This window comes from Agrobacterium tumefaciens, assembly GCA_025560025.1.
Classification (GTDB): Bacteria; Pseudomonadota; Alphaproteobacteria; order Rhizobiales; family Rhizobiaceae; genus Agrobacterium.
Map to the genome: position 1 here is coordinate 57,672 of CP048488.1, position 115,343 is coordinate 173,014.

Genomic DNA, 115,343 nt, shown 5'->3' on the forward strand with positions numbered 1-115,343 from the left:
TCCCCAATATTCGGAGAAAGCTTCGAGATCCACCGAGGTTTTGCCCTCGATCCGGGTGATCTTGTAAGGACCCGTGCCTATGATTTGTTTGACGGTTCCGTCAGGAGCAAAGGAGGACTTTGCCAGAATGACGGCGGGGCCGTCGGTGAAAAAGTCCGCCACGAGGCTGAACGGCTGCTTCAGAGTAACAACCACTGTCTGACCATCGATGCTGACCGACGAAATTGGCAGCTGCGGCACCATCTCGGTATTGTTGCGCGATTTGCGCATGGTTTCGATGGCATCCCGAACCAGTTCGGGTGTCAACACGCTACCGTCGTGGAAGCGGACGCCTTCTCGGATAACAAAAGCCCAGTTCAGACCGTCGTCGCTCACAGACCAGCTTTTCGCGAGTTCCGGGGCGAGCTTGCCATCTGGATCGATCGTCACCAGGGTTTCGGCGACCCGAAGCCGGCGGAAATGATAGCTGGTGTCAGCCAATTCGAGGCTGGTGATCTCGCGAGGAGAGGTGATCTGGAGGATACGTTCTTCCTTTGCCCACGCGCTGCGGCCGAACACGGTCGTTACGGCGCCGAGCGCCACGGACGCGGCAAGCACCGCTCTTCGGGAAATCATGAATAGGCTCCTCGGGTTAAACTCGACATGACGACCATGCCCGGACGAAGCCCCAGCCTGTCCGGCGCGTCGCTGCCCGTGGAATGGCGTCGTGTTCCGGAACCCAGCCACTACACAGCGTAGTATCTGTTACCATTCATGATAATAACGATCAAGTTTAAATATCGGCTGATCTCCTTGGGCCAGTCGGCTTTTCGGCCGTTGGCGTCATTGTTGGTCTTCCCTGATCATCATTGGCGTAGTGTTGACGACGCAGCGTCTGGCTTTCAGGTTCTGCGATCCAGTTCACTGCGGAAATCGCGAAGTCGGCGCGCCGTCTCCATGGCCTGGTCCGGGCCAAGCTGGGTAAGAGACAGGACAAGGGTCTCAAGGGCGAGCAGGATCGTTCCATAGAACGTCATATTGCCGACCTCGGTTCGTGGTACTTCCAGAACGGACTGAGCACCGACCGCGAGGCGACCAGTCGGGTTGTCGGTAATGACGACGAGCATTCCACCGATACGTTGAAGCTCCTCCTTGATGAGAAGGCTTTCCTTGTGAACTTTGCCGTAGGCAAGGAGGATTACAGCATCGCCCGGCTGCAGGCCGAGCAGTGCGTCGGCGAAGGCGTGGCCGGTACCCTCCATCACGAAATTCGCGCGGCCTATCCGGCCAAGATGCGTTGAGGTCTGCTGCGCCAGACGGACAAGCGGCCCGCCGCCATGAAGGCCGATCCGGCTGGCATCGTTGAGGAGCAGCGCCGCGGACTGAAACTGCTCTGGCAATGCCGGTCGCGACAGTCTCTCCAGTGTCCTGGCATAGGCCTCGACCACCATCTGGAGCGGAGGCCGGCCCCCATCCTGTGTCAGCTCACTCACGGTCACGCCCACCTTTTCCACCGGTGTACGGGCACCCTCATCGAGTTTCTCCGCGATCACGGTTTTGAGGTGAGGTAGTCCATCAAAGCCAAGCGTCTGGATCGACCGTATAACGGTTGCATCGGAAGCGTCGATTTTCGCAGCAAGCTCGAGTGCGGAACTGACAAGCACGGCGTTCGGGTGTCGCTCGATATAGTCCAGGAGCCGAGTAGCTGCGGCACTCAGATTTTGTCTCTGCTGCACTTCAAGCATATGCCATTCCATTATCTGTTCTGGATTTCGCCCGAAGGCTCGGCGCATAACTAACTCGAAAGGGGAACGAATTCCAGCAGCAGCAAGGATCCGCCTCCCTAGCAATACCATTTGCGCGGGAGACGGCGTTACAAGACGCCGCGGACTCGCCCAGCTTGTCGATCATTGCGTGGCATGCCTCGATAGGCCGAAATCTGTTCTTCAAGCCGAACGGCAACTTTGTGCGCCCGCTGATAAAATGCCCCCTCGGCCATGCCATATCGGTCTATGTGGGTTTCCAGATTGAGCGGTGCTTCGTATTTTGTTGCCGCGATTGCGCGTGTAACGGCTTCCCAGTCGATGCGCCCATCAAAGGGCAGCAGATGATCATCGGTTGCGCCAAAATTGTCGTTGATATGCGTGGTGATAAGGCGATCTCCGTACTGTTCCACAACGGAGCATGATCCGGGCGCAATCATTTCCCAATGACCTGTATCGAGGCAGAGGCCAATGAACTCAGCCGGAAAGCGCGCAAAAAGCCGCTCGTAAAGCTGCAGGAAGCTCGAAGCCGATGCGCAAAACAGAGTTTCGACCGCAATCTTGACCTTCTTTTGCAGGCAATATGGCTGAAGCTCCTCAAGCGACCTCCATAAGGGGGCAAAAAAGGCTTCTTCTGCCACTCTGGAGCGGAACACCTCATCCGTGATATCGATGTGCATGACGATATCGGGCGCTCCGAATGCGCAGGCCAGGTCGATCCGGTTCCTGACCAGCTCCACACCGCTTTTCCGCTGCCACTCGTGAGGGGACAGAATGTCTCTGCGGGTTTCCATACCTATACGCCGGTCTTTCCGCCATCGCACTTCGCTGATCGGATTGCGTCCGTTGCTGCCGTGAAGAGATTTCACCTTAAGTCCGGATGCGTGGACCATCTCAGCGGTGAAGGCAATCTCGGCGTCGCTGAGCATGTAGGAATTTCCGGAGTCAGGGTTCCAGTTGATATGGGTAAAGCCCGCGTCAGAGATCAGCCGCAAGGACTGCCTGACCCCTTCGTCGTACCAGCGTTCTTCCTGTGGCCATTGCCAGACTGTAATGCAGGTATCCATCGTTTTCGCTCCTTGCGAAGTCGTTGAAGCATGCAGGCGTCGAACTGCACACCACTCAATGATCACCCGACCAGCCTTGATTGCTCTGCTGGTCCGGAAGCTTGCGTGGCCATCCGGATAGATTCGCGATAGGCTTCAAACATACGGTTGATCCGTTGATGGGCGGGTTCGCTGAGCAATTGCCGTTCTTGCAACCAGTCATCGTTGTAAACCGTGTCGAGATACTTCTCCCCGGCATCACATACGAGAACGACGATGGTGCTCCGGCGCTCCAGAAGGAGCAATCGCTTCATGGCGACATGGATGGCCATTCCTGCTGTCCCGCCGACCAGAAATCCTGTTTTCCGCGCAACAATCCGCGCTGTTGCAAAGGCGTCGATATCGCGAACGGTAAGCTCCTCATCGATCAGGGAATGATCGACATTCGGGCCCACGCAGAAACCTTCCGAAGCACCTGCTCCGGTCTGCCAATGCTGGCGCGCGGGACCCCCGAATATTATCGAGCCCGCGGGTTCGACACCGATGCTGACGACCTTTGAGCCCAGCCGTCTTAGTTCACTCACCGTCCCGCAAAGCGTACCGCCAGTTCCGACGGCCCCGACCAGATATCCGATGTCAATGCCCAGATCGCGAACCAGTTCTTCTGCCAGTCCGACATAACCCAGATTGTTATTTGGGTTATGGTGTTGGTCCGGCCAGAAAGCTCCTTCCGTCTCGGCGATCTCGTTTGCGATCCGCATGCGTTCAATTGTACTCGCCTTGTCGCTCGTTTGGCCGCCCACGAACCGCAATTCGGCGCCCAAGGCCTTCATGGCGCTCAGTTTTGCGCGCGAGGCGTTGTTGTCGACCACGGCGATGAATTTGTAACCACGCTCGATCGCAATAAACGCAAGGCCGGTTCCGGTATTGCCTGAGCTCGACTCCACGATCAGCCCACCGGGTTTCAGGCGTCCTTCCCGCTCGGCGGCCAAAATCATCTCGCGGGCCATCCGCACCTTGCAGGATCCGGTTGGATTGAGTTGCTCCATCTTCAGAAGAAGGCGACTGCCCGAACCGACGCGCGCAAGTTCGAACAAAGGGGTATCGCCGATCAGCTGCGATCCGGCTGTGGCGATGTTGCTCCCCACGTGTCGGTCTTGAAGCGTCATTGGTCAATCCTCCAAACGAATTGATTGTCTTGCCGTGAGACGACGATCTTGGGCGGAAGGGGAAGCTGATGAAAAGAGCTTTCGTTCTTGTCCATCTGGTAGCCAGCGGTATTCGGATAAAGGATGAGATCGCCGTAGCGTGGCGGCGCCTCGAACGCGACTTTGCGCCACGTCAAGACGTCGTACTCCATACAGCTTGATCCGCCGATCGCGGCCCGGGTCGGTTCCTGTGGGCGCTCCGGCCCCATCTGGACAAGCATTGGCGTCGGCAGAAACTCGCTGTTGACCCATTGAGCCGACATGCTCATGCTGAGGCCAGCAACAGTGACGAGGCCGTAGTCGCGTTTTTGCTTGAATCCCTGGACCGGAAACGCGGACATACCTGCGCCGTCCAGCAGTGCTCGGCCGGGTTCGAGAAAAAGCTCGATCTGATGGTTGCGAAGCTCGGCAGCCAAATTTCCGGCTGCGCACGAGCTGCTAAGGATCGCATCGAGCATGCCCGCACCGGTAGGCGACTGGAAAAAAGGGTAGAATTGAGAGAATGTCTTTGCGGCGTGGAAGAGTTCGGGCCTGCAACCTTCCTTGAACGCCAGCCAGTCTTCCTCGGAAACAAAACTGCAGGCGAACCCGCCACCGATTGAAATCGCCGAAGCCGTCAGGCCCATTGCCCTCGCGTCGAGGCATGTTTGTACCAAGGCAAGAGCCAACTCCGCTCGGGGCTCGACGGCATAACCATCGAGATGAAAGGAAAATCCCTGCATCTCGATGTGCTGCTCTGCTTGCGCGCACTTTGTGAGCGCAATGCCGAGATCTCTTTCGTTCAGTCCAAAGCGACTGTCCTGGGCTGAAGGCGGGAGAACCCGCAACAGAATCCGCAGGGGCGTAGTGGATCGTGCTGCTATCGCGATCGCCCGCCCAAGCTCGTCGAGCGCATCGATGGCGACAATGGCGTTATGCCGGCTCGCCAGCCACAAGAGTTCATCGCTCTTTGCAGCGCCTGTAACGCCGATGCGCTCCCCCGTTATTCCATTTGCGAGGGCATGAACGAATTCTGGTTCGCTGGCGACATCGATCGAGCCATGAAGTGTTGCGATCTCGCGCAGCCAGGCTCCGGCCTTGTTTGCCTTTTTGCCAAAATAGACACGGCCCCGGACTTCGTGCCGTTTCAGCACCGCCTGAAAAGCCGAAAGGTTCTCAGCGAAGCTTTGGGGATGAATGAGATGAAAAGGGCCTTGGACGACATGGGCGATTTGCTGCAGCAGATCGATATCATTTCTGATCGTCACCGCCCATTCTCGTTCCAAAGCTTGCAAGGAAGGGACCGCTAACTCCACAATTCGATCCTCCTGCCACGACCCGCGGCTATAGCCCGCGTCGCGAAGGCATGAGCAATCGGGATATCGGTGATCACCATGCCGCTGTTGAAGGCAAAGACCTTGTCATCCTGGCTGCGCCGCCCCGATCGGCGACCTGCGATGATTTCGGGCAGTTCTGCATCGACGTCCATGATGCCGTCTGGACCAGCCAGCCGTCGGTGCTTGTCGAACATTTGGCTTTTGTTGGTCGCGATTGTGTAATCGGCCTCCCCGAGTGCGCCGTCCTCGACACCCTTGCTGGCAACAGAAATCAACAAACCACCGGGAGCAAGCCACCTGGTCTGAACCCTGGGGTGGGCAGCGCGCCCGGAGGCCGCCACGACGACGTCCGACATCGCGACTGCTTCGGGCACATCACCCACCAGTTCTACCTCGCGATCCGGGAAATATCTTTTGAAGGTTGCGATGCTCAGGGCGATCCCTTCCGGATGGGTGCCGAACAGGCGCAATGTTTCGAGCTGCGGCATGGCGGTCAACAGATAGGGCAGCGTGTTGACGCCTGAGCGACCGCTCCCGATCATCAGGGCCGAGCGGGCGTCGACCTTCCCACAATATTTGGCGATGATCGCTGTTGATGCCGGCGTCCGGTAACCGCCAACCTTCAGGCAGTCCATGAACGCAAATGGCATGCCCGTCGTGTCGTCATAGAGGCTTATCGTGGGGTAATATTTCTCATAGTTCGTGTTCCCCTGCCGGTATGACGTTTTGAAAGCGAGCATCTCGGTCCCGCCATCGTAGCCAAGCATCGAATACGACAGCGAGTCCCGGTCGTTTGGAAGCCGCAACATCAGTTTCGTCGGGCAACCCGACTGGCCGTTTGCATAGGACAGATACGCTTCCTCGACGATCGGGATGACTTCCGACGGCGCCAGCTCGATGTCTGCGAGGTCTGTCCGGGTCAACACATGCAGGGCGGGCGTATGGAGATAAGATCTGGTCATCTGCTGCTCCTCTTCAAAAGCGTGCTCTGAGAATTTGGGGAAGGGGCAGTCAGCGTGTCCGGCCGCAACGTGTAGCCGAGGTGCTCAAGGGGAACATCGCAAGCCGGAATCGCTGGATTGAAGACGTGTCGCGTGGTCTTGAACGGGAACAGGTGACCGCTGCGAGCCATAGCGAAGATCTCTTCGGGCGTCACCGTCTCTCCGGCACGCCACGACGTCACCTGCACCTGTTCGTATCCAAGGAAAACAACAGGCAAAAATTTAAGATTGAGCCGTTTCGCGACAGTGAGCCGATGATGCCCGTCCATGACAAAGTGCGCATCCCTGTGGGCTGTTATCGGTTCGATCCAATGCCCGTCAGACAGGATCTTTGCTTCAAGATCGTGTACTCTCGAAAGATCCACCTCTTCGGTAGGCACGAGCAAATGGGGGTCAAACAGGCAGTATGAAGAGGCCATTTCGGGCTCCTTTCGACCACGCGGATCTTGCGACACATGTTGCGATTCCCAACGAACGTCGGATCTATTCGTAAATACCTTGAACCGACCGCTCGACTCGCCAGCATACCCAAAACCGGCGGCCGATTTCCGTCGCCGCAAAAACACCGCAGAGAACGATTGGCAGCATCCGGAAGCCGAAAAGTGCACAGAGTGTGATGATCAAAATTCTGACGTCGCGCCCCAGTCGGAAATAGGTATGACGATCTTTGGACCGCATCCAGCTATCGTAGAGCAAGCCGGTGTAGCTGCTGGCAGAAACAGCTACCAAAGCACAGAGCGTAATAATGAGATATTGCTCACCGTAGGGCTCATGTAGCGTGAGTGGCCAGGCAAGTGCCAGCAACATAGCGGCATCGAGGACGCGGTCCAACGTCAGATCCAGCCAGGAACCGAATGTCGATTCTTTGCCCTGAAGCCGTGCCACCTCGCCATCGGCTTCATCAAGAATACCTCCGATGAGCCAGCAAACTCCGCCAACCGCGAGCGGCAACGCTCGTCCGTCCAGAAATAGCAGAACTGCACAGAAGGCGGATAAGGCGCCCGCGAGCGTGACGTAATTGGGGTGTATTCCAGCCGCCGCGAGTGGCTTGGAGGCGAGATGGCAAAGATGCCGCACGATCAGGCGCGATACCGGACCATCCATGGATCTCTGAGAGGCACGGATCTCCAAATGGCGCTTGACGCCCGCTACCAGGTCTGGACCCATCGATGTGATATTCACCGCCTCTTGCGGTCGGTAAAGAATGAAGGGTACTCGCTCCTCACTATGGCTTGGAAAAACATGGCAAAGCAAAACCTCTGCCCCATGGTGGTCGCATGCCGCCTTGATCGATTGCAGCAAGCTCGATTCCTCGGATCCGTTATCGCTTTTGCGGGGAGCTTCCATGTCAGTGGTGTCCAGTGCCGTGAATTTCGTCAGCAAGGCGAGGCCCGACTGATAAATGACAATGGCCGAACGCTTGTCGCCCTGTGGGAGTTGATCGAGTTGCCTGGAGACAAACGAGAAATTGAGCTTCTCAGCGAGCAGCAGTAGTTTCTCGTTTGTCTCCGAGCTAAAAAGCTCCTTACCGACAATGGAGACGGACACTTCCTGGAATGTTCGCCTCAGAAGCTGCAGATTCCTCTCGAAGCAAGAGGACCCATAAGCTCGCGCGAAGAAATAGTCCGCGACTAGTTGCGGATCGGAAACGTCGTCGAGATCGATCGCGTAGATAATGGACTGCATTTTGAGCCGCCTTAACCGGAAACAACCGAATTTTGTTGTTTGATGACACTGAGCAAAGCTGTGGCGTGGATCTCGATCCGCCTGACAACTGCGGCCCCAACGTTCTCCATCGCCTCGCTGGTCTGGGCGCCCACATGGGGCGTGCACAACACATTCGGAAGGTTGAGAAGCTCGTCCGCGGGATCCAGCGGTTCGGAGTGAAATACATCAAGCCCGGCACTGGCGATCTTGCCGGAACGCAGGGCGGCCAACAGTGCCGGCCGTTGAACGACGCCCGCTCGGCCTGTGTTGACCAGTACTATGCCATCTGGCATGCGGTCGAACTCGACGTTTCCAATCATCCCCTGCGTCTCCTTGGTGAGCGGGAGATGGATCGATAATGCGGACGATCTGCTGAGCAGTTCCTCCAGGTTTGTAAATGATGCGCCCGTCTGTTCGGCCACCAGCTGCTTTTCCCGTTTCATCGGCGAACGATCGAAGACAGAGATATTAAAGCCGAGGGCGGCGCTGCGCTTTGCCATGAGGCGACCTATCTGGCCGAAGCCAAGTATACCGAGCGTGTGTCCTTCAATATCCCGAGCCAGTTGCGCGTATTTGATCCCCCAGTTTCCGGCGCGAAGCTCAGATGAAAACAGCGGCAAACGTCGCCAACCGCAGAGAAGCAAAGCAACCGCATGGTCGGCGACAGATCTCGACGCGGCCGGGGTAGAATCGACTACGATGCCCCGGTTGCGGGCAGCATTGACATCGATGTTGTCGAAGCCCGAACCCGCTTTAATAATGAGGCTCAACCGCCCGGCTCGGTTGATGTCAGCGGTGGTGACCCCGACGTGACTGCGCAAAACGAGGATGTCGATATCATGAAGATGTTTTGTAAAGTCGCCGTCTTTGACCTGTTCCACCGCATGGCGGGCAGCAAGCTCGTCAATCATGGATTGATGATAGTGACCAAGGAGTAAGATTTTCATCATACACATCCGCCAGTGAGAGTAATGCCTCGGTCAGGCGCTGCGAGCCTCGACCGTTGTGCTCATGCGCATGGGTGCGGCGAATATCCTTTCCGCGATCCGCAGATCCTCAGCGCTGTCGATCTCGTACCATCGAAGGTCATCGCAGCGAGCTGCGGCCATCCGCAGTCCACGCCGTTCAATCAGGTTTGCGAAAAGCTCCTCCGTGTAAGCCTTGACGGCACCTGTACCGATCAGATCGTCGAGGAACGGAACGATCTTGCCTCTGAGATCTGTGGAGCTCAGGCGCATCAGGTTCATTGTCTTGAAGAGCTGCGGAGACCCGTCGGCGAGATTTGCTGCCGTCTGCTTCATGCGGACTTCGGCTATATAGTCGTTTTCCCCGAGAATGACCGCAGATCCCTCCATCGAAGCGTCGAAAGGTGCGACGGCGGACGTGTTTGGGACGTCGTTGATCGTCAGATAATGGAGAGCATTCACCTCGAAAAAGACATCGCCTTCCAGAAGATAGCAATCGCCTTGAAGAAGTGCCTCGCGTGCCAGCCAGAGCGAATACGCACTGCCCGTCTTGTCGAATACGGCAGACTCGACATAGCTGACCTCGAGTCTCCCGAACCGCGAGCCGCAGGCATACTGAATCGCGTCCTTGCGATAGCCAACAACGATGGTGACGTCTTCGACACCGACCGCTTCGAGGTTCCGCAAGGCATTGTGAAGGATAGGAACTCCATTGACCTCGACCAGCGGCTTGGGCCGGAGATCGGTCAGAGGGCGCAGCCGGGAGCCGAAGCCTGCTGCGAGGATGACGGCTCTCTTCGGATGATAGTTTGTCATTTGCATCCCTTTATGAAGTTGAGGAGGAGGATCGGATCATTTCCAGGCGTTGAGCATCTCAACGAGACGGGAAAGCCCAGTTTCGAGCATTTCCGTTGGGATCCCGTATGAGAGACGAATGCCCGATGGATCGCCGAAAGCCGTGCCTGAAACTGCGGCGACGCCGACTTCACGCAGAAGCGAATTCACAACGTCGTCTGCGGTGACGGCAACGCTGCCCGCCTTCGCTTTCAGCAGCTCCGACAGATCAAGATAGAAGTAGAAGCCGCCCTGTGCATTCGGTACGGGAACATGGGAAAGGCCTGAAAGCACGCTGAGTCCGATCTGCCTTGACCGGGCGAGCTGAGCGCGAAGGTTGGCCTGGTAGACGCCGTCGTCCTGCCGCAAGTGGGTGAGCACGGCGTGCTGTGCAATCACGTTTGGATTCGAGGTCGTATGAGACTGCAGAGCCTTAACCGCGTTGACCACATCCTTGGGCGCGCTGAGATATCCGATGCGCCATCCGGTCAAGGCAAGAGACTTGCTGAAAGCGTTGATGATCACAGTCCGCGAGCGAACTTCCGGTACCAGTGAAACGATTGGGTGGTGGGTTTGGTGGCCATGTACGAAATCGCCGTAGCATTCATCAAAGATGATCCAGAAATTTCGGTTGATGGCGAGCTCGGCGATCGCCACCAGCGTCTTAACATCATAGACGGCACCAGTCGGATTGGCAGGTGTGTTGATGACAATCGCTCTGGTTCGCTCCGTCACGGCCGCTTTGATATCCTCGATGAGGGGGACATAACCGTTGGAGCGCGTTTCAACAAAGACAGGTGTCGCGCCGGCGATCATCACCTGGGCCGGGAAAGTGGTCCAGTATGGCGACGGAATGATGACTTCGTCACCAGGATTAAGCAGCACCATCGCCGTATTGAAGAGCGCCTGCTTCGCGCCACTGGTGACGGCGATTTCGTCTGACTGCCACAGCTGGCCCGTCTCCAGTGAAACTTTTCTAGCGAGAGCTTCGCGCAATTCGATCAGTCCGATCGTATCGGTATATCGGTTGATGCCCTTTTGAATTGCCTCGATGGCGCCATCGCGGATCGTCGGTGCAAGGTCAGACCAGATTTCTCCGGCGGTAAGATCGACAATCTCCTTACCCGCGTCGGCGGCGGCTTTTGCCGCCGCTCGTGCTGCAGCTGTGCCCGATGACTTGAACATGTCGGTGCGTTGCGCAAGCATGTGCGCCTCCTCACATCACTGAATGGGGTTGAACAGGCCGCTTTAAGGCCGACGAACGCTCAGGTACCTGCGTGTTTCGGAAGATAACGGTCTTCTGCGGCCGCGAGCTCGTCGTAGCGCAGGAGGCCGAAAACTTCCTCCAACGTCGCTACATCCGGTTCTACGCTTGCAATGCTTTCTTCCGCCAGTATGCGGCCGCATGTGGCACGCATGGCCGCAATTGCAGCCCGCATATTGTGATTGGCCCAGATCACGGTGGAGATCCTGGCTTCCCGATAGACCGATACCGGGGTCTTGTAGTATTTCGTCGGGACGATCACGACGGGCAGTTTCCCGCCCCACTGCTTCGAGAATTCGAGGATCTCTGCGGCATCGCTTTTGCGCGAATGGATCAGGATGGCATCAGCACCTGCGTCCGCATAGGCATGAGCACGAACCAGAGCTTCTTCCAACCCGTACCCCGCAATCAGTGCTTCGATGCGAGCAACGAGCACCATTTCAGGAACAGCATCTTTCACTGCTCGGAGACGGCCGGAGAACTCATCAATATCAGCCAGCGGATGACGGTTGCCGATGAAGCTGTTCATCTTCGGAAAGCCTTTATCCTCTAGGCACACTCCGGAGGCGCCGCGCTGCTGGAGTTTTGTTGCCAGCAATCGAGCATTATTGAAATTCCCAAAACCGGAATCGCCATCGACGAGAATAGGCAATCCGCTGGCATCAGCCATACGTTCGACAACATCGACTACCTGTGTCCAGCTTGCCTCGTTGGCATCCCGGTAACCGAGGCTCGAGGAAATTGAGAGGCCAGACGCCCAAAGAGCTTTGAACCCGGCTCGTGCAGAGATTGCTGCAGACAGCCCATCATGCGCCTCCATGACGAATTCCAGCTCTTGCGAGCGGATCAGCGCGGATAGCGATTTTTCCGAAGCATTCAGAGATACAATCGTGTCGTGCAGAGAAGAAACCAGTTCGCTCATTGCCGCGCCTCCTTCAACTGGAGCAACGATGTGTGACAATTAGATGAAACACAAGAGAAATATTTGGAAAAAATCGAAAATAATCAAGCTATTTCAATGAGATATGGAGGATATATCGGTGTGGTGCAATATAGGGGGGCTATATCGAAGAAATATCCGTAGGCCTTCAAAGGGTTGGCTGAAATACTTGACAAATTTGGTCAAAATATTATCGATATAGCAAGCATAGCGGGAACAAAGCTGATACCGTCTTCTCTCAGATTGTATGAGCGGGAACATCTGTGTTCTCGCTGGAGATGACGCGCGTTCGGAGGGGGTGTCGAAATGCAAAAGCAACAGCCGCTGTTTGCCAGTGATGTAGACGTGACCGATGATCACGACAAAGCTGGTCAGGTATATGCGCGTATCAGGTCGGTTCTTATTTCCTATCGGGTTCCGTCGTCGACATTTTTGAATATCCGGACGATTGCTAAAGCCTTGAATGTCAGTCCTACACCGGTGAGGGAAGCGCTGATCCGCTTGGCGAATGAAGAGCTGGTTCTGCAAGCTCCAGCTGGGCGGGGATATTTTTCGCGAGTACCAAGTGTCGATCAGCTCGCCGCTGAATACGAGGCAGCATACTCAATCATTTGCTACGCCATACGAAAGAATGCTCGAGGCTTTTCCCTAAGAGGTCTACGGCCGCTCAAGGAGATTCAGGCCGACGTCTCGGCTTTCCAACTAGCTGCAAATGGTGCGTCTCCATTTGTGGTCTTTTTGGAAACGCTCTATCAACGGCTCGTCGGGATATCGGGAAACGCAATATTACAAGCTCATGTGCAACACTTCCTCGACCGTACGAGCTTCATCCGCGAATTCGATCTTCTTACACCTCAGCGCCAACACCAGATTGTGGATCATATGACGCAATTCATCGATCTGCTTGAAGGCGGACGAACTGAGGACGCGATTAAGAATCTTGAACAACAGCTTACGATCAAGACAGGCTTGCTTCCCGAACTGGTACATGGTGTGATGCAAAGGTCGGCCGCCGACAACAAGTCTATCGAAGCATTGATATCCGAAAGTCCTTTGAAAGGATGATCGAGTTGTCCTTCCATTCGAATTCAAACGGCGAGGTCTCAACGCGGGAGGTTCGTGAGGATCTGGAGATTGCTACGGCCATCATGACCTACGCCATCAGGAGGAATCTGGGCGGCTTTCGATTTTCAGGTCTTCGAGTTCCGTGGATCATCCAGGATTGGGAGCCTGGCAGGCAATTACCGGACGTTGAGAGTTTTGCAACGGAAGTGGCGACTTTTCAGGAACATCTGCACGAACGCATTGTGGCGCTCGCCGACAATCGGAAAATGGTTCGTACGATGTGGAGCCTGAACGAGAGCACGCGCCATTTTCGCGAATATGAATTGCGGAGGCCGGAAGCCGCAAGGGATATTCTCGATAGGACGGCAGCCTTGGTGAACGCCTTGTTTAATCGGGATGAGCAACTCTGTTGCACCATCTTGCTGCAATGCGCGGAACGGCGCTATAAGCTATTGGTTGTCTCGCCCGATACCTCAAACGGCGAAAACCCACGCGAAGCAGCTCCTTATTAAGCTATCATCACTTACCGTAACCTCGCTGAATGATTGTCGTCGATTGCGCGACCGGACAATCATCTAAGGGTAAAGGGTACGTTTCTGAAGGCAGCGGGATCGTGAGCTCGGTCCCTTTGAAGGCGCGCCTTGGTGCCTTCGACGGCGCTCGTCAAACATAAGTGGATCACTCAGTGATCGACACGCGCCTGATCACCATCGCCTTGAATTTTGATCACGGGTGGAAAGCAAGGCGACCAACCAGCCTAAACATTAAAATGGCCTTCTGGGTAAGCGGGTTGGCCGCAAAACTGATCACGCTGTCCTTTCTTACGAGGCGCCATGCTGAGCGTCTGAGCTCTAGCCTCAAAGCAGACTGCCCTGTCCCACGGGCTCTCCGGATTTGGACACGATCGTGGATCCGTACGGTTCGCGCGACGAAATGATCAACGCATCATCTGGCAAAGGCCGTGCCAGATCTTTGGCTTCGTCCCATGGCGCCTGCATCCACACCTCGGTCTCCTCTTCGGTCAGGAGAAGAACAGGCATCGCCTTCTCATGGATCGGCTTCACGAGATTGTTGGGATCAGTGGTCAAAAACCCATAGAGGTCGGCGGTCGTCGGCCCATCCTTCACCTTCCGGACGCTCTGCCATTGCGGGACATGGATGCCGGCGAAGAACATCAGCGACTTTTCCTCGTCCCGTGCAAACCAGGCGTTCGGCACGTTCCCGCCGGGTTGCTGGCTGGCGGGATCGGGTTCGGCGAAGCTGGTGACCGGGACGAGGCATCGGTGCTCGATACCAAACCATCGTTTCCAGTGTGGGAAGGTGAGCTTGCGGACGTTGGTCGTGCCGCGGTCCGCCTCCATGCGGATGAGCTCTTCAAGATCGGCGGGCTTCCCTTTGGCTTTCAGTTTTTCGGCCTTGGCTTTGGCGGCCTTTTCCAAGGTGAACCGGGGCGAGGGAAGACCCCAACGCGCATGTGCCAATTGTGTCCTTCCATCAGCGGTGTTGCGGACAATCGGTCCCATCTGATCGGGGTTCATTTGATAGGCTGGCATGAGGTTGATGAGGCTCTCGGCGTCCTGAGCCCATTTTGAAACCCAGTCCTTGTCCTCCATCCGATAGAGATTACACATGCGACCCCCTCCGCTTCGACCAAATACGGCTACTCTAGCGCATGTCGCTTGTTTCGCTAGTCGAGCTGGTAAACGTCGGCATTGTCTTGCCGTTCCCGCAGGCCCTTGTACGACGGATGACGGAGTTTCCCGTCCGATGTCCAGGCGCGAAACTCGATCTCGGCGATCAGGGTAGGCTGGACCCAGACAATGTCGGCAGTTCCGGAATGGGGCAGGGGCGGTTGCTTTCGCTTCCATCGCAGCGTGTCCAGTATCTTCCGCAACCGGATGATCTCGGCTCCCTTGAAGCCCGTGCCGACGCTTCCGACGTGGACGAGATCGCCATCGCGGTAGGCGGCAAGCGCTAACGAGCCGAAGCCGGCTGGGTACGATGCGGACCTCTCATAGCCGACGATGAAGAAAGCCTCGCTCTGGATGCATTTGACTTTTACCCAATCCCCGGTCCGGCCCGAACGATAGGGCTGATCGAGGCGCTTGCCGACGATGCCTTCCAGGCCGAGGCGGCAGACATGCTCAAGCAGGACAGCTGGCTCGGCATCGAGTGTTTCTGATATCCGAATGGCGCTGGCTTCATTCGTTGGGCCGTTTATCGTGTCCTCGAGAAGGTGTCGGCGCGAACGGTATTCAACACCGCGCAGATCGTGCCCATCCAGATAAACAAGATCGAAAGCGTAAAGAACGGCGTGGGAGGCGCGCCTGCCAGCTTGTTTGCCGGATGCACCCAGCGATTGCTGCAGCAGCCCGAAATCCGGCCGCCCCTCTTCGTCGAGCACGACGGCTTCGCCATCGATGATCATCGTCGCCGGCCCGAGCGCTCGGGCGGCCTGCTCTATTGCCGGAAATCGATGCGTCCAGTCATGGCCGCCACGCGTGAGGATACGGATCCCTTGCGGCTCGATATGGACCGCAAGGCGATAGCCATCCCATTTCAGCTCCCAACTCCATTCGTTTCCGGTGGGAGGCTTAGCCTTCAATAGGGCCAGCGCCGGCTCGACGCGATCAGGTATGGGATCGAAGAGGAGCTGTGGTTGAGCTGGATTACGCTTCCTGCGCGGCTTTGAGCGGATCGGCGGCTCGGTGTCGCGAAGGAGGGGTTTTGATCTCGGAGGCCTCGTCATCCGGCCAGTTCATCAGAAAAACCTTAATAATACTGTGACTATCCCTATATTGTCCCCGCTATTCACCGATCAGGACATAAGACTGTAGAAGCCAGCGAAATTTCTTGGTCGCAGCTATTCACCTGATTCTCATAAAGAATCTCGAACTTCTAATCTTCGGAACAATACTCGTACGGTTTTGCCGCCTTGACTCCTTTCTCATATAGGAACAAAAACAGAACATTGACATTTGCACGACATGAAGTCGCCCTGCCAACACGACCTTGAAGGGAGCCGTGAACAATGACTGCTGCCCGCGAAAGGGTAATCTGCGATCTGCGGGAGCGTATTGCATCTCTCGAAACCAGCACGGCGAAAAAAGCCGGTTGGTTGCCATTTGGCGTGCCGGAGATGGATGCGGTTCTGCCTGGCGGCGGCCTTGCTCATGGCGCGCTTCACGAATTTGCCGGTGGTGGATCGGGCACCGTCGATGGTGCGGCCGCAGCTCTTTTTGCAGCCGGCATAGCGGCACGGACGAAGGGGCCGATCGTGTGGTGTCTGACGCGACCAGATCTGTTTTTTCCCGCGCTTGCGCAGGTCGGACTGCATCACGACCGGATAATCTTCGTCGAGTCCGACAAGGAGGAAGACGTGCTCGCCAATATGGAGGAGGGGCTGTCCTTTGGTGGGCTCGGCGCCGTCGTCGGTGAACTCGTTCGCCTGCCGATGGTCAGCTCGCGCCGCCTGCAGCTGGCGGCCGAGCGCACGGGGACAATGGCATTGGCTGTGCGTCGTTGGAGGCGGCAGACAGAGGCCAATGATTTCGGGCAGCCGACGGCGTCGACCACGCGGTGGCGGGTGAGCGTGATGCCATCGGAGGATTTGCCAGTGCCGGGTGTGGGGAGGGCCCAATGGTTGCTGGAATTGATGCGCGTGAAAGCGGGTGAATGTGCTGAGTTTCTCGTGAGGGCGTGCGATGACAAGGGTTGTCTCGATCTATCTTCCGGATCTGCCGACGGATCGCATTCGTCGCGCCGATCCATCCATTCCGCCTGAACAGGCGATGGCGGTGATCGCCAGGAGCGGCTCGAAACGCTGGGTATCGGCGGCCGACGCAGCCGCCAGACAAGCCGGCGTTCATGTCGGCATGCCGGCTGCGAAAGCACAGGCGCTGTTTCGCGGCCTGATGCTGGTCGATGCGGATCCTGCTATGGATGCCGCAGCACTCGAACGCATCACCCTCTGGGCGCTGACGCTTTATTCCCCGATCGTCGCGGTCGATGGGATCGACGGCATCGTCATGGACACAGAGGGTGCCGATCACTTGCAGGGCGGAGAGCTGCCCATGGTGACGAAGATCGCCAATCAGTTCCTAGCAAGGAAACTCACTCCCCGGGTCGCGATCGCCGACACCTGGGGTGCAGCACACGCCTGCGCCCGTGCCATCAGCCGCGAAACGGTCATAGTGCCTTCAGGTGAGACCGTCCGCGCCGTCGAGAAGCTGCCGATATCGTTGCTGCGCCTTCCCGGGAAAGTCGTCAGCGATCTGCGCACGCTTGGCTTCCAGACCGTCGGCGAATTGGCCAACACGCCGCGCGCGCCGCTGACCCTTCGTTTCGGCCCGGAGATTGGCCGGCGGCTGGACCAGATGTTTGGCCGCGCCTGCGAACCGATCGATCCGATCCGCACCGCCGAGCTCATCGAGGTGAGCCGCGCCTTCGCCGAACCGATCGGTGCTGCCGAAACCATCAACAAATATGTCGGCCGGCTGATCGTGCAACTGATCGAGGAGCTGCAAAGGCGCGGCCTTGGTGTCCGGCGCGCCGACCTGATCGTCGACAAGGTCGATGGCACACGGCAGGCGATCCGCGCTGGCACCGTGAAGCCGGTGCGCGACGTCGCCTGGCTGACGAAGCTGTTTCGCGACCGGACGGAGAAGATCGAGCCGGGCTTCGGGATCGAAAAGCTCACTCTGGTCGCGGTGATGGCTGAGCCCCTGGAGGAGCGCCAGAAATCCTCCTCGCTGGTCGAGGAGGAAGTGAAGGACGTGACGCCGCTGATCGATATCTACGGCAACCGCGGGCAGCGCGTCTATCGGGTGGCACCGGTTGCCTCCGACGTTCCAGAGCGCTCCGTCCAGCGCATCAGTCCTGCTGCCGATCCGGTCGAGGTTACCTGGGTCAGCCATTGGCGCCGACCGGTCCGGCTGCTGGCCCGTCCGGAGCTGATCGAGGCAATCGCCTTGCTACCGGACCGCCCGCCGGTTTCGATCACCTGGCGCGGCAGGCGGCGGAAGGTCAAGCGGGCCGATGGGCCCGAGCGGATCTTTGGCGAGTGGTGGCAGCGCGATGCGGAGATGGAGGCGGTGCGGGATTATTTCGTCATCGAAGACGAGGCCGGCGAGCGTCTCTGGGTGTTTCGCTCCGGTGATGGCATCGATCCTGAAACCGGAAGTCACCGCTGGTTCGTGCACGGGATCTTCGCATGAGCTATGCCGAGCTGCAGGTCACGACCCATTTTTCGTTCCTGCGCGGTGCAAGCTCGGCGCAGGAACTGTTCGAGACCGCGAAGGCTCTCGGCATCGAAGCCCTCGGCGTTGTCGATCGCAATTCGCTTGCCGGAATCGTCCGGGCGCTTGAAGCATCGCGCGCCACCGGCTTACGCATCGTTGTCGGTTGCCGGCTTGATCTGGCCGACGGCATGTCGGTGCTGGTCTACCCGACCGACCGGGCTGCCTATTCCCGGCTGACCCGCCTCATCACGCTCGGCAAGTCGCGCGGCGGCAAGAACAACTGTATCCTCCACTGGGACGACGTCGTCGCATACAATGATGGCATGATCGGCATTCTTGTGCCGGACCTGCCGGATGACACCTGCGGGATCCAGCTGCGCAAGATGGCCGAGGTGTTTGGTGATCGCGCCTATGTGTCGCTTTGTCTACGCCGTCGGCAGAACGACCAGTTGCGCCTGCATGAGATTTCCAATCTTGCGGCGCGGTTCAAGGTGCGGTCGGTCGTCACCAATGATGTCCTCTTCCATGGGCCGGGCCGCCGGCAGTTGCAGGACATTGTCACCTGCATCCGAACCCGCACGACGATCGACGAAGTCGGCTTCGAACGCGAGCGCCACGCCGATCGCTACCTGAAGCCGCCCGAAGAAATGCAGCGGTTGTTTCCGCGATACCGGCAAGCCCTCGCGCGAACCATGGAGATCGTCCGTCGCTGCACGTTCTCGCTCGAGGAACTCACCTACCAATATCCGGAGGAGGCGATCGTGCCGGGCAAGGATGCTCAGGCCTCGCTGGAGCATTATGTCTGGCAATGCGTGCCCGACCGCTATCCGGAGGGACTACCGCCCGACGTGTTGAAGGTCGTGCGGCACGAGCTCGATCTCATCCGTACCATGAAATACGCCCCGTATTTTCTGACCGTCTTTTCGATCGTGCGTTATGCCCGGTCTCAAGGCATTCTCTGCCAGGGGAGGGGCTCCGCCGCCAACAGTGCCGTCTGCTACATCCTCGGCATTACCAGCATCGATCCCTCGACCAACGACCTTCTGTTCGAGCGTTTTGTATCCCAGGAGCGCGACGAGCCGCCGGACATCGATGTCGATTTCGAGCACGAGCGGCGCGAGGAGGTGATTCAGTGGATCTATCGAACCTATACCAGAGAAAAGGCAGCGCTCTGCGCCACCGTGACGCGCTACCGGGCGCGCGGCGCGATCCGCGATGTCGGCAAGGCGCTCGGCCTGCCGGAGGACGTGATCAAGGCGCTGTCATCCGGCATGTGGTCCTGGTCGGAAGAGGTCTGCGATCGCAATGTCCGCGAGCTCAATCTCAATCCAGACGACCGGCGTCTTGTGCTGACTTTGAAGCTCGCACAGCAACTGATGGGCGCCCCGCGCCATCTCGGCCAACACCCCGGCGGTTTTGTCCTCACTCATGATCGGCTCGACGATCTCGTGCCGATCGAACCGGCGACGATGAAGGACCGCCAGATCATCGAGTGGGACAAGGACGACGTCGAAGCCCTCAAATTCATGAAGGTGGACATCCTGGCGCTTGGAATGCTGACCTGCATGGCCAAGGCCTTCGATCTGATCCGCGAGCACAAGGACCGCGATCTTGATCTCTCGAAAATCGAGCAGGAGGATTCTGCGACCTATGCGATGATCCGCAAGGCCGATACGCTCGGCACGTTCCAGATAGAAAGCCGCGCCCAGATGGCGATGCTGCCGCGGTTGAAACCCCGGACCTTCTACGACCTTGTGGTACAAGTCGCAATTGTCCGGCCCGGTCCGATCCAGGGGGACATGGTGCATCCCTATCTGCGCCGGCGAGAAGGCAAGGAGGCAGTCGAATATCCGACGCCGGAGCTGGAAGCGGTGCTCGGCAAGACGCTCGGCGTGCCGCTGTTTCAGGAGTCGGCGATGCGGGTCGCGATGGTCTGCGCCGGCTTTACCGGTGGCGAAGCCGACCAGCTGCGCAAGTCGATGGCGACTTTCAAGTTCACCGGCGGCGTCTCGCAGTTCAAGGACAAACTCGTGTCCGGCATGGTGAGGAACGGCTACGCGCCGGAATTCGCCGAAAAGACCTTCTCCCAGCTCGAAGGCTTTGGCTCCTATGGTTTTCCGGAGAGCCACGCGGCTTCGTTCGCGCTGATCGCCTATGCCTCGAGCTACATCAAATGCCATTATCCGGAAGCCTTTTGCGCGGCGCTCATCAATTCGCAGCCGATGGGTTTTTACGCGCCGGCGCAGATTGTCGGCGACGCGAGAGCCCACGGCGTCGAGGTGCGGCCGGTTTGCATCAACCGGTCGCGGTGGGACTGTACGCTGGAGCGGATCGGCAATTCCGATCGCCACGCTGTCCGGCTCGGTTTCCGGCAGGTGAAAGGACTGGCGGTCGCTGACGTGGCGCGCGTCGTCGCCGCACGCATGAACAATGCCTTTGTCTCAGTTGACGACATGTGGCGTCGATCCGGAGTGCCATCGGAGGCGCTTGTCCAGCTTGCCAAGGCCGATGCCTTTCTGCCGTCGCTGAAGCTTGAGCGCCGCGACGCGCTCTGGGCGATCAAGGCGTTGCGCGACCAACCCTTGCCACTATTTGCGGCCGCCGCCGAGCGGGAGATGGCTGCGATCGCCGAGCAGCAGGAGCCGGAGGTCGCGCTTCGGCAGATGACGGACGGGCATAACGTCATCGAGGATTACAGCCATACCGGACTGACATTGCGGCAGCATCCAATCGCCTTCCTGCGCAAGGATTTATCATTGCGCAACATCATCACCTGTGCCGAGGCGATGAATTCGCGGGACGGGCGTTGGGTCTATACCGCCGGACTTGTCCTGGTGCGGCAAATGCCCGGATCGGCCAAGGGCGTGATGTTCATCACCATCGAGGACGAGACCGGGCCGGCCAATCTCGTTGTCTGGCCGACACTGTTTGAAAAACGCCGGCGGATCGTTCTCGGATCCTCGATGATGGCCATCAATGGTCGAATCCAGCGGGAAGGGGAGGTCGTCCATCTTGTCGCCCAGCAGCTGTTCGACCTGTCAGGCGATCTGACCGGTCTGGCTGATCGCGATGAAGAGTTCAAGCTGCCGGCAGGCAGGGGTGATGAGTTCGCCCACGGATCGCCGGGAAGTTCGGATACGCGAGACAAGTCGAAGCCTGTTGTAGCCCCGCGCGACATTTTCGCGCCCGATCTTCACATTGATACGCTGAAAATCAAAAGCCGGAACTTCCATTGATTTTCCCCATCCTGAGGCGCGGTGGCGCCCAGGGAGTTGTCAGTCCGCTCGCAGCAATTTTAAAGCAAAATAAAGAGAACCTCATGATACGCGCTTTCAAATCATCGTCGAACTCAACCGAAATTATCAACCTCGACAGGGATGCCATCCGAGAAAACCATCGGAATGGTCGACAAACCAATATTATGTTCGACACCAATATCCTGATTGCAATCGAAAGCGCCTATAAGACCGGCCAGCGACACCAGGAACTTAAGAATGCTGGTGTTCTGGAACTCGCGAGACTCATCGAGAAGACCTCCAGGTCTGGCGTATTCATCTCGCCCGCAGCGGCTTACCAAGAACTGCCCCCAGCGCGTCGAGGCGACGTTGAAGCAGCGTTCGACAGGTTTCTTGCAGACTATCTGCCAAATTTCCGTGAGGACCCAAACTCGATGAAGGTTCCGTATGCTGGTGGAAAGATGGACCCTGAGCATTTTAGCGCGCTGTCGCTGGAGCGTCAGAAGGCAATCTCGTGCTCATATGCTTCGCTGCTCGCTATGAACGTCATACATCGATTAGAGGCGTTGAATGGCCTGGAAAAATTCGCCCTCTACATCGATTATTGCGCCGAGGTACTGGATCTCATCAGTCTCAAGGAACTGACGATCGCTCGATATGTCTTCGCCCCCGAAAATGGCTTAACTGACCAACTCAGGACGCGGAAAGTAGCTATCACAAACAACTTCGTGAAACTGAAAAAGGGTGGCGGCAAAGGCTTGACACCCGACAAAGTACTGGCGCGCATCGCTTTGAATGGAGCCAACGACCTGAAGCTGATTGCTGCTGCAGATATCGTGAACAATTCGCGCGAGCAGTTCAACTTCGGGATCATCGAGCATGATGTCTGGATCGCAACCAGCGACGACAAGCTCTACGAGTTTTGCTGCGCCTGCCCGGGCTACATGCGTCGGGAACGTGGCGGTCCCCTGGCTAGATATGTCGAGACACATACTGACATAAAAGGAACCCGCTACTGGCGGGATTCCATCGAAATACAGCAGCGCAGACTTGAGGAGCGTTATTTCGCAGTAGATCGCGAAAGGGAAATGGACTCAATCGTGCAGTCAGCCTTTGATATCGAGGCTGACCTGCTGAACGGTAAAGCTGACGATTATTTCAGACTAAGGTCATGGCGATCTCCGCGAGTGATGCACAACTAATAAGGGTCCTCGCCCCGGGCCTCTAGACGCAAGCGTTCGAACCCATGCTTTCACTCCTGCTCCTTTAGCTGTTGAGCCAGTACGGCAATGTCCTCGCTTTTCATCACGCGTTCCAATTTCTTCCGCTCTTCTCACCAGCTCAGTCTTACCGCGCTTCCGAATTGATACCAAAACCGGCCTCTGAGGAGAGCAGATCTCGGAGAGATCCGCATTCGCTATAAGGTTTGCTCCCGCATGATCATTGTCGGTTGAACGAGGTCCATAGGAGACGTGCCATTCCGCTCTTGATGGATGGCTTCCTGGTCCGGCCCCGGATCTCCGACGATCAACCCGCTGCGGGGTCGGCTAGCAAGCTGCCGCCGCTCGGCTTCGCCCTCGCGGTGATCGCGACCGGTTCCGGACACTGACGGGAGCCATCGAGCGGGAATGGCCCGCTCCAAAGATGGAGCCTTCAGATGAACACCGATCTTTCCCTTGCCCAAAACCACGCCTTTCAGCTTTCCCGCACTCTGATGGTTCCGGTCACGCTCTTCCGGTCCGGCGACGAGTTCGGCGTTCTCCCGAGCGACGAACTCGATGACGAAGACGATCTGGTAATCGTGCATGAATACGTTCCGGGCGGGTCTCATTGAGACCCTTCTCCCTCGTGCCGCTTGCGAGCGGCAGGCGGCAAGGGAAGCTGCGCCGCGGCTGCACGATCCGTCAGCGCAAGGTGCAGATCTGCAGGTTGCCAGCCGCGCCCTTGCCTTCTTTGCTCTTCGCGGCGTCCGGAGAGGAGCCCGCGGGTGCGGGGAAATGGAAATGGAAACAGAAGGAAGGGCGGACGCAATGCGCGTCGGGAAGAAAAATGGAAAAGAAGGAACTGGAAGACCTCAGGGTTCGGGTGCAATGCGCTGCCGCGCTGGAGAAGGCTGGGTTTGCCATCGACCTGAAGGAGAGCACCCGCAGGGCGGTCAAATTCCGCGGCGGCGGGGCCATAATCATCGTGATTCACGAGGGCAGGGGCTGGTTCGATCCGCTGTCCGATGCCAAGGGTGACGTGTTCGGTCTTGTCGAGCATCTCGACCGAGTGCCCTTTGTCGAAGCCCTCGACCATGTCGCATCGCTGGTCGACTTCGTCCCGAAGGAGCCGGTCTGGACCCACGCTGCGCGCGAGATCGATCTGCCGGCCGGAGTTTCAGAACGATGGACGAAGCGGCGCAAGCCGTGGCCGGGCTCGATGACCTGGCGCTATCTCCGCGACGAACGCTGCGTTCCGGAAGCAACCATCCGCGCAGCGCTCCGGCATGATCTCGTGCGCGAAGGTCCGCGCGGCAGTATGTGGGCCGCGCACCGTGACAGCGAGGGCGCCGTCTCCGGCTGGGAGGAGCGCGGGCCGGAATGGCGCGGCTTTTCCACCGGGGGAGCGAAAGTGTTGTTCAGGTTCGGCGCGATCCATGCGCCGCGCCTTTGCGTGACGGAGGCTGCCATCGACGCCATGAGCCTTGCCGCGCTGGAGAGTAATCGGCGCGATACCCTCTATGTCAGTACCGGCGGCGGCTGGGCCCCTGCCACCGATGCGGCGATCCGTTTATTGGCGGCGCGGAAGGGTATGTCGGTGGTCGCCGCCACGGATAATAACGCGCAGGGCGATATTTACGCTGATCGGTTGGAAGCAATTGCCCGGGACGCCGACTGCAGATTTGAGCGCCACCGTCCCCACCACGAGGACTGGAACGAGGACCTTTGCGCTCAGCTGCGCGCGAATTCGAGGAGAGGCGCGATGTCGTGATTATCCGCGGCCTGCAGTGCCGCGACGTACCGTGTGCGCAGATCTCCCACGTCGCCCAGGCTTCCGCTACCCCACCCGAAGGGCTCAGCGCCCAGTTTTTCCACGAGCAGATCGGCGGCCAGCCGCGCGTGACGTCCGTTGCCGTTCGGAAACGGATGGATGGCGACCAGGCGATGGTGGAAACGTATTGCGATCTCGTCCGGCGCGAATGTCTCATGCTCGACCCAATACCGAACGTCATCGAGCAGCACCGTGAGTTCGACCGGAATTCGGTAGGCCTGGATGCCGATATTGCGCTCCGTCGTTCGGAAGCTGCCTGCCCATTGCCAGACCTCGCCGAACATGCGTCGATGCAATGTACGCATGAAGTCTTCGGTCAGCATCCTGTCGACCGGCATGCGCCGTCGTCCACGCGCCCAGGCGGCGCCCTCGACGATGTTCTCCTGTTCCGCCTCGTTGAGATCCCGCCTGTGGGTGATCCAGCTTTGAAGCAGGCCCTCGCGCTCCTGTGGCTCGAGCGGTGTTGCGTCCTCGGGTTCCTGGAAGAGGTCGGTCATCTTTCTGACCAGAGGTCGCGCTCGGAAAGCTGGTCGCGGATGTAGGCCTGGAGACGGGCTTCAAGATCGCCATTGTCTGTTCCCTGCGCTTCGAGGCGCATTGTGTGTGCGACCCGTTGCAGTTCGCGCATTGCGATCTTGCGCGCGCGTTCGGTCACGGCGGCCTCGAGCGACGTATTCGGGACCAATGCGTAGACCAGCGTGCAGTCGAGTGCCTCTGCCGCACGCCGCAACGTACTGAGCTGGATTGTTCCGGATGCCTCCGACTTCTCGATCGCTTCCACGGTCTGGGGCCGGATTCCCATCCTTGAACCGAGCTGCGCTCCTGTCATGCCGAGCGCGTCGCGCAACGCCCGGACCCATCCTTTTGGCGGTGCCCTGAAGCCCTCTGCCGGCTGCAGCCCGCGAAGGCGCTCGTCAAGCCTTCTGCGCGCTCGCTTTCTTGCGTCGTCCTTCATCGTTCACCTTTCTACCGCGGCTGATCATCAGACAACAGGCTGATTGTTGCGTACAAATTATCAGTTTACACCCTGATTATCAATGCCGAACAATCAGCCCCAAGTATGATAAGACGAGTGATTGAAACAGCCTGTGAGCTGATTTCACCTGAATGAAATAGCAAGGAGGGGAAGGAAGAGAAGGGAACGGGAAGGCCGTCTGCCGCATGCCCGCCAGCCGCGTCAAGGGTAAAGCTTCGCCCGCTGCGCGGCCCTTGACCCGTCCGGGCGGAGAGGCGGCGCCAAGGAGGGGTCAGGAAGGGCTGAAGAGGATGGCGACATCGCGAGGATGAGCCGCGTGTCCTTCCCGATAAGGCTGAAAGGAGCCTGCCCATGACCGTCTCTTCGATACGAAAAGTCTTTGAAGGCATCGCCGACCGCCGGCAGATGTTCCGCATGTTCGACCGCCACGCGCAACGCCCGAACCGTTGGGAGGGTGACGATAGCGCGCTCTATCGAGGCGAATGGTTCGAAATCGCCCAAGCCCAGCACGACTACATGTTCGAGATCCTGCCGCCGCTGTTCATGCGAGGCGACATGTTCGCCATGCGCGAGTTCCTCACCGGAAGCATCACGAGTATTTTCTTCACCCTGAAGATCGATGACCGCATGCGGTATTTCCATGCCTACTGCGACTTGTCCGACAAGGGCTCGCCGGAACGGATGCGCGGCGCAATCGCAGAGCGGGAAACCCGGCCCGTTCGGGCGATGACGCGCGAGGAACGCCTGGACCACATCTGGTCGAGCAGCCACGATGACTATCGCGGCTATGCCGGCGAGCGCTGGCCGGAACACGACCACGGCAAGCGGACCGTGCTGTTCTACGGCGGACGCCAGGGCACCGGCCTGAAGCTGCTCGACGACCTCACGGATGCGGAGATCGCGTCGAAGCTGCCGGTGCATCTGCGGTACCTCCCCGACGCGATCGCGGCTTGACGGGAGGCGGCGATGTTCACCTTTTCCGTGACGGACATCCACGTCGTCATGATGCACGGACGGCTGGACGCCTACCTCAACGGCGGTTTCCGCAATCCCCACTACGGTGTGTTTCCGGGCCGCGATGAGAAGCCCGGTCTTTGGTTGGTCGGCGACGAGGGCGTCTACATCCTCTCCAATGGTAAGCTCGCCGAAGGGCAGCGGCCGTTCGTCGTCTATGCCGAAGAGTGCGATCCGAAGACCAACCCTGACTACTGGCACTACAAGCGCCAGCATTTCGGCGGCGATGACGGCGTCGAGTTTCTCGATGGCGCCATGCTCGTGAAACTGATCGCGGCAAGCCCCGGCTGCACGCATCTGAAGATCGCGTTCCTGCAGGACTCGATGCAGCTCTTCGTGATCGAGCGAAACTAGCGATCCTTCGACAGTCGCCATCTGGCGGCGGTCAAGCCCACCCAATCCCCCTCATCCCACGCATGTCGCCGGCCGACTGGAACCTTCCAGCGGGACGGCGACGCGCGCCTTCACCCAGGAGATTTCAGCATGTCACATGACGAGCACTTCACCATCGATCTTTTCGGCAACACTGCGCTTTCGTCCGGCCTCGGCCTTGGCGTGACGGCCTTCGGCAGCAACTTCGAACCAGACGATGATCCCGATCCTACAACTCCAGCGCCGGCTTTGCCGATCGCCTCAGTCGTGCGACCGTCGTCCCGGCAGTGCCGTGCCCGTGGCCTGAACTTCAATCTCGCCGATGACCGTGGTCTCGCCCGCAGCTGGAAGGACCGTGCGCGCGACAATATTGCAGCGATCCGGCTCGCTGCCGAGATCGAGGCGAGCGAACGTCCTGCGACGCGCGAGGAACAGGAGACGCTGATCCGCTTCACCGGCTTCGGCGCGTCCGATCTTGCCAACGGCGTCTTCCGCCGTCCGGGCGAGCTCGAATTCCGCAAGGGCTGGGACGAGATCGGTTCCGATCTGGAGGATGCGGTCGGCGAGACCGACTATGCCTCGCTTGCCCGCTGCACCCAGTATGCCCATTTCACACCGGAGTTCATCGTCAGGGCGATATGGTCAGGGCTTCAGCGCCTCGGATGGCGCGGCGGCCGGGTGCTGGAGCCGGGAATCGGCACAGGCCTGTTTCCGGCGCTGATGCCGGAAGCGCTTCGTGATCTGTCGCACGTCACCGGCGTTGAACTCGATCCCGTAACGGCATGCATCGTCCGGCTGTTGCAGCCGCGCGCGCGGATCCTCACTGGAGATTTTGCGCGCACGGAATTGCCAGCGAGCTTCGACCTCGCCATCGGCAATCCGCCGTTCTCCGACCGGACCGTGCGATCAGACCGGGCTTATCGCTCGCTCGGTCTGAGACTTCACGACTACTTCGTCGCCCGGTCGATCGACCTGTTGAAGCCGGGCGCTTTCGCCGCCTTTGTCACGAGCTCCGGCACGATGGACAAGGCGGATTCGGCGGCGCGCCAACATATCGCGACGACCGCGGATCTGATTGCGGCTATCCGCCTGCCAGAAGGCAGTTTCCGAGCCGACGCAGGCACGGACGTCGTCGTGGACATCCTTTTCTTCCGCAAGCGCAAGGTCGCCGAGCCCGAGCGCGATCTCTCGTGGCTCGACATCGAGGAGGTGCGGCCAGCGACCGGCGACGAGGGCGCCATCCGGGTGAACAGATGGTTCGCGCGGCATCCGGATTTCGTGCTCGGCACCCATGCTCTCATCACCGGTCCCTTCGGCGAGACCTATACATGCCTTTCGCGTGGCAGCGAGGACCTCGTCGTCGCGTTGTCCGCCGCCGTCCATCTTCTTCCGGAAGGCCACTATGACGGCGAGCCCACCGAGATTGATCTCGATCTTGAAGAAGCCACCGACACGGCGCCTGTCGACCTGCCGTCCGACCGGCTTGTGCGTGAAGGCAGCTTCTTCTTCGACAACGCGAAGGGCCTGATGCAGGTCATCGACGGGGAGCCCGTTGCTGTGAAAGTCCGCAAGGGCCGTAGCGCCGACGGCATCCCGGAGAAGCATGTCCGCATCATCCGGAAGCTCATTCCAATACGCGACGCCGTCCGTGAGGTGCTGAAAGCCCAGGAGCAGGACCGGCCCTGGAAGGATTTGCAGGTCAGGCTGCGCATCGCCTGGTCGAGCTTCGTGCGCGACTTCGGTCCGATCAACCACACCACGGTCTCGATCACCGAGGATCCGGAGTCTGGCGAGACACGCGAGAGCCATCGCCGCCCGAACCTGCAGCCGTTCGCGGACGATCCCGATTGCTGGCTGGTCGCCTCGATTGAGGACTACGACCTCGAAAACGACACCGCGAAGCCCGGCGCGATCTTCACCGAGCGTGTCATCTCGCCGCCCGCACCGCCTGTCATCACCAGTGCGGCAGATGCACTCGCCGTGGTGCTCAACGAACGCGGGCGCGTCGATCTCGACCATATCGCGGAACTTCTGCACCGTGATCCAGACGATGTCGTCGCTGAGCTCGGCAGTGCGATCTTCCGCGATCCCGCCGATGGCTCGTGGCAGATGGCCGACGCCTATCTGTCCGGTCCGGTTCGCGACAAACTCAAGGTTGCTGAAGCCGCGGCCGCGCTCGATCCCGTCTATAACCGTAACGTCACCGCTCTGGCGGGCGTTCAGCCGGTCGATCTTCGACCTTCCGACATCACCGCCCGTCTAGGCGCTCCATGGATACCGGCCGCCGACGTCGTCGCCTTCGTCAAGGAGATGATGGGAAACGATATCCGGATCCATCATATGCCCGAACTGGCGTCATGGACCGTCGAGGCCCGACAGCTCGGCTATCTGGCCGCGGGAACGTCCGAATGGGGAACGGACCGCCGCCACGCAGGCGAACTGCTGTCCGATGCCCTGAACAGCCGGGTGCCGCAGATCTTCGATACGATCAGGGATGGCGACAGCGAAAGGCGGGTTCTCAACGTCGTCGATACCGAGGCTGCAAAGGAAAAGCTTCACAAGATCAAGGACGCCTTCCAGCGCTGGATATGGTCCGATCCCGATCGCACCGACCGGCTCGCGCGCGTCTATAATGACCGCTTCAACAACATCGCACCGCGAAAGTTCAACGGAGATCATCTCAACCTTCCAGGCGCCTCGGGCGCCTTTGTTCTTTATGGACACCAAAAGCGCGGGATCTGGAGGATCATCTCGTCCGGCTCGACCTATCTTGCCCATGCCGTCGGCGCCGGCAAAACCATGACGATGGCGGCAAGCATCATGGAGCAGCGGCGTCTCGGCCTGATCGCCAAGGCGATGCAGATTGTGCCGGGGCATTGCCTTGCGCAGGCGGCACGCGAGTTCCTGGCGCTCTATCCAACGGCTCGTATCCTCGTTGCCGACGAGACGAATTTTTCGAAGGACAAGCGGGCCCGGTTCCTGTCGCGCGCGGCGACGGCGACCTGGGATGCGATCATCATCACGCATTCCGCCTTCAGGTTCATCGGCGTGCCGGCGGCATTTGAAAGCCAAATGATTCACGATGAGCTGGAGCTCTACGAGACCCTGCTGCTGAAGGTCGAGGATGAGGACCGGGTGTCCCGCAAACGGCTGGAGCGCCTGAAGGAAGGCCTGCAGGAGCGGCTCGAAGCGCTTTCCACCCGCAAGGATGATCTTCTCACGATCGCCGAGATCGGCGTCGACCAGATCATCGTCGACGAGGCGCATGAGTTCCGCAAGCTCTCCTTTGCCACCAATATGAGTACGTTGAAGGGGGTCGATCCGAACGGCTCGCAGCGGGCCTGGGACCTCTATGTGAAGTCGCGCTTCATCGAGACGATCAATCCCGGCCGAGCGCTCGTGCTTGCGTCGGGCACGCCGATCACCAACACGCTCGGCGAAATGTTCTCGGTCCAGCGGCTGATGGGCCATGCCGCGCTGGAGGAGCGTGGCCTGCACGAGTTCGATGCCTGGGCGTCGACGTTCGGCGACACCACCACCGAACTGGAGCTTCAGCCATCCGGCAAGTACAAGCCGGTCTCCCGCTTCGCGAGCTTCGTCAACGTGCCCGAGCTGATCGCGATGTTCCGGAGCTTCGCGGATGTCGTGATGCCGGCGGATTTGCGCGAGTATGTAAAGGTGCCGGCGATCTCGACCGGCAGGCGCCAGATTGTCACGTCGAAGCCGACACAGGCGTTCAAGCACTACCAGATGGTGCTGGCCGAGCGCATCAAGGCGATCGAGGAGCGCGAAGGGCCGCCGCAGCCGGGCGACGACATCCTGCTCTCCGTTATCACGGACGGCCGGCATGCGGCGATCGACCTGCGCCTCGTGGATGCCGACAATGACAATGAGGCGGACAACAAGCTCAACAACCTCATCTCGAACGCCTTCCGCATCTGGAAGGTGACGGCAGGCAGCGTCTATCTCCGTCATGACAGCAAGCCGTTCGAGGTGCCAGGTGCTGCGCAGATGATCTTTTCCGACCTGGGCACCATCAGCGTCGAAAAGACGAGGGGCTTCTCCGCCTATCGCTGGATTCGCGACGAGCTGATCCGCCTAGGCGTGCCGGCGTCGGAGATCGCCTTCATGCAGGACTTCAAGAAGTCGGAGGCGAAGCAGCGCCTGTTCGGCGACGTTCGGGCCGGCAGGGTCCGGTTCCTCATCGGTTCGTCGGAGACGATGGGAACCGGGGTCAACGTCCAGCTCCGCCTGAAGGCGCTGCACCATCTCGACGTCCCCTGGCTTCCCTCGCAGATCGAGCAGCGCGAGGGCCGCATCGTTCGGCAGGGCAACCAGCACGACGAGGTCGATATCTTCGCCTACGCGACCGAAGGCAGCCTCGATGCCACGATGTGGCAGAACAACGAGCGAAAGGCCCGCTTCATCGCTGCCGCGCTCTCCGGCGACACCTCGATCCGGCGGCTGGAAGATATAGGCGAGGGGCAGGCCAACCAGTTCGCAATGGCGAAAGCCATCGCGTCGGGCGATCAGCGGCTCATGCAAAAGGCGGGGCTTGAAGCGGACATCGCCCGGCTGGAACGGCTTCGTGCAGCGCATATCGACGACCAGCACGCCGTTCGCAGGCAGCTTCGCGACGCCGAGCGCGACATTGAGGTGTGGACACGGCGGATTGCGGAGATCGGTCAGGACATCACGCGGCTGGTTCCGACCACTGGCGAGGTCTTCACCATGACGGTCGCGGGGAAAGACTACTCCGAACGCAAGGAGGCGGGCCGCGCCCTTCTGAAGGAGATCCTGACCCTAGTCCAGCTCAGCCAAGAGGGCGAGGCCGTCATCGCCTCGATCGGCGGTTTCGAGCTCGAATATCACGGCCAGCGTTATGGCAAGGATGGCTATCGCTACACCACCATGCTGAAGCGAACCGGCGCGGACTACGAGATCGAGCTTCCGATTACGGTGACGCCGCTCGGGGCTGTTTCACGCCTCGAGCACGCGCTCGACGATTTCGATGGCGAGCGGGAGCGCTATCGCCAGCGTCTCGGCGACGCCCGCCGCAGGTTGGCGTCGTACCAGTCGCGCGGCGAAGGCAGTGAATTCGCATTCGCCGGGGAACTGGCCGAAAAACACCGGCAGCTTGCCGAGGTCGAGACGGCCCTGGCGGCTGATGTCGGTGAGCGGATCGCGGCTTGACAAGCGACACTCGTGACAACATCTGCCCGCACGGACGCTCTTTTGGAATGAGAAAATAAGGAAGGGGGAAGCTTGCTCGCAGATCGGGCAGGCCGCTGACGCTTGCGCTCAACCGCGGCACTGCGCAATCCCGGCCCATCGTCCTGCGCAGGGCTGTAAGCCCCGCTTGGCCAGCCGGGCAGGGATGCTCGGCCGCAGTTGCACGGGCCCGTCCGCTCCGCGGTCCGGGAAGTGTCTTCGGAAAGAACTGAAGACGGAAAAGGGCCGGCAAGGCGCCGGCTCACCAATCCCGGAAGGAGCCAATCTCATGCAAATCCTCAAACTCGATCCCCGTGCGCTGAAGGACAATCCCGACGACACGCGTCGCTCGAAATCCTCGCCGCAGTCTGACGCGCTGTTGCTCGCGACGGTAAAAGCGGTCGGCATCATCCAGCCGCCGGTCATCTCACCGGAAATCGACGGTGGCAATGGCTACATCATCCAGGCCGGACACCGCCGCGTGAAGCAGGCTATCGCAGCGGGAATGGAGGAAATCACCGTCCTCGTCGTCGAAGCTGCCAACGACAACGGTGCAATGCGCTCGATGGTGGAAAACATCGCCCGCGAGCCGCTCAACCCCGTCGACCAATGGCGCGGCATCGAACGCCTGGTTGCGCTGGGCTGGACCGAGGAAGCGATCGGTGTGGCGCTCGCACTGCCGGTCCGCCAGATCAGGAAGCTCAGACTCCTGGCCAATGTGCTGCCTCCCATGCTCGACCATATGGCGCTCGGCGACATGCCGAACGAGCAGCAGCTCCGGACCATCGCCGCAGCCTCGCTCGATGAGCAGAAGGAGGTGTGGAAGGCAAACAAGCCCAAAAAGTCCGAGCGAGCCGACTGGTACAATATTTCTCGGGCGCTCTCGAAGACCCGCATGTTCGCCAAGGATGCGAGCTTCGGGGATGATCTCGCCGCTGCCTACGGCATCGAATGGGTAGAGGATCTGTTCGCCCCGGCCGACCAGGACAGCCGCTACACCACCAACGTGGAAGCGTTTCTCGGCGCCCAACAGGAATGGATGACGAGCAACCTTCCGAAGAAGGGGGCGATCATCGAGGTCAACAACTGGGGTCAGCCGGAACTGCCGAAGAAGGCGGAGCGCGTTTACGGCAAGCCGTCCAAGTCCGATCACGTCGGGATGTATCTCGACCGTGACGGCAAGGTGCAGTCGGTGGCGTACAGGGTACCCGAGGAGAAGAAGAAAGGCAAAGGTGGCGCGGCCACTGTGGGCGGTCTGCCCGAGACTGACGACACCGTCGTTGATGCACCAAAGTCCCGGCCGGAGGTAACCCAGAAAGGCCAGGACATGATCGGTGACTTCCGCACCGATGCCCTGCATGAGGCTCTTGGACGCGCCCCGATCGAGGACGACATGCTGATGGCCCTGCTCGTGCTTGCATTCGCCGGCCTGAACGTCCGCGTCGATTCCGGCGCCAGCGATACCGTGTTCGGACCGAAGCGTTTCAAGCGCCACGCCGCCCGGCTGATCGGCGAAGACGGCAGGCTCGCCTTCGACGGGGAGACGCTGCGCGTGGCCGCGCGTTCGATGCTGATCGATGTGCTGTCGTGCCGCCGGGGTATGTCCAACAGCGGCGTGATCTCCCGAATCGCAGGAGACGCGATCGGCGCCGACAACTTCCTGCCGAACATGGGCTCGGAGGACTTTCTGCTGTGCCTGTCTCGCCAGGCGATGGAAGCGGCTGCGAAGGAAGCCAACGTCCTTCCGCGCCAGAAGGTGCGGGAGACGCGCGCGGCTCTCGTCGACCACTTCAGGCAAGAACGCTTCGTTCACACCGCCGCACTCTTCGCGCCCGATCCGCAGGACATCGTGGATCTGATCAAGAGTGGTGAGGTGCTCGATGGCGACACCAAGGGTCATGACGGTAGGGACGACAACAGCGCGGAAGAAGAAGACGTCGATGGTTCCGCCCTTGGTGAGGAAGAAGGCCTCGCCACCCCCGAAGACGAGGCCGACCTTCCAGACAGCGCCGACGACGCTCCCGAAGCCGTCGATCCTGACCAAGAGCAGGATGCTTACGGGATCGCTGCTGAGTAGCCGCGTCCCTCGTTCCCCTTCCGAATGAATGTCCGCCGCCGGTGATTTCCACCGGCGGCGGCTTCGTTTCCACCCCTGAAGATCAAGGAGATCAACATGTCCGCATATCTCGCATTCCTGGTCCCGATCGGCACCGTTCTGGCGTGGGCCGACGGCCAGCCGCGCCCGCCGGAGCGCCATCGCAAAAAGCTGTCCGCGTGGAAGACCAACAACAGCAGCGGCCGGCTGATCCGCAAGCAGGATGAGCGCGGCGCCGGCGACATCATCCTGCCGCCCAGCTTCACGCTGCACGAAGGCGACTATGGCGGCGGCGGTGTTAATACGATCCGCGTCCACCGCACATTTTCGCTGGAAGCCAGCCTGATGTTCACCATCGTCGAACGCCCGGCGGTCGGCAGTTGCCGTGTCTTCGACCGCCCCGGCGATAGCGCCGAGCTCGTCCATCTCGCGGCGAGCCGGCAGGCTGCGCAGGAATGGCTGACCACCCATGGCTACCCGTCCGCCGTCCTCGAGGACGTCACGGCGGATGAGATCGCCGCCGATGTCGTGGAAGGGAGGGCTGCCGCATGATCGATCTTCCCACCACACACATGCCCGACTGCATCCCCGGATTTCCGGGGGTTTCCTTTGGTCTGTCCTGCGAAGGCTTTCCCGTCGCCCGCGTCGGCGATCACGCCTTTGCCATGCTGCCAGGTCATGCCGGACGGCATTATCTGGCCACCGGCTGGAAGATTGGGCGTCCGTTTCCCGAGTGGCGACGGGGAGACTTCTACGGCCATTCCGGCGAACTCACTGACGAGGCGGCGTTTAGTGCACACGTCCTTGAACAGGCCGAACATCAGCGCGAAAAACAGGTGCTCGGACGTCGAAATATCGCCACCCACGTGCATACGCCATGGGGTTCGTCCCAGCACTCGACAACCTATGCCGAGGGGGTCGAATTCCACTCCAGTGCAAGCCACGGCGGCTTCAGGCTCTCGGCCGATCGAAACCGCACGGTCCATCCGCTGCTCCGGGCGGACGACGGGTGCTACGAGGAGGATTGCGCTTGGGCTGCCGTGGCGCTCACCTTCCCTGAACTGTTCACCAGCTTCGAGAAGCGTTGCGCCAGCGACACGCTAAAGGATTGGGAGCCCGATGCGTGGGAGGCGATTTTCGCGACTGTGCTTACTCCCGGCGAATCTCATGTGAAGGATCGCCGCGCGTTCGAACTCGAGCACGCCGGCGACTGGATCGTGATCTCGGCACTTCGATCCGATCATCATCCGGGCATGACCGAGGTGATCGCCACGCGCGGAGGCAGGCGCGATCATGGCGGCGCGGAACGGCGATTTCTCGTACCGTCACCCGAATACGAAGCAGGCCGTTTCGGCTTCATCATCGATGAAGCGCGCCACGCAGCCTACGACGGCCCATCAAGCTTTGTCTCGTGGACGGGGAGGACGTCGGCATGAACCGGTCCATCGATCGACAGGCGGAATTGCGGCGCATGGAAGAAGCGTGCCGGCAGACGCGGCATCAGCTCGATATGATCGACCGCCAGATCATTCGCAGGATGACCGCGCTGATCCCATCGCTTGGGCGGCGCAAACACGGATATCGCCGCGGCAGGCCTCTCGAACCCGACGCCTTCCTCACCCGCTACCGCTCCAATCTTGCGGCGATCACCGCGCAGCGCCAGCCAGAGATCGATGCTCTGACGCGCAAGCTTATGCGTCAGCAGTCCGCGATTGCGGCATTGCAGGAGACGATACCATGAAGCGCCATGAACCGCTTCCGTCCCTCACGGATCAGGAGGTAAAGGCGCTTCAGGATTACGCGGCCAGGCACGGCCGATCCTGGAAGCGCATTCTCAACACCGTCTGGATGGGCGAAGGGCGCTGCGATGACGGCCAGATCCTTCGCAAGTTGCGCAACACGCACGGCCCAACCTGGCTGGACTGCTATCGGCTGCCGAAACCTTGAGCAATCGGCAGAGCCCTGATCAACGCTTGCGCACGAACTCGGTGCGCAGGACCAGGCCTTTGATTGCGTTATGCCGGCAGTCAACTTCCGGATTGTCGGTCAGCCGGATCGAGCGGATGACCGTGCCCTGCTTCAGGGTCTGGCCGGCGCCTTTCACCTTCAGGTCCTTGATCAGCACGACGGACTCGCCATCGGCCAGCACGTGGCCGGGGGCGTCGCGCACTTGAGCGGCCTTTGTTTTCTCTACCGCAATTTCTGATGCTGGACGCCATTCACCGGTCAGTTCGTCGTACATATAGTCGTCGTCGTTCTGGTCACTCATCTGGTGTTTCCTTTTGCGAATACTTGTTCGCTGGTCGTGATATCAGGTGGGCGTCTATCGTGGATTGGTGCGGCGAGCAAACCCAGCGGTTGGCGCCGGCCTATCAGGCAGATCGGCAACCCATCCTGGCGGTGCGGAGGCGGCTGACACACGCGGATCGAATGGGTCGGCTCATCGAGGCAGATCTGGCGCGTGCCTTGCATGATTTCCTCTCCGGCTTCGGCATCCGGGATCAGCCCCTTGGCCGTTCTGTCCTTCGGTTTCGTGGCGGTCTGAACCAGCGCCCGTCCGGTTCAAGGCCGCTGTCGCGCCGCGGGGCGGCCGGTCATGCCGCTCTCGACAAAACAGGGACGCGGGCTTCGCAGAACCGTGGGTTCCGCTTGCCCGCCCCCCTGCTTCGCTCGATCAGGCCTGCCCGGACCCTGAACCGCCCGGCTTGCGCCGGTTCTCTTCGACCGCACCGAAGGACAGAACGGCCAAGGGGCCGAACGCTTCGGACAAACCGAAAAGGAAGCCATCATGGCAAAGCCCGCAACTCCTTCCCGCCAAGCCGCACGCCCCGCCGCACGCGTTGTGCAACTCCGCAAAGGCGCCACTATCGAAATGGTCCGCCTGACATGCCCCGATGAAGTGCAGGCGCTCCGGATCGCCGAAAGCTTCGGGACGGCCATCCTCGACAGCGACGGCATCCGCGACATGCACGAACGCCTGATCGTCGAAACAGCGACCGGCCTCTCCGATGGCCTCGGCGAACGGGCGATGCAGATCCATCTCCAGCGCATCGTCGGCGCCTATGTCGGATCGGCCCATGGCGCTGGCCAGTTCTACAGCAAGGCCGTCACCGAAGCTCGCGATGCGACCGCCAAGGGTGCGTCGGAGGCTCGTGACGAGGATCTCGATGGCCCGGTCGGATACGACAGCGCCGCCCAGCGCAAGCGTGAGTTCGCAGCCGACATGGGTATTCAGGCCCACGCGCTGCGCCTGGCAGCTGAAGGCGCCGTCGCAGCCTACGAACAGATTGTCGGCGAAACGTGGAAGCCATTCGATCGGCCGGTCGACAATCCCGGCCAGGCGCTCGACCGCAAGGCGGCCGCCGCACAGATGGACGCTCTCGGCTGATATGTCTTCGGCAGAGCTCCGGCTCCGCCTTCGTCGGGATAAGGCCGCCTCACTCCGAGGCGGCCATTTTTCGTGTCACCGTCGGAGCGAAATTCAGAGGAAAGACGAAAAGAGGGCGGCGCGGCATCGCTGCCCCGTCCCGTTCGTCGGTCCTGCAGGATCCGGCCGCAAGCCGCAACGGCTACGCCGTCCTCCACTTGCGTTCCGGCCGTTCCGGTGCGCCTTCCCCCCGAGCGCTCCTGCTTTCGGCCCTCCGCGACGGGGCCGCGATGGGCGCGGCCTCCTGAAACGGAGGTTTGGAAATGAGCAGGAAAACAGCAAACACGCGGACCGACATCTATGCACGCATCACCGACAGGATCGTCGCCGATCTGGAAAAGGGCGTACGCCCATGGGTGCAGCCGTGGAGTGCTGCCAATCTGACCGGCCGGGTGAGCCGGCCACTACGCCACAACGGACAACCCTACACAGGCCTCAACGTTCTCCTTCTCTGGTCGGAGAGCGTCGCCAGCGGTTTCGGGTCATCGACATGGATGACGCTGCGCCAGGCAAACGAGCTCGGCGCTCACGTGCGCAAGGGTGAGAGCGGCGCGACCGTCGTCTATGCCAGCCGCTTCACCAAAACCGGGACAGACGCGGGCGGTGGCGAGGTTGAACGCGATATCCCGTTCCTCAAAGCCTACACGGTCTTCAATTGCGATCAGATCGATGGCCTTGCAGATCATTATTACAGTCGCCTCGAACCGATCGCGAAACCGCTGGAGCGCATCGAGCATGCCGATCGCTTCTTCGACAACACGGGCGCTGTCGTCCGATACGGCGGCGACAAGGCCTACTATTCTCCCGCGACCGACCACATCCAGCTGCCGCTGCTCGAACAGTTTCGCGACATGGGCTCCTTCGTTGCCACGAGAGCACACGAAACCTTGCATTGGGCAGGCGGTCCCGCGCGGCTGAACAGGGATCTCAGCCGCTACCATAAGGACCGCCGCGAAAGGGCATTCGAGGAAATGCTCGTGGAATTGGGGTCAGCGATGCTGTGCGCGGATCTCGGCATTGTGCCGGAGCTTGCACCGCGCCCGGACCATGCCGCCTATATCCAGAGTTGGGCCGAGATCCTCGGCTCGGACAAACGCGCGATCTTCAATGCTGCGGCGCATGCGCAGCGTGCTGTCGCCTGTCTGCATGACCTTCAGCCGGAAGCCACGGCCGGGCAGGAGGCTGCCTGATGCTTCATGATCCAAACTTTGCAGGACAGGGTGTGCCTTCTCCGATCCGGCTGCGTGCGCTTTCGCTTGGCGCCGGTGTTCAATCCACCACCATGGCGCTGATGGCAGCGCATGGTGAAATCGGACCAATGCCGGATTGCGCGATCTTCGCCGATACCGGTTGGGAGCCAAGAGCCGTCTACGAGCATCTCGAATGGCTGACGTCGCCGAATGTCCTGCCGTTCCCGGTCCATATTGTATCGGCCGGCAATGTTCGCGACAATCTCATGGACGCCGCAGCCGGTAAACGCTGGGCTTCTATTCCGGCGTTTGCAAAGACGGTGACGCCAGCCGGGAGTATGCGCCCGGTTCTGGACGAGGACGACGACGGTGAACTCGTTGAAATCGGGTCACGCACGACATCGCGCCAGACTGTTTCCATCGGCATGATGCGCCGGGCCTGCACCACCGACTTCAAGATTGTGCCGATCCGCAGGAAGGTTCGGCAATTGTTGGGTCTCACGCGTAAACGCTCGCCTGATCATGCGGTCGCGGAACAGTGGATCGGGATTTCGACAGACGAGGCGAGCCGGATGAAACCCTCGTTTGAGGATTGGCAGATCAATCGGTGGCCGTTAATTGAACAGCGCATGAATAGGCAAGATTGCTTTGCCTGGCTGCGCCGACATGATTATCCGACGCCCCCGAAATCCGCCTGCATTGGATGCCCGTTCCACGATAACGGACGTTGGCGTCACATGCGTGATCATGATCCGGAAGCGTGGGCAGACGCGGTAGTCGTCGATCGAGCGCTGCGTTCCGGTATTCGCCGCATCCGCGGCGACGTCTATCTCCATCGCTCGTGCGTTCCTCTTGACGAAGCCGACCTGTCGACGGCGGCCGATCACGGCCAACTCGATCTCTGGCCCATCGAATGCGAAGGCATGTGTGGCGTCTAAGGGTAGCATATTGGCGGCTTGGCAGCGGATGATCGCCCATCTTTGAGCGCAAGACGTGCCCCTACGTGGCCCAGTCGGCCCGAAGCTGTGAAAATGGCCAACTCGAAGAACAAAGATGGAATCTTTCACATTAGGGTGGCTTCCCCGTCTACCAGTCACAATAGGGTCAGTTTGCCCCTATTGTGACGCGCAAGGAACGTAACACATGACCGTCACCCTGGGCTGCACTCAAAAATGATATATCGTTTCAGCTGTCGCAAAAATCCACGTCATTTCACGGACTTTTGCGTTCGATATTTGCGACAGGAATTGGCGAGGCTCTTCAGAGCACCACCGAGCACGCCGAAAACTCAGGAATTACGCGACAAAACACCTACTCTCGATCGGTCGGGACTGGCACGCCCGCTGCGATATATATTTCTCGCAATTTGGCACTTCTGGTAGCCCATACCACAGGCGATCTTTTGGCGTTGTTGACATGATGCGAATTGGCCCCACTTCTCAGCAGCAGCGCTACAATCTCGAATGCCGGCTCTGTCGCAATAGCCAAGCTCGCCTGCCTGCTTGCGGTCCATAGCGGTCCATTTCCGTAACGGTCTATCACGTTGACCTCTGCGCCAGCAGCAAGCAGTTTCCTGACAATGTGAGAGTGCCCATTCTGAGCGGCTACGTGTAAGGCTGTGAATCCGTCTTTATCGGCAGCAGAAACATTGTCAGTGCTGCCACGTAGTTCATTTTCTAACGAGACAAGATTCCCCTCCGCCGCATGGTGCCAAAGCGAACTCCGACCATACTCATCAACGTTTGACCGCTTCTTTCGCCATGGCCATTGTGGCATCACACCTCCAAGAGATCGTCGCGAAAAATCCAAAAACCCATAACGTTCCACGCTTGGATTGATGCGAATCCTGAAAGAATCCTGCCAGGATTGAACTATTATCATGCCAGTCAGAACAATGAGAAGATCATCATGCCGGCGAAGGCTATAAGCAGTACGATGTAAAACGGACGAAATAGATAGAAGCGCTGCCAATTCGTGAGGCCGAGAGCGTTGATATAAACACCCTCATCAAGCTTCAGATTGTCCATGCCGCTATCGACGGAAAAGTCACCGCCGTTACTCTTATAAAATCGGTATTCCTTGATCTGCGCGACAATTTGGTGAGCCGCCAGAAGAATGACCGCCAAAAACGCAGCTGAAAAAATGAAGATTTCCAATACTAGTATCACTCGAAAACGCCTCTTTAATTCGCAGGGCAGGGATAAATAGCAGCCAGCATCTCAATCACCAATGTCGATGCTCTCCCTTTAAGACGCTCTGGCGTGACGCTTCGAAGATGCGTGTATACGCGGTCTGTAAGCTCATGGGGGAGGACCGATCCGGCCCCACACCACCCCGTCCCGCTGGTAGCATCAGCCACCCCAGCTATATAAGCACTACCGCGAGCGCCGGACATGATACGATCAGCCTCACTCTGCAGAGCGCCATCATCGGACTTTCCTTCGAGCGCCTTGAGCAGCTCAGTCCCGCTGATTGCCCAGTCGCGGCCCTGATCGTTGCCTGATTCTGCTGATGCAACATTGAGAGCCAAACCTATCGACAGTATCGCCGCCGGAAAAGTTGCCCGGAATTGGTACGCTGCTGTCATCTTCCGCTCCGTTGATCTGGCTGCACCGGCGTTATTCCGACGCACGCGGTTATTCGACGTGAATGACCCAATGCACGCTGGAACGGGCAGCATCAGATCGTGTATCGCTCATAAGCTTCGAGCAGAAATTGCTTGCCTTTCTCGGTCAAGCGCGACGCGTCAACGAATGTGGAAAACGAGCCGGCCTGCTCCCGCATACTGTCGAGTCGGGCGATCATCTCCTTGCTCCCGAACACGACGTGGAAACGCTCGCCAGCGGGGAGCCAAACAAAAAGCGGACTTGGTGAGAACTCCAGAATGACGTCCTCATGGAAAACTTGAAAAAGACTGTCCCATGCGCGGACCGGATCGATGCTGGTGGTTTTCTCCGGCTGCTTGCCGAACTCGGCATGATAGATAAAGACGGACCCTTCGGGGATTCCAGCAATCCTTGCCAGGGCAAGGAACGCGGGCCTGTCGAGAACATCAGGCAATATCTGAGCTTTAAACCCACACACCTGAAGGAATGAAGGGCGCAGAAGCCGCTTTTCATCAAGCGCGTTATCAAACAGTGTAGCCACTAGATTGCACCATACATCTTTGACAGGGCTTGTCGCAAAACTCCCGCAGCCGAGTTTTCAGACAGTCTGCAGGAATTGTGCGACAGTCTATCGATGCGTCGGCTGTCTTATCTGCTCGGTCCGACAGCGATGGTGGCGGACGATCCTATCTGAGTGAACGAATACTCGACCGCACCTTGCTTCCAATACGCCGATATCATTTCTAAAACGTCCTCCTCGTTCAGAGTGTCAGGAGCGCCAAGACGCGCCGACAAGGCATCCAGCAACCCGGCAGGTCTCGCCGTCGAATATGTACATGCTTTGTGTCCGTTTGGACCGACTGCGACCCAGAACGACAATGAATCGGTTTGACCTGCACTCTTCCGCCGCCAGCCTACAGCCTCTACAGAGCCACCGTTGTAGCCAACGAAATGAGTACGCCATTCCTCTGTTTCCGCATCGGTCAGCCGCTGCCAGCCGAGCTTATCACCCTGCACCATCGCCGCCTGCAGATCGGGCGCTTCGCAGATAGCGAGAAGGCGGTCTACCGTCATATTCTCCGGCATCGCTGTGGCTGCTCCACTATTCAGAAATGCAGCGCACATGCCGGTCATAACCGTTATGCGCATCCACATTATATCTCTCTTCCTCGGCCTCAGAGTATAACTGCCTTGCTGAATCGTCGCAGAAATCCCGATTTAAATTTGAGTTCTGCGAGAGAGTTTCGCAACAGCCAATTTTTCACCGGCACCTGGCGTAGAAACTAAGAATTACACCTCGTTCTTCGAGTTGGCAATTTTCACAGCTTCGGACCGACTGGGCCTATGCGGATTTCCGTTGTGAAAGACGGCTACTCAGCCAGTTCCTGAAGCCCGGGAACGTCTTCCGTGCCGGCCAGCCGGTGCGGTGTGGGCGCTGAGGGCTGGGGGGATCGCATCCTAACCACGGTCCTTGCCGGCAGAATGAGGCACCATCCTGTCGACGATGGGCTCGGTTGTCGAACAGTCGGTAGGGCAGACCCACCTATCGGCGAAGGAGTCGAACGGAACGGCAGGACCGCAGCCGTGACGTGGCGTGAGCTTGGTGCCGATAGCGATCGTGCCTGCAGCGCGCTGGTGTGAATTCACCGAATGGTCTCTCGGCATGTCGTGCACAATCCGGTTCGGGCTGGCCACACCCATCGCGTCCTCGATGGATCTGGTGTGACCGAAGGACGCCTTCGTCTCGACCGACTTGGCCGCAACGGCCATACGCAACTTTCTTCCCCTACGAACAGGTTCGCATTCCTCGCGCGACAAGAAAGCCGCTCCCGGCCGCCCTCCACTGACGTTTCGGCCCAAGGGTGCGGCGTCGATCGCCGTCGGTCTTAACACCGTCATCGAGGACGCGATGGGCGCGGCCCGAGCAAACCGGAAAGGTTACGACAATGGCAGTCATCGGCGAATTCACCACCAACGGCAACAACTCCATCATCGGCAACGTGCGCACCCTCACCGTCAGCATGAAGGCCCGCCTGAACCCGATCGAACGCGTCTCGCGCGACGCTCCGGATTTCCGCATCACCGCCGGCAACGGCGTCGAGGTCGGCGCCGGCTGGAAGGCGGTCTCCAACGACGGCGAGGAATACATCTCGGTCAAGCTGGACGACCCGAGCTTCAACGCACCGATCACCGCAGCCCTTTGGCCAAGCGATAAGGACGGCGAATACGCCCTCATCTGGAACCGCCCGAAGCGGGAGGCCTGATCACCCCGAAGAGCTTCGCCGAAAGGCGGGGCTCTTTTTCCGTTCCCATTGACGAAGCCGGGCGCAGGCATCGAGCCTGCTTCCGGCTTTTCCGGTGCCATACGAGGAGGTGTGAGCTGCTCAGTTCGTCCAAGCGTGCCATGGCGAACCGAAGGCGTCCAGCACGAGCGGCGCCTCCAATTTGCTCCTTCCGCCTATGGCGGCTTCCGCAAATCGGTTCCTCCCCTCGCCGCCTCCGGCGGTCGCGTCCCGCGATGCTGGACCCCTCCGCTCCGCCATGACGCGCGGCGTCGTCTTTCACAAACGTCAAGGAGACGACGATGACGATTTCTCTCGAAATACAACGCGAAGAGCTTAAGGCCGAACTCAGGAACGCCTGCGATCCGGCGGAGCGTCGCCAGATCGCGTCGGAGCTGGAGATGGTGCAGGCGGAGCTTGCAACGATCGAGGCCGAACAGGACGGGCGCATCAGCACGGAGCCTCCTTTCTAGGAGGCTCTATTTCTGCGTCCCCTGTGCGGCTTTCTTGCCTCAGCCGTTGAGTGCGTCCTTGACCGCCTTGCCAGGCGTGAACGTCAGCTTTTTCGAAGCGGCGATCTTGATCGTTGCGCCTGTTGCCGGGTTACGGCCTTCACGTTCCGGCGTGTCCTTCAGCTTGAACTTTCCGAACGAGGGGATCGACGTTTCCGCGCCAGCAAGCGCCGCGTCGGTGATCTGCTTGAAGACGCTCTCGACGATCGTCTTGGCCTGCGCCTTGGTCAGGCTCTGTTCGGCTGCGATCTTGTCGGCGATTTCGTTGGTCGTGGTCATATCGGAAAGGCCTCTTTCTGTTTTCGGTCTTTCAGCTTTGACAATGAAGATGTGGCGAAGAAAGGGGCAGAACGGCAGGAATCCTCGCAAGGATTGCGAAAACCACAGGAAATGCAGGCGTTCGGCCGATTGAGACAGGCTATTGGGAGCTGCCCGCGTCCCGATAGCCGCGTCGTCTCTTCGTTCGTTCGATAAGGAAGAGTGCTGTGTCCGCATCGTCCGGATGATCGAAGGTCTCCATCATCGTCTGGCCGCCTGATCCGATCCTGCCCCAGTTGCGGACGACCGAAGCCCCGCCAAACAGCGTCGGCTGGATCGCGATCCTGTAGTAGCGCCGCATGTTCTGCGCCGCATCAATGCGGTGAAGATGAACCTGGCGTGTCTCCTTGTTTTCCATGTTCCCCTTGTCGCTGTCCCGGCAAGCGGCGTCCAACGAGTTATATGAATCGATCCGGCGTCACCGATTCATCGTCGTGATGGTTTCAGACGGGAACTGGGCGAGACGGCTTCGCCGCACGGCTCTATGCGCAGGCGCACCGAACCCGCCATGCGGTTTCGTTCCATTCGGATAACGATCCTCTCGCATGGCCGGCCGTGCCGGCGGATGATAACGTTGGAACGGCCTGGTTTGCGGTCAGCTATCGCACCAGCTTCGACGCGCACCGTCCCATCGACGCGCAAGGCCTTCTCCCACGAGAATCTCGCCAAACGATTGCCCTTTACGGCTGACAGTCCCGAGCTTGCGACCATACCTGTCTTCGTCTCGCAAGCCCGTGCTCATCGAGAATGGGCCAGCGTTCAGAAGAGCGAGAATACGTGCTTTGGCCGCCTCGCCCTTGACCCGTTCTGCCGTGCAACGGGGCGGGCTGAGTTCTGGTGTGTCGATATCGGCGATCCGGATTTTCTCTCCCTTGAACCAGAAGGTGTCGCCGTCGACGACGCAGTTCATGCGGCGGTCTTCACCACAGATCGAGAACGACGCTGAAAGCGTGTCCTCTGCAGGAGCAGAGGTGAGCGCGACCGTCCGATCCAGCCCGCCGGTGCGCTCGAAGCACAACATGCCGCCAACCCCGAGCCCAACCACGAGCAAGGCAACCCACATCGACCGATGCATCACAGGCTGAACGTTCTGCCATTCGCCGCGGTGTCGCGCTCGTCTCCCTGCTTTCTATGCTTGCCAGTCGTTGAACGTATCCGGTTCAGGATGGGCGGCAGAAGCGCAACGTCTTCCCATATCACGTCACCTTCGAAGAGCGTCTCGGTGTTGCGATTGCGCCACCGCACCTCTTCTCTCGTCACGAAAGGCGGCGCGATCTCGGCAAGGGCTGCGAGCGGTGCAAGGATCAGAACGCAAAACATAGTCGCGGCTTTCAGGATCGCCTCGCTAAGGGGCGAAAGTATCCCGAGAGAGATAATTGCGCCCATGCCGAGAAACGGCATGGCGATGATGAACACGACCCAGATCATCAGCGGGCCGATCAGCGAATACCGGATTTTTCTCCAATGCCTCACGGGCGTTTCCTTTCCTTCTGTCAGGGCTGTGCAGGTTCGTTTGCGTTCGGAGCGGTTCCGGTTCGATGGAATCTGTTCTCGCCGACGCAGGCTTTCATGTCTTCACGCCGGAACCAGATGGCGCGCCCGCACCGGAGCGGAGGATTTCCGGAGGTGAAGACGATCTGCTCGTCGCTGCGCATGCGCAGAACTTCATGCGGCAGGATCAATGGCCGGCGACTGAGCTGCTTCGATCGCGATCGAGACGATCCTTTCATTCCGGTCGAACGGTTGGTCTGGTCGACCTCGACCGTGGTGTCGCCGCAGCGCTTCGAGATATAGTCGGCGGTGTCGGGATCGTTTATCGCGGCAAACGAAATCCACGATGCGGATTCGAACCATTTGCTGGTCGCATCACGCCCGCCATAGGCCTCACGCATCTGGCCGAGCGACTGGAAGATCATCGTCAGCATGATGCCGTATTTGCGGCCTGCGTCGCGAGCGGTTTCGAGGATGCGCAGGTAGCCGAGACGCGCTACCTCGTCGAGCAGGAAGAGGGTGCGACCCTTTACATTGCCGTTGCGGTTATAGATCGCGTTGAGCAGCGAGCCGATGACGACACGCGCGAGGCCGGGATGGGCTTCCAGCACCTTCAGGTCGAGCGCGATGAAGATGTCCGTTCCGCCGTCGGCGAGATCGTCGGTCGAAAAGCTGTCGCCCGATACAAGTCCGGCATAGTTGGGATAGGACAGCCAATGGGTTTCCTTCACCGCATTGGCATAAACACCGGAAAACGTCTCCGGCGTCATGTTGACGAACACTGACACATTCTCCTTCACGAAGTCGGATTCAGACCCTTCGTAGATCTTCGTCAGACGCGCGCGCAGCTTGGGTTCCGGTTCGGACAGGTTGGCGCGGACGCGGCGCAGCGTCTGGTCTTCCGTTTCCGTGTGCCCTGACAGGCACACGTCGGCGATCAGGGCGGTCAGCAGCTGCATGGCGGAAGCGCGGAAGAAGTCGTCGCGGGCGGATGCCGTTCGGGGATTGTCGGTCATGATCCATGTGGCGACGGCGACGATATCCTCTTCCTTGGTATTGCCATGACGGCCGATCCAGTCGAGGGCATTGAAGCCGACACCGCCGGCTGTCGGATCGAGCACGATCACCTTGCGGCCGGCCTGACGCCTGTGCTCGCAGACCATCGGCGCGACCTCGCTTGACGGGTCCAGAACGACAAGCCCGCCGCCCCATTTGAGCGCGGTCGGGATCGTCACCGATGTCGTCTTGAAACCGCCGGAGCCGGCGAAGACGATGCCATGCGACGATCCGAAGGAACCGTCGAAGCAGAGCAGCGGCGACTTGCCGCCAGCGCCCCAGCTTTGTCGATCGTCAGCGCGAAACGGCATGGCGGCAACACTGTCGCGATCAACCCGATAGCGCTCGCCGATGATGATGCCGCCTCGTTCGGGAAACAGTTTTGCCGCCTCCTGGATCTTCATCCAGTCGGCCTCGCCATGCACAGCCCGCTTGCCGCCGATCCGTTTGGGCGCTGTTGTTGCGAACGCGGCATTGCCCTTGATCGCGACACGCAGCGCGAACATTCCGCTGATGAAGGCAATGCTTGCGCCGATCATCGTCACCGGATCAGCATAGGCCAGAACCGATTGTTCGGCCGGCACGCTGCTTGCGATGCTATTCAGGCGGATTACTTCGCGCAGTGTTGCGATGGTAATGACCACGCCGCTTCCGGCCAGCACGCTCAGACCGGCGGCCTTGATGTTGGCCGATCCGTTCGCGGCGAAGAGGCCAATTATGCCGATCGCCACCGCAGCGATGTAGGGGAGCGCGAGCCCGGCGCGTCCCAGCATCAGCTTCGCCTGCGGGGACGTTCCGAATGCCGCCAGTCGCTGCTCCATCCCGGATGTCGCGAACATCGCCGCGAGCATTATGATTGCCGGCAGGATCAACAGCAAAAGCCTATTCATCGTCATGGCCGAACGCCTCCGCGCCGATGGCGGTCAAGCGTGACCGCTCTTCTTCGTCGCCCTTGAGCCGGCGGCCGCCGTCGACCAACAGCCCGAGCAACAGCGCCCGCTTTTCGTAACGCAGTCCTGCCTTGACGATCAGCCCGCCGAGCTCGATTTTTTCGCGGGTGTCCTTCTTGCGTGCGTTTGACGTCATCGACTTTGCCATCCGTTCAAGCCTCGCCAGACCCGCCTTCATCCGCGCCAGACGCGAGCGCCGCGGACGGCTCGGTACCGGTCCGGCTCTCTCCGGCTTGTCTCTTTCCGGTCGCCGAGCCCTTGCCGCCACGAAACCGTTTGGCGACTTCCTCGAAGGCTGCCTGAAGCTGTGACTCCTCGATGTCGATTTCACCAAGACCGGCCTTCAACGCAATCCTGCCGATTCGTTCGGCCTCGCGTGTTTCGGCCTGTTTCAGCTGGTCCTGCAATCTGGCAATTTCTTCCCTGATCTTCGATGATGGTTTCTTCATTCCGGTCGCATCTCCCTGGAAATCCTGCGGCGTCTGTTCCGCTGCAAGATTTCCTCAAAAGCACTTCGGAAGGAATGTGCAGATCTGCACGTCGGCAAAGCCGACACTTTGGAGGATGATCCCGCCGCTCGACGAGAGCGGATCCAAGGGCGCAATTATACGTCGCTGACGCGACGCCTTGCGTAGGGGGCCAAACAGGGGCCCACTGTGGCCTCACCGCTCCCGACGAACGACGTTCAAACGGGAGCTTTTACCGCCGTGGCCATCGCCCACTTCTCAGCCAGCATCGTCAGCCGCGGCGACGGCCGCAGCGTGGTGCTGTCTGCGGCCTACCAGCACTGCGCGAAGATGGAATACGAGCGCGAGGCCCGCACCATCGACTACACCCGTAAGCAAGGGCTGGTGCATGAGGAATTCATACTCCCGGCGGATGCCCCGAAATGGGTCCGCGCGTTGATTGCAGACTGTTCTGTCGCCGGGGCCTCTGAGGCCTTCTGGAACAAGGTCGAGGCTTTCGAAAAACGCTCCGACGCGCAGCTGGCCCGCGACCTGACGATTGCACTGCCGCGGGAGCTTACATCCGAGCAGAACATCGCCCTGGTCCGTGATTTCGTGGAGAAACATATCCTGGGGAAGGGCATGGTCGCCGACTGGGTCTATCACGACAATCCCGGCAATCCGCACATCCACCTGATGACCACATTGCGGCCGCTAACCGAGGACGGGTTCGGGGCCAAGAAGGTAGCGGTCATTGGTGAGGACGGCCAGCTGGTTCGCACGAAATCCGGCAAAATCCTCTACGAACTTTGGGCCGGTTCGACGGACGATTTCAACGTCGTGCGCGATGGATGGTTCGAACGGCTGAACCATCACCTGACGCTTGGCGGCATCGATCTCAAGATCGATGGCCGCTCCTACGAGAAGCAGGGAATCGACCTCGAACCGACGATCCATCTCGGAGTTGGCGCCAAGGCAATCTCGCGGAAAGCGGAACAACAGGGTGTTCGGCCGGAGCTCGAAAGGATCGAACTGAACGAAGAACGCCGCTCGGAAAACACCCGCCGCATCCTCAAAAATCCAGCCATCGTGCTCGACCTGATCATGCGGGAAAAGAGCGTCTTCGATGAACGCGACGTCGCGAAAGTGCTGCACCGCTATGTCGACGATCCCGCCGTCTTCCAGCAGCTGATGTTGCGCATCATCCTGAATCCGGAGGTGCTACGGCTGCAGCGCGACACGATCGAGTTCGCGACCGGAGAGAAAGTGCCGGCGCGCTATTCGACACGGGCGATGATCCGGCTGGAAGCGACGATGGCGCGACAGGCGATGTGGCTGTCGGACAAGGAAACGCATGCCGTTTCCACGGCGGTGCTCGCAGCGACTTTTGGGCGGCATGGGCGGCTGTCGGAGGAACAGAAAGCAGCCATCGAGTGCATCGCCGGTCCGGCACGCATCGCCGCGGTCGTCGGACGCGCGGGTGCTGGCAAGACCACGATGATGAAGGCGGCGCGGGAGGCGTGGGAGCTGGCCGGATATCGTGTCGTCGGTGGCGCGCTCGCCGGCAAGGCGTCGGAGGGTCTGGATAAGGAAGCCGGCATCGAGAGCCGCACGCTCTCCTCCTGGGAGCTGCGCTGGAACCGCGGTCGTGACGTGCTCGACAATAAAACCGTCTTCGTCATGGACGAGGCCGGCATGGTGGCCTCGAAACAGATGGCGGGCTTTGTCGATGCCGTCGTCAGGGCAGGGGCAAAGATCGTGCTAGTCGGCGATCCCGAGCAGCTTCAGCCGATCGAAGCGGGGGCCGCTTTCCGCGCCATTGTCGATCGGATTGGTTACGCTGAACTCGAAACGATCTATCGCCAGCGCGAGGACTGGATGCGAAAGGCGTCGCTCGATCTGGCGCGCGGCAATGTCGAGAAGGCGTTGGCGCTCTACAATGCCAATGCGAGAATTGTTGGCGAACGTCTGAAGGCGGAAGCGGTTGAGCGCCTGATCGCCGACTGGAACCGTGATTACGATCAGACGAAGACGACATTGATCCTCGCCCATCTGCGCCGCGACGTGCGCATGCTCAACGTCATGGCGCGCGAGAAGCTGGTCGAGCGCGGCATCGTCGGCGAGGGCCACGTCTTCAGAACGGCTGACGGCGAACGCCGTTTCCACGCAGGCGATCAGATCGTCTTCCTGAAGAATGAGACCTCACTTGGGGTCAAGAACGGCATGATCGGCCATGTCGTTGAGGCTGTGCCAAACCGCATCGTTGCGGTGGTCGGGGATCGGGATCATCGGCGGCATGTTGTGGTCGAACAACGCTTCTACAGCAATCTCGATCACGGCTACGCCACGACGATTCACAAGTCCCAGGGCGCGACCGTCGATAGGGTCAAGGTGCTCGCTTCCCTGTCCCTGGATCGGCATCTGACCTATGTGGCGATGACCCGACATCGCGAGGATCTGCAACTCTATTACGGACAACGATCCTTCGCCTTCAATGGCGGTTTGGCAAAAGTTCTTTCCCGGAAAAATGCGAAGGAAACGACCCTCGATTACGGGCGCGGCAAATTGTATCGCGAGGCGCTGCGCTTTGCTGAAAACCGTGGCCTCCACATCGTTCAGGTGGCGCGAACATTGCTGCGTGACCAACTCGACTGGACGCTGCGCCAGAAGACGAAGCTGGCTGATCTCGCTCAGCGTCTGGCTGCTTTCGCTGAGCGCCTTGGCCTCAACCAACTCCCGAAAACCCAAACGATGAAGGAGACCGCACCGATGGTCGCAGGCATCAAGATATTCACCGGTTCTGTTGCCGATACGGTCGGTGACAGGCTCGGCACAGATCCCGCTCTGAAGCAGCAATGGGAGGAGGTCTCGGCGCGCTTCCGCTACGTCTTCGCCGATCCCGAAACCGCCTTCCGCGCCGTCAACTTCGATACGGTTCTGGCAGATAAGGAGGCAGCGAAAGCGGTCTTGCAGAAGCTTGAGGCGGAGCCGGCATCGATCGGGGCGCTGAAGGGCAAGACCGGTATTCTGGCCAGCAAGACGGAGCGCGAGGCGCGCCGCGTCGCAGAGGTCAATGTTCCCGCCCTGAAGCGCGATCTGGAGCAATATCTGCGGATGCGCGAGACCGCGACGCTGCGGATAGTGACCGAAGAACAAGCCCTGCGCCAGCGCGTCTCGATCGACATCCCGGCGCTCTCCCCGGCCGCACGCGTGGTGCTTGAGCGCGTGCGCGACGCGATCGACCGGAACGATCTGCCGGCGGCCCTTGGATATGCGCTCAGCAATCGCGAGACCAAGCTCGAGATCGACGGGTTCAACCAGGCTGTTACCGAACGCTTCGGGGAGCGGACCCTGCTGAGCAACGTGGCGCGCGAGCCGTCCGGAAAGCTGTACGAAAAACTCTCCGATGGTATGCGGCCGGAGCAGAAAGAGCAGTTGAAGCAAGCCTGGCCGATCATGCGCACGGCCCAGCAGCTCGCCGCCCACGAGCGCACCGTGCAGTCGCTGAAACAGGCCGAGGAATTGCGGCAGACGTTGCGCCAGGCACCGGTGCTGAAACAATGAGCAAACGCGCTGTCATCCGGTTTCTCGGTGTCGCAGGCCTCGTCTTGAGCGGCGCCACCGTCATGGGGCTCATCGGTGGTTATCGAGTGAACGTCACGCCGAGCGAACCCCTTGGGCTCTGGCGTGTGGAAAAGCTCCGACGCCCGGTTCAGTCCGGCGATCTGGTGTTTGTCTGCCCGCCGCACAACGCCTTCTTCGAGGAAGCCTGGCTACGCGGCTATCTCCGTTCCGGGCTCTGCCCAGGTTGGTTCGCGCCGCTCATAAAGTCCGTTCTGGCGCTTCCCGGTCAGCGCGTCGAAATCGCCGATCGGATTGTCATCGACGGTCATCCCGTATCGGCTTCCACTGTCAGCGCGACGGACAGCGAGGGCAGGGCGATCGCGCCCTTCGCCGGCGGCGTCGTGCCGCCAGGATTTCTATTTCTCCATTCTTCCTTTGCGAGTTCCTATGATTCACGATACTTCGGCCCGATCCCGGACAGCGGTCTTCTCGGCCTGGCGCGGCCGGTGTTCACGTTTGACCCGTGACCGCTGGCGTGTGGCGCTCCTGATCCTGCTTTCGATCGCCGTCGGAGCGGTCGGCTGGAGCGGCGAGGCCCTCCTTCTTCCGACAGCCATGCTCTTTCCGTTGCTATGGGCGCAATCTCCATCACGACTGGTTGCGGGCGCGGTGTCTGCCGGGTACTTCCTCACCGCCTCGCGCGGCCTGCCGCAGGGTGTGGCGAACTTCTACGCCGCCGATTTCTGGCACGGCCTCCTGCTATGGCTGGCGGCCTCGGCCGGCTTTGTCGCCGTGCATGCGGCGTTCTGGCCCGCGCGCTTGCAAAAGAGGCTTCCGGGAAGGGGCGCTCTGGGTTGGGGAAAGCCGGTGCGCTACCTTGCGGCCGCGGTGCTGATGGGGCTGCCGCCCTTCGGCATCACCGGGTGGGCGCATCCACTAACCGCAGCGGGCATTCTGTTTCCCGGCTTTGGATGGTGGGGGCTGGGTGCGACCACAGCCGGCCTCGCGATGATGACATCGCGATACTGGCCGGCTGCTGCCATTGCCCTGGGAGGCTTCTGGTTCTGGTCCGCCGCTACGTGGACGCAACCTGTCCTACCGGATGGATGGAAAGGCGTCGACCTCGAACAGGGTCAAACGCTTGGACGTGATGGTTCGCTTGACCATCACCGTGACCTGATCGCAACGGTGCGCGCGGCGGCAGGAGCGGAAACCCGTGTCATCGTTCTTCCCGAAAGCGCCCTCGGCTTATGGACCCCGACTGTCGCACGGCTTTGGCAGGCAGGCTTGCGAGGGGCGGACATCACCGTGATCGCCGGCGCGGCCGTCATCGACCCGGGCGGCTACGACAACGTCATGGTGACGATCTCGGAGGGTGAAGCACGGATCCTCTATCGCGAGCGCATGCCGATTCCGGTATCGATGTGGCAGCCATGGTTGCAATGGACCGGGCAGGGCGGTGGCGCTCGAGCGCATTTCTTCGCCAACGCGGCCGAGGATCTCGCCGGCACGAGGATCGCGCCGCTGATCTGCTACGAGCAGCTCATCGTCTGGCCCATACTGCACTCGATGCTGTTTTCCCCCGCCGCCATCATCGCCACGGGCAACGGATGGTGGACCGAGGGAACGTCGATCGTCGCCATCCAACAAGCAGGCGTGATCGCCTGGGCGAAACTCTTCGGGCGACCCGTCGTCACGGCTTTCAACACATAAGGAGACTTTCGCGATGGTCGATTCCGCCCTCATCAAGGAATGCAGCGATCCCGGCCTGAAGCCCGCGATCGTCGAAGAGTTCATCGAACGGGCAGGGGCGCCGGACCCGCTCGCGGTCACTGTCCGCTCCGGCAACCGCATCGTTCTGGTGCCGAAGCCGACAACGCCGGACGAAGCGCTCGCATTGATACGCCAGAACCTCGGCCGCAATATCGTTCGCGTCGGCTTGACGCAGTATCCCGCCGGGCTCGGTATCGTCGAGGCGGGCCAGTTGAAGCCGGACCTGATCGAGCCTTGCGAAAACATCAAAATGGGCACGGCCCTGTTCGCCAAAGTCTATCGTATCGTCACCAAATGGTACGGTAACCCTACCGAAAGCGAGGTCCTTCCGCAGGTTTTTGAAGACGCGATCATCGCATGGCAAACGGGGTATTTCGAGGGGACAGCGGTGTTCCGGGCAGCCGATCCGGGCGACGTGAAGCTGCCAGAGCCGGAACCAGGGGTGGAAGAGGAAAGGTCCGGAGCCGGTAGTGACAAGATGAAGGGCGGCAACGTCGATGCACTCGAAGCGGAACCGGTCGACCCGAACAGGGCTGGTATTCGGATCGACCTTTCCGGCATCGGCGCGCGCGGGAAGTGAGGACAAGTTCCTCGCGTCTGCGTCGATGAACGCGGGCCAGGAGCGAAAAATTGCTCGGTCCGTGCGCCAGGCGAATCGCAGTCAATGAGAGCACGGCAGAGAACAACCAAGTGTCGTCGCGATTTACCAATGCATTCTATCTCTGGTCGCAAGTCGCGTTGATTTCTTCTTCGAAAGCATAGGCCTTGAGGTATTTTGTGCCTTCCATCGAGGTGGGCATGTGAAGATTTGCACCGTCGTTCTGTCGATCGGCGCTGGCATCTCTTTGGAATGGCTCTTATAAGGGGCATGACGCAGTACGCGCTGTGTTGCGGCTTAGAATCCGCAGATGAACGGTTGGCGCTGACCGAAACGGTGCCAGGAACCCTCTGACCTTGTGGCCGGGGGCCTGTGACTCATGTCCAGGCGCCTCGGTGCTAAAGGTCTCAGGGCCGATTCATCTCGGATTCTAACCCCCGGCTAGGGTTCAAAGGGTTCAACGTCAGCGGGGGCGCACCGCAGACAAAACCAGGGTTAGGTCAGGAATGGAATCGGAAGATGCAACATTGACGAAAAAAGTTGAGCTCCGGCCACTGGTCGGCTTAACTCGTGGACTACACCCGGCTGACCTCGAGAAACTGACCATAGACGCAATCCGTGCGCATCGGCGACTGGTCGAAAAGGCCGACGAACTTTTCCAGGCCCTGCCGGAAAGCTATAAGTCGGGAAAGGAAGTCGGAGGCCCACAGCATCTGTGTTACATCGAGGCCAGTATCGAGATGCACGCGCAGATGAGCGCTGTCAGCACGCTGATCAGCATTCTTGGCTATATCCCGAACGCCACCGTGAACTGAACCGGTTTCCGTTTGTCTCATGGCTAATTTTTATAGCGGGCTATGATGTCATATCGGTCCTGAACTATTGCGGCAGCTCAGACCCGCTATCTTCATCGGAGGAAAGGCGGCGTGACACGAGCTCCTCCGTTCGGTCTCTTTGATACCGACCGCGGTGGAACCCTACGCAGCGAAGACCTGGGCAGCGCGGCTCGACGGTTTGGCGACTGGCGCGACGGATGGCCGATGAACCTGGCCAGCAAACGCTTGCGTTCGGCCGGTATCATCGAACCTGAAATGCTCCAGCAGCTCGAATAGCGCGGCGGCCTCGCGAGCAAGGCTGTGGCTGGCCGCCGTCTGCTCCTCGACCATCGCGGCGTTTTGTTGCGTTCCCTGATCGACGCTGTTCACGGCCTTGTTGATCTCACCGAGAGCGTTCGACTGCTCGCGTGCCGCTTCGACAATCGCGACGACATTCGTGTTGATGTCGTGGACCTGGGTTGCGATTTCCTGCAGCGCGGAACCGGCTTTCGTGACAAGCGATACCCCGCTCTGGACCTGGCTGCCCGACGAGGTGATCAGCGTCTTGATTTCCTTGGCGGCCTTGGCCGATCGCTGCGCGAGCTCGCGGACTTCCTGCGCGACGACCGCGAATCCCTTGCCCGCTTCGCCGGCACGGGCCGCTTCGACACCGGCATTCAGCGCCAGGAGGTTGGTCTGGAACGCGATCTCATCGATGACACCGATGATGTTGGAGATCTCGCGAGAGGACGTTTCGATCTGATCCATGGCGCCGATCGCGTCGCGCACCACCTCCCCGGAATGCTCTGCATGTTCGCGGGTGCGTGCAACGAGTTGGCCAGCCTCCTCCGCCCGACGACTGGAATCCTTGACCGTTGTGGTGATTTCCTCGAGCGCAGCGGCGGTCTCCTCGACCGAGGCGGCTTGTTGCTCGGTGCGTTTTGCCAGCTCGTCGGCGGCGGTCCGAATCTCGCTGGATCCCGCGGAGATCGCCCTGGCGTTGTCGGCGACAGTCGCCATCGCGCGCTTCAGCTTGTCGGAGGCGGCGTTGAAATCGGTGCGCAAACGTTCGAGCGAGGGGATGAACGGTTTTTCGATTTGCTGCGCCAGGTCACCGTCCGCCAGACTGTTCAGGCAGCCCGCGAGCTGTTCGACGTTTTCGACCCGGGTGGTCACGTCGGTCGCGAATTTCACGACCTTGAAAACTCTGCCGTTCATATCGAAGATCGGATTATAGGATGCCTGGATAAAGACCTTGCGACCACCCTTGCCGAGCCGCATGAACTCGTCCGCCATCAAATCCCCGCCTGCAAGCATCTTCCAGAAATTCCGATAGTCGGGCGACGCGGTATAGGATGGTTCGCAGAACATCGAATGGTGTTTGCCCTGGATCTCGCTCAGAGAATATCCGAGGGCGGACAGGAAATTCTCGTTGGCGGTCAGGACGTCGCCGGTCGGCGTGAACTCGATAATCGCCTGCGCCCGCGACAAGGCCTCGATCTTGCCGGCATCTTCTGCAACTTTCAGCTTCTGGGCGGTGATGTCGGTGGCGATCTTGACAACCTTGACCGGCTTGCCACGGCGCATGACAGGGTTATAGGACGCCTCGATCCAGACTTCCTTGCCGCCCTTGCCGATGCGCTTATATTGCTGCTGGTCGAAGTTGCCGGCGGCGAGTTTCGCCCAGAACGCCTTATAATCCGCCGATTTCACAAATGCCGGTTCAACGAACATGCTGTGATGTTTGCCGATAATTTCTGATAGCTCATAGCCGAGCGCCCGGCAGAAATTGTCGTTGGCAGTGAGTATCCTGCCGGACAGATCGAATTCGATCATGGCCTGAGATTTAGAGAGGGCGGCAAGTACCGCGCATGCATTGGCACCACGATTGAGAATATTCACTAGGCGACCTCCCAAGGATACTTACCGGACCGAAGGTCGCGGCAGAGCGCGAATAGTTGCATACGATGTTTAATCTTCATTTAAACATGGAACTGGCATCCATCAATTATGCCCGCTTAAAGCGCTCGAAGAGAAGGAGGAGATTGTATCAACAATCATGTGCCGCTCGATAAGCGCTTCCATGTTGCGATTGAGCAAAGACAGCAGCAGGTGTTTTGTGACGGCCCGGGTCTCGATTTTTTCGAGATAGAGCGGACGCCACGTGAGGTCGAGATCCTGGCTTAGGTCTTCGTGCAACTTGACTATCTCCTGCCGGGCCGCTTCCAGGCTATCGAAAAACTGAACGGTGGTGTGCCCGTGCAGCCAGTGCGCCTGATCATCGGCAGTCGCCTGAGAATAGGTGTAGAACGTATAGGAAGTTACTGACATCATTCCTCTCCCCTGGTTTGTCTGTCACGTTTTCAGATCAGCTTTCTTCTGATTGCGAGGGCGGTGAGATGGGCCTTACTGCGAACGTCGAAGCGCTTCATGGCCTCGCGGAGCTTGACACGGACGCTGTTGTACTTGACGCCCTCCACGTCTGCGACTTCCTCCATTGTCATGCCGACGGCGATCCATCTGAGATAGGTCGCCTCTTTCGGATCGAGCCAGGCGGCATCTTCCACTGTCGGAGTGGTCTGAAGGAAAGAGATGCGGGCATGGAGCTGCCCGACGGCGCCCGCGGCTGCGACCGCGTCGATTTCACGGTCGAGGTCGATCGCCGGCCTTTCCGACGCCAGCGTGAACATCGACATCGATCCGTTGGCGGTCTTGATCGGAATGGTGATGCCGGAGCGGATGCCGAAATCGGCCGCATGCGCGTAGAAGGCACGCTCTTCCTTCGATAGCCGCGATCGTTCCTGTTCGCCGGACCAGGCAAAGACGTGCTTCCTGGATTTCGCGCGCTTGACGACCGGATCGAGTTTGTCGAAGTTGTTCTCGAAATAAGCCGATCGCCAGTCACGATGATAATTGGTGACCGCGATGGTGTGTTTGTGCTGGATATGGAGATAGGCATAGCCGGTGAAGCCGAAATGTTCGGCAAGGTCGGCAAGGCCATCCTTCAGGATGCACTCGTCGCCCTGAATTGCGGCAAGATCGGTCAACTTGTCCAGCCAGTGCTGCATTCCATACCCCCATATGCTGGTGTGCGATGCCTACTCTAACGTTTGCTCCCAGCAGCCGACCGCCGGGCTGAATCTGCTTTCATCCTCTTTTACCCAGACAACTCAGGCTGAGCCGAAGCATTTTTCCACGAGGTACATGCTCCAACGCTTCACGAATATCCGTACTATCCCCCTGTCACTCGACGATCTGCATCTCGCTCTGACCAGATGCGGCAATGCTCGCCTTGCGGTCGGCAAATGAGATCTTCAATTCAGCAAAAGCATCGCCGTGTTGCCATGAAAGCACCAACGCTCCGGCATCAGCAATGGTGGCCTTGAGCGCTCCACCGAAGGCGGGATGGGTGTTCCTGAAACGGATCAGATTTGAAAGGCGATGGAAGAGCGGCGTCTCAAGGGCCGTACCGATTTCGTCGTTGCCGTAAAAGTGCCGGTTAATGTCACGCCCCACGCCCGTTTTGGCGAGCAGGTCCATATCGTTTACGCCGCCCAATAAACCGACATAATAGACTTGCGGAATTCCTGGAGCAAAAAACTGAATTGCCCGAGCGATGAGATAATCATTATCGTTGCGACCAAGCGCGTCATAGTAGGTGCAGTTTACCTGATAAAGGTCCAGATTCGATGCAGCGGCCCCCGTCGCCTGGCGGCTCTGGCCATCCGATCGCCTATGGATCTCTTCCACAAGATTGTCGATCGCCTGGGGTTCGAGGAGGCCCGCCCGGCCGTCGCTATGGGCACCGACATCTATAACGCCGATCCCGTCATGGGTGTCGAGAACGGTGATCGCGTTACGGGGGCTTATTGCCAGCCACTTTGCCAGCGGCGTGGCGTCTCCCGTAAACAATGCATGCAAGATGAGCGGTGGTAGTGCGAAATCGTAGACCCGGTCGACCTTCTTCGCGATCTCGATTTGGTCACGATGATAACTATGAATCTCGACCAGAACCTCCATGCCGCGGTTGCGGGCCTTTCCAGCCACTTCTTCGAGGAATGCGTAGGTATCGTCGATCATGAAGCAACTGCTGCCCGCTTTCTTGATCGCGTATCCCGCGGCGTCGAGGCGGATCGCCGTCACATTCGCCTCCGAAAAGCGATCGAGGATCGTTTCGAGATAGGTTGTGCCTTTGGCGCTGTGGACATCGATGTCGATCTGCTCCGGTGTGAAGGTTGTCCAGAGCATCCGCTGAGTACCATCAGCCAGGGTCACCTTCGAAAACGGTAAACCGGGGCGCGGTCGATAGATCCTCAGAAGGTCTTCTTCGGTGGCGCCATCGGGAAATACCTTATCGAACGTCATGAACATGTCGGCAAATTCGGACGCCGAACCCTTGGCAATGAAGTCCGTGAATGCGCCGGATTGCGATGAGACATGGTTGACGATAAGATCGGCCATGATTTCCACGGATCCCGACAAAGCCCGCACATCCTCCCAGTCGCCGAGGCGCGGATCGACGATCGTGTGATCTGTTGGATCGAATCCGGCATCAGCGCCATCGATCGGATTGAAGAAAGGCAAGACATGGACGCCGCCGAACAGGCCAGCGAACTTGCCATCGACCAGTTCCTTCAATTGCCTGAAACCACCTCTGGTCAGGCGGTCAACATAGGTGATAAACTGCACTTTGTTTTGCATTTCAATTTCCAGTATGTGTCGTCTTACGAGGACGAGTTGATTTTCTTTCACTCAGTCTGCAGAGCCGCCCGCGATGAGACGGCTCTCGCCCAGTAATCCTTGCTCGTCCATGATCGGGTGAGCAACCGAGACGATATGCGCGTTGATCCGCTTGAGATCACGCAAGATGTCGAGGTGAAGCGAGCTGGTTTGAAGGCTGTCGGTGCGCCCGTCGCGCAGACGTTCCAGGTGGCGCTCGGAAGACTGTTTTTCCATGTGCCGGACTTCGACTTTCCGCTCCATGAGCTGACGCGCGAGATTGATGTCCCGGGTGATAAGGATTGTTTGTGCGATCCGGAGATTATCGACGGTGAGCTGGAAGAGTTGTGTTAGTTCGGAGAAGCCGTCATCAGAGAATTTCAAACCGTGGGCGATCTTCTTCGTGACCTCGGGCAGCAGACCTTTCTCGACAATATCCCCGATATGTTCGAGGTTGATGGCGTAGTCGATGATGACGATCGAGCGTCGGCCTTCGTCTTCCGACAGTCCAGTACGGCCGAGTTTCGATAAGTAGACCTTGACCTCCTGCTGTAACCGGTCGACCTGGCGCTCAAGCTGCGCAATATCCTTCAATCTCGCGGCATTGTTCTGCTGGAACGCGTCCGACACTCTCAAGAGCATTCTTTCGATCAGGTCTCCAACGCCAAGCACTTCGCGTGCAGCACTCGTCAGTGCTACGACTGGTGTTGATAGCTCATCCGGATCGAGGAATTTCGGTGTGTTGTCAGCCTGTTCGGACGCGGGGATGAGGACCCCCATCCACCGTGCAAGAAGGCGGGAAAACGGCATGGCCAGGAGAGCCAGGCCGATATTTAACGCGAGATGCGCGTCCACGGGAAGTTTGGACGCTGGGACCGGCAACATCGAAAGCCAGCTGGCCAAAATATCGGCCACTGGCAGGATCAGCAGGCAGCCGATTGCCCGGACAATCAGATTGCCTAGTGTGACCCGCCTGGCCGCCGCCGATGCTGATAACGACGCGATCACCGGAGGTATTGCGCCACCGAAATTGGCTCCAAGAACCAGCGCTACGACAAGCCCGCCAGAGAGGATTCCGGTGGAGGTCAACGACAAAATCAGAACGACCGCAGCCAAGCTTGAAGATGAAGCAAATGCGATGGCCGCGGAAAAGATCATCGCGACCGGCCAGGCGTTTTCAAGCAGGCCGATAAACGCTGCGAGCGCCGGCGAATGGCGAAGCGGCTCGGTCGCGTTGCTGAGTAGGTGTAGTGACAGCAGCATCAGCGCGATACCGAGCAGCGCTGTTCCGGCGCCCTGCCTGGAGGTCGAACCGCCTCGATAGAGAATGATGCCGACGAAGAGTAGGGCAGGGGACACCCATTCGATGCCCGTTGCGACGATCCAGGCGGTGACCGCCGTTCCGACATTGGCGCCGAGGAGGACGACCTGCGCCATGCGAGGCTTGATAAGCTCTCGTTCCACAAACGAGGAGACCATCAGCGCCGTCGCTGTAGAACTCTGAAGCGCGACTGTGGCGACGAACCCTGATAGAAACGACCGGGCGCTGCTTTTCGTGCCGGAGGCGAGGCCCGTTCGCAATCTGGCCCCAAGCGCACGGGAGGCTCCGTCCTTCACCTGGGCCAGGCCGAACAGCAGCAACGCGACGGCGCCGCAGAGATTTATGAGAACGATTGTCGATTCCAAGTCGCGCCTCTCGCTAATTCTGTTGGAAGTAAGCCTTGATCAGCCAAGCGGCTGCTCGCAACAGAGATCGGCCAGACGGGTGCCGTCTTGATTCGTCTCGAGAGGGAAGCGGTTCTCGTCGCAGACCTTGTCCAGCTTGCGGTTGATGAGGGTGCCGGTGGGCGAGCAGGGAGGAGAGCTGCCCACCGGCATCTTGCCCGCGCCGTATCGCAGGCAAGATGAATTCCAACTGGTTTCGTATTGTTGTCGTGCGGAGTAGCGCTGATCCGCGCTGGTTTTGTTGACGGCAGTTCGACATCGAATGAGTCATCACTCCTCCTAGAAGCTTACGATCTTGGTGCGGTGCGAAAGTGAGCGATTTCGATCACATTAACAAAGGCTTCCGCTTAGCTACCCGACGCTTCTTGATCCCCAACAATGCGTAATCGCTTGTAATGTATTGTTACGATGCAACAAAACTGTCACCAAACTTTCATTTGACGAAGAACGATTACGCTCATAGTGTGAGCGATATAGACCATTTCTTGTTGGAAGGGAAGCGTTGGTGTTCAACTCGACTCAGGACCGCCAGGCGAAAATCGTTGAGCTTTTGCGCGATGAGCAGTTTTTGGCTATCGGCAGATTGACGGAGCACTTCCAGATTTCGGTGGCCACCGCGAGGCGCGACTTGAGCGAACTCCACGAGGCCGGACTCTTGCGTCGAACTCACGGCGGTGCGGTCAGCGTCACGCAGGTTACACAGGACAAGCCGAACGCTGCCCGCGCCGTCTGGAATCGGGCGGAGAAGGCGGCCATAGCCGGAGTCGTTGCCGGTATGATCGTCGAGGGTGACACGGTTCTTCTGGACGCCGGTACAACTGCGCTGGAAGTTGCCAAGAAGCTCGCTGACCGCAGAAACCTCACCTTCATCTCGAATGGTCTCGACATTGTCGAGGAATTGACGAGAGGGGAGGGCAAAAGCATTTATTCGGTCGGGGGCGAGTATACCGAAACGAACCGCTCCTTCCGCGGCCCTTTGGCGGAGCAGTTTATCCGCCAGTTCAATGTCGACAAACTCATTCTCAACGCGGCGTCGATCGATGTTGATCGCGGATTGATCTGTACGTCGTCGCCCGTGAACGCGAGTGTCGCTCGCGCCATGATCGAAGTTTCGAGCCGCGTGATCGTCGTCGCGGATCATTCGAAATTCACAAAATCGAGCCTCTCGGTGACGGCCAGGATCGAGGATGTCGGTGTGATCGTCACCGACTCTGGAACCCGAACCATCATTGAGACAATACCGGAAAAGCTGCGGAAGAAGTTCGTTGTTGCGAACTAGGTTCGACGGCCGCGCGCGAATTAAAGCCTCATTCAACAGAGCTGGGAGGAAAACCAGATGCTTAAGACCAATCGCAGGAATTTTATGATGGGCACCGCGGCGATAGCGGTCGCTTCAACTGCCGGTGCGAAGTTCACCTTCGCGCAAGAACGCCGGGCGCTTCGCCTGGGTGTGAACGGATTGCCGAACTCGCTGGAGCCGGTCAATGCAATCAGCAATGTCGGCCCGCGTATCGTCAACCAGATATTCGACACGCTGATAGCGCGCGATTTTTTCGCGAAGGGAGCTCCCGGCAATGCCATCGACCTCGTTCCGGCACTTGCCGAGAGCTGGGAGCGCATCGATGAGAAATCGGTTCGCTTCAAGCTGCGGCAGAAGGTCATGTTCCACGATGGTGTTGAACTGACCGCGGACGATGTCGCATACACCTTTTCTTCCGAACGCCTTTGGGGTCCCGAAGCGATCAAGAAAATCCCGCTTGGGAAATCCTATTCGCTCGATTTCGATGAGCCCGTGGTCGAGGACAAATACACAGTCACACTTCGCACAAAGACCCCGAGCTATCTCATCGAGACCTTCGTCGCATCCTGGATGAGCCGCATTGTTCCCAAAGAATACTACAAGAAACTGGGAGCAGTAGATTTCGGTAACAAGCCCGTTGGAACAGGCCCGTACAAGTTCGTGGAATTTGTTGCCGGCGACCGTGTGGTGCTGGAAGCCAACGACGCCTACTGGGGTCCAAAGCCGACTGCATCGAAGATCACCTACCAGATCGTCGCAGAGCCAGCCACACGCGTCGCGGGTCTGATCAGCGGTGAATACGATATCATCACTACCCTGACGCCGGACGACATTCAGCTGATAAATAGCTATCCGGACCTCGAAACGCGCGGGACGCTCATCGAAAACTTCCACATGTTCACCTTCAATATGAACCAAGAAGTTTTCAAGGATAAGAAGCTTCGGCGCGCTCTTGCTCTGGCTGTCAACCGGCCAATCATGGTTGAAGCGCTCTGGAAGAAACAAGCATCTATCCCGCATGGCTTCAACTTCCCGAACTATGGCGAAACTTTCGATCCAAATCGGCCCGCCATGGAATACAATGTCGAGGAAGCCAAGCGCCTGGTGACGGAGAGTGGCTACGACGGAACGCCGATCACCTATCGTACGATGGGCAACTACTACGCTAACGCCGTCCCAGCTCTGATGATGATGGTCGAAATGTGGAAGGAAATCGGCGTCACCGTCGTGCCGGAAATTTTCGCGCCGGGCACCACAGTGCCCGACAACCAAAGCTGGATGCGGAACTGGTCCAACGGTCAGTGGATGACGGATGCCTATGCAACCATCGTCCCCGAGTTTGGACCCAATGGCCAGGTCCAGAAGCGGTGGGGCTGGCAAGCGCCGGCCGAATTCAACGAGTTGTGCGAGAAGGTCACGGTGCTGCCGAATGGCAAGGAACGCTTCGACGCCTACAGTCGCATGCGAGACATCTTCGAAGCGGAGGCGCCCGCCGTCATTCTCTACCAGCCCTACGACGTCTACGCCGCCCGCAAGGATGTCCACTGGACGCCCGTAAGCTTCGAAATGATGGAGTTCCGGAACAACCTCAGCTTCGCCTGAGCGTGAGTTTCGTTGGTGGCGGCGCGTATTTGGAGGCGCGCCGCCGAGGAGGAGTTTTCAAGTGACAAGTCTTCTAGCAGTTCGCGATCTCACCGTTCAGGTGCCGGCGCGCGCGCTCAAGATCATCGATGGCATCAGTTTTTCGCTAGACGCGGGTCAAACGCTCGGCCTCGTCGGCGAATCCGGCTGCGGAAAAAGCATGACCTGCTATGCCATTGCCAAAGCGCTGCCGCGCGGCATTGCTCAAACGGGTGGAACGGTAACGTTGAGTTCTGGTCCGCAGGCCAACGGCCAGGGGAAAGCCCCATCGGTCGCCATGATCTTCCAGGATCCGACGAGCAGCCTGAACCCGGTGCATACAATTGGCTACTACCTGGAATCTGCCCTCTACCGGCATCAGGGCCTCAGGGGCAGCGACGCGCGGCTGGAGGCGATGCGGCTTCTTGAGCGCGTCGGTATCGACCGTGCCAAGAGTCGGTTGCGTTCCTATCCGCACCAGTTTTCCGGCGGCATGAACCAGCGCGTCATGATCGCTCATGCGCTTGCGGCCAAGCCCCAGTTGCTGATCGCCGACGAGCCAACCACCGCGCTCGATGTGACGACGCAGGCGCAGATCCTTTATTTGCTGGAAGAATTGAAGGCCGAAACCGGGATGGCACTCCTCATCGTGTCGCACGATCTCGGAGTGATCGCCCGTTTGGCCGACCGCGCAGCGGTGATGTATTGCGGCAAGATCGTCGAGACGGCGCCCGTGACGGAGCTGCTCCGGCGCCCGGCTCATCCCTACGCCCGGGCCCTGATCGACTGTATGCCGAGCATCGATCCCGCGGACCTCGAACCTCCGATCCCTATCCCCGGATCGGTACCCCTTCTCGATAGCCTTCCGGAGGGATGCCATTTCCATCCGCGCTGTCCGCGTGCGAGTGGCGAGTGTTCCGTACGCTTCCCCGTGCCCACAAATATCGGCCTCGTCCATGAGGCTTCCTGTTACCATCCGGTGGTCGCATGAATACGCCCTTGCTTCAAACCCATGATCTGATCAAGGCCTTTAGCCATAAGACCGGGTTCTTCGCCAAGCCGACGAGCCAGCTTGCGGTCAACTCCATCAGCTTCGACCTCGCGCAGCGGGAACGTATCGGCGTGGTCGGCGAGTCTGGAAGCGGCAAGTCGACCCTTGGTCGGCTCCTTCTCGGCTTGACCCCGCCTACAAGCGGCGATGTCTTGTTCGAGGGCGTGAACCATAAGGACCGCAGCTCTAAAGACTGGACGAAGTTCCGCATGCGCACCTCGCTGGTGCAGCAGAATCCGCTGTCTGCTCTGAACCCTCAGATGACGATTGGACAGCAAATCGCCGAGGGCCTTCTCGTTCATCACGTCGCAGGACGCGCGAGCGCGTATGAGCGCGCAGCCGCAATGCTCGAGCGTGTGGGCCTATCAGGCGCGATGATGACCCGGTACCCGCACCAGATGTCGGGTGGCCAGCGCCAGCGCGTCGTCATCGCCCGTGCTTTGATCCTCGACCCGAAACTGGTCGTTTTCGACGAAGCCGTCTCGGCGCTGGACGTATCCGTCCAGGCTCAGGTTGTGGCGCTCCTTCAGTCGCTTTGGCAAGATTCGGATCTTGCCTACGTGTTTATCACCCACGATCTTCGCATCGTTCGACACCTGGTCGACAGGATCGCCGTCATGTATCTCGGGCGAGTTGTTGAAACCGGCAATATCCGTTCGGTCTACGAACGGCCCCGCCATCCCTATACGAGGGCGCTCCTCGATTCAGTCCCGACGATGGATCCAAGTGTGCGCAACCTGCCGCCACCGCTACAGGGCGAAATCGATGCAAGCAAAGCTTCCGAAGGCTGCGTTTTCCGGACGCGCTGTCCGTTTGCCATCGACAGATGCGCGTCCGAAACGCCGAGGCTTCGCGAATTCGACTGCCAGCAGGTGGCGTGTCATCGCGCCGAAGACGTGTCACCAGAGGTTTGCCGGAAGGAGATCGCACAATGATAGGCTTCATTATCGCTCGTGCCCTTCGGGCTTCGGTCGTTCTCTTTCTCACCGTGACTTTTGTCTTCATCGTTCTTCGACTGAGCGGCGATCCGGCGCAGACGATGCTGGGCGAGCGTGCAACGCCGGAGGTGCTGGCAGTGTTTCGCGCCGACTGGGGCCTCGACAAGCCGATCCTCCAGCAGTTCCTGATCTATGTGGCCAATGCGTTCCAAGGAAATTTCGGCGTCTCGTCCGCCGACGGTCGCGAGGTCTTTTCGATCATTGCCGAGCGCATACCGAAGACACTGGTGCTGACGGTATCCGCTTTTATTCTGAGTGTGCTCGTCGGCATACCGGTGGGGATCGTCGCAGCCGTTCGACGCGATAGTCCTGTCGACAAGGCCGTTATAACGGGAGCTGTGCTTGGGTACAGCGTTCCCAACTTTCTCCTTGGTCTCACTCTCATTTTCGTGTTTGCCGTCTGGCTACGTGTCTTGCCGAGCTCTGGCAGTTCTACCTGGCAGCACGCGATTTTGCCCGTCGCAACCTTCGGCCTGTTCAACGCGGCCACAATCGCGCGCTTTTCCCGCTCGACGCTCATCGAGGTGCTTGAGCAGCCGTACATCGCCGCCGCCCGTGCCGATGGGATCCCAAAGTGGGAGGTCATTCTTCGACACGCGCTGCCTAACGCGGCCATCCCGATGGTGACCATGCTGGGCTTTGTCGCAGGCGGTCTGCTGGCTGGTTCGGTGCTCATCGAAACCGTCTTTGCCTGGCCTGGCCTGGGAAGCGGTTTCGTTCATGCAACGACCCACGGCGATCTCAACGTTGTGCAGGCAATGATCCTTCTCTTCACCGCCTTCATGGTCACGATCAACCTGGCCGTCGATATTCTCTACGCAGTCCTCAATCCGAAGATCAGGCTTCAGAAAAAATGACCCACGCTAAGACACTTGCTTTGCCGAAGGGGCAATTCTGGAATTTTGCCACCCGCACTCCGATCAGCATCTGGCTGTGCATAATTTGGATAGCCGCGATCGTAATTGTCGGCGCGACGGCACAATGGATCGCACCCTTCGACTATCTGCAACAGGCACCACTTGCACGCTTCGCGTTACCAGGTACCCTTCCAGGACATCTGCTTGGGACGGACTATCTAGGACGAGACGTGCTCAGCAATCTGTTCGTTGCGATCCAGATGACGCTGATGATCGCACTTGCCGGTTCGGTGATTTGTTTGGTTATCGGCACAAGCCTGGGTTTCCTGGCTGCGCATTTTGGTGGCTGGGTCGATAACCTCATTATGGGCTTTGCCGATGCCATGCAGTCCGTGCCCTTCATCATCGTGGCACTTGGCGTCCTTGCGTTTTTCGGCTCGAACCCGCTGTTGTTTGTCTTTCTCGCGGGGATCTACAACTGGTGGCGCTATGCGCGCCTGACACGCGGCCTTGTCCTGAGTGCCAACGAGGACGGATATGCCGAGGCGGCGCGGATCGTCGGCGTTCCATCATGGCGCATCTACTTGCGTCACATACTTCCAAACATTGCAGGTCCGCTCGTCGTTCAGCTCACCGTGAACTATCCGGAGCTCATTCTGCTCGAGAGCGGACTGAGCTTCCTCGGGCTCGGCATCCAACCGCCGTCAACTAGCCTCGGGCTTATGGTTGCGGACGGGCGAAATTACCTCGCAATCGCCTGGTGGCTCGCAGCCTTCCCGGGGGTAGTCCTTGTGTTCACAACCCTCTCCATAAGCCTGCTTGGCGACTATTTGCGCGATCGTCTCGACGCGCGGCTCCGATAAACAGAAGGAAAAGAAAATGAATCCGCTCAGAATGACTCCACAGACGATCCGTCTGGGAGGACACCGAGGTCATAGTGCCGGCGCCCCGGAGAACACTCTCGCGGCGTTCAGGAAGGCGTTCGAATTTGGTGGCCGCGACGTCACTTGTGAAACCGATCTAGGAATTACCCGCGACGGCGAACTTGTCCTGATTCACGACAAGACGGTTGACCGCACCACCAACGGCCACGGTCTGGTGCAGAACATGACGTATTCCGAACTGTCCAAGCTCGATGCCGGAAGTTGGTTCAGTTCGGAGTTTGTCGGAGAGCGTGTGCCGCTACTTAAGGACGCGCTTCAGCTCGCCCGTGAGCTTGGCATTATCTATCAGCTTGAACTGAAGATCTACGACGCGAACGACGTCTTCTTCCCAAAGTTGAGGACGCTCATCGATGAATTGGGCTGTGCGGATCTCCTCCAGTTCTCTTCCTTCGACTACGTTCAGCTGAAGGCCGTCAAGGAAGCAATTCCCGAGGTACCGACCGTTGGCCTGATGCATTCGCGCCTCATCGATCCAGCCGCCCTTGCCCGTCAGGCCAATCTCGATGCCATGAACATCGAGATCTACCATTTCGCCAGCGGTGAAGCCCGCCAACTCCACAACGAGGGATTTGCCGCTTTTTGCTACCTACCGACGGGGTACCATGAAAAACTCGCGCAGTACGGCGTGGACGTGGAAACGCAGCTCGTTCAGTGGGTTCGTGAAGGTCAGTTGGATCAGTTGCTCGGAGACGACGTCGCACAGGTCGCCAGGCTCAAGGACCGTGCAAATGGCTGATCGGGACACATCGACATCTCACGCAGGAGAAACAGCTTCGATTGTGGAAGAGATCGCGCGCAAGGCAGGCGACCTTGCCCTCGCTCATTTCCGCTCCCTATCGAGCCTGTCGGTCGAGACCAAGGGACATCTCGATCTTGTGACGAAGGCGGACAAGGAGGTCGAAACATTTCTTATCGCGCAGTTGCGGGAGGCGTTTCCCGCAGACGGCATATTTGGAGAAGAAGGGGGCGAAATCAAAGGGCGTTCAGGTCGTATCTGGGTGATCGATCCGATTGATGGGACATTCAATTTCGTCCGCGGCGGTCAGAACTGGGCAATTTCCATCGGTCTCTATGAAAACAAGCGTCCTACATTCGGGGTTATCTTCGCTCCAGTCCGAAACCTGATGTTTGTTGGAGGGAAAACGGTGGAGACGAAGCTCAACGGCATGGCGGTCAAGCCACTTCCGCCGCTCGATATGTCGCGTGCATCGACCGGGTTCAGCTACCATCCTTCGGCTTCGACAGCGGACAGGCTCGAAGTCATCCGTTATATCTCGGATGATCTCAATATCAGCTTCCGTTTCTGCGGCGCTGCGACACTCTCGATGGTCGAGGTGGCCATGGGCGAGACAGATGGCTACGTTTCATTGGGAGACTCGACGTGGGACGTTATGGCAGCGTTGCCTATTTTGAGCAATCTGGGTGTTGCGGATACGATCGACTGGGACAGGACCGACTTGTCGGCCAAACTCCGGTTTGCTTGTGGCAGCCACGACTTCCTGGAGAAGGTGAAGCCGTTGCTCGATAAAGTGGCGCTGGCCGCATAATGCGGCGCGCCTCTGACAATAACGGTCACAGATCGCCACTGGTCGACGCGGACCAATGCGGCGCGATTTGCGTACGCTCGACAAGCCTTGTTAACAGCGAGATGGAAGCGCTTCTGATCACCAGCCGCGAAACTGGCCGCTGGGTAATCCCCAAGGGCTGGTCGGAGGGCAGGAAAAAGCTTCATCGAGTCGCACGGGAGGAAGCTTGGGAAGAAGCCGGCGTGCGGGGAAGAGTCTGCAAAAACCCGTATGGTCACTACCGATATGACAAGAAGGTATCACATGACGAATTCATCCCTTGTCTGGTTCAGGTTCACCTGCTGACCGTATCGACCCTGAAGGATGATTTCCCCGAGAAAGGACAACGCCAGATCAGGTGGTTTTCTCCGGAGGAAGCTTCTGGATTGGTTATCGAGCCGGAGCTCAAACAACTGCTTTTAAAGCTGCGACAGCAGTGACCCACACAATTGAGGACGACATGGACATCGAACTTCTCAAGAAAACACCCGACCTAAGAGCCATAGCAGATATCCGGCTGGCGACCCTCGAGGACGGTCCGGCGCGTGGCCAACGGCTGTTGATCGCTCGAAATGCAACAGGAATTGCGTTCGAAGTGGCGTTGGATCGCGGCTTCGATATTTCCAGCCTTTCGTTTAGGGGGACCAATATTGGTTGGAACTCGCCGACTCAGATGCGTTTTCCAATGGTTGATCCAGGCTCCGAAGGCGGCTGGGCTTTCATGCGCAACTTCGATGGCTTCCTTGTGACATGCGGGCTCGACCACATCAGCCGTCCTCTGGAAGTTGATATTGCCCACTATAATCATCCGCACCTGAAGACGAAAAGCATGCCTCAGCATGGCCGAATCTCGACCGAAAAAGCAAGATTGGTCGGATATGACGTCGACCCAGAATCCGGTGAGATCTTCTGTGAGGGGATCGTCAGGCAGGCAAGTGTCTTCGGCGAAAACCTGGAGCTGAGACGGAGGATCACTTTACCAGTCTTTGGTCAGGCGCTGCGGATTGACGACACAGTGACAAACCGGGGGTTTCGCCCGTCTGGACATGCAATAATCTATCACCTGAACTACGGCTATCCGTTTCTGGATCAGAACCTCGAGATCACGGGTCTTCCTGAGCTCCTTGCGGCAAAATTGGTCGTGGATCCACCTCGGCCAAGTGACGATTACGGCGAATACGTCGACTCGGTCGATAGCCTAGAGATTCCGGAAGCGGATCCGATCGTTGTCAGCAACCGTGAACTCGACATATCCGTCGGCCTGACGTTCACTCGCGACCAACTGAACAAGCTTGCTATCTGGAGAGCTTATCAGTCTGGAGTGTTTGCGCTCGGCGTCGAACCCCGCACCGACCTGGCACAGGACAGACCTTTGCTTCTGCCTGGCGAAAGCTGCAAGAACTCGTTGCAAGTTGAACTGACCGATTGCTGTTGTTCCAACTAAAGGAGCTGGTAGGGCCTCAAACGGGGGACAGGAAATGAAACGCGTCATGATCGTCGGTTGCCCAGGTGCTGGAAAATCCACGCTTGCGAAGCAACTCGCCAAGATCACCGATCTTCCTCTCGTACAGTAGCTCGACGCGCCGAGCACGCCGAGGAACAGTTCCGCCTCGCGGATCTCACCGGTCTTGCGATCGACAATCGGCACCTTCTTGCCGGAATAATCAACGAAGACTTTGTCGCCGGCGATGTGTTCCTGGCGCATCGTCGGTGACAGGCGCTTCTCAAAGCCGCGGAACAGCTCGCAAAAACGGCTATATCCATACCCATCCGGATGGGCGCTGCGGTATTCCTCCCAAAGAATCAGCAGCGTCACGCCTGGCTTCTTCAGCTCGATTGAAAGCGGTCCCCAGTCGGGCTCTTGGCGCAGTCGCTGGCTCCGCTTGACGCCGGGGTGAACGAAGAGCTTGGCCTCGAGAACATCGTCTGTCAGGCCGCTGGCGAGGGCCCAACTCAGCCCTGCCATCGCAGCCCGCTTCAAGTTGTCCTGCACGGTGCTGCGAGCAATGCCAAGCATTACAGCGATCTCGCGGCTACTCGTTCCGCTACCCGCAAGCCGCAGCATTTGTCGTATGTGTCGCATGGTCAGCTTTCTTTTTGCAGGCATTAAATTCCCCTCGTGGATATCGAGGGGACACATGCCAATGTTGCTGACCCAGGGGAACTTGAGTGCCGGAAACTGACCGGTTATTGATAGGAATGGTGGCCGGCTTCAGATCGGAACGGTGGCCGGTCAATGATTGGAATGGCGGCCGGGTTCAGAGTGGAATTCGCACATCTAACTTTTGTGCTTAAAATGGACAATGCCTTTGCGGCAAACTTAGGCGCAATCCCTACAGCTTTCCACCAATTCCGCGACGGACAAAGTTGGTCGACGGTAGCCTGCGGCCTGTGCGACGAGCGCCTCAAGCACCAAAGCCGGAAATATAATTTCGACCATATTACAGATGAAACGAGATTCAAATTTGTCGACATATCTTTTGTTGCTACGTTAAACCGAAGGCTTATTATTGAAGCTAAGGCTTTGAATTCCCATACGGTTTACGTCGATTCTGGTATCGACTTCGATGAAAGTATGTAAAAATGATCACGAGCAGCATTTCTGGGACCGACCAGCAGTTTCAAAACGCCACGCAGCCAAAAGAGCTCGATCCTGATGCTGTTCCTGTAAGCAGGCTTGATTCTGAAGGCCATGAAATTTTTGCTGAATGGCGACCTAAGCGCCCGTTCCTTCGGAGGGAGGACGGCGTCTTTTTGGTTCTCCGCGCGGATGATATCTTTCTGCTGGGCACCGATCCTCGTACGAGGCAAATAGAAACAGAACTCATGTTAAATCGAGGCGTAACCCGCGGCGCCGTTTTCGACTTAATCCGCTACAGCATGCTCTTTTCAAACGGCGAGGTCCATGTGAAACGGCGCTCAGCCTTTGCGAAGACCTTTGCATTCCGGATGATCGACGCGCTACGCCCGGAGATCACGAAGTTAACGGAGCATTTGTGGGACGATGTACCGAGAGTTGACGATTTTGACTTTGCTGAAATGTACGCGTCGAAATTGCCTGCGCTAACGATTGCCAGTGTACTTGGTTTGCCATTTGGGGATGCACCTTTCTTCACACGACTTGTTTACAACGTTTCGCGCTGCTTAAGTCCTTCGTGGGGAGAAGACGATTTTCCGGAGATTGAGGCTTCTGCCGTCGAGCTCCAGGATTATGTCCGGGCAGTGGTAGCGGATCGCAGCCGACGTATAAGCGATGACTTCCTCTCTTGCTACTTGAAAGCGGTGCGGGAAGAAGGAACGCTTTCACCCATCGAGGAGATCATGCAATTGGTGTTTCTCATACTCGCCGGAAGCGATGCAACTCGTAACGCGATGGTGATGCTGCCGACTCTTTTGCTGCAAAATCCTGTTGTCTGGTCCTCTCTATGCCACGATCAATCCGGCGTCGCGGCCGCAGTGGAGGAAGGGCTTCGCTTCGAGCCATCAGTTGGGTCTTTCCCGCGGTTGGCGCTCGAAGATATTGATCTGGATGGGTACGTATTGCCAAAGGGAAGTTTCCTAGCCCTAAGCATCATGTCCGGCCTGCGGGACGAGAGACACTACGAGCATCCTCAGCTTTTTGACATAAAACGCAAACAAATGCGCAGGCACCTCGGATTTGGCGCGGGTGTGCATCGGTGCCTCGGCGAAGCTCTGGCGCGGATTGAATTGCAAGAAGGACTTAGAACACTTCTGCGCCGCGCGCCGAGCCTTAGGGTGACAGGCGACTGGCCACGGATGATAGGTCACGGGGGTGCACGGCGCGCCACGGGGATGACAGTCAATCTGGGCGTCGATCGGTGAGGTCACCGTTCCGTTCGGTTGACGGAGATGAGGTTGAGTATCACAGCCAGGATTAAATGAACCGGGAGAACTCCCAATGCAATTGGCACCAGTGGATCGCGTAACCACAATCGACGACCTTACACTTGATCCCTATCCGATTTATCGCCGAATGCGCGCGCAGACCCCGGTGGTGCGGGTCGCCTCAGTGATGCGAACGTTTCTGACCAAGGCCTCCGATACGAAGATGGTGAAGGATCAGCCCAGGCGCTTCAGTTCGGATGACCCCAACACGCCAATGAAGCCGGCCTTCCAGGCCCATACTCTAATGCGCAAGGACGGCGCGGAACACGCCCGCGAAAGAATGGCCATGGCTAAGGCCTTTGCTCCCAAAACGACCGCGGAGCATTGGGCGGCGATCTATCGGGACATTGTAAACGAGTATCTTGATCGCCTTTCCCGCGGCAGCACAGTAGATCTGTTCGCGGAGATCTGCGGCCCAGTGGCTGCCCGTATCCTGGCTCATATCCTTGGAATTAGCGAAGCATCCGACGCAGAAATGATACGTTGGTCGCAGCGGCTAATTGAAGGGGCGGGCAACTTCGGATGGCGGCCTGAGCCTTTCGAGCGGGCAAACGAAGCCAATGCGGAGATGAACCGGCTCTTCGACAACTTGGTCGAAAAGCACCGGGCGGAACCGAACCCCTCGGCTTTCGCGATCATGGTGACCGCGTCTGATCCCATACCCATGAGCCAGATTTACGCCAACATCAAAATCGCCGTCGGCGGAGGCATCAACGAGCCTCGCGACGCTCTTGGCACGATCATCTATGGATTGCTGACCAATCCGGAGCAGTTCGAGGAGGTTAAGAGGCAGCAGTGCTGGGGGCAAGTCTTCGAGGAGGGCGTGCGCTGGGTTGCTCCGATCCAGGCGAGTTCGCGCCTCGTCCTGGAGGACACGGAAATTCGCGGTTTTCTTGTCCCGAAGGGCGATACCGTGATGACCATCCAAGCCTCTGCCAATCGTGATGAAGATGTCTTTGACGACGGAGAGCGCTTCAATGTCTTCCGCCAGAATAATGCGCACCAGTCCTTCGGCTCGGGGCCGCATCACTGTGCCGGTGCGCAAATCTCGCGTCAAACCGTCGGGGCGATCATGTTGCCTACGCTGTTTGAACGTTTTCCGAACATGACGCTGACTAACCCGGACGCGGTGCAATGGCGCGGCTTCGGCTTCCGCGGACCGATTAGTCTACCGGTTACGCTTATATAATCGTAACCACTGTCGCTTGGCATTAAGCCGTAGAAAGGGATCAGAACAAGATTAGTGCGAAATCGTACGTTTGGCCGGGAAAGTGATGATCGAGATGGATATCCGTTCCCAAAACTGAGTCTTAAATAGCATTTCACCCTAAAACTTCTTATTCAGCACAGGCCGCAAACTACGGGAAATATGCACGAATTCGGTTAGACCAGATGAGCGATTTTTGGCGGTAAAGCCGCTAGGTTTTCCTTGCTGAGCCAATATTGGTTTCGAAGGGAAAAGCCATGGAGAAAATAGTTTATGTAGGCCTCGACGTTCATGCTGACACGATAGCTGTCGCCATTGCTGACGACGGTCGGAATCGAGAGATCCGATTTCACGGTGTGATTGAAAATACTGCAGATAGTGTTCTAGGTCTCACCAAGCGGCTTGTTGCCGCAAACACCCAACCCATCTTCTGCTATGAAGCAGGCCCATGCGGATACGGTCTGCATCGCTTGCTCACGAAGCTTGGATTTGATTGTGCTGTCGTCTCTCCGGCCATGATCCCTCGTCGTGCAGGCGACCGGATCAAAACCGATCGACGCGATGCGGAAATGCTGGCGCGGCTGTGGCGAGCAGGCGAATTGACCCCGGTCTGGACACCGGATGAAGAACAGGAAGCTATGCGGGATCTGATCCGAACCCGCAAACAGTCCCTGGATGCGCTGAAGATTGCAAAACAGCAGCTCCAGAGCTTTCTGCTGCGGCATGGCCTTCGCTACAATCGACCTACTTACTGGACCAAAATCCATTGGCGCTGGGTCAATGAGCTGCGCAAATTCCGCTTTCCACATCAGCAACTGGCTTTTGAGGAACTGAAGCGAACCATCCGCCAGATCGAAGAGCGCATCGCCACGTTGGATCAGGCCATTAAAGATGCTGTAAAGGATTGGCGTTTTGGTGCACTGGTCGATGCCCTGCGATCATTGCACGGCGTCAACACGATCATCGCTGCGACACTGGCCGCAGAGATCGGCGACATCAACCGCTTCGACAATCCACGCCAGCTCATGGCCTGGTTGGGGCTGGTGCCAAGTGAGCATTCCAGCGGCAGCACAGTCAGACGGGGGCGCATTACAAAGACAGGTAATGCCCTGGCCCGAACCATGATGGTTGAAGCTAGTTGTCGTATCGACACCCACCTCGAGAAAGACATCCTTTTTTGAAGCGCAGTCAGCATCAGCCTCAAGAGATTAAAGATATTGGCTGGAAAGCGCAGACGCGATTGTGCAAGCGGTACCGGGACCTTTCAAAAACCGGGAAACCACAACCTCGTGTTCTGACCGCTATTGCGCGCGAACTTGCTGGCTTTATCTGGGATATTGCCCGGCACGTGCCGATCCCAGCATAGCCCGAGACGTACCGCACCTTTCTGCCTGTGCAGCATGCTGGAGATGACGGCCAAAGAACAGGGAACCCTCGACTTACGTTGGGATAGATATCCGTCCTTAGAGAGAGGCAAGCCCGCATCGAATATGGTCAGGCGGTGAAAATCCGCGGATGAGAGTATGATAACCATCGGTTCGGATCGCCATCTCCAGCACCGTGCACAGGCTGCATCAATTGACTGACCTCGCGAAAACGGGGTAGTTTAAATGCGCCCGGAAAACCTAAATCGCTCATGAGAGCGTACGATTTCGCACTAATCTTGTTCTGCCCCCAGGAATGCGACCGTTTCGACGTGGTTCGGTATCTTATTCGAGAATCGAAATGTAAAGATTCTCTTTATAATCAGTCAGCCTGCAGCATGTGCGTTAGGAGAAAAATCATGCTATAGTCTGATTAATATTACTCTATAAGATCGACCATAAGCTATTTTCTTATATCATTCCGCCTGTGGCAATCGGAATCGCTTGGCGCTTAAACGTGAGGGTGACCATCTACGGCGCTAAGACACTACTCAAGCTTTGGTTTCGGAAAATGACTACTTCAACATCGTGCATTTTCACCAGGTCAATTGAATCACAGGTTGTTAATTGCAAAAGTAATACAATAAAAATTGAGGCTCTCTCTTTATCACAGTAGGTTCCGACCGATTGAGAGAAAGAAGGAGCATGCACGATGGAGCCCAGCCAACGAAGCTTAAGTGATGAATCCGAAGCGTCCCGTACGGAAGTCCATTCTACATCGACAAATAGGGATATGCCTCCCGAGCTTTTGGCTAAGGTGGCAACTTATATTCCTACCCAGGACCCGATAGAAACGGCACGAAATCTTGGAAGCCTGGAACGTACAGGGCGTGCAGGTCGTGAAGCCGTTACAAGTGATCCCGTCGGAAAATATCACGCGCGAATGAAACGAATTGGCGCCTCCGCCAAAACCGTGTTCGATACGGTCATTCCCGGAAATCAATTACCTGAGTGGGAGACGAACCGACCCTCTCCGACGGCCAGAACGCGAGCCGTTGGCCCAATTCTTAAGTTCCAGTCTGAAGCGGGAAAATCGAGATTTGTCACCAATATACTCAATTTGCCTGAATCTGCTCAGTGCGACGCAATTCTTAGTGTCATAAAACACTTGAATGATCTTGGTGAAGCAAACAAGACGCGACTTATCGAACGCTCTATCGAAATTTTGCGGCTAGAACCCCCTTTGACCTGGAATATGGGCCAGAAATGCCCTGCGGTCGACGTGCTGGTCCAAGGCGAAAAGTACCTAAATGCGGATCAACTGGCTCGCATACAACAAGAGAGGAGCAGCCGTCCGCGGCTGTCTCCCCTGTTTGGCCGAGCCATAGCCGATTTCGAGGTTCAAAAAACCATGGACGCAAATCCTAGACGATATAGGGACGCGGCGGGGCCTGAGGTCAGAGCTGTAGACACAGTAATTGAGACAATTGAGAGATATAGTGCGTCGTTAGCAAGAGGCGGTCCAAATGCAGTGGGACTCCTAACGACGAACGAAAGCTTTGAGAAAAATATCAATGAGGTCTACAACCGTACGCGAGCCGAGCTAGACGCTTCTTCACGTGACAGAAGTCGCTCTGGACTATCGCGATAATTTCCTGGATCCACCGCGCTGTTGTAAGTTGACACATCGCATCGTCTTGCCGCTGACGGGACTTTTGGGGACGTCTTTAGTTGAACCGCCCCATGACGCGAATGCTGTTTGATCCCGTATCACTTCCCTCGCAAATTCTGAAGGGACATCAGGTCTCGAATGTACGGCCCCATTTGTTTCAAATGAAGCTTTCGCCGGCGTTTCTGAAATCCTTCTGAAAACGTCCGACCCTACGTTCGTCTGAAGGGGCCGTGTCAACCGGACGTGATAGGGATGGTAGACGCAGCGGTTTTTCCGGTTTCACGCTGCGGCCTAAAACGCCTAGGTTGGAAAGCATTACCTATCCGGCCCCACCCCTCTGGTTGCGATCTGGTGCAACACGGTGATGCAACGTCGACTGCACTGAACTAAAAAATGCAAAGGGATATCAATTGAGCCGATCTTCCCTGAGTGCAGCCTTTGGAAAAGAGGACGGTTTCGGAGCCTTGTCCATGCGCGGAAATAAACAGGCGAATACGGGGCCTGAAAATTCTCAAAGTGGCGATAGTGCAACGGCGCGGCCCGCCTCCGGGGTTGCGTTTTGCTGTCCGTGAACTGCAATGTCTCGAAGCACCGGAGCGCGTGCGAATGAGCGCGTGGATCGCCTCATGGCGCTCGGAGCTTCAGGGGAATCCGCCGCCCTCAACACTTCATACCAAACAGAAACATGGAGATGCCGAAAACGCCATCCTAGTGGAATCATCGTCCGCGCTGAGAGATTGCTTCTCATCAAGCAGACGGGGCGACTGCAAGGCAGGGCTTGCTAGGCGACTGACTCCTCATCTCAAAGCTCAACGTAACAGCAATTCCATAGTATCGGAATGGCTTACCTTCTTTTAGTCAATCTAAATAGGATCACCTATGAAACTTATGCTACCCACCCTGTTTGGGATACTTTTGGCTACGGCTGCAAACGCTGCCAATGATAGTCATGTACTAGCAACCTTTCCCGAGATTGCGCTTGCACTGACTACCGGCAAGCCAGTGGACGTTATGGTCGATTTAAGTTTGTGTACTCCGGGGACCGACGATACACCGCCGACGAAGACGCGCGGAGGCATTCGCATAGATGGGTATAGAATCACTTCTGACGGCACCCTCGCTTTTGCGGATCAGCACTTTACGATTGATCGTGACGGTAAGCCTATTCTTCAGTTTCTTCGCTACCAAATCCGGTTGGACGGTGACGCCGAACTGACTATGGTCGTATTCAACATGCCAAGCTACGAGAGAAAAGGTACCAGCTTGGCCTACAAGTGCGCGATCAGTCACGGGTTGAGTTTCTTCGCTCCATAGTGATCTCTGACTCCTGTGTGACGCCAATCAGAGTTGGCTTAATCTGCCCGGCGAGGCAATTTGCAGATGGTGGTTCGAGTATGAAAAAGGTACTCGTCATAGCGCAAGCGCTCGTTTTAAAATAAAGGCGCTGGCCATGCGATTGATCTTGGCTGAGCGGGCGCCGATCGCCTTGGCGGTATCGCGCCAGGTTGCGGTCATGGTCGCGACCTCTTTGATTATCGCGCGGGCCTGCGGCAGCGTGAGAGCGCGAAAAACTCCGACGCGGCTTCCAGCAGATCGAGCGAGCAGGTGCCCTCGTCGAGATGGATGTTCGCCGTCAGCTCCCGAGCCTTCAGATCGGTCGGAACGGGTTTGAGGTCGTATGCCGGCGAGAGCGACCAGTCCGCCTTTCCCAGTCACAGGAAACCGTGATTGCGCAGGTGATCGTCGACATTGGAAATCAGCACATGGAAGACGACACGCCGATAGAGGACATGGGCGTCCGTCTTACCTTGGGCGCCGTGTTTAGCAAGGGCATCGACGATCTCCGGAGAGCTGCCGCGCTCGCCGCCCATCGTCGCCATCGTCGACAGGAACGGGGTGCGGATCGCCCCTCGCGATCGAAGCGTCGCGACAACATGACGGCCTTGCCGGCGAGGTCGATCAACTCGTGCCGAGGAGTGGCGATACCTGCCTGGCCGGCCAGCCGCAGCGCGATCTCTTCCCAGCTCTCCATGCTGTAGTCGTTGGTCTCCTTCGGGAATTTCGCGATTGAGAGTCGACCATGTTGGTCGATGACCGAGGCCTTCGGGCAGGCATCGCCAAGGGAGGAGCCTGGGGCAAAGATGAGCTGCAGGCCTTCATCTTAGCGGCATAATTGCGGGTGATAGCAATGAAAGCTCAATTCATGAGGTTTCTTTCCGCATCCTTCAACGAATCCCTGCCTCGACGAGGGTGCGATCGCAAATGTATCGTGAAAGCGGTTCGGCCGACCAGGCCCAAGTGGTAGAGCCGGAGCCATATTGGAGGCTGATCTACGAAGGGAGAAAAGCAGCAGACTGGCATCCCACAAGGCTCTCTCGGCGTTGGATGCAATGCCGAACGAAAAACTCATTTTCCGCCTGAATTGCTCGCCGAATTCGCGACGCACTTGCCATTCGGCAATCCATTGGAAACGGCAGATAATCTCACGAATTTTTCAGCTCGCAAGTCGCCAAGTGCGGGTGCGGTTTAGGGTAAGCGCGCAATACCCCGCACCTTTTTCCGTTGAATGAGCTGAGGCATTTGGTGTCCACCTAAAATGAGGTGGACGCCAAATCATGGAAGATGATCAGAAACTGCGTGTGAGGCTTATAGGCCGGAACGGGCGACGTCGTTTTGATCCGGTATCGAAGGAGCGGCTTGTCGCAGCCTGCCTTGAGCCGGGGGCATCGGTATCGAGACTTGCGCTCGAACATGGGGTCAATGCCAACCTCCTTTGGAAATGGATAGGCAAGTGAGTACTGACCGGCCCAATGCGTTTCGGACCGAGGAAGCTAAGCGCTTGAGCACCGAACGTCCGGTTTAAATGCGCAAAAAATGTCGCCAAGGTTGTACTCATGATCCGGACGCCAAGGTTTCTTGGATAGCAGGTCGCATATTTCGCATGAACCTTGCGATCAGAGCGGATGTTCATCGGACTTCTTTTGGGGTATTGGCATTTTGCCCTGGTCGTTGACACTATCGCCACCCCGTGTCAGCGATACGCCCTGTCACCAACTTAACCTTTGGTGACAGGGCTAATATTCAATAGATCCCCCGACCCTCAATTAGTTTGGCTAAATAGAGCACAAGCTGCGCTTGGCGGCTGGCCATCAGTTCTTTTGAACGTTTTCGAACGGCGCCTGCTCAAAATTGCGAGCTTCGATCAGCGCTTCAATAATCGCACTAGTCAGGCGCATGGTACAATAATCGGTGCTCCATCGATGACCTTCGGATGTCGAGCGCAGCAAATCCAGTCCCTGGCCGACACAATCTCCTCGGCCCGATTAATCGCCCATTCCATAAAGGTTTTTGAACCTGATCGTTTTTCCCGATAACCACAACTATCCGTGTTGCCTCCGCATTTCTAGGACGGGAAGAAAAACAAGCAGTTAAGGCGCAGCGCGTCGTCCGCTGCATGCCGGGTAACGCTATTGCTCTAAGATCACGCAGCACCAGTTCCACACCTTGCTGCTTTCAGCGAAGGCACCGGTCCGCGACGCACAACCGACCTCATCTAGCTTTAGATCAAACAATATCAGATGCACCAACCTGCCATTGTAAAAATAGGGTTCCTCTTCGTTGCTAATTGCGTTCGCGTTTCTTGTAAGGAGATGGAGCCGCTGGCCGATAGCGGCGCGAACAGTTTCTGCAATCCGACTGGGGACCTATTGACGTATCGTGGGAACATGAGTGCCAGCCGTCCAAGACAGCCCGTTCATGAATGATGCGAGGGGCGAGCGCGGCAGAATGGCCAGCCCCGCTCAAAGATGTTTTCAGCCAGCTGTTCAACACGGTTACGACGAACCGATCCTGTGCAGCACGCCTTTATAGCGAGCTCCTGAGCTTGAAAAGCGATCTGGATGACTCGTATCGATCCGTTCTCTTTCGAGCAGTGAATCCGGTAGCTGTCGCAAAACACTACTGAGCAAGCGAGCGTGGAACCGGAAAGTCTAATACTTTGCTTGTGTAACTTTCTACCAAGGTACTAAACGGCGTGCCGTCAGGAAGTTTCAGCACAGCACGATGTTCGAGCAGGAATGGCGGCAGGGTAGGAGATCCCCTTCCAGACGCAATCAAGCCGTCCATGTCCCAGCCTTCTGATAGAGGAGACCAGAGTAACTTGGCAGATAGATTGGTGCGTGTGAAATTGAGAGCCAGAACGGCTCTGCCAAACGCGATATCGCTGGTATTCAATGCCTGATTCATCTCGGCCGTTAATCTTGCCGGCACATACCAATTGTCGGCCTCGGACAAGACGCGGTCGCCGCAGACCAGGCGAACGCGGCGATAAGCGATCGGCTCGTCGGGTCCGACGGTCAGTAGTTCACGGATGTGATCATCGGCCGGCTTGGCTTGCCCGCGCACACGCTGAGCTAGGATCTTGGAACCTTCCGGTGCGAGCTTGTGCCCGGCGCACCAGCGGTCAAGGGTCAACGTAGCACTGGCGTTACTCAGGAGATTGGCATTCAAGGTCTGGAGAACCGCAAGCGCTTCCACTCGAGATGCCGGCGTGTTCAACCACTGAGACCCTATAGACGGTTCTTGCGCAATTGCGATCTGGGTGCCCAGCACGATGGAGGCCGCTGCAAGTGCGGCGATGCGAAAGCATTTCGAAGGGCATAATGACACGGAGAATGAAATCCTTTGTGGAGCAAATTTGATGGGCGAACCCTGCGGTCAAATTGCGTTGATTTTGGGAGGCGAGCGCGCGTTGTCAGCATATATGATACCGGCAGCAAGATCTGGCCTGCGCCTTGGGCGCACCGTATACCGGTCAGGTTCCCGATTGACTTTCTCACCATCTTTTGATGTTCCTGCCGCGCAGGTTCGCACCTGTTGAAGCCTAGGTGCCCGAGCCGTTCTTTGCTTGCGTCGCATTGATGTTGTCCATGATATCCTCCGTCCACTCGCCGACCTATAGTTGGAATTTGCAGGTGTTGACGAGTGAGATACCACGTTGGTTTTCGTCCAGCGTGGCGACAATTTTCATCGTGGCACTTGGAAATCCAATGGACTTGGGTTTCAAACCAGGAGCGCGGCGGCTGGTTGGATTTCTCCCAAATCTATCGAATCGTTATTCTCACTTGCGAGTCAGCGCTCTTGGTCTTCCCCCTCGCGCGTTGCAAGATGCTCGTATAGCTGGATCGGATAAAATAGTTCGCAACCGAACGCAAAATCCAAGAGCAGTTGCTCGAAAAAGGACCTCTTCGTCGAAGTTGGGCGCTGCTGCCGGTCGGGCGATAGTTGTAGATCAGGCAGGGATACGCCGTCGATAGTTGCCAATCGCAGATGCGAGTAGCCCAGGCGCTTGTCTGATTTCTTTTGGTGCCCCATGTCATCGTACTCCTTATGTAAGCTTACCGACGATATGTGCAGTCCATCAGCAGTATAATGATTACAGGAGACCAAAGATTGGTTTCAAATGTAACCGAATAAGCCTGCTGTACGTAATGGCAATCGGTCGATATCAGTCGGCACAGCCACTCGTCTTGCTGAGATGCAATGTCGACGTGTAACCAAAATGACTTTGATGGAAGTCGACTTTGAAGCCTGACCGACGCCGGCTAATCGAAATCTGCAACTGCTGGAACTCGGAAGCGGCCAAATCCCTCGAGGACCGAGCGCCGGCCGAGGTGCTTCGAAAGAAATCACTTACTCAAATAAGATGTGCGAATAGCTTTGGCGCGCCGCATGTCGCGCTTGGAGGTGACGCCGACCGATGCTGCGCCGCCGATGGCCATCCAACACGCAGGTCAAATGATGAAGCGGCGAATCACCGAATTCGCGTCAGCGTGACCGGGCAAACAGGCTGTCCTGCGCCATCTTCTGGCCACTGAGGAAAATCGCGCTCCTGCGAGAGCGCATGTTCAAGATATTCATTAGCTATGGCCTCTATGAGCTCTACGTGCCGCCCTGCATCAATATTTGGCAACTGGCTGATTGCGAGATCGTGTTTGCGCGCAAAACGAATTGCGCAGCGATATCCGTCGATATCTTCCAAAATCGGTCGAGCGGCAGGGTAGTTCCAGAGTTCCGCCAACTCCTCCAACAACGAGGGGCGATCTTCCCGGATGGCAAACATTTCCGCAACGCGTTGCTTGGCTCGGGTGAGAAAGGCGTCCGAATCCCCAAGACGTAGCCGCTTGACATGCCATTGAAAACCCGATCTCCAAAACGGACTTTTAGCCATGCAATTGAGAAGCGAAATCGACCCGCCCTCGAGAATAAGACCGTCTTCGGACTTCCGCCAATCCACTTCGAATATGAGTCGACGATGGGCACTCTCAGCGTCAAGGATGCCCTCGGTGAGGGGGCGGGAATCCAAATATATTCTCCGCGTTGATTGCAATTCCGATTCCAAAGGTCTTCCGCTACCTGTCGCGATTTGAGGACAGCATTGCACACGATCAAGGGCAACCACCGGCCACCCGGTTTCTTGTGCGATTTGGATCGCCATGTCCGTTTTGCCGCTGCAAGTCGGTCCGTAGATGAGATGGAGTATCATGTGCGCCTCATATAAATTTAATGGGATATCCCATCTGTTCCAAACCAGATTTTTCAATTCGGATTATGATGTTTTACTGCATGATTTTTACCAGCTTTACGCAATCTGCTGAACTAATATCGCGCTACATTTGTAATCGTACATTTTTGACGTTGCCGGCTCATTCGGCCATGAGAGTTTCCATCCCGTTGTCCTCCTGAACAATTGAGGAGTTTGGCCCCGACACCTGCTTATGGTGAATGCAGCGGACCCCGTTAACGCAACGTCGAAAAGCGGATAGGCGATTTGAGTAGGGAAGCCACATCGGCCGCGCGGTATGCTCCGTCAGCACCTGACAGTTCGTGTTGCAGCTTTGCTTGGTCACCTGAAACGAAAAATGCCGCTGAAGAATATTTAACGGATATGCACACGAAAAAGCCGGTTGGGTCTCATATGCCGCTGACGTCCTGGCTTCGTTTCGAAGCCGACAGCCTCTAAGGTGGTACGAACACAGACCTAATATCCGCTAGTGTCCGCGGCAGCCGCCACGGCAGTTCTCGCTGCGCATAGCATAGCAACTTGCCCTGTCGACGCATGATCAGCCATATTGTTAATGTCGACGATTTCATTTTTCTCGGTGCAAACGGCGACATCCCGACCATATCGATCCTACCAGCCACCGCGCGGAGTCAAAGAATACCTCGGCAACCGGAAACATCCATTGGAATGCCGAGGCTGTGTTTCATTTGAAACACACTGAGTCGACGTTTGTTGCTTCAACCCATTTACAAACCCTACTGTGCGGCCTAAGGGCCACCGGGGTGGGACTGAGCGCTGGTACGAGGACGTAAGTGCGGATGAATGGAAGGTATTCACCGTCTCGGCAAGATTTCAAGACAGGCGCCAAGCCTTGGTCTATCCTGGCCTTGGTAGTTGCTGCAATGATTTTTGCCTTGATGGCGATTACGTCTTGGCAGGACAATGAAACCAATCGGGCGATCCTGACCCAATTGCGAGCTATTAACATCGACAGTGCTTCGCTGCAGCGGGATGTACTCCGCGCGGAAGCGGGTGTGGTGGCGAACTACCGGCCCATTATCTCCAGGTTGGGAGCTTTGCGGAAGAACCTGGAAAATTTGAAGCGACTATTTAAACAATCTCATCTTGTGATCGGCAATGATTTCTCTCAACTGCTCGACAAGCTAAAGGTGTCTGTGGATACGACCGACGCGGCCGTTGCAGCCTTCGGAGCGCAAAACGTGCTCCTGCAAGATTCGCTTGCCAGCTTCACTCGCGCGCTTAGTATTCTTCCCAAAATGTCGTCGACGGATCAGACGGTCGAAAATTCGGACGAATTGGGCAGCCTGATGCTGCAGTTTGTGCGTCAGCCAAGCCCAGCACTCTCGTTGGAGATCAGTCACGAACTCGACATGCTCCAAAAAGCTAGCGGTGGGGCTGAAGTTCCTATCCGTATACTTGCACGCGAGGGTCGCGTCATCTTGTCGATTTTGCCCCGTGTGAACGATGCCGTAAACATGATTCAGACCTCCGACACCGCTGAAATTGCCGAAAGATTGGAGCGCAAGTGTTTGGAGGCCTATAGCTTGCAAAGCGTGAGGGAGCAGCGGGCACGGATCTTCTTGGGTTCCGTTTCGGTGGGCCTTTGCATCTACATCATCTCACTGGTCTATAGGCTGCGTCGGAAAACGGCTTGGTTAACGCGGCGTTTGGATTACGAAGAGGTAATCAAAGAGATTGGGGTTTGTTTCGAGGGGGGAGGGGCCACAGCGTCGTCTCTCAATTCGTCCGCGCAAGCTGCGCTTGGAATTATTCAACGCTTCTTTAATGCGGAATCGTGTGCACTAGCATTGGTGGACCATGGTGACAGGTGGGCTGTCGAAAGTTTCGCTGCGAAGCTGCCTGAGCCCGTCTGGGAGGACCTCGCGCTACGCGAGATGGTTTCTCTTGCCAGAGCGGATGAGCGTGCGTCAGTATTCCGCATCATGTCGACGCGAAAGGTCAGCTGCCTTCCTCCGGAGACTCCGGGCGTTTCTATGCTGCTGGCACACAAATCTACGGATCAACTGATAGCGATTTGTTCCCTCGGTTACCAGGGCTATCGTCTGAAATCTTGTCCAGGCGAAGTTCAGCTTCTTGAACTCGCCACCGCCTGCCTCTGCCACTATATCGATGTTCGGCGTAAGCAGACCGAATGCGATATTCTGGAGAGGCGATTAGAGCATGCGGAACGTCTTCAGGCAGTTGGTACACTTGCTGGTGGAATAGCGCATGAGTTCAACAACATTTTGGGAGCAATCCTCGGGTACGCTGAAATGGCGCAAAACATGCTGCGTCGGTCATCTGTCACCCGAAGACACATTGACCAAATTATTTCGTCGGGTGACAGAGCCAGGCTCATTATCGATCAGATCTTGACTCTAAGTCGAAAACTAGAACGCGTGACAAAGCCGTTCAGTGTCTCCGAACTCGTAATGGAAATTGCTCCCTTATTGCGTGTTGCATTGCAGCGCAACATCGAGCTGAAGTTCAAGTTTGACGACAAGAAGAGCGTAGTCGAAGGAAGCCCGCTAGAGGTTCAGCAGATGCTGATGAATCTTTGCAAGAACGCTTCCCAGGCGTTTACCGCCGATGGTCAAATCGACATCATCGTTAGCCGAATTTTTGTATCTCGACAGAAAGTACTGGCGCATGGTGTTATGCCAGCTGGCGACTATGTTCTTCTTTCTGTCAGCGACGACGGTGAAGGCATTGCCGAAACTGTGCTCCCCCACATTTTTGAGCCTTTCTTTACAACACGCTCTTGCAGCGGCGGCACGGGTCTAGGTCTTGCTGCCGTGCACGGTCATGTCAGCGCGCTTGCAGGATATATTGACGTTACTTCAGCCGTAGGGCGAGGGACGCGCTTCGACATTTATCTACCTCCTTCCTCGAAGAAGCCCGTCAGCCCGGACGCGTTTTTTGGGCCCTGTAAAACACCGCGTGGCAACGGAGAAATTGTGGCATTGATTGAGCCAGATCCTGTCTTGCGGGAGGTGTACGAAGACAAGATCGCCGCTCTGGGCTATGAGCCGGTGGGCTTTAAGACATGTGCAGACCTTTGCAATTGGATATCAAAAGGCAAGCAAGCCGATCTGGTTCTAGTTGACCAATCGTCTCTTCCCGAGAATCAGAGTGCTACTGCTTTGCACGCAGCCTTCAAGACGGCGTCCATCATCATTGGAGGAAGTGATCTTAAAATGTCACTTTCCAGCGATGACATGACGTCCGCGCTTTTTCTGCCCAAACCTATATCCTCCAGGACGATGGCCTACGCGATTCGTACCAAGATCAAAGCCTAGAGTTGAGGATGTTTTTCAGGAGACTCGACCAGGGTAATCAGCACGTCTGTTCGGCGCGCCTATAGCTATGGTTTTTCGCAATCGCTTTGGGCAGTCGGTTGTGGCGGTGCGTCTTCTGAGACCCGAAGGTTGGCGATTATCTGCTGGAGGTCTTCGATACCGTCTTCGAAGAACAAGACATATGTTCGCTGAGCTCGGACATAGGATAGTCGGCATAGGCGGATACCCTCGCCACGCAAATGGCGCGATCGACACCCTGATCGGAGCCTGCGAAGTGCCACAGTTTATTGGAACCATCCCCCGTTCATTCCGCCCTGGAATTTCACTTCGACGGCATTCTAGATCCTCGCCGTTGTCTTAGAGAGCCATCTTTCGTCGGCGCACCCTTAAGTGCATGGAAAGCCGTTTTCGCTTCAAATGAAATCGAAAAGAAGAAAACAAAAATCCTAGAGTAACCGACCCTCCCGATAATCGTGAACATCAGATGACAGCATTTCTTCCGACCGAAGTGGCTGTGTTGGTTATGAGCTTGGGGAGATGGGGAATGTTGAAGGCAACAGGGCCGCTGTCGATTATCTTACTGGCCTCCACGTGCCCGTCGAGCGGTGCTGCCCCACTTTCATTTGCTGAGTTCAATAATTTTGCACGCGAATGCGCTCCATCCGTTGCTCCATCTACGCTTGCAGCGATCGCTCAGGTCGAAAGTCGCTTTGATCCGCTTGCTGTGCATGACAATACCACCGGCGAAACGCTTCACTGGCAGAACCAGGCTCAAGCAACGCAAGTCGTGATGGACCGTCTCGAAGCACGGCATTCGCTGGATGTTGGGCTCATGCAGATCAATTCCCGGAATTTTTCCGTGCTTGGTCTGACACCTGACGAAGCCCTTCAACCTTGCACGTCATTATCTGTCGCCGCAAACTTGCTTGGGAGCCGCTACGCTGGCGGCAACACGGCTGACGACGAGCAATTGTCGCTTCGTCGGGCAATCTCCGCCTATAACACCGGTGATTTCACGCACGGCTTCGCGAACGGCTACGTGCGAAAAGTTGAAACGGCCGCTCAACAGCTCGTCCCCCCGTTAACCGCGCGTCCAAAAGATGATCGTGAGAAGCCGGGATCCGAGGAAACATGGGATGTTTGGGGGGCATATAAGCGTCGTTCCCCGGAGGGCGGAGCTGGCGGGTCATCCGGTCCGCCTCCGCCGCCAGACGAGGACAACCGCAAATCCGAAGACGACGATCAACTCTTGTTCGACTTAAATCAAGGAGGTCCGCAATAATGCGATGCTTTGAAAGATACCGTGTACATCTGAATCGCCTCTCGCTCTCGAACGCGGTGATGCGCATGGTATCCGGCTATGCGCCGAGCGTGGTCGGTGCAATGGGGTGGAGCATTTTCTCCTCTGGGCCGGCCGCGGCCCAATCTGCAGGTGGCGGCACTGACCCAGCCACAATGGTTAACAACATATGCACGTTTATCCTTGGTCCGTTCGGCCAGTCACTCGCTGTTCTTGGCATCGTGGCCATCGGAATCTCCTGGATGTTCGGTCGCGCTTCACTCGGTCTCGTTGCCGGCGTCGTCGGCGGCATTGTCATCATGTTTGGAGCCAGCTTCCTGGGCAAAACGCTGACTGGAGGTGGCTAATGAATGATCGTCTGGAAGAAGCAACCCTTTACTTGGCGGCGACACGGCCCGCATTGTTTCTTGGCGTGCCGCTGACGTTGGCGGGGCTACTCGTGATGTTTGCCGGCTTTGTCATCGTCATCGTTCAGAACCCGCTGTACGAAGTCGTTCTCGTGCCCTTGTGGTTCGGAGCGCGGCTTGTGGTGGAACGAGACTATAACGCGGCCAGCGTCGTTCTACTTTTTTTGCAGACGGCGGGAAGGAGCGTTGATGGTCTGATTTGGGGCGGCGCAAGCGTTAGCCCAAATCCAATCAAGGTTCCCGCGCGAGGGAGAGGAATGGCGTAATGCTCGGAGCAAGTGGCACAACCGAAAGGTCTGGCGAGGTCTATCTACCCTACGTCGGGCACGTCAGCGACCATATTGTCCTTCTAGAAGATGGATCGATCATGACGATGGCGCACGTAAGTGGCATGGCCTTCGAACTCGAAGATGCCGAAATGCGCAATGCACGTTGCCGTGCATTTAATACGCTCTTGCGCAATATCGCTGATGATCATGTGTCAATATATGCTCACCTCGTACGTCATGACGATGTGCCGCCGTCACCCGCGCGACATTTCCGCAGCGCTTTTTCCGCCAGTCTGAGCGAAGCTTTTGAGGAGCGCGTTCTCTCCGGCAAACTCCTTCGCAATGACCACTTCCTTACGCTGATCGTGTCTCCCCGGGCCGCGCTTGGCAAAGTGAGGAGAAGGTTCACCAAACGCTACAGACAAAAAGAAAACGATCTCACAGCTCAAACCAGGAACCTGGAAGATCTCTGGCATCTTGTCGCTGGCGCTCTCGAAGCGTACGGCCTGCGTCGTCTTGGTATTCGTGAGAAGCAAGATGTGCTTTTTACGGAGGTTGGAGAAGCTCTGCGGCTGATAATGACTGGTCGATTCACGCCGGTTCCCGTCGTTAGCGGTTCGCTCGGCGCCTCGATCTATACCGACCGAGTTATTTGCGGCAAGCGGGGACTCGAGATCCGAACACCAAAAGATAGTTATGTGGGATCTATTTACTCGTTTCGCGAATACCCCGCAACGACGCGACCGGGTATGCTCAACGTGCTACTGTCTCTCGATTTTCCGCTTGTTCTGACGCAGAGCTTCTCGTTTCTGACTCGCTCGCAAGCCCACTCGAAGCTCAGCCTCAAGTCCAGCCAAATGTTGAGTTCTGGCGACAAAGCCGTCACCCAAATCAGCAAGTTATCCGAGGCGGAGGACGCACTAGCGAGCAACGAATTCGTATTGGGGGCGCATCATGTGAGTCTTTGCATATATGCAAATGATCTCAATAATCTTGCAGATAGAGGTGCCCGCGCCCGGACGCGATTGGCGGATGCGGGAGCTGTTGTTGTCCAAGAGGGCATCGGCATGGAGGCGGCTTATTGGTCGCAGCTGCCAGGCAACTATAAGTGGCGCACGCGTCCGGGAGCGATCACATCGCGCAACTTCGCTGGTTTAGTCTCATTCGAGAATTTTCCCGAGGGATCCGGCTCAGGTCACTGGGGCAACGCGATTGCGCGCTTTCGTACCAATGGTGGAACCCCTTTCGACTACATCCCGCACGAGCACGATGTCGGCATGACCGCGATATTCGGTCCCATCGGGAGGGGTAAAACGACGCTCATGACCTTTATCCTCGCGATGCTCGAGCAGAGCATGGTCGACCGCGCGGGTGCGGTTGTCCTCTTCGACAAGGACCGCGGCAGTGAGCTGCTGGTTCGCGCCACCGGGGGAACATATTTGGCGCTCCGTAGAGGAGCGCCGAGCGGATTGGCGCCATTGCGTGGCCTGGAAAATACAGCGGCTTCACATGATTTTCTGCGCGAATGGATCGTGGCGCTCATTGAGAGCGATGGCCGTGGAGGAATATCCCCCGAGGAAAATCGCCGTCTGGTGCGGGGTATCCATCGGCAGCTCTCGTTTGATCCCCACATGCGCTCAATCGCGGGGTTACGCGAATTTTTGTTGCATGGACCCGCCGAAGGGGCGGGAGCGAGACTCCAACGCTGGTGCCGTGGCAATGCACTAGGCTGGGCGTTCGACGGCGAGCTCGACGAAGTAAAGTTGGATCCTTCGATTACTGGTTTCGACATGACGCATCTTCTCGAATATGAGGAAGTATGCGCTGCCGCCGCAGCATATCTTCTGCACCGCATTGGAGCCATGGTTGACGGCCGTCGGTTTGTGATGAGTTGCGATGAGTTTCGCGCCTATTTGCTAAATCCTAAATTTGCGGCGGTCGTCGACAAGTTCCTGCTTACTGTCCGCAAAAACAATGGGATGCTGATACTGGCAACGCAGCAACCTGAGCATGTCCTGGAATCGCAGCTAGGCGCCAGTCTCGTCGCGCAATGTATGACGAAGATTTTCTATCCTTCACCCACGGCAGATCGATCGGCTTACATCGATGGACTGAAATGTACTGAAAAGGAATTTCAGGCGATCCGTGAAGACATGGCAGTAGGTAGCCGGAAGTTTCTGCTTAAACGAGAAAGCGGAAGCGTCGTCTGCGAATTCGATCTGCGGGAAATGCGCGAATATGTCGCCGTACTTTCGGGGCGCGCCAACACGGTGCGCTTCGCGGATCAGCTTCGCAAAGTACAGGGGGACAACCCATCAGCCTGGCTCAGCGAATTTATGGCTCGTTACCACGAGGCAAAAGATTGATCAAAGGTGGGGAACTATGAAGATCATGCAACTTGTTGCTGCGGCCATGGCCGTCAGCCTTCTTTCGGTCGGACCCGCGCGGGCGCAGTTCGTTGTCAGCGATCCGGCGACGGAAGCTGAGACGCTGGCGACGGCGCTCGAGACTGCGGCAAATCTCGAACAGACCATAACGATGGTGGCGATGTTAACCTCGGCTTATGGCGTCACCGGCCTACTAACTTCGCTCAACCAAAAAAATCAGTATCCCTCGACCAGGGACTTGGACACGGAAATGTTTTCGCCGCGAATGCCAATGTCGACCACGGCACGTGCGATCACCACCGATACAGATCGCGCCGTAGTTGGTGGCGACGCTGAAGCGGATCTGTTGCGATCGCAGATCACCGGTTCCGCAAATAGCGCGGGCATTGCGGCTGACAACCTGGAGACGATGGACAAACGCTTAACAGCGAATGCCGAGACCTCGACACAGCTTTCTCGCTCTCGCAATATCATGCAGGCAACCGTTACCAACGGTTTGCTTCTCAAGCAGATCCATGACGCAATGATTCAAAATGTACAGGCGACCAGCTTGTTAACGATGACCACCGCGCAGGCTGGCCTTCATGAGGCGGAAGAGGCGGCCGCTCAACGTAAGGAGCATCAAAAGACTGCGGTCATCTTTGGGGCCGTCCCCTGAGACTGGGCGACTTATTCGTGCCGCCCATCTGCACATTTCAGGATGCGAGTTCATTGTATCCGACATTCTGCGACAAGCCAGTCAAGGTCAGGTCCAAACGATGAATTTCACGATCCCGGCGCCGTTTACGGCCATTCATACGATCTTCGATCTAGCCTTTACGACAAGCCTGGACACAATGCTTGGGACGATCCAAGAGGCGGTGAGCGCGCCATTGGTCGCCTGCGTCACTCTTTGGATTATCGTTCAGGGTATTCTGGTCATGCGTGGCGAAATCGACACGCGCGGCGGTATCACTCGGGTGATCACGGTCACCGTCGTTGTTGCCCTCGTCGTCGGGCAGGCCAACTACCACGACTATGTGGTTTCAGTCTTTGAAGAGACGATTCCAAACTTTATTCAGCAGTTTAGTGGCAGCGGCCTGCCTCTGCAGACCATTCCCGCTCAGCTCGATACAATGTTCGCCCTAACCCAAGCTGCATTTCAGAGAATTGCATCTGAAATCGGCCCGATGAATGACCAGGATATCCTTGCTTTCCAGGGGGCTCAGTGGGTCTTTTACGGCACGCTCTGGTCTGCCTTCGGAATCTACGACGCCGTCGGAATTCTCACGAAAGTGCTTCTGGCGATCGGCCCTTTGATCCTCACGGGATATATCTTTGATCGCACGCGCGACATCGCGGCAAAGTGGATCGGGCAACTTATCACCTATGGTCTCCTACTTCTCCTGCTAAACCTCGTGGCGACAATAGTCATCCTAACCGAAGCGACTGCACTCACGCTTATGCTTGGTGTAATCACCCTTGCCGGTACGACCGCGGCCAAGATCATTGGTCTTTACGAACTCGACATGTTCTTTCTGACTGGTGACGCACTCATTGTCGCTTTGCCGGCAATCGCCGGCAACATCGGAGGCAGTTATTGGAGCGGCGCGACCCAATCTGCCAACAGCTTGTACCGTCGCTTCGCTCAGGTCGATCGTCGTTAGGTCCCGCAAAAAAATTCACGTCGGTGGAGAACTCTATGAAATATTGCCTGCTGTGCCTGGCTCTCGCTTTAGGCGGCTGCCAGACAAACGATAAATTGGCGAGCTGCAAAGGCCCAATATTCCCGCTGAATGTGGGGCGATGGCAGCCTACGCCGTCAGATCTTCAGCTCAGCAACGTAGGTGGTCGCCATGAAGGGGTCTGAATACGCCTTGCTAGTAGCGCGGGAAACCCTGGCTGAGCACTACAAGGAAGTGGAAGCTTTCCAAACTGCGCGTGCGAAATCAGCGCGGCGCCTCTCCAAGGTCATTGCAGCTGTCGCAACCATCGCGGTTTTGGGGAATGTTGCGCAAGCCTTCACAATTGCCACCATGGTGCCGCTGATCAGGCTTGTGCCGGTATATCTTTGGATACGGCCGGATGGCACCGTTGACAGCGAGGTGTCCGTCTCCCGATTGCCTGCAACTCAAGAGGAGGCCGTCGTTAACGCCTCACTGTGGGAGTATGTTCGGCTGCGCGAGAGCTATGATGCCGATACCGCCCAGTACGCCTATGACCTGGTCTCGAACTTCAGCGCCCCAATGGTGCGCCAAAATTATCAGCAATTCTTCAATTATCCCAATCCAACTTCGCCTCAAGTCATCCTCGGCAAACACGGCAGGCTAGAGGTCGAACACATCGCTTCGAATGATGTTACTCCGGGTGTGCAGCAAATTCGCTATAAGCGAACCCTCATCGTTGACGGCAAAATGCCGATGGCGAGCACTTGGACTGCTACGGTTCGTTATGAAAAGGTGACCAGCTTGCCCGGCAGATTGAGACTGACCAACCCGGGAGGCTTGGTTGTCACCTCCTACCAGACATCGGAAGATACCGTTTCGAACGCAGGCCACAGCGAACCATGACGAAAAAAGCATTTCTCACTCTGGCATGTTTACTTTTTGCGGCGATTGGCGCGAGGGCTGAAGACACGCCAACGGCGGGCAGACTTGATCCGCGCATGCGTTATCTCGCTTACAATCCCGATCAAGTGGTGCGCCTTTCAACGGCGGTTGGAGCCACTTTGGTTGTTACTTTCGGGGCTAACGAAACGGTGACAGCTGTTGCCGTTTCCAATAGCAAAGATCTCGCGGCCCTTCCGCGCGGAAATTATCTTTTCTTCAAGGCTAGCAAGGTTCTCCCACCCCAGCCAGTGGTCGTGCTAACTGCGAGTGACGCCGGTATGCGACGCTACGTTTTCAGCATCTCTTCCAAGACGCTGCCGCACCTCGATAAAGAGCAGGCCGATCTCTACTATAGCGTACAATTCGCTTACCCTGCCGATGACGCAGCGGCTCGCCAGAAGGCGGCACAAGAGAAGGCTGTTGCAGACCGTATACGTGCGGAAGCGCAATATCAACAGAGAGCAGAGGGTTTATTGGAGCAGCCTGCCGCGACCGTTGGTGCCGAGGACAAGAATTGGCACTATGTCGCTCAGGGCGATCGTTCGCTGTTGCCGCTCGAAGTCTTCGATGATGGATTTACGACGGTATTTCACTTCCCAGGTAATGTACGCATACCCTCCATCTACACGATAAATCCGGATGGAAAGGAAGCTGTCGCTAACTATTCAGTCAAAGGGAGCTATGTCGAGATTTCTTCGGTTTCCCGTGGTTGGCGTCTGAGGGATGGCCACACGGTATTATGCATTTGGAATACCGCCTACGATCCCGTCGGCCGCAGGCCGGAGACGGGCACTGTGAGGCCCGATGTGAAGCGCGTCCTAAAGGAGGTGAGAGGATGAACGACGACAATCAGCAATCGGCGCATGATGTCGATGCGTCGGGGTCCCTGGTCTCCGACACACATCACCGGCGCCTTTCGGGGGCTCAAAAGTTGATCGTAGGAGGTGTAGTTCTCGCGCTATCACTTAGCCTCATTTGGCTTGGCGGGCGTGAAAAGAAGGAAAACGGGGACGCACCCCCGTCAACCATGATCGCCACGAACACCAAGCCATTTCATCCGGCTCCGATTGACGTTACACTTGATCCTCCGGCTGCCCAGGAAGCTGTTCAGCCGACTGCTCCTCCGCCAGCACGAAGTGAGCCGGAACGGCATGAGCCGCGGCCGGAAGAAACACCGATTTTTGCGTACACCAGTGGTGATCAAGGGACCAGCAAGCGCGTTCAACAAGGCGAAACGGACCGAAGACGCGAAGGCAATGGGGAAGACAGTCCTTTGCCGAAGGTCGAAGTGTCCGCCGAGAATGATCTCTCGATACGCATGAAGCCCACCGAGCTGCAGCCCACCAGGGCTACGCTCTTGCCTCATCCCGACTTCATGGTGACGGAGGGGACGATTATTCCATGTATCTTGCAAACGGCAATCGACACCAGTCTGGCAGGCTATGTAAAATGCGTGTTACCCTGGGATGTTCGTGGAACAACGAACAACGTTGTGCTTCTTGATCGCGGCACCACCGTTGTTGGCGAGATCCAGCGCGGTTTGCAACAGGGAGATGCGCGTGTTTTTGTGCTCTGGGATCGGGCGGAGACACCCGACCATGCCATGATTTCGCTTGCGTCACCAAGCGCTGACGAACTCGGTCGCTCGGGATTGCCGGGCACCGTCGACAATCACTTCTGGCAGCGCTTTAGCGGGGCCATGCTCTTGAGTGTCGTCCAAGGTGCCTTCCAGGCAGCGAGCACCTACGCTGGCAGCTCGGGTGGAGGGACGAGCTTCAACAGCGTCCAGAATAACGGTGAACAAACGGCAGACACAGCCCTCAAGGCCACGATCAACATACCGCCAACCCTGAAGAAGAATCAGGGCGACACGGTCTCCATTTTTGTCGCACGGGATCTCGATTTCTCAGGCATATACCAGCTTCGTATGGCTGGTCGCGCGGCGCGGGGGCGGGATCGCCGTCCATAACGAATTCAACTTATCACTTACAGATGGAGATACGATACAAATGGAGGTGGATCCGCAATTACGAATCCTTCTCAAGCCGATTTTGGAATGGCTCGATGACCCGCGGACCGAAGAAGTTGCGATAAATCGACCTGGGGAGGCATTTGTGCGCCAGGCCGGCGCCTTCCTCAAGTTCCCTTTGCCTGTCTCCTATGACGATCTCGAAGATATCGCTATTTTAGCAGGCGCGCTGAGAAAACAGGACGTTGGACCACGCAACCCACTTTGCGCAACTGAACTTCCAGACGGCGAGCGGCTGCAGATCTGTTTGCCGCCGACGGTACCATCGGGCACCGTCAGCTTGACGATTCGACGGCCAAGTTCCCGTGTTTCTAGTCTCAAAGAAGTCTCGTCCCGTTACGATGCTCCGAGGTGGAATCAGTGGAAGGAACGAAAAAAACGGCATGATCAGCATGATGAAGCTATCCTTCGGTACTATGACAACGGGGATCTGGAGGCGTTTCTGCACGCATGTGTCGTTGGTCGGTTGACGATGCTGCTTTGCGGACCCACCGGGAGTGGCAAGACAACGATGAGCAAGACCTTGATCAACGCTATCCCGCCGCAGGAAAGGCTGATTACCATCGAAGATACGCTCGAACTCGTCATTCCACACGAGAACCACGTAAGGCTGCTTTATTCTAAGAATGGGGCTGGGCTGGGCGCAGTGACCGCTGAGCACCTGCTACAGGCTAGCCTGCGCATGCGACCGGACCGAATACTGCTCGGCGAGATACGCGACGATGCCGCGTGGGCTTATCTGAGTGAAGTCGTCTCAGGGCATCCGGGATCGATTTCCACAATACATGGTGCCAATCCCGTCCAAGGTTTCAAAAAGCTATTTTCGCTCGTGAAAAGCAGCGCTCAGGGGGCTAGCTTGGAAGATCGCACCCTGATTGACATGCTCGCAACCGCAGTTGATGTCATCGTACCCTTCCGTGCCCACGGTGACATTTACGAGGTGGGCGAAATCTGGCTCGCTGCCGATGCGCGTCGGCGCGGTGAGACAATAGGCGATCTTCTTAACCAGCAGTAGTTGTGATCCATGTTTCTAAATGCCGCATGGCACGTTGTAGAATTACGTTTGTAGCAATGCTCAGCAATCTTTGTCATCAAACGGAGACATCTAGTTTGCATTTCTGTCGTGCGCGGTTTGGTCGAAATCTTGCCGAAATGCCCGTGTAGTGAGAGAAAATTAAAGAGTGGAGTCTAACAAATACAATCTTTACGTGTATAAATTCTGTTGAGCTGCAAATGGCTGGCCAGGATCCTAGATTGAGAGGTGAACCGTTGAAACACGTTCTTGTCATCGATGACGATGTCGCTATGCGGCATCTTATAGTCGAGTATCTTACGATCCATGCCTTTAAGGTGACTGCGGTAGCCGACAGCAAGCAGTTCAATCGTGTACTCTGCTCCGAGACGGTCGATGTCGTGGTCGTCGATCTTAATTTGGGTCGCGAAGATGGGCTTGAAATTGTTCGTAGTCTGGCCACGAAGTCCGATGTTCCAATCATAATTATTAGCGGCGCTCGCCTCGAAGAGGCGGACAAAGTTATTGCGCTCGAGTTGGGAGCAACCGATTTTATTGCCAAGCCTTTTGGGACGCGGGAATTTCTGGCGCGCATCCGTGTTGCGTTACGCGTGCGGCCCAGTGTCGCGCGAACCAAAGATCGACGCTCATTTAGTTTCGCTGACTGGACACTTAATCTCAGGCGACGCCGCTTGATTTCGGAAGAGGGCAGTGAGGTGAAACTCACGGCAGGTGAGTTTAATCTCCTGGTTGCTTTCCTGGAGAAGCCGCGCGACGTCCTATCCCGGGAGCAGCTTCTGATCGCCAGTCGGGTACGCGAGGAGGAGGTGTATGACAGAAGTATTGATGTCCTCATTTTGCGGCTGCGCCGGAAGCTTGAGGGGGATCCGACGACCCCTCAGTTGATCAAGACTGCAAGAGGTGCTGGCTATTTCTTTGACGCTGACGTGGATGTTTCGTACGGGGGTGTGATGGCGGCCTGAGGTAGAGGTGCATTTCGCCTCTAGCAATCTGTTCCCAACGTGAGCAGATTGCTATGCGGCTTGGCAAAGCTGCCTTTCCTCGGTACTATCCGAAAAACTCAGCACTGCGGAGTGATTGGATGGGTCCTATCTTTTGAGAGATCAGCTGTTCGTTGCCTTCTCCCGAGCAAAGAAACATGCAAGCGCTGCGGTAGCCAGCTTGTGGCCGAAAGCCCGGGCGGTCTCCAATCCCAATGGATCAAAGTGATTGCGAGCGGCTTCTATTAGCGAGACCGGGAACATGCGGGAGGTCTGAACGATGATTGATTTTTCGAAAGCTGTGTGAGGGATCGGATAACTCTTCGGAGCCGCACGAAACGATCCATCCGCCAGCATGTTTTCAAAATCGCCAAGCGCACGGCGCAAGATCATTTGTAGCGACTTGGAAGGACTGTATTGCAGGATCAGGTTGTCATATATCTTCGATACTTCAGGCGCGGGCGGGCGCGCTGAAAGGAAGACCTGGATCTTTTCTGGCGCTGTCGTCGAACTCAAAGCATCCACGGTCAGCATCGATTGCTGATCAGAGCTGTGACAACGCTTGGCGGTGGCTGGGGCAGGTCGTCGATCTTCCTCGTCGAGATTTTCAGGCGGCTGCGGCAGGGTCGAGTTTTGGGTGGCAACAGGCAAAGAAGGATGGACGATTTCGGGTCGAGCGGCGGCAAGCCGCCTGGCCTCCCCGACAGACAAAGCGGGTTTGCGAATTCCCATCTTCACCCCTCCAAGGCTTCGCTAACCAATTTGGAGATAGTGACGAGTTCCTCCATGGCGATTCTGAGATTCCGTTCGAGGAGGCGCATTGTCGGATCGGTTCTCATATTCAGCAATGTGAGATGCAACATGCCACGTTCCTTCATCGCGGCAAATGCGTCTCTCTCGTGCATGGGAGACTGTACAACTGGAAGGCTTGCGAGCATGTCCGACATCGCGCGCTGCGATGTGGTCAATCGACCAACCGGCACGCGTTGGCGCAATACGGCTGTCGGAATTGCCAAGTTCTCGCTCAGCAGCAGTTCAATGACATAGCGGTAGGTCGACAATGCTTCATCGATATCGAGCGGAGTTAACATGGTCGGGATCAGAAGCAGGTTTGAGCTGGCAATGATCGTGTTGTTGAGTTCGCTCGAACCACCATGCGTATCGGCCAGCGCATAATCAAATCCCTGGAGTTCGGCGTCCTCATAGGCCGCCTCAAGGAGTGCCATTTCCTCGGCGGCGTAGACTTCGCAGAAGGAGCCCCAGGTATTGCTGCGAAGGGCGTTTTCTTTCCATCGCGTTAGTGGTCGGTTTTCATCAGCGTCGAAGAGAGCCAATCGTTTGCCGTCACTTGCAAAGGCGGCGCAAAGACCCATGAGTGCCGTGGTTTTGCCGGCTCCTCCCTTGAAGGAGCAAAATGTCAGAAGTTTCATGTCCTTATCCTGTCGATTTTGTGAAGCGGAAGTGCGTCTGTACTTTTATTTGTGTGTATGATTTTGCGATAATTCATGAGTAATGTAGTAATTACCTGATTTTATATTTCAATTTTATTGTAATATAATTTCAATTGTAATAATATAAAAATAAATATCCCTTATGTGTTCTTGATTTCGTTTTGTATATGGCTAGATTCCCATCTGCCACGACGAGGAAATGCTACGGCGGGGCAAGTTCAGATCTTTCCGTCTTCTATGGAGGAAGCTATGTCGCAAGGCAGTAGGCCCACCTCAAGTGACATTGCCGTCAACCAGCGCGAATGCGTGAAGGTTGAAGGCTTCAAGGTCGTCAGTACCCGATTAAGATCGGCCGAATATGAGAGTTTTTCTCATCAGGCACGCTTGCTGGGCCTCTCCGACAGCATGGCCATACGGGTTGCGGTGCGCCGCATTGGTGGCTTTCTTGAAATCGACGCAGAGACTCGTCATAGGATGGAGGCCATACTACAATCCATAGGAACACTCTCAAGCAACATTGCCGCGCTGCTATCTGCCTATGCCGAAAATCCGACAATGGATTTGGAGGCTTTGCGAGTTGAACGTATCGCCTTCGGTAAATCTTTCGCTGACCTCGACGGCTTGCTCCGTTCCATTTTGTCCGTATCACGGCGGCGGATCGACGGTTGCTCGCTGCTGAAAGACGCCTTGTAGCACTGACGTAGCACTTGGCGGGGAACATATTCGATGCCCGATCGAGCTCAAGTTATCATTCGCATTGTGCCGGGAGGTGGCACCAAGACCCTTCAACAAATTATCAATCAGTTGGAGTATCTATCCCGGAAGGGCAGGCTGGAGCTGCAGCGTTCAGCCCGACATCTCGATATTCCCCTGCCACCGGATCAAATCCACGAACTTGCCCGAAGCTGGGTTCAAGAGACTGGAACTTATGACGAAAGTCAGCCAGACGAGGAAAGGCAACAGGAGTTGACCACCCATATTATTGTAAGCTTCCCCGCGGGTACAAGCCAGGTAGCGGCTTATGCGGCGAGCCGGGAGTGGGCAGCCGAGATGTTTGGGTCAGGCGCAGGGGGGGGCCGATACAACTATCTTACGGCCTTCCACATCGATCGCGACCACCCACATCTGCATGTCGTCGTCAATCGGCGCGAACTTTTAGGACACGGCTGGCTGAAGATATCTCGGCGCCATCCCCAACTGAATTACGACGCCCTGCGCATAAAGATGGCCGAGATTTCACTTCGTCATGGCATTGCCCTCGATGCGAGCCGACGAGCAGAACGTGGCATCACCGAGCGGCCGATCACTTATGCCCAATATCGGCGCCTTGAGCGGGAGCAGGCTCGCCAAATCCGTTTCGAAGACGCGGATTTGGAACAGTCGTCGCCGCAAGGAGATCATCCAGAATTCAGCCAACCTTTCGATACATCCCCATTTGAAGCATCCGCGGGCGGACCGGAGGACATGCCTCGGCCCAACAATCGGCAGAATGAGTCGCAAGTTCATCTCCAGGAGCCAGCTGGTGTCAGCAACGAAGCCGGTGTCCTTGTGCGGGTTGCATTGGAGACGGAGCGCCTTGCTCAACCATTCGTTTCCGAAACCATTCTCGCGGACGACATAGGGAGCGGCTCTTCGCGTGTTGCCGAGGGCCGTGTGGAGAGCGCAAACCGCACTCCCGATATTCCTCGCGCAGCAACTGAAGCTGCCACGCACACGACACACGACCGGCAGCGGCGTGCAAAGCGTCCTCATGATGACGACGGAGGGCCGAGTGGAGCAAAACGTGTGACATTGGAAGGCATCGCGGTTGGGCCCCAGGCGAACGCCGGCGAACAGGATGGCAGTAGTGGCCCCTTAGTACGGCAAGCTGGAACGTCTCGCCCATCTCCACCGACGGCCACGACGCGGGCCAGCACCGCAACCGATTCATTGTCTGCTACAGCCCACCTCCAGCAACGGAGAGGTGTCCCTTCAAAGCGTCCGCGTGAAGATGATGATGGAGAACCGAGTGAACGCAAACGCGAGAGAGATGAGCGCAGCAAGGACGGGCGTGGGGGAAATAGGAGATAGAGAAGGACCGAGTGATGGCAAATGAAGAGTTCACCAGACACTATGCGTGGCCCGTTCCTGTGGCTTCGAATGATGAAGGGCGTGGGACCGCGCGGATCCCCATCCAGGCACAATCAATCGTTGCTGGAGAAGACGGTCGGGACACTTCGGTCCCAACGGCTTTGTCGCGACCGCCAATTGAAGATATGCCGCACGGCGTCCAAGAAACATCGGCGAGTGGCGGACGACTGGGAGCGGCCGGTCTGCGGGATCCCGTAATCCCGCCAGGAATATCCGAAGCCCGCACGGACCTATCCGCAATTTTGCGGAAAAAAAGCGGTTCTTTCCGCACCGGTATGCAGTATCTGCGTGAGCTTGAACGGGAAAATCTTAATAAACAAGACAGGGAAGCCAGTGCGTTGCCAGATTTAAGTGCAAGGGGCATAAAGCGACCGCGCGAAATTGAGTATCCCGGCAATGCAAGCGGATTAACCATAAAGAGGCAAGACGGCTTAGGCATAGAGATCAATACTATCTCGGCATCTTCGCCCGTGAACCGGGCCGCGCATTCGTCGAACTGGCAAGGCGCGCCGGAACCGGGCGTGTACAATGTTCAGCCATCGGCAGATAGAGCACAGAAATCTGCGCAGGAAAGTTCGACGTTTCCCGATGGCACTCCTGTTTCCGCTCTCTATTCAGGCCCACTCGCAGAATGGTTCGAGAGGGATACTGGCAGCGAGACGACCAGGAATTCAGGCAACACCATTTCGTCACCGCTCCGAGGGCTGGAGGAGTTCGGCGATTCCGCGGACAGCCGGTATCTTGGGCGCGAAGCTCAGAGTCTTTCAGTTACCGTAACAACGCCTAATTCGAATGCTGAGGCAAGTTCTCATAGCGCACACACTGAAACTCTCGACGATGTCAGCAGTGACCGCTCGAGCGAACAGGGGAGGGGTGCCCTTGGCGCCGCAATCCTTGGATCCCATCATGACCTTTCACCGCGTGCGCAGAAGTTATCACAAACAAACCGCGATTCCCCTGAACTGACCGACGCCGACCTGGCAAAAGTCGATGCGGTGTTCGAATCTCTCTCCAAGGGGCCCCCGGCCGGGGAGAGCGCCGCACCGGACTTTCGTGAGCGCGGACCAGGCGGCGCTTTCCAGAAAGAAGGCGTGTCCGACAGGGCGAACGGGGTGCCCACTAACTGGGAGGTACCTTTTGGTCGCGGTGGCGGGCATTTACCGCAAGCGCTGAGGTCCTCAGGAGTGGAGCTCGATGACTTCCCTGATTTCACCGAGGCCGAACTGGCAAAAATCGACGCACTAGTCGAATCTCACTCCAACAGATCTTTATCAGTGCGAAATATAGTACCAGATTTGCGCGGAGCGGGAGCAGACAACGTTTTCCGGAAAGAAGGCGTTGTCGAACGCGCGGAGAAGATGCCGATCGATAGTGTGAGTCTTACCAGACTGAATGGCGAGCGTTCACGTTCACCGAAGACATCGCAAGCAAGCCTTGACGATTTCCCCGATCTAACCGATGCCGATCTGGCCCATATCGAAGAGTCGGAGCGGATCGCAAGAACTGCTGTTGAAAAGGGGAAGCAAAAAATCTCGACCGAAGCCGATACGCGGTTTGATTTGGGCAACTCTTCTGCACCCCGGGTTAGCCCTCGATCGGTTACCCCGTTGGTTCCCAATGCCAATCAGCCGATTACATCGTGGTTCTACGAGGCACAAAAGACTTGTGACAAATTGGTAGAGAACACTTACGTGAAGCCGGCCGTTGACAGTTCTAGGGCGCGAAATGACGTCGAAAACACCGCTGCCAGGCTTGGTGACCCTGCTCCTGCTTTGGGGCATGACAATCTTGGTAGAACTCGCGCGTTAACGCCCGTTCGCGACGTGATGTCTAGACCCAGCGCGGACCGACAACTGGCTAGTCATGCGGCAGAACATTCGGCAATAGACGACATTTGGAAACGGGATGACCGTGATCGCAGGACACACCCTTATAGAGGATTGGATTCGCGTTCACGTGAAGGTTACGGGCGGTAAAGGCTGTGTTGTTCGCAGCAACACCCAAATCAAAAGCCCTATTTGCGATCGATCGAAGAATCTCGGTGAAGTGATGAATTCGAGCAAGACTACGCCCCAGCGTTTAGCTGTCAGCATCTTATGTTCGCTGGCAGCCGGTTTTTGCGCGGCAAGTCTCTATGTAACATTTCGCCATGGTTTCAATGGCGAAGCGATGATGACGTTTAGCGTCTTCGCCTTTTGGTACGAGACCCCGCTCTATATGGGTCATGCGACCCCCGTCTTCTATTGCGGTTTAGCCATTGTCGTCTCGACGTCTATTGTTGTGCTGTTAAGCCAACTTATCATATCGTTTCGCAATCACGAGCATCATGGCACGGCTCGTTGGGCGGGATTTGGCGAAATGCGGCACGCCGGTTACCTGCAGCGCTATAATGGTATCAAGGGGCCGATCTTTGGCAAGACGTGTGGCCCTCGTTGGTTCGGCAGCTATCTGACCAATGGCGAACAGCCTCACAGTCTTGTTGTCGCGCCAACGCGCGCCGGCAAAGGCGTTGGCGTCGTTATTCCGACGCTCCTAACCTTCAAGGGTTCGGTGATAGCCCTCGACGTCAAAGGCGAGCTTTTTGAGCTGACTTCCAGAGCACGCAAAGCGGGCGGCGACGCCGTTTTCAAGTTCTCACCTCTGGATCCAGAGCGACGGACTCATTGTTACAATCCCGTCCTCGATATTGCAGCTTTACCGCCCGAGCGGCAGTTTACCGAGACGCGCCGCCTCGCCGCAAACCTCATCACGGCCAAAGGCAAGGGAGCGGAAGGCTTTATCGACGGCGCGCGGGACCTTTTCGTTGCGGGCATCCTTACCTGTATTGAGCGCGGTACGCCAACAATTGGTGCGGTCTACGACTTATTTGCTCAACCTGGAGAGAAGTACAAACTTTTTGCGGACCTCGCGGAAGAAAGCCGAAATAAAGAGGCTCAGCGTATTTTCGACAATATGGCGGGTAACGACACGAAAATTTTGACTTCTTATACATCAGTGCTCGGCGACGGCGGACTTAACCTGTGGGCTGATCCATTGGTTAAAGCAGCGACAAGTCGATCAGATTTTTCCGTCTATGATCTGCGTCGGAAGAGGACCTGCGTCTATCTTTGCGTCAGCCCCAACGACCTCGAGGTCGTGGCGCCATTGATGCGCCTCCTTTTTCAGCAGGTCGTGTCAATTCTGCAGCGATCACTGCCAGGTAAAGATGAGCGGCATGAAGTTTTGTTTCTCCTTGACGAATTTAAACACCTGGGGAAGCTTGAGGCAATCGAGACCGCGATTACAACCATCGCCGGTTACAAAGGCCGCTTCATGTTTATTATTCAGAGTCTCTCGGCCTTGACGGGCACCTACGATGACGCGGGCAAACAAAACTTTCTCAGTAACACTGGCGTGCAAGTATTTATGGCCACGGCCGACGACGAAACACCGACCTATATCTCAAAAGCTATCGGCGACTATACGTTCAAGGCGCGTTCGACCTCATACAGTCAAGCCCGAATGTTCGATCATAACATCCAGATTTCCGATCAGGGGGCACCGCTTTTGCGCCCCGAACAAGTGCGCTTGCTTGACGATAACAATGAAATCGTCCTTATTAAAGGGCATCCGCCTCTCAAACTACGAAAGGTGCGATATTATTCCGATCGTATGCTGAGGCGCCTTTTCGAATGCCAAATTGGCGCCCTCCCTGAGCCCGCATCTTTGATGCTTTCGGAAGGTGTCCATCGGGATGGGCAAGACCTCAGTCAACAAGCCGCCGTCACGGAGGCGCAGGGCTTAGGTGACATCGATTCGATACCTAATAATATGGAAGCCGCTACACCGCAAAACAGTGAAATGGATGACGAGCAGGACAGCCTCCCAACTGGAATTGACGTCCCCCAGGGCCTTATTGAAAGCGATGAGGTGAAAGAAGACGCCGGTGGCGTGGTGCCAGATTTCGGTGTTTCAGCTGAAATGGCTCCAGCTATGATTGCACAACAGCAGCTGCTGGAGCAGATCATTGCGCTTCAGCAACGATATGGACCCGCGTCCTCGCACTCGGTGAAATGACTTCAAGCTGCCTTTCACATTGGAATCATTCGATGCGGGGCGTCGTCAGATATTCCGGTTGTATCGAATGCGGAGCTAGACCCCGAGGTTGCCGATTAAGCAGATATCGCCATGAGACCTTCAGGAAACCCGAACGTCGATCTTAGCGGTTCGACTGCATCGCTTGCCGAAGTTCCCGCCGGAGCTACCCCTGTCCTTAATCTAATCGAGCCCAGGAACCGTCCGGCGGACGACTCGCTTGAGGGCCAAACCGATCGCGGCGAGCATCCATCTGCATCATTTGACTATGATGGCATGAAGCTTGGCGCCGCGGAGCGTGAAGCATACGAGAACTGGTGTCTATCGAACCGGCCTACATGGAAAGATCTGGTACTCAGGGCGCGCCTTGATGCAATCGACAGTTCCGCTTGGCTCCCCGATTTGGGCGAGGAGTCGCCTTTGATCTTCAGATATGAAGGGATTCCGCTGGGTGAGGGGGAACGGCAAGCCTACAAAGAATGGCAAGAGGAGGCTCAGCCCACATGGGAAGACCTCGTTGTCAACGCACGAATGGCGGTACCTGATCCTTGTGCTGACGTTGCAGACGAGCACAATCCCCTCAAAGAAGGCGAGGAGTTTCGGTCTGAAGCGTCGAAACGCAAGCGGAAAAAACCGATCGACCAGGACGAGAATTCTCCTACATCGTTTTACTATGACGGGATGAGGCTCGGAGAACCCGAGCGCGAGGCATATGATAACTGGGGCAACGCGGAGCCGCCCACGTGGAAAGACCTGGTACTTAAGGCGCGCCTTGATGCAATTGACAGCTCCGCCTGGCTCTTTGCTTCAGAAGGGTCTTCCTCGACTTTTGAGTATGAGGGAATTCCGCTGGGTGAGGGGGAACGGCAAGCCTACAAAGAATGGCAAGAGGACGCTCAGCCCACGTGGGAGGACCTCGTCATTAATGCACGCATGGCAGAACTCGACCATCCTTCTTGGATTACAGACGAGCACAATTCCCTTGAAGAAAACTTAGAGTTTCGGCCCGATGCAAGACAGGCCAGCCTGAAGGACTCGACCGACCAGCGGAAGAGTTCTTCCGCGTCATTTATCTATGATGGAATGAAGCTCGGGGAACCCGAGCATGCTGCATACGAGAACTGGAGCAAACCGGAACGACCGTCATGGGAAGCCCTCATCCTAGATGCGCGCCAGGCTTCCATAGCAAGCTCTTCGGTTTCGAATTCGTTACTTGCAAAGACATCCTCGCCAGTCTTTCTATACGAGGGAATGTCGCTAGGGGATGCGGAACGTCAAGCGTATGGAAGGTGGAGGCAGCCTGCCCAACCGCGATGGCAAAATCTTGTGGTGAACGCGCGCCTTGCGGATCTTGATCCGTTGGCCTGGATTCCCGATGAACATGATCCGTTTGCGGAAGCCGAGGCGCTTAGCCCCACTTCGCAATCGAGTGGCGCCAACAAGTCCAACCGCGCTTTGGGTAATCAATCAGATTCAGGCCGGCCCGCCTTCGCATATCTGGCAGCACAAGAGGCGAGTCACCTGCAATCACCGGCATGCTCACAATTGGAAACGAGGCGTGCATTAAATTTCGGGTCGCCTGGACCGGATGCAAATCCAACGGAAAGCATCGCCAAATGTAATCGTTTGGATGGCGTCAGTAAAATTAAGCGATTAGGCACCAAAGGCCGCCGGGCAGTAAACGCGACTATTCACGGCGGCAAGTTCGGTGCGCAAGGACTGTTGTCCGAAGATTGCGGACAAGCGGCTGAGCCCTCTCCGTCGGAACAAACTACTCGGCCGCGAACCGATAATATTGGTACCTATGCAAGCCGGAAAAACGAACGAGCTCGGCTGGCTACAGAGACCGGGAAATACGAATCGGAGCACATTTTCGGATTTAAGGTCGTCCACGATACTTTGCGGGCGACCAAAGAAGGCCGTCGTCTCGAAAGGCCAATGCCGGCATACCTCGAATACAAGGAGCTTCATCGGCAACACGTAGGGACAGGAAGAGGACGGACTGGACTGGTCGGGCGCGGATGGCCAGATGATGCGAGCTATCGCGCAGATCAAAGGGCAACCCTGTCGGACCCTGTTGCGTCCGCGGAAGGTGCAACAGCTTCAAATGGGTACCAGTTGAACCAGCTGGGCTACGCGCACCAGCTCGCCACCCATGGTCTCCAAAGTGAAACGCCCGATGGGGTTACCATGCCAATTCAAGTTGCGACAATTAGCTACAACTATACAGTGAGTCGTGATCCGGTCCTTTCACCACCCAGCAAAGAACAAGCGCCCCCATTGCTACACCTTGGGCCTCGTGGGCAAACGGAAGCTGTGCTTGCCCGCGAGACCGCATTGACCGGAAAATGGCCAACTCTCGAGCGTGAGTGTCAAGTGTATCAGCGGTTTTTGGCCCTGTACGACGTAAAGAAGGATCTGGACGCCAAACAACTTGGTGTACGGCAGAAAAAGCAGGCACTCGTTGCGGCGTTGAACCGGACCGCCGGCTTAATTGGCGCGTCACCTTTGGAAGCTCAATCGTCGACCGCTAAGGTTGAATATACTACCGACGAGCCCGATGAACGACGGGTTTATGATCCGCGCGATCGAGGCAGAGACAAAGCGTTCAATCGCTGACAAAGTCGCCTAGACAATGATTGTTACGGACTTCGCAATCGATTTCTTGACAGCAGTGCCATTCAACTTTTGATCCACCATCTGCTTGTCTCGTCCCTGGAAAATAATCGGCGGAGAAACGCACGACAGCTTCTATTGCCAAGCCCCGTGCGATCGATCTCATGGCATATTCCCGTTATGGTCGATTTTTCGAGGGGCCGCGCAACCTCTCTCAGCAAAGATGAAGTTCTCGCGGGTCCGCCATGGGTCTCCAGGAAAATCCTGGGCGTCACGGTCGGTAAAGAATTGAAGACTTTAAGCAAACGCGAACTTGACGCTCAAAGATTACGCGCCGCGGAACGCGCCCTCGATAAACAAGTCTGGCAGAATCCTCCCGTTAACCCCTCCCGGTCGCAACGAGGAGATGCCAATAGTCATCTTCGAAACGAACGCGATGAGCGGCTAGAGTCGGAGATGACGATCGCGCATCAAGCCGCTTCCGTCTCCGTTGGCGAGGATCGCCAAGCTCTTGATGCCGCTCGATCGACCTTGAATGAACTGCACAACTCGCCATCGTCGGATGATAGGGCAAACTTGAGTTCGCCGAGAGCCGAAATTTGCGACCGTACAACGTATCCGCCGTCTCCATCCCATTGAATACGGATATTCCTGAGCATTGAGGTCCGTGCCAATACGTCTCCGGCAAGAGCTGGAGATTTGGCATGGCGGATGATGAGGGATTTGCTGGGCGCTTTGAGATTGTCGAGGCGCGTCGAGGAATACTATCCCCCTCGACAAGCGAAGAGTCTGATCCGTGGGGTCGAGGCCGTGCAGAACACCGTAAACGCTAACGGCGGGATCCCGAATGACCAGTCATTGTGGCATTCCGAAAGAATTACATTCACACGGCACCGGTTACTCGATCACTATCTCCTGCGGCCTTATTCGATAAAGTCGTGCTAACTCCGTGACTTGGCAAGAATTACATATGAAACGCGATATTCGTTTAATGACGGAGGCTCGGATGGTAGATTCACCGAAGGCTCAATTCTATTAGGAGTCTTGATTGTGTCCGAAGAGTGACTGCCGCTGCAGCAGCCTAGAAAGCAATGCACGGTGATGATGTTGATCGGACGGCTTTCGTCCCGCGCAGGCTACCGGCTGAAGCCGCTTACGTCGATAGTCAAGTTGACCTGGCGGCAAACCGACAACCTCACTGTGTGACTTGTTTTGAGCGACTTTTGGTTCAAGAGAAAGATGAAAACCGTCGACGATTGTGGGCTTCCGGCAAAGCATGCGCCACGTCTGAAGAGAGTTGTGCAGGAGGCCCTACACTCGCACCGGGCCATTCGGGGCCATGAAGATGGAGCAAACCTTAATTTGCACCGATAATTTTCCGTTCGATGGATTTGGGCTGGGCAGGATCGGAGCGGAAGGCACTAGGAAAATCGTAATTTCTGTAGGAGAAACAATGATATGGTGATCATCAAGCTAAATGCGAATAAAAACATGCCTGTCTTGGCGGTTGAGAAGCCGCAAGAAATTCACAAAGAGGAGTTGAGCGACCATCACCAGTCAAATGGCTTTACGAGTTTGGATCTCGAAATGATTGAACTGGAGAATTTTGTCCTTCACTGCCCGCTCCCCGAAGAAAACCTAGCCGGCTAAAAGGAGTTAGACGATGGATCCGAAGGCCGAAGGCAATGGTGAAAATATCACTGAGACCGCAGCAGGCAATGTCGAAACTTCTGATTTCGTGAATTTGAAGCGCCAGAAGAGGGAGGGCGTAAATTCCACCGGGATGTCCGAAATTGATATGACGGGTAGCCAAGAAACTCCCGAACACAACATGCACGGAAGCCCGACTCACACGGATGATCTCGGCCCGCGGTTGGATGCGGACATGCTCGATTCTCAGTCAAGTCATGTTTCTAGCAGCGCTCAAGGCAATCGGTCTGAGGTTGAAAATGAGCTATCCAACTTATTCGCGAAGATGGCTTTACCAGGCCATGATCGGCGTACCGACGAGTATATTCTTGTGCGGCAAACCGGACAAGACAAGTTCGCAGGTACTACTAAAGGTAACCTCGATCATCTGCCCACCAAGGCGGAATTCAATGCGAGCTGCCGGCTCTATAGGGATGGAGTCGGCAACTACTATCCCCCGCCCCTCGCATTCGAGAGGATCGATATCCCGGAGCAATTGGCTGCACAATTGCATAACCTGGAGCCAAGAGAACAGAGTAAACAGTGTTTTCAGTACAAGTTGGAAGTCTGGAATCGCGCTCACGCAGAGATGGGCATCACTGGCACCGACATCTTCTATCAAACAGACAAGAATATTAAGCTCGACCGAAATTATAAATTGAGGCCTGAGGATAGATATATACAAACAGAGAAATACGGGCGCAGAGAAATTCAAAAACGCTATGAGCACCAGTTTCAAGCTGGTTCACTGCTGCCGGATATCTTAATCAAGACCCCGCAAAATGATATACATTTCTCGTACAGGTTTGCGGGCGACGCTTACGCTAACAAGCGATTTGAGGAATTCGAACGCGCAATCAAAACTAAATACGGTAGCGATACCGAGATCAAGCTCAAATCCAAATCTGGGATTATGCATGACTCCAAATATTTGGAATCATGGGAGCGGGGCAGTGCGGATATCCGTTTCGCAGAGTTCGCCGGCGAGAATCGAGCTCACAACAAGCAGTTTCCGGCTGCGACTGTGAATATGGGAAGGCAGCCAGATGGCCAGGGAGGCATGACTCGCGATCGCCATGTAAGCGTTGACTACCTATTGCAAAACCTACCCAACTCCCCTTGGACGCAAGCCTTGAAAGAGGGAAAGTTGTGGGATCGAGTTCAGGTCCTTGCTCGCGACGGAAACCGTTACATGTCACCTTCAAGACTGGAATATTCCGACCCCGAACACTTTACCCAACTGATGGATAAAGTTGGTCTGCCCGTGTCGATGGGTCGGCAAAGTCATGCGAATAGTGTCAAGTTTGAGCAGTTTGACAGACAGGCAGCGGTTATTGTTGCGGATGGCCCGAACTTACGTGAGGTTCCAGATTTGTCCCCGGAAAAGTTGCAACAACTGTCTCAAAAAGATGTCCTGATAGCGGATCGCAATGAAAAGGGGCAAAGAACCGGCACTTACACTAATGTTGTGGAATATGAGCGCCTGATGATGAAATTACCGAGCGACGCAGCGCAGCTTCTCGCTGAACCGTCCGATAGATATTCACGTGCTTTTGTCCGGCCGGAGCCAGCATTGCCCCCCATCAGTGACAGCCGGCGGACTTATGAAAGCCGACCGCGCGGCCCAACCGTAAACAGTCTGTAGATTTCCTGATACCGCGTCAGTGACGAAGCCCTTTAGTTCAAAATATGCATTTGAAAGGATTCAACAATGGTCGACACGACGAAGAAGAGTGTCGCGAAGTCGCTTACGGCTGACATGCGCCGTTCTGCTAAGCGGCTTTCTAAGCAAATGCGTAAAGCCTCGCTTACTGAAGAGGAGGCAACAAGGAATCTAGCCCGGCTCGAAACGCCGGACCAGAAGCGAAAATATGTCGCCGATATGCAGATAATCGACAAGCTGGAAGACGGCTTTCGAGGCGAAATAAGCTATAAAATGCTTGGAAATAAACAGCTTCGGGTCGACAGCCCAAAAGAATTAACGCGCGAGCATGGTATAATAAGAAAAACAAGAAAGGTTCTGAAGCGTAACGCAGAGACTGGCAATGTTTACTTGGGTCTCCACGAAAAGAAGACCTGGAGGAGCGTTAGCAGCCATCTTTATGCCGAGGACGGTACACTTCGCGCGAAGCATGTGAAATACAAAGACGGACGCTTTGAAGAAAAATGGGAACGAGACGAAAATGGCCTGCTGTTCCGCACGCAGTTTGTCAACCGAAATCGGCTATTTCAACCTATTTCCGAGAAGGTCAGCACACCCTACCGGAGCGGACCGGAAAACCGGCTCTTTCGTGAACTAACCCGTCGAAAAGGTTCCAAGCAGGAAACTTTTGAGCGGGACGAAAAAGGCAACCTCGAGCTCATCGGCAGCAAACGTCTCGGCTTTTCCAAGAATTCGACGAAAGCCGTGGATCGTCAGACCTCTCAGACGACAATTCGAAAACTTGGTGGCGCATTCAGCAAATCTTATAGATCCCTGCTAGACACAGAGGGCAACGAACTTGGCCGAGATATATCGAGTCATCGACGGCTCTTCAACAAGCGATCGGCTGTCTACGATGAGGCTAGCGGGCAATTGACGAGCACCAAGCATACGTTCGGTAAGATCTACAAGAGTGAAACAGCGTATTTGAACGCTGATATCAAAAAAGTCTCAAAAAAGATACTCGGCGTGACGGTTCGTCGGAAACTGACGACGCTAAGTGAACAAGAACACGACGCTCAGAAGCTGCGAAATTCGGAATCCATTGAGCATAGGAAGGCTTGGCAAGAGCGCGCAGTTATCCCTAGATCGCCTCCACGGGAGACGGCAAATGTGGATTCGGCGCCGCAGTCGCATCTGGTCAACTCTCTTAGAGACGGCCGTCGTGATGAGGCTGAGCCTAGGGTTGTGCCTGCAAAAGACCGACGATTTGATGGCGTTATACAAAATTCACCCTTGTTTCGGCAACCGAACTCCGAGCGACGGGTCGGTTCCCAAACACTACCTCCATCGTCAAATGTGCGTGCCTCAGATCCAGTTTTTCCAAGGGAAGGCGCTAAGTCGGAAAAAGGGCCAGTGGCGGTCAATCTCCAGCGTGATAATGAAAGGGAAAAGCAAGAGGAAAAAAACCTCAGTGAGAGGCGGGGAAATCTCTTCCGGTCAAGCCGGTCAATAACAGAGATGTCGTTTCCCGGATCGCCGGAAAGAATAACGATGTTAGGTTCGCGGCGGGCCTCGATAAACCCATCCGCCGATCCGCAATCGCCGGTCGGCAGAACGGATTCCCAAGCGCCGCCGATGTCCTTATTTCCGATCAATAATCATCAGTCGGATCCAAACGAGCAAGAGCTCTTGAGTTTCCTGCATAGCGTGCCAGTCCCGCCGCCTTTGGAAGTACATGGCGCACCAGGCGGGCGTGTTGAGGACAGCCTCCGTGGAGCTTCCGGAGACAGCCTGGTGCGAACGAGTTCAGTGTCGGAGAGTGTGTTCGATGAACATTCGCAAGGGCCTTTGGAACGCGATCACTCGACCAATGCGACAAGTGAGCGCTTTGATCCGCAGGCTTTGTTTGGCGAACCGGGCTTGTCGCGCGTCTCAGAAACACGACCAGAACTCTCGATGCAAGGCGACCATTTGACAAATTCGGAACAGCAAGCGTTACTGAATGAACTGCTTAGTGTGCCATTACCGGGTCCTTTGCCGAAGGCGGATCATGAGCGACCGAGGGTTTTGGAAAGCTCACGGAGCCGAGAGCGCTCCATGTCAGGAGGGCTTTCACTTTAGAATGAAATTACCGATTCAAGTGTCCACCCAGTGGCTTGATTGAAACAGGCCAAGATGTGCGGAACACACCACTTCGAGGTGGTGCTCGAGGAATAGTTCAGAGTTGTGACATCCGTCTGCGCAGCCTCTACGCATATTAGATGACTCTGCGAGAACGTTTGTGTAGCTTGCAATGTAGCTATGTTGAACCGCCAGCCCATAGGAGCAACGCCGTGAGTGTCTCATCAAAGCCCACCTGCCGTGTCGTGCGGCCCCGCGATACCTATGCCGGAAAACAGGGCTTCAGCGTAACCGATGTCCTACCCCCCCCGTTGTTCTCGCCGCCCTAATCTGTGATCGGCTTTCCATGGACGAGCAACGGGAGTTTCTCCATGGAGAGTACATTGGAGTTTCTCACAACCAGGAAGTCTGGACGTGAGATTCACCGGCATTGGCCGGACGAGGTCAAGGCGCAGATCGTTTCGGAAAGCTTGAGACCTGGCGCGCGATGGTGAATGAGGGCGCCGAGCGCTATGGATTGC

At 57.2% G+C, this 115,343-nt stretch carries 103 protein-coding genes and 7 pseudogenes (2 of these 110 cut by a window edge); 67 read left to right on the plus strand and 43 right to left on the minus strand.

The window, feature by feature from the left end:
• The 12 genes from FY152_25770 to aepX form a co-directional block, all read right to left on the minus strand.
• Positions 1-582, minus strand: the 5' portion of a protein-coding gene (locus FY152_25770; protein UXS35564.1) for a hypothetical protein. The gene continues 945 nt to the left of window position 1, outside the view; only the first 582 of its 1,527 coding nucleotides appear in the window; the start codon lies at positions 580-582; its stop codon lies beyond the left edge, outside the window.
• A gap of 299 nt (positions 583-881) precedes the next feature.
• Positions 882-1,736 carry a MurR/RpiR family transcriptional regulator gene (locus FY152_25775; protein ID UXS35565.1) on the minus strand — a complete coding sequence of 285 codons (855 nt, stop codon included), beginning with the start codon at positions 1,734-1,736 and terminating at the stop codon, positions 882-884.
• Positions 1,737-1,852: 116 nt separating this feature from the next.
• Positions 1,853-2,809, minus strand: a complete 957-nt coding sequence (locus tag FY152_25780) for a sugar phosphate isomerase/epimerase (protein ID UXS35566.1) — start codon at positions 2,807-2,809, stop codon at positions 1,853-1,855.
• A gap of 62 nt (positions 2,810-2,871) precedes the next feature.
• On the minus strand, positions 2,872-3,957 hold the full coding sequence (locus FY152_25785; GenBank protein UXS35567.1) for a cysteine synthase family protein: 1,086 nt from the start codon (positions 3,955-3,957) through the stop codon (positions 2,872-2,874).
• A complete protein-coding gene (locus FY152_25790) occupies positions 3,954-5,291 on the minus strand; it encodes a Y4yA family PLP-dependent enzyme (protein ID UXS35568.1) in 1,338 nt (445 codons plus the stop codon). Before FY152_25790 ends, FY152_25785 begins: the two co-directional genes overlap by 4 nt.
• Complete coding sequence (locus FY152_25795; protein UXS35569.1) at positions 5,282-6,274, minus strand: ornithine cyclodeaminase; 993 nt, start codon at positions 6,272-6,274, stop codon at positions 5,282-5,284. The genes FY152_25790 and FY152_25795 overlap by 10 nt, the downstream gene beginning before the upstream one ends.
• Positions 6,271-6,732: a ParB N-terminal domain-containing protein gene (locus FY152_25800; protein ID UXS35570.1), complete on the minus strand. Its 462-nt coding sequence runs from the start codon at positions 6,730-6,732 to the stop codon at positions 6,271-6,273. Before FY152_25800 ends, FY152_25795 begins: the two co-directional genes overlap by 4 nt.
• A 64-nt stretch (positions 6,733-6,796) precedes the next feature.
• Positions 6,797-7,999, minus strand: a complete 1,203-nt coding sequence (locus FY152_25805; GenBank protein UXS35571.1) for a CDP-alcohol phosphatidyltransferase family protein — start codon at positions 7,997-7,999, stop codon at positions 6,797-6,799.
• A gap of 11 nt (positions 8,000-8,010) precedes the next feature.
• Positions 8,011-8,970, minus strand: a complete 960-nt coding sequence (locus FY152_25810) for a 3-phosphoglycerate dehydrogenase (protein ID UXS35572.1) — start codon at positions 8,968-8,970, stop codon at positions 8,011-8,013.
• 30 nt (positions 8,971-9,000) lie between these two features.
• A complete protein-coding gene (locus FY152_25815; GenBank protein ID UXS35573.1) occupies positions 9,001-9,801 on the minus strand; it encodes a phosphocholine cytidylyltransferase family protein in 801 nt (266 codons plus the stop codon).
• 36 nt (positions 9,802-9,837) lie between these two features.
• A complete protein-coding gene (locus tag FY152_25820) occupies positions 9,838-11,025 on the minus strand; it encodes an aminotransferase class I/II-fold pyridoxal phosphate-dependent enzyme (GenBank protein UXS35574.1) in 1,188 nt (395 codons plus the stop codon).
• Between the two features lie 59 nt (positions 11,026-11,084).
• On the minus strand, positions 11,085-12,005 hold the full coding sequence (aepX, locus tag FY152_25825) for a phosphoenolpyruvate mutase (GenBank protein ID UXS35575.1): 921 nt from the start codon (positions 12,003-12,005) through the stop codon (positions 11,085-11,087).
• Between the two features lie 324 nt (positions 12,006-12,329).
• Between aepX and FY152_25830 the strand changes: the two genes are divergently transcribed.
• Positions 12,330-13,088 carry a GntR family transcriptional regulator gene (locus FY152_25830; GenBank protein UXS35576.1) on the plus strand — a complete coding sequence of 253 codons (759 nt, stop codon included), beginning with the start codon at positions 12,330-12,332 and terminating at the stop codon, positions 13,086-13,088.
• An 83-nt stretch (positions 13,089-13,171) separates the two neighbouring features.
• Positions 13,172-13,600 carry an FCD domain-containing protein gene (locus tag FY152_25835; GenBank protein UXS35577.1) on the plus strand — a complete coding sequence of 143 codons (429 nt, stop codon included), beginning with the start codon at positions 13,172-13,174 and terminating at the stop codon, positions 13,598-13,600.
• A gap of 345 nt (positions 13,601-13,945) precedes the next feature.
• Here the strand turns inward: FY152_25835 and FY152_25840 are convergent, their stop codons facing one another.
• Both FY152_25840 and FY152_25845 read right to left on the minus strand, forming a co-directional pair.
• Positions 13,946-14,719: an SOS response-associated peptidase gene (locus tag FY152_25840; protein ID UXS35578.1), complete on the minus strand. Its 774-nt coding sequence runs from the start codon at positions 14,717-14,719 to the stop codon at positions 13,946-13,948.
• Between the two features lie 56 nt (positions 14,720-14,775).
• Positions 14,776-15,837 carry an ATP-dependent DNA ligase gene (locus tag FY152_25845; protein UXS35579.1) on the minus strand — a complete coding sequence of 354 codons (1,062 nt, stop codon included), beginning with the start codon at positions 15,835-15,837 and terminating at the stop codon, positions 14,776-14,778.
• Positions 15,838-16,119: 282 nt separating this feature from the next.
• Here FY152_25845 and FY152_25850 point away from each other — a divergent pair, with 282 nt between their 5' ends.
• The 5 genes from FY152_25850 (at position 16,120) to FY152_25870 (ending at position 24,537) form a co-directional block, all read left to right on the plus strand.
• Complete coding sequence (locus tag FY152_25850; GenBank protein UXS35580.1) at positions 16,120-16,872, plus strand: damage-inducible mutagenesis protein; 753 nt, start codon at positions 16,120-16,122, stop codon at positions 16,870-16,872.
• Positions 16,793-18,304, plus strand: a complete 1,512-nt coding sequence (locus FY152_25855; GenBank protein ID UXS35581.1) for a DNA polymerase Y family protein — start codon at positions 16,793-16,795, stop codon at positions 18,302-18,304. Before FY152_25850 ends, FY152_25855 begins: the two co-directional genes overlap by 80 nt.
• Positions 18,301-21,564, plus strand: a complete 3,264-nt coding sequence (dnaE, locus tag FY152_25860; GenBank protein ID UXS35582.1) for a DNA polymerase III subunit alpha — start codon at positions 18,301-18,303, stop codon at positions 21,562-21,564. The genes FY152_25855 and dnaE overlap by 4 nt, the downstream gene beginning before the upstream one ends.
• An 83-nt stretch (positions 21,565-21,647) precedes the next feature.
• Positions 21,648-22,766 (plus strand): hypothetical protein, encoded by a 1,119-nt coding sequence (locus FY152_25865; GenBank protein ID UXS35722.1) that lies wholly within the window; start codon positions 21,648-21,650, stop codon positions 22,764-22,766.
• A gap of 697 nt (positions 22,767-23,463) precedes the next feature.
• The gene (locus FY152_25870) at positions 23,464-24,537 is read left to right on the plus strand and encodes a DUF3991 domain-containing protein (GenBank protein ID UXS35723.1); all 1,074 of its coding nucleotides are present in this window, start codon (positions 23,464-23,466) and stop codon (positions 24,535-24,537) included.
• Here the strand turns inward: FY152_25870 and FY152_25875 are convergent.
• Both FY152_25875 and FY152_25880 read right to left on the minus strand, forming a co-directional pair.
• Positions 24,498-25,094 carry a mobile mystery protein B gene (locus FY152_25875; protein ID UXS35583.1) on the minus strand — a complete coding sequence of 199 codons (597 nt, stop codon included), beginning with the start codon at positions 25,092-25,094 and terminating at the stop codon, positions 24,498-24,500. The genes FY152_25870 and FY152_25875 overlap by 40 nt on opposite strands.
• Complete coding sequence (locus tag FY152_25880; protein ID UXS35584.1) at positions 25,091-25,552, minus strand: mobile mystery protein A; 462 nt, start codon at positions 25,550-25,552, stop codon at positions 25,091-25,093. The genes FY152_25875 and FY152_25880 overlap by 4 nt, the downstream gene beginning before the upstream one ends.
• Before the next feature lie 372 nt (positions 25,553-25,924).
• Between FY152_25880 and FY152_25885 the strand changes: the two genes are divergently transcribed.
• From FY152_25885 to FY152_25920, 8 genes are all read left to right on the plus strand, one after another.
• Positions 25,925-26,527, plus strand: coding sequence for a DUF1419 domain-containing protein (locus tag FY152_25885; protein UXS35585.1), 603 nt, complete (start codon positions 25,925-25,927; stop codon positions 26,525-26,527).
• Between the two features lie 12 nt (positions 26,528-26,539).
• Positions 26,540-26,941: a DUF3085 domain-containing protein gene (locus FY152_25890; GenBank protein ID UXS35586.1), complete on the plus strand. Its 402-nt coding sequence runs from the start codon at positions 26,540-26,542 to the stop codon at positions 26,939-26,941.
• A 129-nt stretch (positions 26,942-27,070) separates the two neighbouring features.
• Positions 27,071-32,152 (plus strand): DEAD/DEAH box helicase family protein, encoded by a 5,082-nt coding sequence (locus FY152_25895; protein ID UXS35587.1) that lies wholly within the window; start codon positions 27,071-27,073, stop codon positions 32,150-32,152.
• A 307-nt stretch (positions 32,153-32,459) separates the two neighbouring features.
• Positions 32,460-34,247: a ParB N-terminal domain-containing protein gene (locus FY152_25900; protein UXS35588.1), complete on the plus strand. Its 1,788-nt coding sequence runs from the start codon at positions 32,460-32,462 to the stop codon at positions 34,245-34,247.
• 96 nt (positions 34,248-34,343) lie between these two features.
• Positions 34,344-34,817 (plus strand): hypothetical protein, encoded by a 474-nt coding sequence (locus FY152_25905; protein ID UXS35589.1) that lies wholly within the window; start codon positions 34,344-34,346, stop codon positions 34,815-34,817.
• Positions 34,814-35,701, plus strand: coding sequence for a hypothetical protein (locus tag FY152_25910; GenBank protein UXS35590.1), 888 nt, complete (start codon positions 34,814-34,816; stop codon positions 35,699-35,701). Before FY152_25905 ends, FY152_25910 begins: the two co-directional genes overlap by 4 nt.
• Entirely contained in the window at positions 35,698-36,006 is a 309-nt protein-coding gene (locus FY152_25915) for a hypothetical protein (protein ID UXS35591.1), read from the plus strand. Before FY152_25910 ends, FY152_25915 begins: the two co-directional genes overlap by 4 nt.
• Positions 36,003-36,212: a hypothetical protein gene (locus FY152_25920; protein ID UXS35592.1), complete on the plus strand. Its 210-nt coding sequence runs from the start codon at positions 36,003-36,005 to the stop codon at positions 36,210-36,212. The genes FY152_25915 and FY152_25920 overlap by 4 nt, the downstream gene beginning before the upstream one ends.
• A gap of 19 nt (positions 36,213-36,231) precedes the next feature.
• On the opposite strand, the gene FY152_25925 is transcribed toward FY152_25920, so the two are convergent.
• On the minus strand, positions 36,232-36,534 hold the full coding sequence (locus tag FY152_25925) for an alkylphosphonate utilization protein (protein UXS35593.1): 303 nt from the start codon (positions 36,532-36,534) through the stop codon (positions 36,232-36,234).
• 519 nt (positions 36,535-37,053) lie between these two features.
• Here FY152_25925 and FY152_25930 point away from each other — a divergent pair.
• The 3 genes from FY152_25930 to FY152_25940 all read left to right on the plus strand — a co-directional run bounded on the left by FY152_25930 (position 37,054) and on the right by FY152_25940 (position 39,820).
• Complete coding sequence (locus FY152_25930; protein ID UXS35594.1) at positions 37,054-37,653, plus strand: hypothetical protein; 600 nt, start codon at positions 37,054-37,056, stop codon at positions 37,651-37,653.
• Between the two features lie 302 nt (positions 37,654-37,955).
• A complete protein-coding gene (locus FY152_25935; protein ID UXS35595.1) occupies positions 37,956-38,882 on the plus strand; it encodes an ArdC family protein in 927 nt (308 codons plus the stop codon).
• Positions 38,882-39,820 (plus strand): hypothetical protein, encoded by a 939-nt coding sequence (locus FY152_25940; protein ID UXS35596.1) that lies wholly within the window; start codon positions 38,882-38,884, stop codon positions 39,818-39,820. Before FY152_25935 ends, FY152_25940 begins: the two co-directional genes overlap by 1 nt.
• A 373-nt stretch (positions 39,821-40,193) precedes the next feature.
• On the opposite strand, the gene FY152_25945 is transcribed toward FY152_25940, so the two are convergent.
• The 6 genes from FY152_25945 to FY152_25970 form a co-directional block, all read right to left on the minus strand.
• Positions 40,194-40,658 (minus strand): ankyrin repeat domain-containing protein, encoded by a 465-nt coding sequence (locus FY152_25945; GenBank protein ID UXS35597.1) that lies wholly within the window; start codon positions 40,656-40,658, stop codon positions 40,194-40,196.
• Positions 40,659-40,768: 110 nt separating this feature from the next.
• Positions 40,769-41,047, minus strand: a complete 279-nt coding sequence (locus FY152_25950) for a hypothetical protein (protein ID UXS35724.1) — start codon at positions 41,045-41,047, stop codon at positions 40,769-40,771.
• Between the two features lie 17 nt (positions 41,048-41,064).
• Positions 41,065-41,469, minus strand: coding sequence for a hypothetical protein (locus FY152_25955; protein ID UXS35598.1), 405 nt, complete (start codon positions 41,467-41,469; stop codon positions 41,065-41,067).
• Between the two features lie 92 nt (positions 41,470-41,561).
• The gene (locus FY152_25960) at positions 41,562-42,029 is read right to left on the minus strand and encodes a hypothetical protein (protein ID UXS35599.1); all 468 of its coding nucleotides are present in this window, start codon (positions 42,027-42,029) and stop codon (positions 41,562-41,564) included.
• Positions 42,030-42,136: 107 nt separating this feature from the next.
• Complete coding sequence (locus FY152_25965; GenBank protein UXS35600.1) at positions 42,137-42,643, minus strand: hypothetical protein; 507 nt, start codon at positions 42,641-42,643, stop codon at positions 42,137-42,139.
• A 303-nt stretch (positions 42,644-42,946) separates the two neighbouring features.
• Positions 42,947-43,258 (minus strand): hypothetical protein, encoded by a 312-nt coding sequence (locus FY152_25970; protein ID UXS35601.1) that lies wholly within the window; start codon positions 43,256-43,258, stop codon positions 42,947-42,949.
• A gap of 176 nt (positions 43,259-43,434) precedes the next feature.
• On the opposite strand from FY152_25970, the gene FY152_25975 reads away from it, so the two are divergent.
• Entirely contained in the window at positions 43,435-43,752 is a 318-nt protein-coding gene (locus FY152_25975; GenBank protein UXS35602.1) for a DUF736 domain-containing protein, read from the plus strand.
• A gap of 530 nt (positions 43,753-44,282) precedes the next feature.
• Here the strand turns inward: FY152_25975 and FY152_25980 are convergent.
• The 7 genes from FY152_25980 to FY152_26010 form a co-directional block, all read right to left on the minus strand.
• Complete coding sequence (locus FY152_25980) at positions 44,283-44,561, minus strand: HU family DNA-binding protein (protein UXS35603.1); 279 nt, start codon at positions 44,559-44,561, stop codon at positions 44,283-44,285.
• Positions 44,562-44,700: 139 nt separating this feature from the next.
• Positions 44,701-44,958: a WGR domain-containing protein gene (locus tag FY152_25985; protein ID UXS35604.1), complete on the minus strand. Its 258-nt coding sequence runs from the start codon at positions 44,956-44,958 to the stop codon at positions 44,701-44,703.
• Positions 44,959-45,195: 237 nt separating this feature from the next.
• Entirely contained in the window at positions 45,196-45,675 is a 480-nt protein-coding gene (locus FY152_25990; GenBank protein UXS35605.1) for a thermonuclease family protein, read from the minus strand.
• Positions 45,675-46,073 carry a hypothetical protein gene (locus tag FY152_25995; GenBank protein UXS35606.1) on the minus strand — a complete coding sequence of 133 codons (399 nt, stop codon included), beginning with the start codon at positions 46,071-46,073 and terminating at the stop codon, positions 45,675-45,677. Before FY152_25995 ends, FY152_25990 begins: the two co-directional genes overlap by 1 nt.
• 20 nt (positions 46,074-46,093) lie before the next feature.
• Positions 46,094-48,043: a Ti-type conjugative transfer system protein TraG gene (traG, locus tag FY152_26000; protein ID UXS35607.1), complete on the minus strand. Its 1,950-nt coding sequence runs from the start codon at positions 48,041-48,043 to the stop codon at positions 46,094-46,096.
• Entirely contained in the window at positions 48,030-48,245 is a 216-nt protein-coding gene (gene traD / locus FY152_26005; GenBank protein ID UXS35608.1) for a type IV conjugative transfer system coupling protein TraD, read from the minus strand. Before traD ends, traG begins: the two co-directional genes overlap by 14 nt.
• 4 nt (positions 48,246-48,249) lie before the next feature.
• Positions 48,250-48,546, minus strand: a complete 297-nt coding sequence (locus FY152_26010) for a TraC family protein (protein UXS35609.1) — start codon at positions 48,544-48,546, stop codon at positions 48,250-48,252.
• 258 nt (positions 48,547-48,804) lie between these two features.
• Between FY152_26010 and traA the strand changes: the two genes are divergently transcribed.
• The 5 genes from traA (at position 48,805) to FY152_26035 (ending at position 55,293) form a co-directional block, all read left to right on the plus strand.
• Complete coding sequence (gene traA, locus FY152_26015; GenBank protein UXS35725.1) at positions 48,805-52,107, plus strand: Ti-type conjugative transfer relaxase TraA; 3,303 nt, start codon at positions 48,805-48,807, stop codon at positions 52,105-52,107.
• A complete protein-coding gene (gene traF, locus FY152_26020) occupies positions 52,104-52,634 on the plus strand; it encodes a conjugative transfer signal peptidase TraF (GenBank protein UXS35610.1) in 531 nt (176 codons plus the stop codon). Before traA ends, traF begins: the two co-directional genes overlap by 4 nt.
• Entirely contained in the window at positions 52,624-53,820 is a 1,197-nt protein-coding gene (locus FY152_26025) for a conjugal transfer protein TraB (protein ID UXS35611.1), read from the plus strand. Before traF ends, FY152_26025 begins: the two co-directional genes overlap by 11 nt.
• Positions 53,821-53,833: 13 nt before the next feature.
• Entirely contained in the window at positions 53,834-54,460 is a 627-nt protein-coding gene (locus tag FY152_26030) for a conjugal transfer protein TraH (protein UXS35612.1), read from the plus strand.
• A gap of 524 nt (positions 54,461-54,984) precedes the next feature.
• Positions 54,985-55,293, plus strand: a complete 309-nt coding sequence (locus FY152_26035; GenBank protein ID UXS35613.1) for a transcriptional regulator — start codon at positions 54,985-54,987, stop codon at positions 55,291-55,293.
• A gap of 162 nt (positions 55,294-55,455) precedes the next feature.
• Here FY152_26035 and FY152_26040 read toward each other — a convergent pair whose 3' ends face one another.
• The 6 genes from FY152_26040 to FY152_26065 form a co-directional block, all read right to left on the minus strand.
• A complete protein-coding gene (locus FY152_26040; protein ID UXS35614.1) occupies positions 55,456-57,195 on the minus strand; it encodes a PAS domain S-box protein in 1,740 nt (579 codons plus the stop codon).
• Positions 57,196-57,297: 102 nt separating this feature from the next.
• Positions 57,298-57,627: a hypothetical protein gene (locus FY152_26045; GenBank protein UXS35615.1), complete on the minus strand. Its 330-nt coding sequence runs from the start codon at positions 57,625-57,627 to the stop codon at positions 57,298-57,300.
• A gap of 29 nt (positions 57,628-57,656) precedes the next feature.
• A complete protein-coding gene (gene traR, locus FY152_26050; protein ID UXS35616.1) occupies positions 57,657-58,361 on the minus strand; it encodes a transcriptional regulator TraR in 705 nt (234 codons plus the stop codon).
• 175 nt (positions 58,362-58,536) lie between these two features.
• Positions 58,537-59,994, minus strand: coding sequence for a sucrose phosphorylase (locus FY152_26055; protein ID UXS35617.1), 1,458 nt, complete (start codon positions 59,992-59,994; stop codon positions 58,537-58,539).
• Between the two features lie 51 nt (positions 59,995-60,045).
• On the minus strand, positions 60,046-61,698 hold the full coding sequence (locus FY152_26060; protein UXS35618.1) for a Na/Pi cotransporter family protein: 1,653 nt from the start codon (positions 61,696-61,698) through the stop codon (positions 60,046-60,048).
• Positions 61,699-61,737: 39 nt separating this feature from the next.
• A complete protein-coding gene (locus tag FY152_26065) occupies positions 61,738-61,884 on the minus strand; it encodes a hypothetical protein (protein UXS35619.1) in 147 nt (48 codons plus the stop codon).
• 355 nt (positions 61,885-62,239) lie between these two features.
• Here FY152_26065 and FY152_26070 point away from each other — a divergent pair, with 355 nt between their 5' ends.
• From FY152_26070 to FY152_26150, 17 genes and pseudogenes are all read left to right on the plus strand, one after another.
• Positions 62,240-63,016 carry a DeoR/GlpR transcriptional regulator gene (locus tag FY152_26070; protein UXS35620.1) on the plus strand — a complete coding sequence of 259 codons (777 nt, stop codon included), beginning with the start codon at positions 62,240-62,242 and terminating at the stop codon, positions 63,014-63,016.
• Positions 63,017-63,073: 57 nt separating this feature from the next.
• Complete coding sequence (locus FY152_26075; protein ID UXS35621.1) at positions 63,074-64,639, plus strand: ABC transporter substrate-binding protein; 1,566 nt, start codon at positions 63,074-63,076, stop codon at positions 64,637-64,639.
• Between the two features lie 100 nt (positions 64,640-64,739).
• Positions 64,740-65,648 (plus strand): ABC transporter ATP-binding protein, encoded by a 909-nt coding sequence (locus FY152_26080; GenBank protein UXS35726.1) that lies wholly within the window; start codon positions 64,740-64,742, stop codon positions 65,646-65,648.
• Positions 65,645-66,643, plus strand: coding sequence for an ATP-binding cassette domain-containing protein (locus FY152_26085; protein UXS35622.1), 999 nt, complete (start codon positions 65,645-65,647; stop codon positions 66,641-66,643). The genes FY152_26080 and FY152_26085 overlap by 4 nt, the downstream gene beginning before the upstream one ends.
• On the plus strand, positions 66,640-67,563 hold the full coding sequence (locus FY152_26090; GenBank protein ID UXS35623.1) for an ABC transporter permease: 924 nt from the start codon (positions 66,640-66,642) through the stop codon (positions 67,561-67,563). The genes FY152_26085 and FY152_26090 overlap by 4 nt, the downstream gene beginning before the upstream one ends.
• Positions 67,560-68,426 (plus strand): ABC transporter permease, encoded by an 867-nt coding sequence (locus FY152_26095; GenBank protein UXS35624.1) that lies wholly within the window; start codon positions 67,560-67,562, stop codon positions 68,424-68,426. The genes FY152_26090 and FY152_26095 overlap by 4 nt, the downstream gene beginning before the upstream one ends.
• 16 nt (positions 68,427-68,442) lie before the next feature.
• Positions 68,443-69,243 (plus strand): phosphodiesterase, encoded by an 801-nt coding sequence (locus tag FY152_26100; protein UXS35625.1) that lies wholly within the window; start codon positions 68,443-68,445, stop codon positions 69,241-69,243.
• Positions 69,236-70,054 (plus strand): inositol monophosphatase, encoded by an 819-nt coding sequence (locus tag FY152_26105; protein UXS35626.1) that lies wholly within the window; start codon positions 69,236-69,238, stop codon positions 70,052-70,054. Before FY152_26100 ends, FY152_26105 begins: the two co-directional genes overlap by 8 nt.
• Positions 70,054-70,512: an NUDIX hydrolase gene (locus FY152_26110; GenBank protein UXS35627.1), complete on the plus strand. Its 459-nt coding sequence runs from the start codon at positions 70,054-70,056 to the stop codon at positions 70,510-70,512. Before FY152_26105 ends, FY152_26110 begins: the two co-directional genes overlap by 1 nt.
• 20 nt (positions 70,513-70,532) lie before the next feature.
• A complete protein-coding gene (locus FY152_26115) occupies positions 70,533-71,516 on the plus strand; it encodes an aldose 1-epimerase family protein (GenBank protein ID UXS35628.1) in 984 nt (327 codons plus the stop codon).
• Positions 71,517-71,550: 34 nt separating this feature from the next.
• Positions 71,551-71,640, plus strand: a pseudogene (locus FY152_26120) (adenylate kinase).
• Positions 71,641-72,308: 668 nt separating this feature from the next.
• Entirely contained in the window at positions 72,309-72,653 is a 345-nt protein-coding gene (locus tag FY152_26125) for a hypothetical protein (GenBank protein UXS35629.1), read from the plus strand.
• 2 nt (positions 72,654-72,655) lie between these two features.
• Complete coding sequence (locus FY152_26130) at positions 72,656-73,915, plus strand: cytochrome P450 (protein UXS35630.1); 1,260 nt, start codon at positions 72,656-72,658, stop codon at positions 73,913-73,915.
• Between the two features lie 76 nt (positions 73,916-73,991).
• Positions 73,992-75,167 (plus strand): cytochrome P450, encoded by a 1,176-nt coding sequence (locus tag FY152_26135; GenBank protein UXS35631.1) that lies wholly within the window; start codon positions 73,992-73,994, stop codon positions 75,165-75,167.
• Positions 75,168-75,442: 275 nt separating this feature from the next.
• Positions 75,443-76,551, plus strand: a pseudogene (locus FY152_26140) (IS110 family transposase).
• A 710-nt stretch (positions 76,552-77,261) separates the two neighbouring features.
• Positions 77,262-78,200 carry a hypothetical protein gene (locus tag FY152_26145; GenBank protein UXS35632.1) on the plus strand — a complete coding sequence of 313 codons (939 nt, stop codon included), beginning with the start codon at positions 77,262-77,264 and terminating at the stop codon, positions 78,198-78,200.
• 900 nt (positions 78,201-79,100) lie between these two features.
• The gene (locus FY152_26150) at positions 79,101-79,535 is read left to right on the plus strand and encodes a hypothetical protein (GenBank protein ID UXS35633.1); all 435 of its coding nucleotides are present in this window, start codon (positions 79,101-79,103) and stop codon (positions 79,533-79,535) included.
• 96 nt (positions 79,536-79,631) lie between these two features.
• On the opposite strand, the pseudogene FY152_26155 reads toward FY152_26150, so the two are convergent.
• Together FY152_26155 and FY152_26160 are read right to left on the minus strand one after the other, a co-directional pair.
• Positions 79,632-79,933, minus strand: a pseudogene (locus tag FY152_26155) (HipA domain-containing protein).
• Positions 79,934-80,253 (minus strand): annotated as a pseudogene (locus FY152_26160) (HipA domain-containing protein). It lies immediately after the preceding pseudogene.
• 580 nt (positions 80,254-80,833) lie between these two features.
• On the opposite strand from FY152_26160, the pseudogene FY152_26165 reads away from it, so the two are divergent.
• Positions 80,834-81,007 (plus strand): annotated as a pseudogene (locus FY152_26165) (transposase).
• Positions 81,008-82,178: 1,171 nt separating this feature from the next.
• Here the strand turns inward: FY152_26165 and FY152_26170 are convergent.
• From FY152_26170 to FY152_26180, 3 genes are all read right to left on the minus strand, one after another.
• A complete protein-coding gene (locus FY152_26170; GenBank protein ID UXS35634.1) occupies positions 82,179-82,889 on the minus strand; it encodes a hypothetical protein in 711 nt (236 codons plus the stop codon).
• A gap of 462 nt (positions 82,890-83,351) precedes the next feature.
• The gene (locus FY152_26175; protein ID UXS35635.1) at positions 83,352-83,594 is read right to left on the minus strand and encodes a hypothetical protein; all 243 of its coding nucleotides are present in this window, start codon (positions 83,592-83,594) and stop codon (positions 83,352-83,354) included.
• A 439-nt stretch (positions 83,595-84,033) separates the two neighbouring features.
• Positions 84,034-84,765 carry a (dimethylallyl)adenosine tRNA methylthiotransferase gene (locus FY152_26180; GenBank protein UXS35636.1) on the minus strand — a complete coding sequence of 244 codons (732 nt, stop codon included), beginning with the start codon at positions 84,763-84,765 and terminating at the stop codon, positions 84,034-84,036.
• A gap of 836 nt (positions 84,766-85,601) precedes the next feature.
• Here FY152_26180 and virA point away from each other — a divergent pair.
• The 13 genes from virA (at position 85,602) to virG (ending at position 99,078) form a co-directional block, all read left to right on the plus strand.
• Positions 85,602-88,103: a two-component system sensor kinase VirA gene (gene virA, locus FY152_26185; GenBank protein UXS35637.1), complete on the plus strand. Its 2,502-nt coding sequence runs from the start codon at positions 85,602-85,604 to the stop codon at positions 88,101-88,103.
• Between the two features lie 544 nt (positions 88,104-88,647).
• Positions 88,648-89,385 carry a type IV secretion system lytic transglycosylase VirB1 gene (locus tag FY152_26190; GenBank protein ID UXS35638.1) on the plus strand — a complete coding sequence of 246 codons (738 nt, stop codon included), beginning with the start codon at positions 88,648-88,650 and terminating at the stop codon, positions 89,383-89,385.
• Positions 89,385-89,750 carry a pilin major subunit VirB2 gene (locus FY152_26195; protein ID UXS35639.1) on the plus strand — a complete coding sequence of 122 codons (366 nt, stop codon included), beginning with the start codon at positions 89,385-89,387 and terminating at the stop codon, positions 89,748-89,750. Before FY152_26190 ends, FY152_26195 begins: the two co-directional genes overlap by 1 nt.
• On the plus strand, positions 89,750-90,076 hold the full coding sequence (locus tag FY152_26200; GenBank protein UXS35640.1) for a type IV secretion system protein VirB3: 327 nt from the start codon (positions 89,750-89,752) through the stop codon (positions 90,074-90,076). The genes FY152_26195 and FY152_26200 overlap by 1 nt, the downstream gene beginning before the upstream one ends.
• Positions 90,076-92,445 carry a type IV secretion/conjugal transfer ATPase VirB4 gene (gene virB4 / locus FY152_26205; protein ID UXS35641.1) on the plus strand — a complete coding sequence of 790 codons (2,370 nt, stop codon included), beginning with the start codon at positions 90,076-90,078 and terminating at the stop codon, positions 92,443-92,445. Before FY152_26200 ends, virB4 begins: the two co-directional genes overlap by 1 nt.
• Positions 92,446-92,461: 16 nt before the next feature.
• A complete protein-coding gene (locus tag FY152_26210) occupies positions 92,462-93,124 on the plus strand; it encodes a pilin minor subunit VirB5 (protein ID UXS35642.1) in 663 nt (220 codons plus the stop codon).
• A 100-nt stretch (positions 93,125-93,224) separates the two neighbouring features.
• Positions 93,225-94,112: a type IV secretion system protein gene (locus tag FY152_26215; GenBank protein UXS35643.1), complete on the plus strand. Its 888-nt coding sequence runs from the start codon at positions 93,225-93,227 to the stop codon at positions 94,110-94,112.
• A 35-nt stretch (positions 94,113-94,147) separates the two neighbouring features.
• Complete coding sequence (locus tag FY152_26220) at positions 94,148-94,315, plus strand: type IV secretion system lipoprotein VirB7 (protein ID UXS35644.1); 168 nt, start codon at positions 94,148-94,150, stop codon at positions 94,313-94,315.
• Positions 94,302-95,015 (plus strand): type IV secretion system protein VirB8, encoded by a 714-nt coding sequence (locus FY152_26225; protein UXS35645.1) that lies wholly within the window; start codon positions 94,302-94,304, stop codon positions 95,013-95,015. The genes FY152_26220 and FY152_26225 overlap by 14 nt, the downstream gene beginning before the upstream one ends.
• Positions 95,012-95,893: a P-type conjugative transfer protein VirB9 gene (virB9, locus tag FY152_26230; protein UXS35646.1), complete on the plus strand. Its 882-nt coding sequence runs from the start codon at positions 95,012-95,014 to the stop codon at positions 95,891-95,893. Before FY152_26225 ends, virB9 begins: the two co-directional genes overlap by 4 nt.
• On the plus strand, positions 95,890-97,023 hold the full coding sequence (virB10, locus tag FY152_26235; protein UXS35647.1) for a type IV secretion system protein VirB10: 1,134 nt from the start codon (positions 95,890-95,892) through the stop codon (positions 97,021-97,023). Before virB9 ends, virB10 begins: the two co-directional genes overlap by 4 nt.
• 34 nt (positions 97,024-97,057) lie before the next feature.
• Positions 97,058-98,098, plus strand: coding sequence for a P-type DNA transfer ATPase VirB11 (gene virB11 / locus FY152_26240; protein ID UXS35727.1), 1,041 nt, complete (start codon positions 97,058-97,060; stop codon positions 98,096-98,098).
• Between the two features lie 218 nt (positions 98,099-98,316).
• A complete protein-coding gene (gene virG / locus FY152_26245; protein ID UXS35648.1) occupies positions 98,317-99,078 on the plus strand; it encodes a two-component system response regulator VirG in 762 nt (253 codons plus the stop codon).
• Positions 99,079-99,219: 141 nt separating this feature from the next.
• Here the strand turns inward: virG and FY152_26250 are convergent, their stop codons facing one another.
• Both FY152_26250 and FY152_26255 read right to left on the minus strand, forming a co-directional pair.
• The gene (locus tag FY152_26250; protein UXS35649.1) at positions 99,220-99,828 is read right to left on the minus strand and encodes a conjugal transfer protein VirC2; all 609 of its coding nucleotides are present in this window, start codon (positions 99,826-99,828) and stop codon (positions 99,220-99,222) included.
• A gap of 2 nt (positions 99,829-99,830) precedes the next feature.
• Complete coding sequence (locus FY152_26255) at positions 99,831-100,526, minus strand: conjugal transfer ATPase VirC1 (GenBank protein ID UXS35650.1); 696 nt, start codon at positions 100,524-100,526, stop codon at positions 99,831-99,833.
• Positions 100,527-100,796: 270 nt separating this feature from the next.
• On the opposite strand from FY152_26255, the gene FY152_26260 reads away from it, so the two are divergent.
• The 12 genes and pseudogenes from FY152_26260 to FY152_26315 all read left to right on the plus strand — a co-directional run.
• Positions 100,797-101,240, plus strand: a complete 444-nt coding sequence (locus FY152_26260; protein UXS35651.1) for a T-DNA border endonuclease VirD1 — start codon at positions 100,797-100,799, stop codon at positions 101,238-101,240.
• Between the two features lie 33 nt (positions 101,241-101,273).
• A complete protein-coding gene (locus FY152_26265) occupies positions 101,274-102,617 on the plus strand; it encodes a T-DNA border endonuclease VirD2 (protein UXS35652.1) in 1,344 nt (447 codons plus the stop codon).
• Between the two features lie 14 nt (positions 102,618-102,631).
• Positions 102,632-104,653, plus strand: a complete 2,022-nt coding sequence (locus FY152_26270; protein ID UXS35653.1) for a protein virD3 — start codon at positions 102,632-102,634, stop codon at positions 104,651-104,653.
• 73 nt (positions 104,654-104,726) lie between these two features.
• Entirely contained in the window at positions 104,727-106,733 is a 2,007-nt protein-coding gene (gene virD4 / locus FY152_26275; GenBank protein ID UXS35728.1) for a type IV secretion system ATPase VirD4, read from the plus strand.
• A 111-nt stretch (positions 106,734-106,844) separates the two neighbouring features.
• Positions 106,845-109,370: a virA/G regulated protein gene (locus FY152_26280; GenBank protein UXS35654.1), complete on the plus strand. Its 2,526-nt coding sequence runs from the start codon at positions 106,845-106,847 to the stop codon at positions 109,368-109,370.
• 69 nt (positions 109,371-109,439) lie between these two features.
• Positions 109,440-110,006: a virA/G regulated protein gene (locus FY152_26285; GenBank protein UXS35655.1), complete on the plus strand. Its 567-nt coding sequence runs from the start codon at positions 109,440-109,442 to the stop codon at positions 110,004-110,006.
• A gap of 452 nt (positions 110,007-110,458) precedes the next feature.
• A complete protein-coding gene (virE3, locus tag FY152_26290; GenBank protein ID UXS35656.1) occupies positions 110,459-110,710 on the plus strand; it encodes a VirE locus virulence protein VirE3 in 252 nt (83 codons plus the stop codon).
• A gap of 115 nt (positions 110,711-110,825) precedes the next feature.
• Positions 110,826-111,017: a type IV secretion system effector chaperone VirE1 gene (locus FY152_26295; GenBank protein UXS35657.1), complete on the plus strand. Its 192-nt coding sequence runs from the start codon at positions 110,826-110,828 to the stop codon at positions 111,015-111,017.
• Positions 111,018-111,030: 13 nt separating this feature from the next.
• The gene (locus FY152_26300) at positions 111,031-112,701 is read left to right on the plus strand and encodes a type IV secretion system single-stranded DNA binding effector VirE2 (protein UXS35658.1); all 1,671 of its coding nucleotides are present in this window, start codon (positions 111,031-111,033) and stop codon (positions 112,699-112,701) included.
• A gap of 66 nt (positions 112,702-112,767) precedes the next feature.
• Positions 112,768-114,822, plus strand: a complete 2,055-nt coding sequence (locus tag FY152_26305) for a virA/G regulated protein (GenBank protein ID UXS35659.1) — start codon at positions 112,768-112,770, stop codon at positions 114,820-114,822.
• Between the two features lie 212 nt (positions 114,823-115,034).
• Positions 115,035-115,109, plus strand: a pseudogene (locus tag FY152_26310) (cupin).
• Positions 115,110-115,193: 84 nt separating this feature from the next.
• Positions 115,194-115,343: pseudogene (locus FY152_26315) on the plus strand (IS66 family insertion sequence hypothetical protein) (it continues 239 nt past the right edge of the window).

Excerpts from the sequence above, each read along its gene's own strand:
- FY152_25775 (UXS35565.1), bottom strand. The coding sequence starts at position 1,736 with ATGGAATGGCATATGCTTGAAGTGCAGCAGAGACAAAATCTGAGTGCC.
- FY152_25780 (UXS35566.1), bottom strand. The coding sequence starts at position 2,809 with ATGGATACCTGCATTACAGTCTGGCAATGGCCACAGGAAGAACGCTGG.
- FY152_25785 (UXS35567.1), bottom strand. The coding sequence starts at position 3,957 with ATGACGCTTCAAGACCGACACGTGGGGAGCAACATCGCCACAGCCGGA.
- FY152_25795 (UXS35569.1), bottom strand. The coding sequence starts at position 6,274 with ATGACCAGATCTTATCTCCATACGCCCGCCCTGCATGTGTTGACCCGG.
- FY152_25800 (UXS35570.1), bottom strand. The coding sequence starts at position 6,732 with ATGGCCTCTTCATACTGCCTGTTTGACCCCCATTTGCTCGTGCCTACC.
- FY152_25805 (UXS35571.1), bottom strand. The coding sequence starts at position 7,999 with ATGCAGTCCATTATCTACGCGATCGATCTCGACGACGTTTCCGATCCG.
- FY152_25810 (UXS35572.1), bottom strand. The coding sequence starts at position 8,970 with ATGATGAAAATCTTACTCCTTGGTCACTATCATCAATCCATGATTGAC.
- FY152_25815 (UXS35573.1), bottom strand. The coding sequence starts at position 9,801 with ATGACAAACTATCATCCGAAGAGAGCCGTCATCCTCGCAGCAGGCTTC.
- FY152_25820 (UXS35574.1), bottom strand. The coding sequence starts at position 11,025 with ATGCTTGCGCAACGCACCGACATGTTCAAGTCATCGGGCACAGCTGCA.
- aepX (UXS35575.1), bottom strand. The coding sequence starts at position 12,005 with ATGAGCGAACTGGTTTCTTCTCTGCACGACACGATTGTATCTCTGAAT.
- FY152_25830 (UXS35576.1), top strand. The coding sequence starts at position 12,330 with ATGCAAAAGCAACAGCCGCTGTTTGCCAGTGATGTAGACGTGACCGAT.
- FY152_25835 (UXS35577.1), top strand. The coding sequence starts at position 13,172 with ATGACCTACGCCATCAGGAGGAATCTGGGCGGCTTTCGATTTTCAGGT.
- FY152_25840 (UXS35578.1), bottom strand. The coding sequence starts at position 14,719 with ATGTGTAATCTCTATCGGATGGAGGACAAGGACTGGGTTTCAAAATGG.
- FY152_25845 (UXS35579.1), bottom strand. The coding sequence starts at position 15,837 with ATGACGAGGCCTCCGAGATCAAAACCCCTCCTTCGCGACACCGAGCCG.
- FY152_25850 (UXS35580.1), top strand. The coding sequence starts at position 16,120 with ATGACTGCTGCCCGCGAAAGGGTAATCTGCGATCTGCGGGAGCGTATT.
- FY152_25855 (UXS35581.1), top strand. The coding sequence starts at position 16,793 with ATGACAAGGGTTGTCTCGATCTATCTTCCGGATCTGCCGACGGATCGC.
- dnaE (UXS35582.1), top strand. The coding sequence starts at position 18,301 with ATGAGCTATGCCGAGCTGCAGGTCACGACCCATTTTTCGTTCCTGCGC.
- FY152_25865 (UXS35722.1), top strand. The coding sequence starts at position 21,648 with ATGATACGCGCTTTCAAATCATCGTCGAACTCAACCGAAATTATCAAC.
- FY152_25875 (UXS35583.1), bottom strand. The coding sequence starts at position 25,094 with ATGACCGACCTCTTCCAGGAACCCGAGGACGCAACACCGCTCGAGCCA.
- FY152_25880 (UXS35584.1), bottom strand. The coding sequence starts at position 25,552 with ATGAAGGACGACGCAAGAAAGCGAGCGCGCAGAAGGCTTGACGAGCGC.
- FY152_25885 (UXS35585.1), top strand. The coding sequence starts at position 25,925 with ATGACCGTCTCTTCGATACGAAAAGTCTTTGAAGGCATCGCCGACCGC.
- FY152_25890 (UXS35586.1), top strand. The coding sequence starts at position 26,540 with ATGTTCACCTTTTCCGTGACGGACATCCACGTCGTCATGATGCACGGA.
- FY152_25895 (UXS35587.1), top strand. The coding sequence starts at position 27,071 with ATGTCACATGACGAGCACTTCACCATCGATCTTTTCGGCAACACTGCG.
- FY152_25900 (UXS35588.1), top strand. The coding sequence starts at position 32,460 with ATGCAAATCCTCAAACTCGATCCCCGTGCGCTGAAGGACAATCCCGAC.
- FY152_25905 (UXS35589.1), top strand. The coding sequence starts at position 34,344 with ATGTCCGCATATCTCGCATTCCTGGTCCCGATCGGCACCGTTCTGGCG.
- FY152_25910 (UXS35590.1), top strand. The coding sequence starts at position 34,814 with ATGATCGATCTTCCCACCACACACATGCCCGACTGCATCCCCGGATTT.
- FY152_25915 (UXS35591.1), top strand. The coding sequence starts at position 35,698 with ATGAACCGGTCCATCGATCGACAGGCGGAATTGCGGCGCATGGAAGAA.
- FY152_25920 (UXS35592.1), top strand. The coding sequence starts at position 36,003 with ATGAAGCGCCATGAACCGCTTCCGTCCCTCACGGATCAGGAGGTAAAG.
- FY152_25925 (UXS35593.1), bottom strand. The coding sequence starts at position 36,534 with ATGAGTGACCAGAACGACGACGACTATATGTACGACGAACTGACCGGT.
- FY152_25930 (UXS35594.1), top strand. The coding sequence starts at position 37,054 with ATGGCAAAGCCCGCAACTCCTTCCCGCCAAGCCGCACGCCCCGCCGCA.
- FY152_25935 (UXS35595.1), top strand. The coding sequence starts at position 37,956 with ATGAGCAGGAAAACAGCAAACACGCGGACCGACATCTATGCACGCATC.
- FY152_25940 (UXS35596.1), top strand. The coding sequence starts at position 38,882 with ATGCTTCATGATCCAAACTTTGCAGGACAGGGTGTGCCTTCTCCGATC.
- FY152_25945 (UXS35597.1), bottom strand. The coding sequence starts at position 40,658 with ATGCCACAATGGCCATGGCGAAAGAAGCGGTCAAACGTTGATGAGTAT.
- FY152_25955 (UXS35598.1), bottom strand. The coding sequence starts at position 41,469 with ATGACAGCAGCGTACCAATTCCGGGCAACTTTTCCGGCGGCGATACTG.
- FY152_25965 (UXS35600.1), bottom strand. The coding sequence starts at position 42,643 with ATGTGGATGCGCATAACGGTTATGACCGGCATGTGCGCTGCATTTCTG.
- FY152_25970 (UXS35601.1), bottom strand. The coding sequence starts at position 43,258 with ATGGCCGTTGCGGCCAAGTCGGTCGAGACGAAGGCGTCCTTCGGTCAC.
- FY152_25975 (UXS35602.1), top strand. The coding sequence starts at position 43,435 with ATGGCAGTCATCGGCGAATTCACCACCAACGGCAACAACTCCATCATC.
- FY152_25980 (UXS35603.1), bottom strand. The coding sequence starts at position 44,561 with ATGACCACGACCAACGAAATCGCCGACAAGATCGCAGCCGAACAGAGC.
- FY152_25985 (UXS35604.1), bottom strand. The coding sequence starts at position 44,958 with ATGGAAAACAAGGAGACACGCCAGGTTCATCTTCACCGCATTGATGCG.
- FY152_25990 (UXS35605.1), bottom strand. The coding sequence starts at position 45,675 with ATGCATCGGTCGATGTGGGTTGCCTTGCTCGTGGTTGGGCTCGGGGTT.
- traG (UXS35607.1), bottom strand. The coding sequence starts at position 48,043 with ATGACGATGAATAGGCTTTTGCTGTTGATCCTGCCGGCAATCATAATG.
- traD (UXS35608.1), bottom strand. The coding sequence starts at position 48,245 with ATGGCAAAGTCGATGACGTCAAACGCACGCAAGAAGGACACCCGCGAA.
- FY152_26010 (UXS35609.1), bottom strand. The coding sequence starts at position 48,546 with ATGAAGAAACCATCATCGAAGATCAGGGAAGAAATTGCCAGATTGCAG.
- traF (UXS35610.1), top strand. The coding sequence starts at position 52,104 with ATGAGCAAACGCGCTGTCATCCGGTTTCTCGGTGTCGCAGGCCTCGTC.
- FY152_26030 (UXS35612.1), top strand. The coding sequence starts at position 53,834 with ATGGTCGATTCCGCCCTCATCAAGGAATGCAGCGATCCCGGCCTGAAG.
- FY152_26035 (UXS35613.1), top strand. The coding sequence starts at position 54,985 with ATGGAATCGGAAGATGCAACATTGACGAAAAAAGTTGAGCTCCGGCCA.
- FY152_26045 (UXS35615.1), bottom strand. The coding sequence starts at position 57,627 with ATGATGTCAGTAACTTCCTATACGTTCTACACCTATTCTCAGGCGACT.
- traR (UXS35616.1), bottom strand. The coding sequence starts at position 58,361 with ATGCAGCACTGGCTGGACAAGTTGACCGATCTTGCCGCAATTCAGGGC.
- FY152_26055 (UXS35617.1), bottom strand. The coding sequence starts at position 59,994 with ATGCAAAACAAAGTGCAGTTTATCACCTATGTTGACCGCCTGACCAGA.
- FY152_26075 (UXS35621.1), top strand. The coding sequence starts at position 63,074 with ATGCTTAAGACCAATCGCAGGAATTTTATGATGGGCACCGCGGCGATA.
- FY152_26085 (UXS35622.1), top strand. The coding sequence starts at position 65,645 with ATGAATACGCCCTTGCTTCAAACCCATGATCTGATCAAGGCCTTTAGC.
- FY152_26090 (UXS35623.1), top strand. The coding sequence starts at position 66,640 with ATGATAGGCTTCATTATCGCTCGTGCCCTTCGGGCTTCGGTCGTTCTC.
- FY152_26095 (UXS35624.1), top strand. The coding sequence starts at position 67,560 with ATGACCCACGCTAAGACACTTGCTTTGCCGAAGGGGCAATTCTGGAAT.
- FY152_26100 (UXS35625.1), top strand. The coding sequence starts at position 68,443 with ATGAATCCGCTCAGAATGACTCCACAGACGATCCGTCTGGGAGGACAC.
- FY152_26105 (UXS35626.1), top strand. The coding sequence starts at position 69,236 with ATGGCTGATCGGGACACATCGACATCTCACGCAGGAGAAACAGCTTCG.
- FY152_26110 (UXS35627.1), top strand. The coding sequence starts at position 70,054 with ATGCGGCGCGCCTCTGACAATAACGGTCACAGATCGCCACTGGTCGAC.
- FY152_26115 (UXS35628.1), top strand. The coding sequence starts at position 70,533 with ATGGACATCGAACTTCTCAAGAAAACACCCGACCTAAGAGCCATAGCA.
- FY152_26125 (UXS35629.1), top strand. The coding sequence starts at position 72,309 with ATGATTGGAATGGCGGCCGGGTTCAGAGTGGAATTCGCACATCTAACT.
- FY152_26130 (UXS35630.1), top strand. The coding sequence starts at position 72,656 with ATGATCACGAGCAGCATTTCTGGGACCGACCAGCAGTTTCAAAACGCC.
- FY152_26135 (UXS35631.1), top strand. The coding sequence starts at position 73,992 with ATGCAATTGGCACCAGTGGATCGCGTAACCACAATCGACGACCTTACA.
- FY152_26145 (UXS35632.1), top strand. The coding sequence starts at position 77,262 with ATGGAGCCCAGCCAACGAAGCTTAAGTGATGAATCCGAAGCGTCCCGT.
- FY152_26150 (UXS35633.1), top strand. The coding sequence starts at position 79,101 with ATGAAACTTATGCTACCCACCCTGTTTGGGATACTTTTGGCTACGGCT.
- FY152_26175 (UXS35635.1), bottom strand. The coding sequence starts at position 83,594 with ATGGGGCACCAAAAGAAATCAGACAAGCGCCTGGGCTACTCGCATCTG.
- FY152_26180 (UXS35636.1), bottom strand. The coding sequence starts at position 84,765 with ATGATACTCCATCTCATCTACGGACCGACTTGCAGCGGCAAAACGGAC.
- virA (UXS35637.1), top strand. The coding sequence starts at position 85,602 with ATGAATGGAAGGTATTCACCGTCTCGGCAAGATTTCAAGACAGGCGCC.
- FY152_26190 (UXS35638.1), top strand. The coding sequence starts at position 88,648 with ATGTTGAAGGCAACAGGGCCGCTGTCGATTATCTTACTGGCCTCCACG.
- FY152_26195 (UXS35639.1), top strand. The coding sequence starts at position 89,385 with ATGCGATGCTTTGAAAGATACCGTGTACATCTGAATCGCCTCTCGCTC.
- FY152_26200 (UXS35640.1), top strand. The coding sequence starts at position 89,750 with ATGAATGATCGTCTGGAAGAAGCAACCCTTTACTTGGCGGCGACACGG.
- virB4 (UXS35641.1), top strand. The coding sequence starts at position 90,076 with ATGCTCGGAGCAAGTGGCACAACCGAAAGGTCTGGCGAGGTCTATCTA.
- FY152_26210 (UXS35642.1), top strand. The coding sequence starts at position 92,462 with ATGAAGATCATGCAACTTGTTGCTGCGGCCATGGCCGTCAGCCTTCTT.
- FY152_26215 (UXS35643.1), top strand. The coding sequence starts at position 93,225 with ATGAATTTCACGATCCCGGCGCCGTTTACGGCCATTCATACGATCTTC.
- FY152_26220 (UXS35644.1), top strand. The coding sequence starts at position 94,148 with ATGAAATATTGCCTGCTGTGCCTGGCTCTCGCTTTAGGCGGCTGCCAG.
- FY152_26225 (UXS35645.1), top strand. The coding sequence starts at position 94,302 with ATGAAGGGGTCTGAATACGCCTTGCTAGTAGCGCGGGAAACCCTGGCT.
- virB9 (UXS35646.1), top strand. The coding sequence starts at position 95,012 with ATGACGAAAAAAGCATTTCTCACTCTGGCATGTTTACTTTTTGCGGCG.
- virB10 (UXS35647.1), top strand. The coding sequence starts at position 95,890 with ATGAACGACGACAATCAGCAATCGGCGCATGATGTCGATGCGTCGGGG.
- virG (UXS35648.1), top strand. The coding sequence starts at position 98,317 with ATGGCTGGCCAGGATCCTAGATTGAGAGGTGAACCGTTGAAACACGTT.
- FY152_26250 (UXS35649.1), bottom strand. The coding sequence starts at position 99,828 with ATGGGAATTCGCAAACCCGCTTTGTCTGTCGGGGAGGCCAGGCGGCTT.
- FY152_26255 (UXS35650.1), bottom strand. The coding sequence starts at position 100,526 with ATGAAACTTCTGACATTTTGCTCCTTCAAGGGAGGAGCCGGCAAAACC.
- FY152_26260 (UXS35651.1), top strand. The coding sequence starts at position 100,797 with ATGTCGCAAGGCAGTAGGCCCACCTCAAGTGACATTGCCGTCAACCAG.
- FY152_26265 (UXS35652.1), top strand. The coding sequence starts at position 101,274 with ATGCCCGATCGAGCTCAAGTTATCATTCGCATTGTGCCGGGAGGTGGC.
- FY152_26270 (UXS35653.1), top strand. The coding sequence starts at position 102,632 with ATGGCAAATGAAGAGTTCACCAGACACTATGCGTGGCCCGTTCCTGTG.
- virD4 (UXS35728.1), top strand. The coding sequence starts at position 104,727 with ATGAATTCGAGCAAGACTACGCCCCAGCGTTTAGCTGTCAGCATCTTA.
- FY152_26280 (UXS35654.1), top strand. The coding sequence starts at position 106,845 with ATGAGACCTTCAGGAAACCCGAACGTCGATCTTAGCGGTTCGACTGCA.
- virE3 (UXS35656.1), top strand. The coding sequence starts at position 110,459 with ATGCACGGTGATGATGTTGATCGGACGGCTTTCGTCCCGCGCAGGCTA.
- FY152_26295 (UXS35657.1), top strand. The coding sequence starts at position 110,826 with ATGGTGATCATCAAGCTAAATGCGAATAAAAACATGCCTGTCTTGGCG.
- FY152_26300 (UXS35658.1), top strand. The coding sequence starts at position 111,031 with ATGGATCCGAAGGCCGAAGGCAATGGTGAAAATATCACTGAGACCGCA.
- FY152_26305 (UXS35659.1), top strand. The coding sequence starts at position 112,768 with ATGGTCGACACGACGAAGAAGAGTGTCGCGAAGTCGCTTACGGCTGAC.